General features: G+C 38.9%; 100 protein-coding genes (1 of these 100 cut by a window edge). 43 read left to right on the top strand and 57 right to left on the bottom strand.

What is annotated here, in order from left to right; genetic code table 11:
* Positions 1-277, top strand: partial view of a YciE/YciF ferroxidase family protein gene (locus ACZZZK_RS18380; protein ID WP_463485393.1) — the 3' portion only. 260 nt of this gene lie to the left of the window's left edge; the window shows 277 of its 537 coding nt (coding positions 261-537); its start codon lies beyond the left edge, outside the window; it ends in the stop codon at positions 275-277.
* 123 nt (positions 278-400) lie between these two features.
* On the opposite strand, the gene ACZZZK_RS18375 is transcribed toward ACZZZK_RS18380, so the two are convergent.
* Entirely contained in the window at positions 401-622 is a 222-nt protein-coding gene (locus tag ACZZZK_RS18375) for a hypothetical protein (RefSeq protein WP_463485392.1), read from the bottom strand.
* 176 nt (positions 623-798) lie between these two features.
* Here ACZZZK_RS18375 and ACZZZK_RS18370 point away from each other — a divergent pair, with 176 nt between their 5' ends.
* Positions 799-1,017, top strand: a complete 219-nt coding sequence (locus tag ACZZZK_RS18370; protein ID WP_463485391.1) for a hypothetical protein — start codon at positions 799-801, stop codon at positions 1,015-1,017.
* A gap of 74 nt (positions 1,018-1,091) precedes the next feature.
* Here the strand turns inward: ACZZZK_RS18370 and ACZZZK_RS18365 are convergent, their stop codons facing one another.
* The 4 genes from ACZZZK_RS18365 to ACZZZK_RS18350 all read right to left on the bottom strand — a co-directional run bounded on the left by ACZZZK_RS18365 (position 1,092) and on the right by ACZZZK_RS18350 (position 3,610).
* A complete protein-coding gene (locus tag ACZZZK_RS18365) occupies positions 1,092-1,622 on the bottom strand; it encodes a DUF4142 domain-containing protein (protein WP_463485390.1) in 531 nt (176 codons plus the stop codon).
* A 116-nt stretch (positions 1,623-1,738) separates the two neighbouring features.
* A complete protein-coding gene (locus ACZZZK_RS18360) occupies positions 1,739-2,494 on the bottom strand; it encodes a DUF2243 domain-containing protein (protein WP_463485389.1) in 756 nt (251 codons plus the stop codon).
* Positions 2,472-2,669, bottom strand: a complete 198-nt coding sequence (locus ACZZZK_RS18355; RefSeq protein WP_463485388.1) for a hypothetical protein — start codon at positions 2,667-2,669, stop codon at positions 2,472-2,474. The genes ACZZZK_RS18360 and ACZZZK_RS18355 overlap by 23 nt, the downstream gene beginning before the upstream one ends.
* A 62-nt stretch (positions 2,670-2,731) precedes the next feature.
* Positions 2,732-3,610 carry a manganese catalase family protein gene (locus ACZZZK_RS18350; RefSeq protein WP_463485387.1) on the bottom strand — a complete coding sequence of 293 codons (879 nt, stop codon included), beginning with the start codon at positions 3,608-3,610 and terminating at the stop codon, positions 2,732-2,734.
* Positions 3,611-3,990: 380 nt separating this feature from the next.
* On the opposite strand from ACZZZK_RS18350, the gene ACZZZK_RS18345 reads away from it, so the two are divergent.
* From ACZZZK_RS18345 to ACZZZK_RS18325, 5 genes are all read left to right on the top strand, one after another.
* Complete coding sequence (locus ACZZZK_RS18345) at positions 3,991-5,511, top strand: FAD-dependent oxidoreductase (protein WP_463485386.1); 1,521 nt, start codon at positions 3,991-3,993, stop codon at positions 5,509-5,511.
* A gap of 126 nt (positions 5,512-5,637) precedes the next feature.
* Entirely contained in the window at positions 5,638-6,003 is a 366-nt protein-coding gene (locus ACZZZK_RS18340; RefSeq protein WP_463485385.1) for an SPW repeat domain-containing protein, read from the top strand.
* 303 nt (positions 6,004-6,306) lie between these two features.
* A complete protein-coding gene (locus ACZZZK_RS18335; protein ID WP_463485384.1) occupies positions 6,307-6,741 on the top strand; it encodes a hypothetical protein in 435 nt (144 codons plus the stop codon).
* A gap of 39 nt (positions 6,742-6,780) precedes the next feature.
* Entirely contained in the window at positions 6,781-7,149 is a 369-nt protein-coding gene (locus ACZZZK_RS18330; protein ID WP_463485383.1) for a response regulator, read from the top strand.
* Between the two features lie 74 nt (positions 7,150-7,223).
* Positions 7,224-7,433, top strand: a complete 210-nt coding sequence (locus tag ACZZZK_RS18325) for a hypothetical protein (protein ID WP_463485382.1) — start codon at positions 7,224-7,226, stop codon at positions 7,431-7,433.
* 24 nt (positions 7,434-7,457) lie between these two features.
* On the opposite strand, the gene treZ is transcribed toward ACZZZK_RS18325, so the two are convergent.
* Positions 7,458-9,302 carry a malto-oligosyltrehalose trehalohydrolase gene (treZ, locus tag ACZZZK_RS18320; RefSeq protein WP_463485381.1) on the bottom strand — a complete coding sequence of 615 codons (1,845 nt, stop codon included), beginning with the start codon at positions 9,300-9,302 and terminating at the stop codon, positions 7,458-7,460.
* Positions 9,303-9,309: 7 nt separating this feature from the next.
* Positions 9,310-10,911 carry an alpha-amylase family glycosyl hydrolase gene (locus tag ACZZZK_RS18315; protein ID WP_463485380.1) on the bottom strand — a complete coding sequence of 534 codons (1,602 nt, stop codon included), beginning with the start codon at positions 10,909-10,911 and terminating at the stop codon, positions 9,310-9,312.
* A 194-nt stretch (positions 10,912-11,105) separates the two neighbouring features.
* Between ACZZZK_RS18315 and ACZZZK_RS18310 the strand changes: the two genes are divergently transcribed.
* The 4 genes from ACZZZK_RS18310 (at position 11,106) to ACZZZK_RS18295 (ending at position 13,372) form a co-directional block, all read left to right on the top strand.
* A complete protein-coding gene (locus ACZZZK_RS18310; RefSeq protein WP_463485379.1) occupies positions 11,106-11,309 on the top strand; it encodes a hypothetical protein in 204 nt (67 codons plus the stop codon).
* A 152-nt stretch (positions 11,310-11,461) separates the two neighbouring features.
* The gene (locus tag ACZZZK_RS18305) at positions 11,462-11,953 is read left to right on the top strand and encodes a hypothetical protein (RefSeq protein ID WP_463485378.1); all 492 of its coding nucleotides are present in this window, start codon (positions 11,462-11,464) and stop codon (positions 11,951-11,953) included.
* A gap of 17 nt (positions 11,954-11,970) precedes the next feature.
* Positions 11,971-12,666, top strand: coding sequence for a DUF421 domain-containing protein (locus ACZZZK_RS18300; protein WP_463485377.1), 696 nt, complete (start codon positions 11,971-11,973; stop codon positions 12,664-12,666).
* A gap of 1 nt (position 12,667) precedes the next feature.
* Complete coding sequence (locus tag ACZZZK_RS18295) at positions 12,668-13,372, top strand: DUF421 domain-containing protein (protein ID WP_463485376.1); 705 nt, start codon at positions 12,668-12,670, stop codon at positions 13,370-13,372.
* 154 nt (positions 13,373-13,526) lie between these two features.
* On the opposite strand, the gene ACZZZK_RS18290 is transcribed toward ACZZZK_RS18295, so the two are convergent.
* On the bottom strand, positions 13,527-14,423 hold the full coding sequence (locus ACZZZK_RS18290; RefSeq protein WP_463485375.1) for an SDR family oxidoreductase: 897 nt from the start codon (positions 14,421-14,423) through the stop codon (positions 13,527-13,529).
* Positions 14,424-14,616: 193 nt separating this feature from the next.
* Between ACZZZK_RS18290 and ACZZZK_RS18285 the strand changes: the two genes are divergently transcribed.
* From ACZZZK_RS18285 to ACZZZK_RS18235, 11 genes are all read left to right on the top strand, one after another.
* A complete protein-coding gene (locus ACZZZK_RS18285) occupies positions 14,617-14,883 on the top strand; it encodes a hypothetical protein (protein WP_463485374.1) in 267 nt (88 codons plus the stop codon).
* Between the two features lie 301 nt (positions 14,884-15,184).
* Positions 15,185-15,562: a response regulator gene (locus ACZZZK_RS18280; protein WP_463485373.1), complete on the top strand. Its 378-nt coding sequence runs from the start codon at positions 15,185-15,187 to the stop codon at positions 15,560-15,562.
* 438 nt (positions 15,563-16,000) lie between these two features.
* The gene (locus ACZZZK_RS18275) at positions 16,001-18,955 is read left to right on the top strand and encodes a CheR family methyltransferase (protein ID WP_463485372.1); all 2,955 of its coding nucleotides are present in this window, start codon (positions 16,001-16,003) and stop codon (positions 18,953-18,955) included.
* A 1-nt stretch (position 18,956) separates the two neighbouring features.
* Positions 18,957-20,555 carry a PAS domain-containing sensor histidine kinase gene (locus ACZZZK_RS18270; RefSeq protein ID WP_463485371.1) on the top strand — a complete coding sequence of 533 codons (1,599 nt, stop codon included), beginning with the start codon at positions 18,957-18,959 and terminating at the stop codon, positions 20,553-20,555.
* A gap of 12 nt (positions 20,556-20,567) precedes the next feature.
* Positions 20,568-21,566, top strand: coding sequence for a chemotaxis protein CheB (locus tag ACZZZK_RS18265; protein ID WP_463485370.1), 999 nt, complete (start codon positions 20,568-20,570; stop codon positions 21,564-21,566).
* Positions 21,567-21,574: 8 nt separating this feature from the next.
* Positions 21,575-22,225 (top strand): response regulator transcription factor, encoded by a 651-nt coding sequence (locus ACZZZK_RS18260; protein WP_463485369.1) that lies wholly within the window; start codon positions 21,575-21,577, stop codon positions 22,223-22,225.
* A 251-nt stretch (positions 22,226-22,476) separates the two neighbouring features.
* Complete coding sequence (locus ACZZZK_RS18255) at positions 22,477-23,007, top strand: RNA polymerase sigma factor (protein ID WP_463485368.1); 531 nt, start codon at positions 22,477-22,479, stop codon at positions 23,005-23,007.
* A gap of 180 nt (positions 23,008-23,187) precedes the next feature.
* Entirely contained in the window at positions 23,188-23,919 is a 732-nt protein-coding gene (locus tag ACZZZK_RS18250) for a DUF72 domain-containing protein (protein WP_463485367.1), read from the top strand.
* Between the two features lie 344 nt (positions 23,920-24,263).
* Entirely contained in the window at positions 24,264-26,039 is a 1,776-nt protein-coding gene (locus ACZZZK_RS18245; RefSeq protein ID WP_463485366.1) for a carbamoyltransferase family protein, read from the top strand.
* Entirely contained in the window at positions 25,978-26,946 is a 969-nt protein-coding gene (locus ACZZZK_RS18240) for a glycosyltransferase family 2 protein (RefSeq protein ID WP_463485365.1), read from the top strand. The genes ACZZZK_RS18245 and ACZZZK_RS18240 overlap by 62 nt, the downstream gene beginning before the upstream one ends.
* Positions 26,946-27,980, top strand: a complete 1,035-nt coding sequence (locus ACZZZK_RS18235) for a glycosyltransferase family 9 protein (RefSeq protein WP_463485364.1) — start codon at positions 26,946-26,948, stop codon at positions 27,978-27,980. Before ACZZZK_RS18240 ends, ACZZZK_RS18235 begins: the two co-directional genes overlap by 1 nt.
* Here ACZZZK_RS18235 and ACZZZK_RS18230 read toward each other — a convergent pair.
* The 6 genes from ACZZZK_RS18230 to ACZZZK_RS18205 all read right to left on the bottom strand — a co-directional run bounded on the left by ACZZZK_RS18230 (position 27,907) and on the right by ACZZZK_RS18205 (position 34,428).
* A complete protein-coding gene (locus ACZZZK_RS18230) occupies positions 27,907-28,977 on the bottom strand; it encodes a glycosyltransferase family 9 protein (RefSeq protein ID WP_463485363.1) in 1,071 nt (356 codons plus the stop codon). The genes ACZZZK_RS18235 and ACZZZK_RS18230 overlap by 74 nt on opposite strands.
* Positions 28,977-30,470 carry a D-glycero-beta-D-manno-heptose 1-phosphate adenylyltransferase gene (gene rfaE2, locus ACZZZK_RS18225; RefSeq protein ID WP_463485362.1) on the bottom strand — a complete coding sequence of 498 codons (1,494 nt, stop codon included), beginning with the start codon at positions 30,468-30,470 and terminating at the stop codon, positions 28,977-28,979. Before rfaE2 ends, ACZZZK_RS18230 begins: the two co-directional genes overlap by 1 nt.
* 5 nt (positions 30,471-30,475) lie before the next feature.
* On the bottom strand, positions 30,476-31,090 hold the full coding sequence (locus tag ACZZZK_RS18220; RefSeq protein WP_463485361.1) for a D-glycero-alpha-D-manno-heptose-1,7-bisphosphate 7-phosphatase: 615 nt from the start codon (positions 31,088-31,090) through the stop codon (positions 30,476-30,478).
* Positions 31,080-33,011 (bottom strand): glycosyltransferase, encoded by a 1,932-nt coding sequence (locus ACZZZK_RS18215; RefSeq protein WP_463485360.1) that lies wholly within the window; start codon positions 33,009-33,011, stop codon positions 31,080-31,082. Before ACZZZK_RS18215 ends, ACZZZK_RS18220 begins: the two co-directional genes overlap by 11 nt.
* Before the next feature lie 104 nt (positions 33,012-33,115).
* A complete protein-coding gene (locus tag ACZZZK_RS18210) occupies positions 33,116-34,093 on the bottom strand; it encodes a glycosyltransferase family 4 protein (protein ID WP_463485359.1) in 978 nt (325 codons plus the stop codon).
* A gap of 134 nt (positions 34,094-34,227) precedes the next feature.
* The gene (locus tag ACZZZK_RS18205) at positions 34,228-34,428 is read right to left on the bottom strand and encodes a hypothetical protein (protein WP_463485358.1); all 201 of its coding nucleotides are present in this window, start codon (positions 34,426-34,428) and stop codon (positions 34,228-34,230) included.
* A 285-nt stretch (positions 34,429-34,713) separates the two neighbouring features.
* On the opposite strand from ACZZZK_RS18205, the gene ACZZZK_RS18200 reads away from it, so the two are divergent.
* Complete coding sequence (locus ACZZZK_RS18200; RefSeq protein ID WP_463485357.1) at positions 34,714-34,848, top strand: DUF2256 domain-containing protein; 135 nt, start codon at positions 34,714-34,716, stop codon at positions 34,846-34,848.
* A gap of 147 nt (positions 34,849-34,995) precedes the next feature.
* On the opposite strand, the gene ACZZZK_RS18195 is transcribed toward ACZZZK_RS18200, so the two are convergent.
* Positions 34,996-35,268, bottom strand: a complete 273-nt coding sequence (locus ACZZZK_RS18195; protein ID WP_463485356.1) for a UBP-type zinc finger domain-containing protein — start codon at positions 35,266-35,268, stop codon at positions 34,996-34,998.
* Between the two features lie 2 nt (positions 35,269-35,270).
* Complete coding sequence (locus ACZZZK_RS18190; protein ID WP_463485355.1) at positions 35,271-36,515, bottom strand: NAD(P)/FAD-dependent oxidoreductase; 1,245 nt, start codon at positions 36,513-36,515, stop codon at positions 35,271-35,273.
* Positions 36,516-36,775: 260 nt separating this feature from the next.
* Between ACZZZK_RS18190 and ACZZZK_RS18185 the strand changes: the two genes are divergently transcribed.
* From ACZZZK_RS18185 to ACZZZK_RS18160, 6 genes are all read left to right on the top strand, one after another.
* Positions 36,776-37,621, top strand: a complete 846-nt coding sequence (locus ACZZZK_RS18185; RefSeq protein WP_463485354.1) for a hypothetical protein — start codon at positions 36,776-36,778, stop codon at positions 37,619-37,621.
* Positions 37,622-37,805: 184 nt separating this feature from the next.
* Positions 37,806-40,202 (top strand): TonB-dependent siderophore receptor, encoded by a 2,397-nt coding sequence (locus ACZZZK_RS18180; RefSeq protein ID WP_463485353.1) that lies wholly within the window; start codon positions 37,806-37,808, stop codon positions 40,200-40,202.
* 222 nt (positions 40,203-40,424) lie between these two features.
* Entirely contained in the window at positions 40,425-41,720 is a 1,296-nt protein-coding gene (gene eno, locus ACZZZK_RS18175) for a phosphopyruvate hydratase (RefSeq protein ID WP_463485352.1), read from the top strand.
* Between the two features lie 241 nt (positions 41,721-41,961).
* A complete protein-coding gene (locus ACZZZK_RS18170; RefSeq protein ID WP_056870073.1) occupies positions 41,962-42,261 on the top strand; it encodes an FtsB family cell division protein in 300 nt (99 codons plus the stop codon).
* A 15-nt stretch (positions 42,262-42,276) separates the two neighbouring features.
* Positions 42,277-42,723, top strand: a complete 447-nt coding sequence (locus ACZZZK_RS18165; RefSeq protein ID WP_463485351.1) for a hypothetical protein — start codon at positions 42,277-42,279, stop codon at positions 42,721-42,723.
* 48 nt (positions 42,724-42,771) lie between these two features.
* The gene (locus tag ACZZZK_RS18160) at positions 42,772-43,386 is read left to right on the top strand and encodes a trimeric intracellular cation channel family protein (protein WP_463485350.1); all 615 of its coding nucleotides are present in this window, start codon (positions 42,772-42,774) and stop codon (positions 43,384-43,386) included.
* Positions 43,387-43,557: 171 nt separating this feature from the next.
* Here ACZZZK_RS18160 and ACZZZK_RS18155 read toward each other — a convergent pair whose 3' ends face one another.
* Positions 43,558-45,642: a hypothetical protein gene (locus tag ACZZZK_RS18155; protein ID WP_463485349.1), complete on the bottom strand. Its 2,085-nt coding sequence runs from the start codon at positions 45,640-45,642 to the stop codon at positions 43,558-43,560.
* Between the two features lie 194 nt (positions 45,643-45,836).
* Between ACZZZK_RS18155 and ACZZZK_RS18150 the strand changes: the two genes are divergently transcribed.
* Entirely contained in the window at positions 45,837-46,571 is a 735-nt protein-coding gene (locus ACZZZK_RS18150; protein ID WP_463485348.1) for a L,D-transpeptidase family protein, read from the top strand.
* 192 nt (positions 46,572-46,763) lie between these two features.
* On the opposite strand, the gene ACZZZK_RS18145 is transcribed toward ACZZZK_RS18150, so the two are convergent.
* The 12 genes from ACZZZK_RS18145 to sucD form a co-directional block, all read right to left on the bottom strand.
* A complete protein-coding gene (locus ACZZZK_RS18145; protein ID WP_463485347.1) occupies positions 46,764-47,033 on the bottom strand; it encodes a hypothetical protein in 270 nt (89 codons plus the stop codon).
* Positions 47,034-47,385: 352 nt separating this feature from the next.
* Positions 47,386-48,129, bottom strand: a complete 744-nt coding sequence (gene fabG / locus ACZZZK_RS18140; RefSeq protein ID WP_056848729.1) for a 3-oxoacyl-[acyl-carrier-protein] reductase — start codon at positions 48,127-48,129, stop codon at positions 47,386-47,388.
* A gap of 113 nt (positions 48,130-48,242) precedes the next feature.
* Entirely contained in the window at positions 48,243-49,319 is a 1,077-nt protein-coding gene (locus tag ACZZZK_RS18135) for an agmatine deiminase family protein (RefSeq protein ID WP_463485346.1), read from the bottom strand.
* A 120-nt stretch (positions 49,320-49,439) separates the two neighbouring features.
* Positions 49,440-50,315 carry a carbon-nitrogen hydrolase gene (locus ACZZZK_RS18130; RefSeq protein ID WP_463485345.1) on the bottom strand — a complete coding sequence of 292 codons (876 nt, stop codon included), beginning with the start codon at positions 50,313-50,315 and terminating at the stop codon, positions 49,440-49,442.
* A gap of 497 nt (positions 50,316-50,812) precedes the next feature.
* Complete coding sequence (locus ACZZZK_RS18125; RefSeq protein ID WP_463485344.1) at positions 50,813-52,780, bottom strand: SPFH domain-containing protein; 1,968 nt, start codon at positions 52,778-52,780, stop codon at positions 50,813-50,815.
* Positions 52,781-53,306: 526 nt separating this feature from the next.
* Positions 53,307-53,525 carry a cysteine-rich CWC family protein gene (locus ACZZZK_RS18120; protein WP_463486305.1) on the bottom strand — a complete coding sequence of 73 codons (219 nt, stop codon included), beginning with the start codon at positions 53,523-53,525 and terminating at the stop codon, positions 53,307-53,309.
* 242 nt (positions 53,526-53,767) lie between these two features.
* Complete coding sequence (locus ACZZZK_RS18115; RefSeq protein WP_463485343.1) at positions 53,768-56,152, bottom strand: ribonucleoside-diphosphate reductase subunit alpha; 2,385 nt, start codon at positions 56,150-56,152, stop codon at positions 53,768-53,770.
* Between the two features lie 147 nt (positions 56,153-56,299).
* Complete coding sequence (locus ACZZZK_RS18110) at positions 56,300-57,271, bottom strand: ribonucleoside-diphosphate reductase small subunit (RefSeq protein WP_056848724.1); 972 nt, start codon at positions 57,269-57,271, stop codon at positions 56,300-56,302.
* Between the two features lie 457 nt (positions 57,272-57,728).
* The gene (locus ACZZZK_RS18105) at positions 57,729-58,109 is read right to left on the bottom strand and encodes a septal ring lytic transglycosylase RlpA family protein (RefSeq protein WP_463485342.1); all 381 of its coding nucleotides are present in this window, start codon (positions 58,107-58,109) and stop codon (positions 57,729-57,731) included.
* A gap of 144 nt (positions 58,110-58,253) precedes the next feature.
* On the bottom strand, positions 58,254-58,754 hold the full coding sequence (locus tag ACZZZK_RS18100; RefSeq protein WP_463485341.1) for a methionine-R-sulfoxide reductase: 501 nt from the start codon (positions 58,752-58,754) through the stop codon (positions 58,254-58,256).
* A 218-nt stretch (positions 58,755-58,972) separates the two neighbouring features.
* Entirely contained in the window at positions 58,973-59,365 is a 393-nt protein-coding gene (locus ACZZZK_RS18095; RefSeq protein ID WP_463485340.1) for a GxxExxY protein, read from the bottom strand.
* A gap of 334 nt (positions 59,366-59,699) precedes the next feature.
* Positions 59,700-60,572, bottom strand: coding sequence for a succinate--CoA ligase subunit alpha (gene sucD, locus ACZZZK_RS18090; RefSeq protein ID WP_056848721.1), 873 nt, complete (start codon positions 60,570-60,572; stop codon positions 59,700-59,702).
* Positions 60,573-60,871: 299 nt separating this feature from the next.
* Here sucD and ACZZZK_RS18085 point away from each other — a divergent pair, with 299 nt between their 5' ends.
* On the top strand, positions 60,872-61,294 hold the full coding sequence (locus ACZZZK_RS18085; RefSeq protein WP_463485339.1) for a cupin domain-containing protein: 423 nt from the start codon (positions 60,872-60,874) through the stop codon (positions 61,292-61,294).
* Positions 61,295-61,573: 279 nt separating this feature from the next.
* On the opposite strand, the gene rlmF is transcribed toward ACZZZK_RS18085, so the two are convergent.
* The 12 genes from rlmF to ACZZZK_RS18025 all read right to left on the bottom strand — a co-directional run bounded on the left by rlmF (position 61,574) and on the right by ACZZZK_RS18025 (position 79,498).
* Complete coding sequence (gene rlmF / locus ACZZZK_RS18080; protein ID WP_463485338.1) at positions 61,574-62,569, bottom strand: 23S rRNA (adenine(1618)-N(6))-methyltransferase RlmF; 996 nt, start codon at positions 62,567-62,569, stop codon at positions 61,574-61,576.
* A gap of 278 nt (positions 62,570-62,847) precedes the next feature.
* Entirely contained in the window at positions 62,848-64,116 is a 1,269-nt protein-coding gene (dctA, locus tag ACZZZK_RS18075; protein ID WP_463485337.1) for a C4-dicarboxylate transporter DctA, read from the bottom strand.
* 239 nt (positions 64,117-64,355) lie between these two features.
* Positions 64,356-65,198, bottom strand: a complete 843-nt coding sequence (locus tag ACZZZK_RS18070; protein ID WP_463485336.1) for a cyanophycinase — start codon at positions 65,196-65,198, stop codon at positions 64,356-64,358.
* Positions 65,198-66,223, bottom strand: coding sequence for an isoaspartyl peptidase/L-asparaginase family protein (locus ACZZZK_RS18065; RefSeq protein ID WP_463485335.1), 1,026 nt, complete (start codon positions 66,221-66,223; stop codon positions 65,198-65,200). Before ACZZZK_RS18065 ends, ACZZZK_RS18070 begins: the two co-directional genes overlap by 1 nt.
* Before the next feature lie 6 nt (positions 66,224-66,229).
* Positions 66,230-67,321: a cyanophycinase gene (locus ACZZZK_RS18060; protein WP_463485334.1), complete on the bottom strand. Its 1,092-nt coding sequence runs from the start codon at positions 67,319-67,321 to the stop codon at positions 66,230-66,232.
* 122 nt (positions 67,322-67,443) lie between these two features.
* Positions 67,444-68,838 (bottom strand): RagB/SusD family nutrient uptake outer membrane protein, encoded by a 1,395-nt coding sequence (locus ACZZZK_RS18055; protein ID WP_463485333.1) that lies wholly within the window; start codon positions 68,836-68,838, stop codon positions 67,444-67,446.
* A gap of 11 nt (positions 68,839-68,849) precedes the next feature.
* On the bottom strand, positions 68,850-72,161 hold the full coding sequence (locus tag ACZZZK_RS18050) for a TonB-dependent receptor (protein ID WP_463485332.1): 3,312 nt from the start codon (positions 72,159-72,161) through the stop codon (positions 68,850-68,852).
* Positions 72,162-72,324: 163 nt separating this feature from the next.
* Positions 72,325-73,500, bottom strand: a complete 1,176-nt coding sequence (locus tag ACZZZK_RS18045) for a FecR family protein (protein WP_463485331.1) — start codon at positions 73,498-73,500, stop codon at positions 72,325-72,327.
* 90 nt (positions 73,501-73,590) lie between these two features.
* Positions 73,591-74,178, bottom strand: coding sequence for an RNA polymerase sigma factor (locus ACZZZK_RS18040; RefSeq protein WP_463485330.1), 588 nt, complete (start codon positions 74,176-74,178; stop codon positions 73,591-73,593).
* A 36-nt stretch (positions 74,179-74,214) separates the two neighbouring features.
* The gene (locus tag ACZZZK_RS18035; RefSeq protein WP_463485329.1) at positions 74,215-75,987 is read right to left on the bottom strand and encodes an ABC transporter ATP-binding protein; all 1,773 of its coding nucleotides are present in this window, start codon (positions 75,985-75,987) and stop codon (positions 74,215-74,217) included.
* Positions 75,988-76,183: 196 nt separating this feature from the next.
* Positions 76,184-76,936 carry a tRNA pseudouridine(38-40) synthase TruA gene (gene truA / locus ACZZZK_RS18030; RefSeq protein ID WP_463486304.1) on the bottom strand — a complete coding sequence of 251 codons (753 nt, stop codon included), beginning with the start codon at positions 76,934-76,936 and terminating at the stop codon, positions 76,184-76,186.
* A gap of 69 nt (positions 76,937-77,005) precedes the next feature.
* The gene (locus ACZZZK_RS18025) at positions 77,006-79,498 is read right to left on the bottom strand and encodes an alpha/beta hydrolase-fold protein (RefSeq protein ID WP_463485328.1); all 2,493 of its coding nucleotides are present in this window, start codon (positions 79,496-79,498) and stop codon (positions 77,006-77,008) included.
* A gap of 282 nt (positions 79,499-79,780) precedes the next feature.
* Here ACZZZK_RS18025 and ACZZZK_RS18020 point away from each other — a divergent pair, with 282 nt between their 5' ends.
* Positions 79,781-80,248, top strand: a complete 468-nt coding sequence (locus ACZZZK_RS18020) for a DUF4293 domain-containing protein (protein WP_463485327.1) — start codon at positions 79,781-79,783, stop codon at positions 80,246-80,248.
* A 64-nt stretch (positions 80,249-80,312) separates the two neighbouring features.
* On the opposite strand, the gene ACZZZK_RS18015 is transcribed toward ACZZZK_RS18020, so the two are convergent.
* Positions 80,313-81,320, bottom strand: coding sequence for an IS110 family RNA-guided transposase (locus ACZZZK_RS18015; RefSeq protein WP_463483753.1), 1,008 nt, complete (start codon positions 81,318-81,320; stop codon positions 80,313-80,315).
* A 549-nt stretch (positions 81,321-81,869) separates the two neighbouring features.
* On the opposite strand from ACZZZK_RS18015, the gene ACZZZK_RS18010 reads away from it, so the two are divergent.
* The 9 genes from ACZZZK_RS18010 to ACZZZK_RS17970 all read left to right on the top strand — a co-directional run bounded on the left by ACZZZK_RS18010 (position 81,870) and on the right by ACZZZK_RS17970 (position 91,750).
* A complete protein-coding gene (locus tag ACZZZK_RS18010) occupies positions 81,870-83,804 on the top strand; it encodes a DEAD/DEAH box helicase (RefSeq protein WP_056848702.1) in 1,935 nt (644 codons plus the stop codon).
* Between the two features lie 304 nt (positions 83,805-84,108).
* The gene (locus ACZZZK_RS18005) at positions 84,109-85,023 is read left to right on the top strand and encodes an alpha/beta hydrolase (protein ID WP_463485326.1); all 915 of its coding nucleotides are present in this window, start codon (positions 84,109-84,111) and stop codon (positions 85,021-85,023) included.
* Positions 85,023-85,382 (top strand): DUF4345 family protein, encoded by a 360-nt coding sequence (locus ACZZZK_RS18000; protein ID WP_463485325.1) that lies wholly within the window; start codon positions 85,023-85,025, stop codon positions 85,380-85,382. The genes ACZZZK_RS18005 and ACZZZK_RS18000 overlap by 1 nt, the downstream gene beginning before the upstream one ends.
* Positions 85,369-86,280, top strand: a complete 912-nt coding sequence (locus ACZZZK_RS17995; RefSeq protein WP_463485324.1) for a helix-turn-helix domain-containing protein — start codon at positions 85,369-85,371, stop codon at positions 86,278-86,280. Before ACZZZK_RS18000 ends, ACZZZK_RS17995 begins: the two co-directional genes overlap by 14 nt.
* A gap of 141 nt (positions 86,281-86,421) precedes the next feature.
* A complete protein-coding gene (locus ACZZZK_RS17990) occupies positions 86,422-86,952 on the top strand; it encodes a GNAT family N-acetyltransferase (RefSeq protein ID WP_463485323.1) in 531 nt (176 codons plus the stop codon).
* 12 nt (positions 86,953-86,964) lie between these two features.
* Positions 86,965-87,162: a putative quinol monooxygenase gene (locus tag ACZZZK_RS17985; RefSeq protein WP_463485322.1), complete on the top strand. Its 198-nt coding sequence runs from the start codon at positions 86,965-86,967 to the stop codon at positions 87,160-87,162.
* 128 nt (positions 87,163-87,290) lie between these two features.
* The gene (locus ACZZZK_RS17980; protein ID WP_463485321.1) at positions 87,291-88,805 is read left to right on the top strand and encodes a peroxidase family protein; all 1,515 of its coding nucleotides are present in this window, start codon (positions 87,291-87,293) and stop codon (positions 88,803-88,805) included.
* Positions 88,806-88,995: 190 nt separating this feature from the next.
* Positions 88,996-90,582: a bacillithiol biosynthesis cysteine-adding enzyme BshC gene (bshC, locus tag ACZZZK_RS17975; RefSeq protein ID WP_463485320.1), complete on the top strand. Its 1,587-nt coding sequence runs from the start codon at positions 88,996-88,998 to the stop codon at positions 90,580-90,582.
* Between the two features lie 82 nt (positions 90,583-90,664).
* Positions 90,665-91,750, top strand: coding sequence for an Ldh family oxidoreductase (locus ACZZZK_RS17970; protein ID WP_463485319.1), 1,086 nt, complete (start codon positions 90,665-90,667; stop codon positions 91,748-91,750).
* Between the two features lie 107 nt (positions 91,751-91,857).
* On the opposite strand, the gene ACZZZK_RS17965 is transcribed toward ACZZZK_RS17970, so the two are convergent.
* The 12 genes from ACZZZK_RS17965 to ACZZZK_RS17910 all read right to left on the bottom strand — a co-directional run bounded on the left by ACZZZK_RS17965 (position 91,858) and on the right by ACZZZK_RS17910 (position 109,083).
* Entirely contained in the window at positions 91,858-94,533 is a 2,676-nt protein-coding gene (locus ACZZZK_RS17965) for a glycoside hydrolase family 3 C-terminal domain-containing protein (RefSeq protein ID WP_463485318.1), read from the bottom strand.
* 11 nt (positions 94,534-94,544) lie between these two features.
* On the bottom strand, positions 94,545-95,969 hold the full coding sequence (locus ACZZZK_RS17960; protein ID WP_463485317.1) for an alpha-L-fucosidase: 1,425 nt from the start codon (positions 95,967-95,969) through the stop codon (positions 94,545-94,547).
* 41 nt (positions 95,970-96,010) lie between these two features.
* Entirely contained in the window at positions 96,011-97,201 is a 1,191-nt protein-coding gene (locus ACZZZK_RS17955; RefSeq protein WP_463485316.1) for an ROK family protein, read from the bottom strand.
* 44 nt (positions 97,202-97,245) lie between these two features.
* Positions 97,246-98,553 (bottom strand): monooxygenase, encoded by a 1,308-nt coding sequence (locus ACZZZK_RS17950; protein WP_463485315.1) that lies wholly within the window; start codon positions 98,551-98,553, stop codon positions 97,246-97,248.
* A 1-nt stretch (position 98,554) separates the two neighbouring features.
* Positions 98,555-99,124: a redoxin domain-containing protein gene (locus tag ACZZZK_RS17945; RefSeq protein WP_463485314.1), complete on the bottom strand. Its 570-nt coding sequence runs from the start codon at positions 99,122-99,124 to the stop codon at positions 98,555-98,557.
* Between the two features lie 51 nt (positions 99,125-99,175).
* A complete protein-coding gene (locus tag ACZZZK_RS17940) occupies positions 99,176-100,894 on the bottom strand; it encodes a SusD/RagB family nutrient-binding outer membrane lipoprotein (RefSeq protein WP_463485313.1) in 1,719 nt (572 codons plus the stop codon).
* Positions 100,895-100,915: 21 nt separating this feature from the next.
* Complete coding sequence (locus ACZZZK_RS17935; protein WP_463485312.1) at positions 100,916-104,197, bottom strand: SusC/RagA family TonB-linked outer membrane protein; 3,282 nt, start codon at positions 104,195-104,197, stop codon at positions 100,916-100,918.
* A 335-nt stretch (positions 104,198-104,532) separates the two neighbouring features.
* Positions 104,533-105,726 carry a signal peptidase I gene (gene lepB / locus ACZZZK_RS17930; RefSeq protein ID WP_463485311.1) on the bottom strand — a complete coding sequence of 398 codons (1,194 nt, stop codon included), beginning with the start codon at positions 105,724-105,726 and terminating at the stop codon, positions 104,533-104,535.
* A 161-nt stretch (positions 105,727-105,887) separates the two neighbouring features.
* On the bottom strand, positions 105,888-106,622 hold the full coding sequence (gene dapB / locus ACZZZK_RS17925; RefSeq protein ID WP_463485310.1) for a 4-hydroxy-tetrahydrodipicolinate reductase: 735 nt from the start codon (positions 106,620-106,622) through the stop codon (positions 105,888-105,890).
* A 10-nt stretch (positions 106,623-106,632) separates the two neighbouring features.
* Complete coding sequence (locus tag ACZZZK_RS17920) at positions 106,633-107,364, bottom strand: DUF5683 domain-containing protein (RefSeq protein WP_463485309.1); 732 nt, start codon at positions 107,362-107,364, stop codon at positions 106,633-106,635.
* Entirely contained in the window at positions 107,364-108,272 is a 909-nt protein-coding gene (locus ACZZZK_RS17915) for a ParB/RepB/Spo0J family partition protein (RefSeq protein WP_056848689.1), read from the bottom strand. Before ACZZZK_RS17915 ends, ACZZZK_RS17920 begins: the two co-directional genes overlap by 1 nt.
* Before the next feature lie 7 nt (positions 108,273-108,279).
* A complete protein-coding gene (locus ACZZZK_RS17910) occupies positions 108,280-109,083 on the bottom strand; it encodes a ParA family protein (protein ID WP_056848688.1) in 804 nt (267 codons plus the stop codon).
* Positions 109,084-109,264: 181 nt separating this feature from the next.
* Here ACZZZK_RS17910 and ACZZZK_RS17905 point away from each other — a divergent pair, with 181 nt between their 5' ends.
* Complete coding sequence (locus tag ACZZZK_RS17905; protein ID WP_463485308.1) at positions 109,265-109,786, top strand: NADPH-dependent FMN reductase; 522 nt, start codon at positions 109,265-109,267, stop codon at positions 109,784-109,786.
* 145 nt (positions 109,787-109,931) lie between these two features.
* On the opposite strand, the gene ACZZZK_RS17900 is transcribed toward ACZZZK_RS17905, so the two are convergent.
* On the bottom strand, positions 109,932-111,005 hold the full coding sequence (locus tag ACZZZK_RS17900) for a DUF2891 domain-containing protein (protein ID WP_463485307.1): 1,074 nt from the start codon (positions 111,003-111,005) through the stop codon (positions 109,932-109,934).
* An 80-nt stretch (positions 111,006-111,085) separates the two neighbouring features.
* Positions 111,086-111,538: a substrate-binding domain-containing protein gene (locus ACZZZK_RS17895; RefSeq protein ID WP_463485306.1), complete on the bottom strand. Its 453-nt coding sequence runs from the start codon at positions 111,536-111,538 to the stop codon at positions 111,086-111,088.
* A 136-nt stretch (positions 111,539-111,674) separates the two neighbouring features.
* On the opposite strand from ACZZZK_RS17895, the gene ACZZZK_RS17890 reads away from it, so the two are divergent.
* Positions 111,675-113,219 carry an ABC transporter substrate-binding protein gene (locus ACZZZK_RS17890; protein ID WP_463485305.1) on the top strand — a complete coding sequence of 515 codons (1,545 nt, stop codon included), beginning with the start codon at positions 111,675-111,677 and terminating at the stop codon, positions 113,217-113,219.
* A 5-nt stretch (positions 113,220-113,224) separates the two neighbouring features.
* Here the strand turns inward: ACZZZK_RS17890 and ACZZZK_RS17885 are convergent, their stop codons facing one another.
* The gene (locus ACZZZK_RS17885) at positions 113,225-115,312 is read right to left on the bottom strand and encodes a S9 family peptidase (protein WP_463485304.1); all 2,088 of its coding nucleotides are present in this window, start codon (positions 115,310-115,312) and stop codon (positions 113,225-113,227) included.
* Positions 115,313-115,343: the final 31 nt, after the last annotated feature.

The raw sequence follows: 115,343 nt of genomic DNA, 5'->3' as shown, positions 1-115,343 counted from the left end.
TGGCCTTTTAGAAGAAGCTGAAGAGATTATCGAAAGTTTCTCTGATCAGCCAGAAGTTTTGGATGCAGCCTTGATTTCTGCAGCTCAGAAAGTGGAGCATTATGAGATCGCAAGTTATGGTTGTCTGGTTACTTACGCCAATTTAATGCAGCATACAGAAGCCGAAGAGCTTCTAAGGCAAACGCTTGAAGAAGAAAAGGAAACAGATGTTTTACTTACCGAAATTGCCATTAGTGAGGCAAATGCCGGGCGGAACAAAATCAAGAAAAATAAATAATATTATCCAGGAGACAGCGATGAGATTCATCGCTGTTTTTTTGTTAATCGAATACTAAAATTAAACGCAACTCATGCCCTATTAACTAGAGGCAAAGATTAGCGGTTTAAATTTCAAATCAAGCTATGGCCAGGAAACTGACCAGTCATCTGGAGAATCTGGCTTGTCGCCAGTTGTATTTTCTGATGACTCTTTAAAATTTCTTTTCGTAAGATCTCGGCTGGCGACTATACCCAAAACATCATAAATTTCTTTTTCTCCATTATCTGTCGAGAATTCGGATTCAGGATGATTTTTAAATTTTTGATGCAGTTTTTTACCGGGTTTTTGCTTTTTATTTTTCATGGTAAATTTTAATGTTTAATAAAAGGTTAGCGGAAAGAGTGAATTCACAAAAAGCGACCTCATTAACTATGAACTGTACAGAAGTTATCGCAACAAAACAGCTTAATTTTCGATTTATCACAGCGAATTGAAGCGCTTTCAACTAATCAATGATGAACTATTAATAAAATAAGGTTATGAAACACAATCAGAATGATAAAATAAATGAAGGGGGATTTGATGCTCCCAAAACACCTGTTAGAGATGCTGCTGAGAATATTATCGAAGGCGCCAACCAAGAAGATCAATTGGAACAGATGAAAAAGCAAGCTGAAAAAGATTCAGCAGATTCAACGAAGTCACATGAAATTGGTACACCTCCAAACAAGGGCAGGGAGCCAAAATCAGGAGAATAAATAAACCGGCAAGCCCTAGCAGAAAAATTGCACTGACCATTACGGCCAGTGCATCCCATTAACTACCAATTAATTTATGGATTTACTTTATTTTTTAGCGTTGTTGCACCACGAAGGTGTTCTTCTAAAGTAGGTAATTTCATAGCGGCCATTGAACGCAAATCAGCATCAGGTACCCCAAACTCATCTGCCGCAGTTCTAAAAAGATTTACAGCATCCTGGTGAGACTGAACCATTATATTAACAAACTCTTTGTCGAAATTGGTACCGCTCAAAGCTGATAATCTGTCCAAATTTTGTTGTTCTTTTGCCTGCAGCCCGTCTGGAACATTCCAGCCTTTTCCAGCCGCAAGATTTTTCATTTGCTCGCCGGCAGCAGTGTGGTCGGTAACCATGTGCTCCCCATAGTGCTTCACATCCGCATCAACTCCTTTAGTCACCGCCAGGGCTCCCGCGGCAATTTCAAAATTATTGCTGCTCGATGCCCTGTTCACAAAATCCTGATTACTTAAAGTATAATCTCTGTCGTGATCATTGTCTTTACAAGCGCCTAGCGCTAAAGTTGCGACGAATAAAATCATCGCCATTACATTTTTCTTGTTCATAGTATAAGTGTTTTTAATCTTACTGCTACAACAGCCTGCTAAATACAGCTGTTTAGCTAAAAAACAAAACAGGTAATTCGCCTATTTACACCCAGTATTTCAACGTGGTTGGTTGGCTACTTACCCCTAATTACCTGGCCTTGCCCATGTTGCTTTGTGGTGCGGATCATCCAAAATCCCAATAGAAAAACCACTGCAGATCCTCCTAAAAAGGCAAAATCATATTGGTTTGTGTTTTGTGCATATTCATAAACATGATGAAGGTTGAGCCATAGGTGATTAAGCAAACCTTCCAAAATATTAAATATGGCCCAGCCCATTAGCAAACCGCCAGCTAGCAATTTTCCGGATCGGTTTACCGCTTGATGGACAGGAAGTCGCCAAAGCAAAACCACCCCAGCAATTACCGTTATTAAACACAGGGAATGAAAAATCCCATCCCAAAACATGTTTATGCTCTTGCCTACATAATCAGTGGCGGCTATTTGTGCTGAAAACATTTCATGCCATTGCAGGATCTGGTGAAATAAAATACCATCTATAAAACCTCCTAAGCCTACGCCCAAAACCAGACCAGCCATACCCAAAGGTGCCAGTAGCACATTTTTCGAAGTTGCTAGAAGCAATTGCTTACTTCTTTCCCGTATTCTCCAAGCTTTGTTTATGATGATTAGGAAAAGTACAATAAGCGCAAAACCAGCAAGCAATTGGATGAGATGAATCCGAAATTGATTGCCATAAATTCCATCCCGAACTAAGCGATTACAAGAGATACAAGCCTTTACAGATGGCGAAAACAAAAGCGATAGGCAGCAAAAAACTGCAACATTTTTTAATCCACGCACCTTATTAATTAGCTTTACTTTTACCATCAGTGGTATCTTTAGATGTAGTATCTGATTTATTTTTGATATCGCGATCTTTATCTCCGGCCTTTACAGAACCACTACCGGGGTGAGAATCTGCTGGGTTATTGTTTCCAGATGTACAGCTTAAAAAGAGAACGAAGAATAGCATGAAGCAGAATTGGCTGAGAAATTTTTGCATAGCAGATAGGTTTGATGAGCCGAATACCCTACATATCCGGCTCTTTTGAGCATCATCAAATTTTATGGTAAAAGCGAATCGGCAATGTTGCCCATTATACCCTTGTCTAATTTTTCCATTTGTTCGGTTTGCGCATAACCTTTTGGGTCAGGTTTGCCTAAATCCGGAATAGGAATATCGGGCACTGCGTTTAGCACAGTGAAGGTCCCTTTTCCATCTATCGAAGGACCAGAAGTCCATCTTCCCTGCGCAGTGGCAGATTGATCGATATGTGTACCTACGAACGCGTAATCGTACTCTGGAACATGTGATGCAGTTGGAAAAGAATTCGGAATCGGTAAGTTTACGGTAGGTCCACCAAGTTCTTCCAAAACAGCCAGCCACTGGTTTTGATGCATTGCATCCCTGGTAATGAGAAAGGAAAGCATATCTTTCATACCGCTATCATCAGTGAGTTCGTAAAGTCTGGTAGCGAGCACCCTGCCTGTTGATTCGGCCATTACATTGGCATACATATCCGCAGCGATATTTCCACTTCCTACTACCCAGGAGCCATTAAACGGCACACCATTACTATCAACCGCCATTGCGGCAAGGCCGGAAGAAAGTACCTGACGAGGATCCATCCCACCAAGAATATCGCTGACTAAGGGATTTTCACCTGCAATTTTGTCTTTCAACTCATTTGTAGCTCCATCTAAATTCAGCGCTACTGCAGTGCATAACATTTCAATATGCGAAATTTCTTCCGTACCGGTATCCAATAACATGTCCCGGTATTTGCTCGGACCACGGTTTCCCCAGGCTTGAAAAAGGTATTGCAGGCATACCCTAATCTCACCCTCAATACCCCCGATGGCTTGTTGTAAAAGCTTGGCAAATGCCGGGTTAGGCTTGTCTACTCGTACTTTGTACTGTAAATTACTGTCGTGATAAAACATAGTTTTCTTATTAGTTTGAAAATAATTAGCAACTGTGCCAGTGCTTATGATCTGTACCAGCTAATAAAAAAACCTGTAAAATTTTCAAAAGTTCGATAGCGAAATACGGGTTATGAAATTAAAATCCCCGAGAGGGAAAGTGATAAGTACGGGTAAATTTCGTTTTTCTAAGTATCAAAATTGATCATCAAAATCAAGCAGCATATCATTTAATAATTCAATAATGGTTCAGTTCTTGGACCTGCCGGGATAACAGAATTTTCTTTTTAGCTAAACATCGATAGCTTTTATACTGTTTTTTAAAGGCGGGCAGGCGCTAATCTGCCAAAACATTGCAGAAAAAGCAATCTATTTATCTCTGAATAATTTAAATAAGTACTATGAACAATCGCGATGGAAATAGAACCAGCCTTTGGCAAGCGGAAACGAAGCTATCTAAAGAAAAAACTACAACTGACAACCAAACATTTGATGTACTGATTATTGGTGCGGGCATCACTGGTGCAACTACCGCATTAAACTTGCAACGAAAGGGAAAGCGTTGTTTGTTGGTTGATGGACACCATGCCGCCTTTGGCACAACCGGTGGTACCACTGCACATTTGAATACCTTTTTAGATGCTACCTATCCTGAAATTGATAGCGATTTTGGAAAGGAAACTTCAAAATTAATTGCCGATGCGGCTAAGAGAGCCATCAAGCAAATTGAAGCTAACGTTGAAAGCCTTGGCATTGCAGCTGATTTCGAATACAAGGATGGATATCTTTTTTCACAGGATGAAAAGGAAACCGGCCAACTCGAGGAAATTTTTGAATCGTCCCAGCAGGCTGGCGTTGCGGTAGAGATCGCGAACGAAAATGGCGTGGAAATTCCTTTCCAGAAAGCATTAAAATTTGCTAACCAGGCGCAGTTCCATCCGGTAAGATATGTAAATGGGATAATTGAGGAGTTTTTGAAGCTGGGTGGCAAGTTTCTCGAAAACACCTTCATTACCGAGGTGGCTTATGAAGGAAAAATTCATCACGCCAAATCAGGAGAGGAGGAATATTTAGCTGAAAATGTGTTTTGGGCTACACATATTCCGCCGGGGATTAACCTGCTATCACTCCGGAATGCGCCGTACCGAAGTTATGTAATTGCCGCTGAATTGGCTAGTGGAAATTATCCCGATTGTTTATCCTACGATATGAAGGAACCTTACCATTATTTCAGAAGTCATGAAATTGAGGGTAAAAAATTCTTAATCATAGGTGGCGAAGATCATAAAACTGGCCATGATGATCCCTTAGCAGCCTTTAGAGCATTGGAAGAATATGCCTATAATCATTTCGATATTTCCACTGTACGTTACCGATGGTCGTCACAATATTATGTTCCTGTTGATGGACTGCCTTATATTGGCCAGCTACCAGGAGGCGCCGAAAACACTTTTGTAGCCACTGGCTTTAACGGAAACGGGATGATTTTTGGTTCTTTAGCGGGGGAAATCATTACGGATTTAATTCTGGGAAATAAGAATTCGCTGTCAGAAATTCTAAGTCCTTCGCGATTGAAGCCTATTGCAGGTTTCAGTGAATTTGTAAAAGAAAATGCCGATGTTACGTACCGCTTTATCGCAGATCGTTTCAATGCAGAACTTATTGCCTCTACAAAAGAAATACATTTTAACGAAGGTAAAGTGGTGACTATAGATGGCAAAAAAGTAGCCATTTACAAAGATCCGGCAGGTAAAATTACTGCACTTAAGCCAGTTTGTACGCATGCAGGCTGTATTGTGCATTGGAATACGTCAGAAAAATCGTGGGATTGTCCTTGCCATGGCGGTCGCTTTTCTACTGATGGCAAGGTATTAACTGGTCCGCCAACAATTGGCCTGGAGAAAATAGATCTGAACAAATAAGTTAACATGTGAACCACCTGTAGCTAATTCTTCTATTTATTTAAAGTAATTACCACATTAAAATCGGGTAGAAATTGCATCGCCATGCGCCGATAAAAAATGTTGTATAAATAAAACTGTTAGAAAATGAGAAAACTTTCAAGAAAGGCACATGGCGTAATCGATTATCTTTCTGTAGCATTTATGTGTGCAGCACCCTGGCTATTTGGTTTTATCGGTAATTGGCCAGCCGCAACCTTATTTTTCGCTTCCGCAGCGCTAGTGCTGATTCTTTCCTTATTTACAAATTATGAATTAGGACTTAAAAGAAACCTTCCAATGGCTTTCCATTTGGATATGGATATGACGCTCGGACTCTTTTTAGCCGTTTCACCCTGGCTTTTTGGATTCTATTCTGAAGTTTATCTGCCACATGTTTTAATGGGAATTTTTGCCATCATCGCTGGTTTAGTAACCGAAACCAAATCGCTATATAAGGGTGTACAAATGTAACTCTGAGATTTAATTAACAGCGTACCTTTTCAAAATGAAGAGGTGCGCTATCCTCCATCCCCCTATTTTCCCTCACCAATTCCCCATCCCCATTTCCCATTCCCTATTCTCTATTCCCTATTTCCCATTCCCCGTATTTACCTCAACAAAAAACCAACCCGAATTCTCTTCGAAATTTAATTTGATGGACTAAAAAAAACACATTGCTCCAAATACGTAAAATGCCCGTAAAGTACCTGTTTGCAAGGCAAAACCTATTTTTTCTCTCTTTTTGCTAATACATTTGATTTTTGTTTTAAGCTTATGATCATAGAAAAAATCATCAAAATTAATGGCTCAAGCTGGGCATTTTGGAAAGCGCTAAGTTCACCACTCTTTTATGCTGAACGTGGAGGACATTACGAATGCGATTGGAAAACAAATAGTCCTATCATTTGGATAGATCATTTGGGAAGGCGGTTCCATGGTAAATTACTTCAATTCAAAAGCCGGAAATATCTAAGCTTTTTGAGGTATGAAGATCACAAACACACCGCCGTTAGGTCTATTATTAGTTATCAAACCCTGCTGCTTGGTGGTAACCTGGTTATTAAACTTTCAATTAACCTGATCAGAGATTGTGATCGAAACGAGTTGGAACAATATAGCAAATGGGCAGATCAACATCTATTTAACCTGAACCAACTTACGCAAAGTATAAATAGCGGTTTCGAAGATGCTAAGTATTTAGCGTCATAGACACTAATGGTAAAAATAGGCCATCTAGAACAATTCATTGTGAGAAAGCATCATTCAAAAATTTTGGTATTAGATGACGACCAAAGTAACGCGGAAGCCATACAAGCGGTTTTAGAAGAACAATCTTTCGAGGTTTCCAGCATCTGCAGTTCAAATGAACTGATGTCGTCTATTCAAAAATTTAAACCCGATTTGATCATCATGGATATTTTGCTCGACATGGCCGATGGCAGAACGCTTTGTAATCAAATCAAAGTAGGCTTTCAAACTGCTCATATTCCGGTTTTGCTTATCACAGCGATGCTCGAATCGCAGGCGTTGAAAGTTCCGAACCGAGCAGATGCCATCATTTTTAAACCTTTTGATTGTTCGAGTTTGTACCGAAAAGTATCAACACTGATTCATTAAACCAATTTATTTAGTCCCCAGAAGATAACGGGCAGGATTAAATGAAGATTTAACCACATAAATTTATTAGATCAATGAGAACAGGTAAAATTCTCTCCTACAATAGCAAAGCTGGAATAGGCTTAATTGAAGATGATAACAAGCAGCGGATTAAATTCTATATCGAGGATTGTAAAACGAGGCCATACAGTGGCAATGAAGTATATTTTAGCATTAGTTTTCGCAATGGCAGTTTGATTGCAGGAAACATTAGGATGTATAAAGTTGCTAAAGCAAGGTATTAATTTGGAGCCGAACTTGTGATGAAGCTATTCACTGACTGTACTATTCCAAACCAAGACCACCACACTAAAGGGTTGAAGCAGCAATGTTTCCCCTTTTAAAAATTGCTGTTGATTATCTATTGGAGGAATGTTGTTAATGCAGAATTCAGGATCGTTTGAATCCAGAATTTTTTCTACCACGTCGGTATCTGCACTAATTTGATAAAGCATTTCCTGATCACCAAAATTGAATAAGCATTTTGCCACCTGGGTTTTAGCGCTATTCGTTCGTACCAATTCCAAAACTTTATCTGAAAGGATATTGGTTTTTACAAACTGTCTATCCCGTATTTGGAAAGCGGAAAATGATTGCCGGATGGCGATTAACTTTTTATACCAGGCCAATAAACAAGAAGATTCTGGATCTGAAAGCTGATTCCAGTTTAATTTTGAGTCGATAAAGGTGCTGAGTGCGCCTGGATCCGCGGGTTCTGAAATCCCATTAAAAGATTCAAATTCCTTTTTGCGTCCATTTTTAACAGCTTCAAGTAAGTCAGGGTCGCTATGATCTACAAAAAAATGAAAGGGTGTCTTTGCTCCAAACTCTTCTCCCATAAATAACATAGGGATATATGGTGATAGCAAACTTGGTACACAGGATAGTTTCAGCCTATCAAAATCGAAAAAAGAAGCTGTTCGCTCTCCGTTTGGCCTATTCCCTGTTTGATCGTGGTTATCATTAAAAACCACAAAATGATCAGGAGATATTCCTATTGAACAAGCACCATGCCTCTTTTTTCTCACCTCCACAAATTCGCCACTATGTACAAAACCTTGATCGAAAGCTTTTGCGAGGTGAGTTATTTTCCCAAAGCCAGCATAGCGTTCCTTGTCGCAAGGATTAAGTAACTCATAAACGGCATGCTGAAAATCATCCAGCCATTGCGCTCTAAATCCAAATCCACCTCGTGAGCGAGGCATCACTACTTTTGGATTATTGGTATCGCTTTCGGCAATGAGATAAACCTGGCGACCCGTACGTTGAACAATAGATTGAATCCGATCAGCAGCTTCATCCCAAATATGCACGGCACTCGAATCGTAAATTTCATGTACGGCATCACATCTTAAACCATCAATATGGAAGTGTTTAAACCAGTACTCCATGTTATCAAGAATAAAAGTCCGCACCCCATCACTCCATTCACCGTCAAGGTTTAAAGCTTCTCCCCATGGTGTGGTGTATTTCTTGCTGAAATACGGCCCATATTGTTTGAAGTAGTTCCCTTCCGGACCTAAATGATTGTAAATTACATCCAAAATAACGGCAATCCCTTTCTTATGGCAGCTATCGACTAACTTTTTAAGTGCATTTGGTTCTCCGTAATTTTTTTGCGGGGCATAAGGATAAACCACATCGTAGCCCCAGTTTCTGCTTCCCGGAAACTGGGCTACCGGCATTAATTCAATTGCATTTATGCCAAGTGCTATCAAATAATCAAGGTGTGCGATAACGGCTTCAAAAGTTCCAGCTTCGCTGAAAGTACCTACATGGAGTTCGTAAATAACCAGTTGCTCAAACGGAATGCCCTTCCATAGCTGATCATTCCAGCGGTATTCTTCATGGTCAATTACGCAGGAAGGCCCATGCACGCCATTTGGTTGAGCATGTGAGGCAGGATCAGGAAAAAACTCGCCCTCTATTCCAAAAAGATATTTTGTATTCGATGATATTTGATCTAAGGTAATTTCATGGTAACCATCAGCAAGCTCTTTCATCAGATAATCTGTCTGATTGGGGTAAACAATCCGAAGGCTTACATTTTCTTTTTCAGGAGCCCAAACCCGAAACCTACAAGTTCCTGCCCGATACAATAATCCCGTTTCCATCTAAATGTCAAGTCAATTTTATAATCAAAGCTTCATCAGCTCCTAGCAAATAACCGGCACTGAAAAATTTATTTGCAATACCTTCTACAGTTGAAAGCACAACTTCGCCTGAATAAGATTTGTCAGTGTTAAATTCCGCTGGCGAATGGCTAAAGTTTAGTACGACTAAGTAGCCGTTTTCTTCATCAACTTCGCGGATGTAGGCCAGAAGTTGCGCTGTTTTAATTACAGGCCGGTAATTTCCATATTTTAAAATCGGAGTAGATTGCCTTAATGCGATGAGGTTTTTGTATAACATTAGCATCGATTGAGCATCTTGTTTTTGTGCTTCTACATTGATAAGCTGATAATTTCCAGCTAAACGCAACCATGGTTTTGTATCACTAAAACCTCCATTGTCACTATCATCCCATTGCATTGGCGTACGGGCCGGATCTCTGCTTAAATTTTTATCGGGCATATTTAATCCCTGCGGATCTTTTATCTCCTCTTTAGGGATCATCACATCTTCCATTCCGATCTCATCTCCGTAATACATGGTGGGCGTTCCCCTCAGGGTTAACAGTAAAACTGCCGCCACCCTTGCCTGGGCTGCGCCAACTTTGCTTAATATTCTCCGCTGGTCGTGATTTCCCAGTACCCAGTTTGGCCATCCATTTTCGGGCAAGGCACCTTCATAAAGATCGATGGCCAGGCCAATGGCTTCAGGGTTCCAGGGTGTATCCAATAATAGAAAATTAAATGGCATGTGCGCACCATCATCATCAGCGCCATAATAGGCCATTAATTTTTGAATCGGCAAGTAAATCTCCCCAATCATCATCCTATCCTCATAGCTATTCAACAGGTGGCGCATTTTCGAAATAATCTGGTGCACCTCGGGTTGATCGGTAGAAAAAACAGGCAAAAGCTTATTGTAGGTGGCCATATCGGGGGTATAATCCGGGTTAGCAGGGTTATCTCTCAGCAACAGATCTTTTATCATATGCCAAATCACATCCACGCGAAACCCATCTACGCCTTTATCCAGCCAAAATTTCATTTCGTTTAACATGGCTTCCACTACCGCCTCATTTCTCCAGTTTAAATCGGGTTGCTCGGCCAAAAAACCATGATAATAATATTGTTTTGTAGGCTCATGCCATTCCCAGGCACTTCCCCCAAACATGGCCAGCCAATTATTTGGAACATTACCTTCTGAAGCGGCATCTTTCCAGATATACCAATCACGTTTGGGATCATCTATTGACGATTTTGAGGCTAAAAACCACGGATGTTGATCGGAGGTGTGGTTGGGCACAAAATCCAGAATCAGCTTCATTCCTCTGGAATGGACTTCACGAAGCAAATGATCGAAATGTTCAAGGTTACCAAATATGGGATCAACATTTCGGTAGTCGGCAATATCATATCCAAAATCTGCCATAGGTGATGGATAAATAGGAGAAATCCAGATACTTTCTATTCCAAGCCAGGTTAGGTAATCTAACTTTTCTATGATGCCGTTAATGTCTCCAATACCATCGCTATTAGTGTCTTTAAACGATCGGGGATAAATCTGATAAATGATGGTTTCTTTCCACCACAGTTCTGAAGGTTGTTTATTCATTTAGAGATTCGTATTTACAACTTGCTCTTAAAACAACACATTATTTTGAGAAGTAGTTTTCGCCACACCTACTTATTTGAAATGTAAAAAATACCCGCCCCGTAACCTTTTAAATGAATAGAATACCTGAAATAAAAACATCCCAAACAGTAGAATAAATCTGATGGTTTTTAAATTATAAAGTATAACAGATTATGGAAAAGCAGAAAAGAAATGCTCGAAGGGATAGAATCTCCATAGCAAACAGAAACGACAAATTGGAGCCAATGGTGCAGGCGGCAGAAATCGACCGTATAATGGAAGCTCCAGCAAATGCAACTTATAGTCGCGATTCGAGAGGAAAAATCTCAGTGCTAAAATGGAAAGCACCCACAAATGGAATCGCAGGACTTTTATAGGTGCTTACAAGACAGCGGAAAAACCGCTGTTTTTTTTATGCGTATAAACTTCGTTGTTTTTCGCAAAACCAGCGGTCTTTTAAAGCTGTTTTCTATACAAAGCATTGGTTTATAAAACATTACCAACAAGATATTTCAAGATACCTAAATGTATGCGACAAAAACTTACCTGCAAGCAAAGCCTTTTGCTTGCGCTGACTATATTTATGATGGCTACCGGCTGCAATTCTTATCAAAGAGACCAGCAAATTAAGGCCGATATTACCATGAAAGCAAAGGAGGACGTAAATTTCGCCGGTCTTCATTTTACAGTAAACGAAAGGAAGCTGACCATTTGGGGGAACTGCCCAACTACAAAATCAAAATTGGCGGTGATGCAAAAGCTAAAGAGCATCCACGTAATTAAAAACATTGATGAGCACATTATGATTTGCCCGGTGCTGATAAGCGATAATTTTTCCCTGAAACAACAAACTGACAGTATATTGGCCAAACACCCGCAAGCCTGGGCTGATTTAAAAGGCAATACCATTACTGTTTATGGAAAGTTGAAGGCCCAAACAGTAACCGACGTTTTCAATGCCATTCAGGAGCGCAACCCAAATGGAATTTCAATAAACAAAACCTTCAGCTATTCTAAATAATTCAAATTCATTCAATCATGAAACAAGAAGAAATTCATTGGGGAGATTGGCATCGCATGCTTTTTGGCATTGCACCACCCTCATTTTTAATCGAGGTGCTCGTTAGAACCATGATTGTTTATTTACTGTTACTGGTTACGCTACGTTTATTGGGTAAGCGCATGGGCGGTCAGTTAACGATATCCGAACTGGCGGTAATGCTTACACTCGGGGCAATTATTTCTGTACCGATGCAGATGCCCGACAGGGGTTTGTTGCAGGGATTAGTGGTATTGGTTTGTGCCGTAATTTTTCAAAGAGGACTGAATTATTTTGCTTTGAAAAGCAAGGTTGTTGAGCGTATTACTCAAGGGCGTGAAAGCCTTTTGGTTGCCGATGGCGTAATTGCTGTAGATCGTTTGGCAAGCATGAAAATTTCCAGAGATCAGCTACTGGCAGAATTGCGGTGCCAGAAAATTTACAACCTGGGCGAAATTAACCGGGTTTACCTGGAAGCTTCTGGCTTATTTTCCATATTTAAATATCCATCACCCAAACCAGGTTTGTTATTGTTACCACCAGGTGAAAAAGACCATGTGGATCAATTTGCAATTAAACAGGATGAAAAAGTCTGTTTAAATTGTGGGAACAGTGCAAAATCAAAAAGTGATATAGATAAGAATTGCGATCACTGTGGCGCAAAAGATTGGGTTACCGCCGTAATTGCCAAATAACATGAAAGAGTACGAAATTAATATAACTGATATTCATCGCATTTTATTTGGCGATGTACCCTATCATTTCTTTATCGAAGTGATTATTCGGGTAACGGTGATCTATATCTTATTAATGCTTTCTATGCGGATGATGGGCAAAAGAATGTCATCTCAATTAAGCAGAAATGAAATGGCAGCGGTGGCTTCGCTGGCGGCAGCAATTGGTGTTCCGTTGATGAGTCCAGATAGGGGTTTGCTTCCTGCCGTGGTTATTGCCATTATCATTGTTAGCTACCAAATGTTTATCGCATGGAAAGCCGCAGTTAACAGAAAATTTGAATCTATTACACAAGATAAATTCGATACTTTAGTAAAGGATGGCGTTCTGGAGCTCGATACCATGCTGGCTACCAGAGTAAGCACCGAACGCATTTTTGCACAACTCCGATCGGAAGGAATTAGTCATTTGGGTATGGTTGGCCGTTTATATTTTGAAGCAGGAGGTTTTTTTAGCTTGGTAGAAAATCCTGATCCAAGCCCGGGACTTTCCGTCATACCTGTTTGGGATGAAGCCTTCTCCATCCAGGCTCACCAAAAAACAGATTTAATGGTTTGTGATAAGTGTGGTGCTTTTAAAACTGACGAAAATTTAAACCGGAATGGTGGCTGCAAGCACTGTAAAAATAAAACCTGGGTACAGGCAGTAACCAAAACTGATTCATAGTTAAAATCAAGTGATCGCAGAATGATCGCCATTGCGAAGGCAGGGCCTAATCTTTCCAGACGGATAGATTGCTGCTGGCCTGCAACTAAGAAAGGATTAACACAAAAAAGAGGCTTTTTAGGGCCTCTTTTTCATTATAACTAAATCACTTTATTTAAATCGTTATTCTACCACCGGTTACCGGGATAGTGGCTCCGGCAATATAACTCGCATCATTGGATGCCAGGAATACATACGCTGGCGCTACCTCTGCAGGTTGTCCGGCACGTTCCATTGGTGTATCTTTTCCAAATTCTTCATGTTCAGGAATGGTAGATGGTATTAATGGTGTCCAAATTGGACCTGGAGCCACCGCGTTTACACGGATTCCTTTTCCATTCATTAGTAAAATCTGGCTGAGGTTTGCGGTAAAATTTTGAATGGCACCCTTGGTTGCCGCGTAGGGTAAAAGTTGCTCGCTTGGCGAATAAGCATTTACCGAAGTAGTATTGATGATACTGCTACCTGGTTTAAGGTGAGGTTCTGCAGCCTTGCATAGAAAAAACATCGCGGTAATATTGGTGCGAAACGTACGCTCCCACTCTTCACTCGGAATTTCGCTTAATGATTTTCTGGCCATTTGAAAAGCGGCATTGTTAACCAAAATATCCAGGCCACCCAATTCACTGATGGCACTATCAATAATCGATTGGCAATGCGATTCATCCTGAATATCTCCTTTAACCAGAACTGCTTTTCTCCCTGCCTCTTCCACATATTTAGCCGTAGTTTTTGCATCTTCATCTTCACTATCATCTAAATAACTAATTAACACATCAGCACCTTCGCGGGCAAAAGCAATCGCCACCGCTCGGCCAATTCCTGAGTCGCCACCGGTAATAATGGCTTTTTTACCTGTTAATTTACCGCTGCCTTTATATGATTCTTCTCCATGATCGGCTTTCGGTTCAAGATCAGACTCTGTTCCTGGTGGCTGCTGATCTTGTTTAGGAAATGGTGGCTTCGGATACTGATCGGATGGATCTTGCGCATTTTTATTTTCTTCTGTCATCGTCTTATATTATTTAATAAACGGATTATACATCGTTTAAAAAACCCGATAAAAAATAGAAAGGTTTTAAAAATATCACATTATAAAATTGATTTGAGTCATATTTTATCCGGTTATTAGACAAGCGATTTCCAAAACTTTTAGCACTACAGGTTGTTCTGATGATAACCTATTGTTATCTTGCATTACAACTATGAGCAAATTAAATAGAATACGAATCGATTATCGCTATAAAAATTGGGGCAAAACAGAAAGAATTGTTTGCGAACAAGATGCTGAAGATGATTATTTATTTGTGCTATTAAAACAAGGGCAGAATGTTGGCACCATTTACAAAGCAGGCAAAATATGGAAATCTAGTCACAACAACATTTTCCTTCCTGCCGATATTGCTAAAATTGGTGAATTAATTGATGAACACCTACAACAACAAACGGGCAAACCAATGTTTATGAGGTAAAATGCTGGTTTTCCCTTGCCTCCAAAAAACGCAGAGTTTTTTTTCTCAATCTGGTGAGATTTAATTTCGTTTTGCGGCGGAATAAATTCAGTTCAGTAAGCGATTACGCTTTTGAAATAGTTCCTTAACGCTCCTATTCCATAAAAACATCTCGTTTAAGTTGATCGAAAATTCAATATCTCACTTTCAGGCCTCATCTACTAAGTTTAAATACGCAATTTTTTAGGATGAATACTGAATGTTATCGCAAGGGATATATTTAGCGGATAATTCGTTATTTTTATATTCCAAATAGAAGTGAATGTCGAAAATATTAGTATTAGATAACGATTTAGGCAATGCTGACGTAATACAACTGGTATTGGAAGAACAAAACCATCAAGTTAAAAATATTAATCAGGCTGATCTGTTAAATGACTCCATTGAAAATTTCAAGCCCGATTTAATTGTGATGGATATTATTCTGGATGTAGCTGATGGCAGAGATTTATGCAACCTCGTCAAAAGAAATCGTGATACCGGGCATATTCCGATTATGTTAATTACTGCTTTGTTAGAATCGCAGGTGGACGACATTTCCTGTAAAGCAGATGGTATCATTTTTAAGCCTTTCGATTATAATAAATTAACCAGAATGGTTGATAGGCTAATCGTACTAAGAAGGGACGCACCTAACTAATGAATCTCAATACAATAAAAACGATCTTGATCTACTCTCTTGAGCAAATGAAAATCTAATCATCTATAATATCTATCCCTTTATCAATAAAGCTTCAATATGAGAACATCCTATTCAATAACTTTTTTCGCTTACACCAAAATTGAAAAATATATTACACCCGTATTTGTACCCGCACATACTTGCGTTTAGTACCTAGTAAAAAACAAGTACTTTATTCTTTAAAGGAATATTTATCTTGTCGCATTGCTTTTTTTAAAAAAAATCATCCATCTTTTTCCTAATAATCTCTGTAATGAAACGCTATCTCAATCAAGGGATTTTAATCAAAAACATGTGCGTTCCTGGTTATAATTAAGGCATAGTTTAAATTAAAATCCAAGTATAAAACCTTCAACAAAATCGCAGCGATTAATTTTAATGGATTAAATTAGCGCCATGAAGGGAAAACACAGTCATTCAAAAATGAAAAAACAAGGTACAATAAACCTGGAGCGATTGCAGATAAAAGGTGAAGGAGATTTGACAAAAATTGAAGTTGATGCTTTTCCCATCATAGGTCTTGGCGGCGCAAGCGGATCATTGCCTGCATTTGAACAGTTTTTTAAACACATGCCTCTCGATTCGGGCATGGCTTTCGTTGCTGTAATCCATCAGGATGAGAACGATCCCTTCGATTATCTCGGGGCACTGCAATCTTTTACAGATATGCAGGTATCTGAAGCAGTGGATGGGGTAAAAGTAGCGCCAAATAACGTTTATTTATCTCCATGCAATTACGATATAGGCATCCACGATCGCCATTTGTTGTTATTTCAGGCCAATCGAGAAAAAGGTGCGCACATGTGTATCGATCACTTTTTTCAAAGTTTAGCAGAAGATCAGTGGAATATGGCCGTCGGCATTGTTTTCTCTGGCTTAGGTGCCGATGGAGAAACAGGGGTGCGAATGATCAAAGAAAAACTGGGCATGACCATGATTCAGAACCCCGAAAGTGCTGAATTTGCAAGTATGCCGCTGGCTTCCATTAAAACCTACCAGGCAGATTACATTCTGTTTCCGGAAGAAATGCCCGGCAAGTTGATAAAATACTTAAATCACCCTGCCCTGGGCGTTTCGTTAGAAGATATCGATTTTGATAAAAGCAATAAAGTTCACATTCAAAAAATAATCATGCTTTTACGCTCGCATACGGGCCATGATTTTAGTTTGTACAAAAAGAACACCATATCCAGGCGAATTGAGCGCCGCATTGCTTTTCATCAATTAGCAGATTATGAACATTATGTAAATTATTTACGGGAAAACCCTTTGGAGATTGATGTGCTGTTTAATGAGCTTTTAATCGGGGTAACTAAATTTTTTAGAGATAGGCACGCGTTCGACCAGCTACGCGATCAGATTTACCCACAGCTGAGACGCAAAAATGCCGATGAGCCCATTCGGGTATGGGTTGCGGGATGTTCAACCGGAGAAGAAGCTTACACTATTGCCATTATTTTAACCGAATACCTGGATGCACTTGATTTAAAGCGTAAACCCAAAGCGCAAATTTTTGCTACAGATTTAGATTCCAATGCGATTGAAGTGGCCAGAGCTGGCTTTTATTTTTCAAACATTGTTTCAGAGCTTAGTCCGCAGCGCCTCGAGCGCTTTTTTATAAAAAAGAACAACGGCTATGTAGTGAAAAAAGAAATTAGGGAAATGATTGTATTTGCACAACATAACCTGATTAAAGATGCGCCTTTTACCCGTTTAGATCTACTTTGCTGCCGCAATGTGATGATTTACCTCACTACCGAGCTGCAGCGGAAAATCATTCCCATCTTCCACTATTCACTAAATGTGAACGGACTTTTATTTTTAGGTCCTGCCGAATCGGTGAGTGGTTTTCAGGAATTTTTTAATAACATCGATTCGAAGTGGAAAATTTTCGAACGGAAAGAAGGTGTTCCATCCATGGGCAAGCTACTCGATTTTCCGTTTCATATTGCCAATCAGGATAAATTGGTAAAATCAGAAAGTAGCACAAAAGGTGGCAAGCAGCACCCGATAGCAGAACATTTCAACAAGGTTTTGCTCGATAATTATACTCCCCCATCGCTGCTGTTAAACGATAAAGGCGAAATACTTTATATCAATGGTTCTACCCAAAGGTTTATCCAATTACATCCCGGCGAAGCGGTGATGAATATTCACCGAATGATTCGGGAGGAATTGAAATACGTGTTGGGCAATGCGATACATCAGGCGCATGCAAGAAAAAGCCGGATAGAAGTTAACGATCTTAAACTCAAAGATCAGGATAAACAACTGGTAGTCAGTATTGTGGTCGATTACATTCATGAAATGGCATTGCAGGGCATGTTATTGGTTACTTTTCACGAAAGTGTTGCAAAAAAAACGACGCGTAAAACTAAGCCAACCCATAATGTGAGCGAAGCTGTAGTAGAAGAACTGGAAAAAGAATTAAGCTATACCAAGCAACAGTTACACACCACTATAGAACAAATGGAAACCTCTCTGGAGGAGCTTAAATCAACCAATGAGGAACTCCAGAGTACCAATGAAGAATTACAAAGTACCAACGAAGAGGCTTTAACCACAAAAGAAGAAATGCAATCGCTTAATGAAGAGCTGATGACGATCAATCTTCAATATCAAACCAAGGCCGAAGAATTAACGCAGTTAAATAACGACATGAAAAACCTGCTTGATAATATCGAGATAGGTACTATATTTTTAGATAATCAACTGAATATCCTTCGTTTTACGCCCCAGGTTACCAAACTCTTCAATGTAATTCTTTCGGATGTTGGCCGGTCGATTACCCACATTGTATCGAATTTCGAATATCCGGCCATCGAAAAAACCATAAACGAAGTAATTTCTACTTTAAATGGACGCGAGCTGGAGGTGAAAACGAAAAAAAATGACTGGTATAATCTTCGCATTATGCCTTACCGCACAATGGATAACTTTATTAGTGGTGCAGTACTTACGTTTACTAAAATAACACCGTTAAAATCATTAACCGGGCAAATTCAGGGCTTATTAAAATATACCCAAAGTGTAATTGATCAATTTTCTGAAGCTACCGTAATTTTAGATTCTGAAAGAAAAGTATTGGCCTGCAATAAATCTTTTTCAAGCCTGTTTCACCTCATGGTTTCAGAAATCAGAGAACTTTCTTTTTTAGAAATTGTTAGTAATAAATGGAATATGGAACTGTTGGCAGAAAAACTATCTGTACCAGTACCTGTTGAAGAAAAATTTTATGAACAACATCATTTCAACGGCATTGGCTTGTTGAATTTAGAAATATCAATACAAAGGACTACAGCTGACGCAGATGGACTGGACCTTTTGATACTTAAGTTTAAGGAAAAATAAATTGAAAAATAAGGATACCATAACTACCGAAACGGTTTCTGGTGCGCTTAGAGCAAGGGCCGAACAACTGTTGTTAAAAAGTTCGGCAATTGGCAATGGGAATGAAGAAGAGTCGGTTAGATTATTTAATGAGCTTGAGCTTTATGAACTCGAGCTGCAATTACAAAACGAAGAATTAAAAGCGTCACACCAATCGCTCGAAATTGAGCGAATGAAATTTGGAGAATTATTTAATGCAGCACCCGTTGGTTACCTTATTTTAGATGAAGATGGTTTCATCCGGGAAATTAACCAAACGGGTTCATCACTTTTATATATCCCCCGGGGAAGTATAAGCGGCACAAAATTCGAAGCGTTTATTGTTAAAGATTCGCTCCATACGTTTAATGCTTTCTTTGCAGATTTAGCAACAGCAGAGGAGCGTTTAAGTTGCGAGGTTAGAATTAAAACGAAGAACACCTTAACCAAATATGTGCAGCTCGATGGAATTAAAGGAACATCAGCTTTATATGGTTACAATTCTTATTATGTTACGATCACTGATGTTACACAGACCAAAAAATCGCAACAGGCTTTGTGGGAAACCACCGAGCGGCTTAACCAGACCTTAAAGGCCTCACTTACGGGCACCTGGATGGTTAAAGCAAGAGGTAAAGCGATCTTTTTAGATGGGTATAGCAAAGATATACTGAACATTAACAACGGCGTTGAGCAACCCGATTTACTGTCACTTACTCATTTATTTGTTGAAGAAGACCGACCGAAGCTTGATTTTTTGTTCTCCAACTGTGTCGATAATCTTGAAATTGATCTTCAGCTCAGATTAAAGCAACATAGAAAAACACCAAAAATTATTCTGGTAAAAGGCAAGGCGGTACATCCGCTTTATGGCGAAAGCTACTTTGCGGGTATTTTAACTGATATAACAGATCGGGTACGAAACCTGGAAATAGCCGAAGAAAACGAAAAATTTAACCGCCGAATGTTGCGCAAGGCAGCTATTGAGGCACAGGAAAAAGAACGATCGAGAATAAGTGCGGCCCTGCATGATAGCGTTTGCCAAACCCTTTATGGAATCCGTTTTAACCTTGGCCGCCTAAACAAGCAAAAGGTAATAGGTGGCGAATTTGATAACATTAACTTCATGCTCAATGAAGCTATCAACGAGCTCAGAACAATATCTGTAGAACTCACACCATCTATCTTAAAAGATTTCGGTTTTACCGCAGGGATAAATGATATGGTACAACGCCTTAACCAGATCGGGTTTAAAGTAAATACCACCATAGATAAACGAAGTAACTCATTAAGCAAAGAAACGCAACTCTACACTTTCCGCATTATACAAGAACTGTTAAACAATAGCATTAAACACTCCGGCACCAATAGTGCAACCGTGAATTTGTGCATGGAAAAAGATGAGGTAAATATTGTTGTTAAAGATGAAGGACAAGGCTTTGCCCACAACCTGGAAGACTCCTTTAAACAAGGATCGGGTTTACGAGGAATTAAAAACAGGGTTTCATTACTAAACGGAAAAATAGAAATCAAAAATGAGAAAGGAGCACACTTCGCAATTTCCTTTCCAGCAAAAGATTAAAATTAAAATTCAATGGATAAACAGGAAATCAGAAATATTATTGTAATTGGCGCATCTGCCGGAGGAATCTCTGCAGTATCCAAATTACTCTCTACACTTCCTCATGATATAGATGCAGCGATATTTATCGTTATTCATTTAAGCAGGGACGCTAATCCGCTTACGGTACTTTCGATATTAAACCGACATTCGAATGTATCAGTACAAATCCCTGAAAATAATACGCCTATAGCAAAAGGAAAAGCTTACCTCGCTCCTATCGATGCACATATGGTGATTACCAAAGGCACCATTTCGATAACAAAGGGAGCAAAGGAAAACTATTGGCGCCCCGCTATCGATGTTCTTTTCCGCACCGCAGCCGCCGCTTACGATTCTTGCGTAACCGGGATTATCCTTACAGGTTTATTAGATGATGGTACATCGGGCATGATCGCCATTAAAGAAGCTGGAGGAAAATGTATTGTACAGGAACCAGATGAGGCCGAATTTGCCGATATGCCAACCAGCGTAATCAATAACATTGATGTTGACTATAGAGTACCTTTAGTAGATATGGGTTTTATTTTATCAGATATTTATACAAGAGAAGCCTGCGAGCCTTCTTCAGTTTCTGAAAAGCTAAAAAAAGAATCAGAAATAACCATACGGATGGTAAGTGGTTACGAACAAACCAGCGAACTTGGTGAAGCTACGGCATTAACCTGCCCGGATTGTGGTGGCGTATTAACCAAAATTGAGGAGCAGGCCAACATCAGGTACCGCTGCTTTACCGGACATTCATTTACTGATCATGTTTTACAGCAAAAGTATATCGAAAAAACAGAGGAAACGCTGTGGGTGGCGATAAGAATGATGGAGGAACGCCGCAATTTCATTCTCACCAATCGTTTAAAACTGGAACAACCTGTAAGTTTGGCACAAGATCAAACCAGAAGAGCTTCAGAGTTAAAAGACCACATAGAAAGACTAAAAGGAATGCTCGAATTGGTGAGTAAACCTATCGAATAGATGGAATTATGTTAAAGATTATACTTGCCGAAGATCACGTGATCGTAAGGAACGGCATTAAATTATTATTGGAAGCGCAGCCTGGAGTGGAAGTGATTGCCGAAGCGAGAAATGGATTGGAAGTGCTTGATTTACTCCATTCTGGCATGCAACCGGATATTGTACTCACCGATATCAACATGCCAGAAATGGATGGAATTGAATTGATCAAAAAGCTTAAAACAGATTTCCCTTCTGTTAAAGCCATTGTGTTATCTATGCTCGATAATGAAAAATATGTGGCTCAGGCATTTTTAGAAGGAAGCTGCGGTTATCTTTTAAAAAATGTAAATGAAGATGAAATGCTTTTTGCCCTAAAAACAGTGAATAATGGCACCAAATATCTTTGTACAGAGCTGTCGCAAAAATTACTCGATCGTTTTACCCAAAACCTGGTGCAGCAATCAGAACTGGCTAACCAACGCATTGATTTATCCATGCGGGAGATTGAAGTTTTGCATCTAATTGCTGAGGGATTTACCAATCAGGAAATGGCCGATAAACTATTTTTAAGCAAAAGAACAGTTGAAGGGCACAGGCAAATGCTCATCGATAAAACAGGCTCGAAAAATACTGCCGCCTTAATCCGCTTTGCCGTAGTAAATGGCTTTTTAAATTAATTTAAACTGCCGATATATTACACAATGCTCATATACTAGTGTAGATTTTTGATACAACTTTAAGAAGTAGAAATACTTGTAGCGCTAAGCGAAATACCGATTTGTTATATTTTAGGAGTTGAAGCAATGGCTGAAATATGGCGTTTTGTAAGCGATAAGCATCATTTATAGCCAAAAGGGTATTTACACCGAAGCTTTTTTCTGATTTCTGTGGAATACCCTTTGTGGCTGATTAGCTAAAATCGAACCACATGGACGCTATAGAATTTTCAGATCACATCAGTAATCAAATGGGCAGGCTTAGGTCAAATGCATTAAAATTTACAAAGAATTTAGATGATGCAGACGACCTTGTGCAAGAGACCCTGATTAAAGCTTTTCGTTTTAGTAAAAAATTTGAAGAAGGTACCAATTTCAAAGGATGGCTATTCATGATTATGCGCAATACATTCATCAATTCCTATCGGAAGGTGGCTAAAAAAAGAGCGATAATGAGTAGTAGCGATGATTTAGCAGACTCCTCCATGTTGCTTGGCGCTGTTGCCAATGAATCTGCAGGAAAACTCATGATTCAAGATATCGAAAAGGCACTCAGTTTATTGCCCGACAGCTACAGATTGCCGTTTATTGCCTACGTTGAAGGATATAAGTACAGTGAAATAGCCGAAGAACTTAATTTGCCTTTAGGAACCATAAAAACGCATATCCACATGGCCCGGGCGCTGCTCAGGAAATACCTTAAAAATTACAATATCAGAAACGTTAGCGGCGATTTTAATTAAATGCTGATAAACCACCCAATGACCTATTCAATTGCAATTTGCCAAAACCAGAATAATTTTTGACGGTTGTATCAATGAAGAGCCTGTTTAATTTCAATGGAAATGAGTAATTGCTGAGTGCCAACCACTAAAGCTTATTATTTCAGTTCTACAGGCCTGAAGATTATTTAACCTAATAATATGCAACCAGAAAGAGCTTTCATTGGCACCTCAGGCTGGCATTATCCGCATTGGGAGAATATTTTTTATCCGGCTGATCTTAAAAAAAAGGATCAGCTGGAATATTATACTTCGAAGTTTAAAACAGTTGAACTAAATAATTCCTTTTACCGCCAGCCAAAAAAGGCCAATTTCGAAGCCTGGCGAGATAGCGTGCCCGATGATTTTATTTTTGCAGTAAAAGCCAATCGCTATTTTACCCATTTAAAAAAGCTGAAAGTGACAACCGTCGATGTCAATAATTTCCTCGATGCCTGTGCTGCATTGGGCGAAAAGCTGGGTCCGATACTTTTTCAGCTTCCTCCAAAATGGAAACTAAATATCGAGCGCTTAGATTCTTTTCTGAAAATGCTACCCAAAGGTTTTCAATATACTTTTGAGTTTAGAGAAAGTTCATGGTATACCCCTGCTGTTTACGACCTGCTTGAGCAACATAACTGCGCCTTCTGCATATACCATCTGGCAGGGCATCAATCGCCAATTTTAACCACTGCCAATTTTGTTTACGTCAGGCTGCATGGCCCTGGAGATAAATATCAAGGGAAATATGATCAAAAACAGCTGACCGAATGGGCACAGCTGGCTAAAAAATGGCTGGCAGAAAAAAAACAGGTTTATTTCTATTTCGATAATGATCAGGATGCTTATGCGGCAATGAATGCGCTCGATTTACAAAAAATGATTAATGACTAATTGCATTGTTTTAGTGTGTAAAGCCTCCGTAGAATGGAACACACCTCCTTGTGTTTTATACTGAAATCTTCCTAAAAAATACTTGTTTTTATCGCAACAGATAATTGAATAATCATACAAAACGCTGTACAACAACTGGTTGCGAAAAAAACTTATTTAAATGGTTTGATTTTGAGAGGAGTTCAAACTAAACTTTCCAAATTGAGATCGTGTTGCTTCTATAACTTAGATTCAAGTTATGAAGGAAGAATTTTACAGTGTTTTATTTCCCAAATAGTTTCTGATGATAGTACAATTTCAGAAACTCTAGTCAATCATTTTCAATCACTCAAAACTTTAATTTAATGTATGTACTTGGCATCAACGCTGTTTTCCACGATTCATCAGCTTGTATATTAAAAAATGGCCAGCTCTTAGCTGCCGCAGAAGAAGAGCGTTTTACTCATTTTAAACATGGCAAACGCCCTATCCCATTTAGCACCTACGAGCTACCTTTTCACGCGATCGATTATTGTCTTAAAGTTGCCGGCATTCATTTAAAAGATGTCGATCATATTGCATATTCTTTCGACCCTTATTTATTAATTCCGGAAGGGCAAGCGCAGGATGCTTACTGCAAAATCCCTTTTGCGCCACAAAAATTTCAGCAGGCTAGCCATACAAATCCCTGGGATAATTTATTCTTATCATTGATTTTAAATGCGCCCGCACAGTTGGTTGATGGATGGCCTCACCATTTGCAAAAGCGTTTTTACGGCAGCACTGTGAACGATTGGCAGTGGCATTTCGTAGAGCATCATACGGCTCACGCTGCAAGCGCTTATTACCCATCTCCTTTTAATGAGGCTGCCATTTTAACTTTGGATGGACGTGGAGAAACGACCTCTACAACCTATGGAATTGGCACTGGAACCGAAATGCTGCGGATAAGTGAAGTGCCGCTACCTCATTCGCTAGGTCTACTTTATGAAAATTTAACGACACATTTGGGCTTCCTTCATTCTTCTGATGAATATAAAGTGATGGCTTTGGCCTCGTATGGAAAACCAGAATTTATCAAGGATTTCAGAGAGATCATCCAACTTGGAAAGAATGGACAATATACTATCGAAAATGAAAACCTCACCGCGAGGTTTGGTCCTGCACGCTTAAGGCATGAGCCATTTACGGCATTTCATTTTGATCTGGCCCGTTCGCTACAATATGTGCTGGAAGAATCGGCGTTAGAACTGGTTAATTATCTTCAGAGCACCACAAAAAGTAAGAATTTAGTGATGGCAGGTGGCGTTGCGCTCAATTGCGTACTCAATGCTCGGATCCGCGATCTAAGCAATTTCGACCAGGTTTGGGTACAGCCGGCAGCTGGCGATTCGGGAACGGCGCTTGGCGCAGCGATCTATGTTGATTTGCAGGAACGTAAACCAAAGCAACGCGATTTTATAATGGATCATGTGTATTGGGGTCCTTCATTTTCTGATGATGAAAGCGAGGCCTTTTTGAAACTTGCAAAAATACCTTATCAAAAAATGGAAAATCCCGCACAAGAGACTGCCGAATTACTTGCAAAAGATATGATTATTGGCTGGTTCCAGGGGAGAATGGAGTTTGGCCCGAGAGCGTTAGGAAGCAGATCAATTCTTGCGTCGCCCATTTCACCACAAATGCAGGCACGGTTAAATGAAGTAAAAGATCGTGAAGATTTTAGACCAGTGGCACCCGTAGTGCTCGAAGAAGAGGCCCATCTTTGGTTTAAAGATGCGCAAAAATCGCCCTTTATGCTTTTCGTACACGATGTATTGCCCGAAGCGGCAGATAAAATCCCAGCGGTAAGGCATACCGACGGAACGGCGAGAATTCAAACCATCAACCAGGATCAACATCCGGCTTACTACGCTTTATTAAAAGCTTTCAAAGAGAAAACTGGTGTCCCGGTTTTGGTCAATACTTCTTTTAATACTTTAGGAAAACCCATTGTATGCACTCCCAGAGATGCAGTGGAGTGTTTCTGGGGTTCACCATTCGATGCTTTAATTATGGGTTCTTTTTTAATCTTAAAAAATGATGCAGAAAAAAATATCAGTCGTTATTCCAACTTACAACAGGCCGAAATTACTGCTTAAATGTTTATCGGCGTTAGAAAGACAAACCTTAAACGCGGAAGACTTCGAGATTTTAGTGGTACATGATGGGCCTTACTCCGCAACAGACGATGAATTGCTCCAGTTAAAAAATTTCAGGCTAAACCTGTCTTTACTACATACCAGCACCAAAAAAGGCCCGGCTGCTGCCCGGAATTTAGGATGGCTGCAAGCAAAGTACGAGCTAACTGCTTTTACAGATGATGATTGCTTGCCTGATGAAAATTGGTTAAGCAAAATTCTGGAAGATTATCACTTCGAAAAAATGGTGGCCTACACTGGCAGAACTGTCGTTCCGCTGCCCGAAAAGCCCAGTGATTTTGAAATGAATACGGCAGGTTTAGAAACAGCTGCCTTTATAACGGCAAATTGCGCATGTACCAAACAGGCATTAATAGAGGTTGGTGGTTTTGATGAACGTTTTGGTTTAGCGTGGCGGGAAGACTCTGATTTAGAATTTAAGCTGATTCAAAATAAAATCCCTATTTGGCGAAACAACGCTGCTGTTGTTGTCCACCCAGTACGATCGGCAAAATGGGGCGTAAGTTTAAAAGAACAAAAGAAAGGCTTGTATGATGTGCTGCTTTTCAAAAAGTATCCTGAATTATACAGGCAGAAAATTCATCAATCAATATTGAATTACTACCTGATCATTTTACTCTTTTTGCTTTCGATAGTAGCACTGAGCACTGGACATAAAAACTTGGCTAAACTTGCTATTATTCTAATGCTCTTACCGCTGGGTGGCTTTTTCCTCAGGCGTATTAAGCACACTCAAAAGTCAGCAGGGCACCTATCAGAAATGCTGGTTACTTCTTTGCTGATTCCATTTCTCTCTGTCTATTGGAGAGGATATGGCATGTTGAAATTTAGAAAATTACTTTTTTAATGTTATCGAACAGAAACGAAATAAGGCAAATTGCAGTTTTTAGGGCACTACAGCTGGGCGATATTTTATGCAGTATTCCAGCTTTAAGAAATTTAAGGCTAAATTTTCCGGCAGCGCATATCAGTTACATTGGTTTGCCCGGAAGCAAAAGCTTGATTGAACGTTTTTCTACTTATTTTGATGAGTTTATCCCATTTCCTGGTTATCCAGGTTTGCCTGAACAGGATTTCGACGAGAGTGAATTTAAAAGGTTTTCAGAAGAAATCCACCATAAATATTATGATTTGATTCTTCAAATGCAGGGAAATGGCACCATCGTTAATGATATGCTGGCTAAACTAGAGCCAAAAAATCTGGCTGGCTTTTCTATCGATGAAGATGAGCTGATTAGTAATCCTTTAATGATGCGTTATCCAAATTTTGATCATGAATGCACTCGCCACCTTAAATTAATATCCGCTTTGGGACTTAAAGTAGCTGATACCGAAATGGAATATCCACTTTTTGATGATGATTATAAAAGGTTTGAAGCACAGCAATTTCCCCTTACGGAGAAATATATTTGCATCCATCCTGGCTCGAGAGCGGCGTGGCGTCAATGGCCTGCTTCTTATTTTGCTCAAATTGCAGATTTGTGTTTTGCCCATGGCTTTCAAATTGTTTTAACGGGCACGAAAGATGAGGCAGAACTGGCCTTCAACGTTAGCTGCGAAATGCGACAAAAGCCACTTAACTTAACAGGAAAAACAGATTTAGGCACATTAGGGGTTTTGCTTAAAAAATCATCAGGTTTGGTTGCCAATTGCACCGGCATATCACATATCGCGGCAGGCCTCAAAGTAAAAAGTGTAATTATTAGCATGGATGGAGAGCCAGAGCGATGGGCGCCCACCGACCGATCCATCCATCATACCATAGATTGGACGAAGTCGCCAAATTTTGAAACCGTAAAACAAGCCGTTATTGATCACTTGCTTCTCGCAGTACCGAATCAAGCGCATCAATTACCTCTTGCGGACTCGGATAAGGGATAAACTGCTGATACAATTTATTGTTAACGAAACGGATAATTTGATTGGAGCTTTGTAAAGTTACAGGAACAGAGTATTCCAGAACGCTGTGTAAAGTGTGATAGGGTTTATGTTGCGGATTGCTTTGTGCATACAAAGCGATCAACGGTTTTTGATACGCAACGGCCAAATGCATGGGGCCTGTGTTAACGCTAACCATACACTTGGCCTGTTTAATGATTGCAGCTAAGCCTGCTAAATCTAACTTTCCAGCTAAATTTAATACCTTACCAGCTATTTCTTCTGCAAGTGAATCGTTAAACTCAGTCTCCTCCTTTGATCCTGTAAGCACAATAGGCAGGCGATATTTTTCATAAAGCATATTTCCAATTTCTATCCAATGTGATTTAGGATACTGCCGCTTTTTTTCGGATACACCTGCATGCAAAACAAAATAACCAGCAGGAGATAATTCGAAATCACTCATCACCTGCGCCTGTATTGCTACTGATGGCTCTTTTATGCTGATCTGCTTATTTGTGATCTCTCCACCTAAAAAGCCAGCCAGGTTCAAATCCCGCTCAACCTGATGACGGATGGTAAAAAAAGGTTCATCATCGGGCAACCAATGGGTAAGTAAACCATAGAGGTTCTCTTTCGAATAAGCCGCCCGTAGCGGAATCTCTGCCAGGTAAGCAAGCATGAGGCAAGGAGCCGGATTTTGACTATAGACGTTGAAAACCACACAGGCATCGAAAGATTTTTTCTTCAAGCGATCTATTAAAGCAGTTAAATTTTCGTTCTGCGGAGTTTCGAATTTTAACCAGGGAAGATCAAATACGATAGTGGCATCAATTTCTGCTATCATTCCAGCTACAGGCGCAGCTTTAGCCGAACAAAGCACAGTAATCTTGCAGTTGGAAACATTTTTTAAGGCTCGAATAGCTGGACTAGACATGAGCAAATCGCCCATATTATCGGGCCGAATGACCAACACGTTTTTGCAATCGCTAAAATTCATCAGTTAACGGTTATGGCGGAAACAAAGGCACTGCTTTCCCTTATTTTACTAATCGTTTTCGTAGTAGAGCGATCGGCCACCATTGGCAAAAAAATTATCTCACAACCCATTTTTTTGAGTATCTCTCCTTCAGGAAGATATTTACCCTGATAATCGCCACCTTTAACAAAAACGTTCGGCTTTACCAGCTTCAGCAGTGATTTTGGCGTATCGTCCCCCGCCTTCCCGAATGGAATAATAAAGTCGATGCAGCTTAGCTCAGAAAGCACCTCTACCCTATCTTGAAGTTTATTTATTGGCCGGCTTTCTCCTTTCAATCTCTTAATGCTTTCATCATTATTCAGTCCAACGATCAACACATCGCCGCGGGCTTTTGCTCCTTTCAAATAACTTACATGTCCGCTATGAAGAATATCGAAACAGCCATTGGTAAATACAATCTTTTTACCTTGCATTTTCAAAAGTGCTATCGCTTCACGAATGTATTTCTGATTTCCCATTAATTTGCTTTTGGAAGAAAATCCTTGCATCCATTCGGCTAAATTTAGCACAGCAGTTTGAGGTTTTGACACCACCTGGTGAGCAGCGGTAATGGCTAAATCTGTTATACTTGATAAATTGGCACCACTGGCAAAAGCCATCATAGCTGTAGCCAAAAATGTATCGCCGGCACCACTTACACTAGGATTTGCGACAGCTGGCACAGCTTTGTGAAACCTAAATTTTCCTTGATCAAACACACAAACCCCTTGCTCATCTAAAGTTAGAAAAATAGTTTCAGCCGCAGTTTTTCGGTAGAGCGATTCTCCCCAGGTGTACATTTCTTCAAGGGCTGGTCTGATGGAACTTTTATAATCCATCAAAGTCGCTGCTTCCTGATAATTAGGCTTTAGGAGGTTGGGTTTGATATGAAAATACTGCTCGGTATTTTTGCTGTCTATTGCGATAATTTTACGACCTGTGGCATTAAGCTTGCCAATCTCGTCAATCAGGTTTCTGCCCAATATCCCTTTGCCATAATCGGCAATAAAAACTCCATCTATTTCGGAGTAGATACTTTTGAACTGCTGGATCACCAGTTGTTCCGTATCGTTATCCAATAGCGCAGTTGAGCCTTCGTCAAAGCGAACCAATAGTTGACTATCAGAGCTTATTCGGGTTTTAAATAAGGTTGATCTTTTTTCTGCTTTGATGATTAGGTTTGATTTAATTCCTGCTGATGCTAACAGCTTAAACGCCATTTCAGCATGTTCATCATTGCCGCAAACACTTATAAAAAACACTTCGGCGCCTAAGGCAGATAGATTGGCCGCAACATTTGCTGCGCCGCCAAGGCAATATTTCTTTTCTTGAATATCGATAACCGGAACGCTGGCTTCTGGCGCAATCCGGTTGCAGCTTCCCTTAAAATAGGCATCAATAATCAACTCGCCAATCACCAGAATTTTTTTTGATTTGAACTTTTTTATAAGATTTATCTCTTCAGAAATCATGATGCTTAAAATAAATTTTTATTCAATTCTATATCACTATGTGGATGAAAACCACTTTCAAAACGATTGATGAAAGCGGTTGCCGCACCAAAATCAGCAGCAATATAATCTGGAACACGATGTTCACTACTTTGCAAATCCCATTCAGTTTCGTTTCCGTTATCAATCAAAATCGCTTTGCAGCCCACTGATTTCCCAGCCTGCACATCATTCAAAATATCACCAATCATCCAGCTTTGTGATAAATCTATGTTATGCGTTCTTGCCGCTTCCACCAGCATTCCGGGTTTTGGTTTTCGGCAATTACAAACTTTGGCATAACGTTCAATTTTACCGCTTGGGTAATGTGGACAAAAGTAGAAACCATCAATTTTAACCTGATATTCCTGAAACAGGCTGATCATTTTGTTTTGGACGCCTTGTAAGTCTTCCATTTCAAATAAGCCTTTAGCCACGCCAGCTTGATTTGAAACGACGATGAGTTTAAATTTCTTTTGTAATTCATATAAACTTTCAGCAACATGTTCGTTCAAAGTAATCCTATCGGGCACAACATTATAGGGAATATCAGGGATCAGTGTTCCGTCTTTATCCAAAAAAATTGCGGCGCTAGCTTCCATAACTTCCAAGTCTGCTGCCGTTAACTAAATAAGTTCCTGCAGTACTTATATCCTGACTATTTACAGGTAATGCCCGCTCTTTTGCCACCGTTTTATTGGTATAAAGTGCATTGAACAAACGATTTTCGATAATGGTACACAGCAAATGAACCAAATGAAGGTGCAATTCTTGAATTCTTTGGGTACTATCTGAAGGAACAACAAGATTTAGGTGCCCGAAATGAATTGATTTCCCCCCATTTTTGCCCAGCATATTAATGCAAAACATTCCTTTTTTTCTGGCCATTTGCATGGCTTTTATAATGTTGTCCGAATTACCACTTGTACTCATACAAAGCAGAATATCTCCCTCGCATCCAAATGCCTGCACCTGCCTTGCGAATACATCGTCATAGCCAAAATCGTTTGCCCAAGCGGTAATTATTGCAGTATCAGAATTAAGCGAAATGGCTGGTAACCCTTTGCGGTGCGGCACTTCAAAACGCCCAACCAACTCAGCAACAAAATGCTGACTCTCGGCTGCACTGCCACCATTACCGCAAACCAGAACTTTGTTGCCTGCTTTTAAAGCTTTGGCTATTGTTGATCCTGCTAAAGATATTTCTGATGAAAGTGTTTTTGCTGTTTTTTGAAAGGTCGCCGCAGCCTCCTCAAAAGCAGCACCTATCATGCCTAATTCAGTTTCCTGGATATCTACTTTCCTTGTGCTGATACTTTCGTAACAATCAGCCATCATATCGGCTACCTGCTGCCAGGTAAAATACTGATTTACATGCTGAATAGCGTTTCTACTCATCTCATCAATCAGGTCTTTATTGAATAAAAGTCCATTAAGTTTATTGGCTAAAGCTTCTGGATCTTTCGGGTTTACCAGATAACCCGTAACGCCATCAACTACGGTATGTTTAATGCCTCCAACTCTCGATCCGATTACCGGTGTGCCACAAGCCATCGATTCCAGCGGGGTAATTCCAAATGGTTCATACCAGGGAACGGTGAGAAAAACATCAGCTGCGCTGTAATAGTATTTTAATTCATCCCGATTTTTTCTACCGGCGAAAATCACTTTATCTGAAATGCCCAAATCAATTGCCAACTGCAAAAGCCTGTTCCTTTCTTCATCATTTTCAATATCAGCTTGCTCTCCGCCTACTATAATTAAGCGGCTAGGCTTTTGATGGTCGATTTTTGCAAAAGCCTCTATTACATGATCAATTCCTTTACGCCTCACCATCCTTCCCAATTGCAAGACAATGTGTTCATCATCTTTTAAATTGAGTAATGAACGGCATTCGGATTTTGAAACTGGAAAAAAATGTTCAGGATTGAAACCACAGGGAATCGTTAAAATCTTTTCGGGGGCGGCCTGGTAATAGTTGATTAAATCAGCTTGATCTTGCGGGCATTCGGCAATAATTTTATCTGCATTTTTAACAATTAACCGTTCAAGGTCGATCCGTTCTGCCGGAAATTTATCCATTATTCCTTGATGAAGAGACCTGATATGACCTAAAGCATGAAAGGTAATTACGAAAGGCACATCCAAACGTTCCTTTAATTCCATAGCCACCAAGCCCGACATAAAGAAATTGGCGTGGATCAGTTCATAGTTAAGTTTATTTACACTTATAAATCTTTCCATTTCGCGGCGAAAATCAAGCATATAAGGCAAAAGTTCTTCCTTTGGTATGGCCTTAGCGGGTCCGGCGGCAACCAAAATAACCCTAACACCTGGTGCAAATTCGTGTATTTCCTGATCACCAGGATTATCTCTTCTGGTAAAAATATCAACTTCATAACCGTTTTTTGCCAATTGTATCGCCAGTTCTGCTACGTATACATTTTGACCACCATTATCTGTACCGCCTAATAGTGCCAGCGGTGAGGCATGCTCGCTTATAAATGCAATTTTGTTTTCCATCAGTATATAATTAGTTTTAATGGTGATGAAGCCATGCCTATCGGAGGCCGCTATCAGATTTATTCATCCCACTTTGTGGTTTGAGAAATCAGGATGGTTTCATGTTAGGTAATTTGATAAGTGTTTACATTCCGTACAACATCCTGGAAAGTTGATTGCCAATCGTTTACAAAACGTTTAATATCAAAATGTTCTCTGGCATGTTGATGGGCGTTTAAACCCAGCTCTTTTGCTTTTACAGGCTGTTCGAGCAGCATTTGCATAAAATCGATCATCTGCGAAACATCGGTTGAAACAAACCCAGAATAGCCATTTTTAATTTGCACAGCCATTTCTGTTGTTGCTAAACCCACAATTGGCAAACCAATCATCATCGCTTCGCATACCGCCAGGCCTAAACTGGTATACCTAATGGGGTTAAAGAAAAACCGGTATTGTGCTATAAAATCAGGCAGCTGTGGATGCAGCACTTCTCCAATTCCATAATCTTCGGCGCCCATACCTACCAAATCAATAGGAATTCGCTCCCTTACCTGTTCAAATATATCCAGGCCAAGCATTCGTCCTCGGGTTGGTAAATTGTTAATGACTACAATTCCTTTTGGTATATTACCTGTGTAAATGGGTTGTTGTGGTAATACGCCATGTGATATTACCCGGGTTTTTAAGCCGCGGCAATCCCACATTAAAGCATTAAAATGAGTAACATGTACAATCAAAACGTCATCCTGCGTCACAGGATGTTTTGCATTTGTAGGATGATCCCATGGAGGATCATGCTCAATGTATATTTTGGGTAACGTTCGCTGAGATTCGGATAATATTTCATACTGATCTTTAAGATAATTTTCATCCGTTTGAAAAAGAATGATATCGAAATCATGGTTTTTAACCTCTGCCGCATCAACCTCAATCACATTATCACCAAAAGGATAAGTAGTTCCCCTGCCTACATAACCTGTCGATCTTTCGCCATTAATCGGAATGTATATATCATAATCACCTTGAGAAAGATAGAGCAAATAGCTACCGTGAATATGCCAGGTGAAAATTCTTAGTCGCTCAGTAAAAATATTCTTCATTATTTTTTCTTGTTAACAAAAAAGCTCCACGAAACTGACGTGGAACTTTTTAAATCAGGTTTTCAAAGGGGATAAACCAGAGAATACCATCTCTGTCCCTTTTCTTGAATTTTTAAATCAATTTGCAGTGCAAACTACGGCATTGGGGTAGTTGTGCTGGTCGTATCCTGCATGGTACTATCAGTTGTGGTAGTATCCTGCATTGGCGAAGTTGCATCCATCGAACTCATAGAAGTATCAGCACTTGCTGAATCTGCATTATTTGATTTTGAATCGGAGTTACAAGACACTGCTAAAATGGCTAGCGTGCCTAATAAAAAAATGTAGTTTTTCATCGTTTCTTTGTTAAGGGGTTACTAATGAAAAAGCCTTTTTTAATTGCAAAAGTTTTATCATTTCGGTAAGCGTTACTAAAACAAGTATTTCCCGAGGAAGTAACCCGTAGTTTCCGTAAGCCCTTCTAAACTGGATAAATGATTAAAATAATTGACGATTGAGAACCCTTGAGAATAAGATGAATGACTTAACCTTCGCAGAGCCAGGTAAGGGTTTCTCCTCGGCAGTTTTAATAAAGAAAAAACAAAAAATGATGTTCAACGTTCTGAAATAAACACCTTAAGTTGAAAAAAGAGAACTTCCCGGAAAAGATTTGCCCTACTTGCGAACGCCCATTTTCCTGGCGAAAAAAATGGAAGCTAAATTGGGATGATGTTATTTATTGCAGTTTGAAATGCAAAACACACAAAAAAAAGTAGAGATACTGAAATACGCTAATATTTACGCTCCACTAGAGGAAAGTAGAGCGATGAGATATTTAGTTTTTAGAGAAACGATAAAATGTAAAGAAACATTTCATTGGTTTAATAGGCGACGAAACAGATTAAACCAATGAAGTACTGAGCTTAATAGCCATCCATTTCATCGTCGACATAACAATATAGCCACCTTTCTCCAGGTTCTGAAGAAATTACGACAGGATGGCTTACTTTTTTGCAGTGGTGCGACATGTGTTGCATGGGTGAAGAATCGCAGCACAAAGTAACCCCACAGGTTTGGCAGGTACGTAAATGTACCCAGTCACTTCCTATCTTGATGCACTCTTCGCAAGCGTATTCTTTAGCCACTTTAAGCGTTTTTATAGCCTTGATGTGTTGGCAAATTCCATTGTTTTCCATAGTTAAAGTTTTGATAAGTATTGATGAACTTGAGTAACAGCCATAGCGCCTTCGCCTACTGCCGATGCTACTCTCTTGACCGAATTTACCCTGACATCGCCCGCTGCAAAAGATCCTGGTACGCTGGTTTCTAAATGATAAGGTAATCGATCCTGATTCCAGCAATTTTTATATTGATCTAAGCTGACAACATCATTACCAGTGTATAAATAACCATTTTTATCTCTACAAATCGCAGTTTCAGCAGCCCATTCTGTATTGGGTTTGCCACCTATACAAATGAAAAGCTTGGAGGTATCATGCCAGTTTTCGGTTCCTTGTTCACTGTTTACAATTTTAATGCGCTGCAGATAATCATCTCCTTCAAGCGCTGTAACTTGCGAATGGTACAACACATGAATATTACTGATGCTGGCAATACGCTGAATCAAATAATCTGACAAGGTTTCGGCAAGATTTCCTTTTCTTATCACCATAAAAACACGCCTAGCGAAACCAGAGAAATAGGTGGCAGCTTGTCCGGCAGAATTTCCACCACCGATAATATAAAGGTCTTTATCCTGACAAAAGAAGGCTTCACTTGCACCGGCCCCGTAGTAAACCCCCTTATGGAAAAAACGATTTTCATCGGGAAGGTTTAACCTTGCATACTCTACTCCCGTTGCACAAATATTGGTTTTAGCCACTAATTTTTCTCCAGAAGCAAAATCGACATGAATTTTATTATCGTAAAAAGTCCCTTTAATACCCTCCTTTAACAGCAAAATTTCAACGCCAAATTTCAATGCCTGTTGCCTTGCCCTTTCGGCAAGGTTTGCCCCCGAAATACCTTCTGGAAAACCGAGATAATTCTCAATCAAAGAACTGGTACCCGCCTGACCTCCAATAGCTTCACGCTCGATTAAAATAGTTTTTAAACCTTCGGATGCCGCATAAACTGCAGCACTTAAGCCTGCAGGACCAGCGCCATAAATTGACAGATCATACTCTGCATATTTCGGTTGGGTAATCCAGCCCAAATTACAGGCAATTTGCTCCAGCGTAGGATCGACAATTACCTTCCCATCAGGGAATTCAATTACTGGCAATTTATGTGGGTTATTATAAGAGGTAATGCCTTGCCCCCACCCCAAATCATCATGGGTAATATCAAACCAATCGAAATCTACCACACTTCGCTTTAAAAAATCTCGTATCGGATAAATTTCAGGAGAATCGGGGATGCCGTATAATTTCAGTTTATTCATATGCTAAGCAAATCATTCAAATAAATTCTCAAAATATTTAAATTGTATATCAATTTTTGTACTAAACCTCTATTATTAAACTCAGTGTCAAACTATCTGATGTATAAAATGATGTAGGGCGCTATCAATATTAGCTAAAAATTAAAAGCTATCCAAATCAACAAAATAATTAACCCCAAAAATCTAAATATCAATAAAAAACACATCGTTCTAAGGCGCCCTACCTTTATTTTTACTAATTTTATTAAAAAATCAGACTTATGAAGAAAATTTATTTAACGCTACTTTGTGCCATGATGGCTTTTTGTAGTCTCGCTCAAACCGGATCACAGAAGGAAGATATTATTAAAAAAATTAACGGTGATGAGCTTAAAGGAAGACTTATTCGTGTAACTGATAGTGATGTATCGTTTGTTTACACTGGAGAAACCGCAGAATACATCATAAAAAAATCAGATATCGCTCAAATTCTTCATTCCAGTGGCCGCACCGAAGTTATTTCACAGCAAGTGCAATCCTCTCAAATCAGACAGAACGACCAAATTACCATGGTTGCGAGCCCTGCAGATCACCATAACAAAATAGCCATTTTACCCTTCACATTTCTGATGGATAACCAGCCCGGAGCTGATGCCATTGGTATGAAAGCGCAACAAGATACTTATGCGTTATTAAGCCAACATGCTGCTGGTTACACCATTCTTGATCCACGGACTACAAACGCGAAACTTGTGCAGGCTGGCATTACCAAAGATAAAATGATTGGATTTACCATGAAAAATTTGGCTGATGTTTTAGGGGTAGAATATATTATTGATGGTACAGTAGCCCAGAACAAAGCTTATCAAACAAGTTATACATCGACTAGTGACAATACGAGTGTGAAAAGAGATGATGATGATAAAATTAAGAAAGTTTCGACTTATGGCTCATCAAGTAGCAACGCCGCACAGCGATTTGATGTACGTGTAAGCCTTCAAATTTATATGGATAATAACGCTAGTATTTATAATGCAAACCATCAAGCGCTTTTTAGCAACACCGACGGATCTTATGGCGCACCCTTAGAATATTTGCTTAAAAGATGTCCGCTTTACAGAAAATAAATTCATAAAAATCCTTGCAAAGGGTTTGTTCTTAACTGGACAAACCCTTTTTATTTCTCAAAAGATACTCAAATATTTCGCCTTTAGCATCTCCTCCAATTCTTATTTAGAATAATTAAAAATAATTTTCTAATCTCATTTTAATTTCTTTCTTTTGCGCCAACTAAGAATTAATCTAAATAAGATGTATAAAAAATTTACCCTATTTTTTACTTTGATAATGCTGGTTTTCTTGACAAGGGGAACAGTATTAGCCCAATCAAAAAACGGATCGGTATCTGGATCCGTAAAAACGAGTGATGGAAATCCAGCGGCTTTCGTAAGTGTTGGCCTAAAAAACACATCGAAAACAACGCAAAGCGATGAAAGCGGAAACTTCACTATCAAAAATGTAGCTCCTGGAAATTATACTTTAAAAGTATCTGCTGTTGGCGTATCAGCTCAAGAAAAGCAAGTTTCAGTTACAGCTGGCGAAACAGCAACAGTATCTTTTTCTATTGCAGAATCGTCTTCGCAATTGAAAGAAGTGGCCATTAACGGATATAGAACACCTAATACAAAACCAGTAAACCTAGGTAAAATTGCAATTGCGCCAAGAGATCTGCCGCAGGCAGTTCAAATTATCGGCACACAAGTTATTGCCGATCAACAAGTAAATAGTTTGGGCGATGTAATGAAGAATATTAACGGAGTGGCGTTGGGTGCCAACCGTGGCTCTGTTGGAGAAAATTTTTATGCCAGAGGTTATAGTTTAGGTTCGAACAATGTTTTTAAAAACGGTGCCAGAACTACCATTGGTGGAAGTCCTGAAGCCAGCACACTAGAATCAGTTGAAGTTTTAAAAGGTAGTGCTGCCTTATTGTATGGTGGCGTGAGTGGTGGTGCTGTGGTAAACATGGTGACTAAAAAACCTAAATTCGAATATGGAGGTGAGGTTTCTATGCGTGTAGGTAGTTATGATTTGTACAAGCCAATTGTAGATCTGTATGGACCTATTTCTGATAAAATTGCCTTCAGAGTTATCGGTACCTACGAATCTGCTGGAAGTTATAGGGATAATGTATCGTCGAAAAGATTTTATGTTAACCCTTCGTTGTTATACAAAATAAATGATAAAACTGAAGTAATAGTACAAGGAGATTATCTAAAAAGTAATTTTACTCCCGATTTTGGTATAGGGACTATCGGCAACAAATTATCGCCCTTAGGCAGAAATGTTTTTATAAATACCGCATGGGCTTATAACAAAACCAACACAGCAACAGCACAAGCGGCTATCAATCATAAATTTAATGCAGACTGGAAATTGAATGTCAGTGCTTCATTACAATCTTACAATCGCGATTACTTTTCCGCTGAACGTCCTGCAGCGAGCGCTACAGGGATTTGGAACCGTGCCTTAACTCGATCGGATATTGAAGAATTCACCTTTAATCAACAGATCAATTTGACAGGCGCTTTTGAAACAGGGAGTATTAAACATATCTTACTTGTTGGGGCCGATGCAGATCAGGCTAGTACTAAATCAGGAGGCTTTTCGCCAACAGCAATACTACCTGCAGGTAATAACCCTACCTATTACGACACTGTAAATTTACTAGATCCTTTATCGTTTGACAAACCAAGCAACTACAATATGCCTGCAACTACTTTATTAACGAATACAGAGGCATCTGTATTTAGAATGGGTGGTTTTGTTCAGGATTTGGTAAGCCTTACAGAGCAATTTAAAGTTTTGGCAGGTATCCGTTGGTCATTTCAAAAAACGCCTACTACTGATATCACGACTATTGCCAGCGGAGGGGTAAATAAAGGTACAGCAGTAGATAAAATTGATAAAGCATTCTCTCCTAAATTCGGGATTATTTACGAACCGTTAAAAAGCACATCTGTGTATGTTAGCTACTCCAATAACTTTACATCTAATACCGGAATTGATATAGAGACAAATGGCCCGATGGGTCCATCTATAATTGATCAGTATGAAGCTGGCGTTAAAAACGATTTCCTCGGAGGAAAACTCTCAGCAAATTTAACAGTATACAGAATTAAGAATGATAAGTTCGCTCAAACTGCACTTGCAGATCCAACAAAACGAGAGTTTTCAGGAGCGACAGCTAGCGATGGTGTAGAACTGGATTTATCAGGAACAATAGTGTCAGGACTGAATTTTCTAGCAGGTTATAGCTACAACTATATGCGTTATACCTCTACCATTGCAACTGGTATTGTTGAGGGAGAACGTGTAGTAGGTACCACAAAAAATACAGCTAACGCCACATTGTTTTATACCTTTCAAAATGGAGATCTTAAAGGCTTAAAGCTCGGTGCGTCCGCATTTTATACAGGTGATAGAAATGGAGGAAGAAACACAACAAAAAATAATTCATCATCGGGTATTATTCCATTGAGCGCATTTACTACTTTAGATTTCTCAGCAGGATACAGCTGGAAAAAATTCTCACTTTTGGCTAAAATATCAAACATCACAAACGAGTTGAATTATTTCGTTCATGAGAATTATAGTGTTAACCCAATTGCACCACGTCAGTTCTTAACCACACTTTCATATAAATTTTAGTTAAAACGACAATCATAATCTAACCCTAAAGCCAAAAGCTTTGGGGTTTTTTATTTAAATAATTTTCATCAAAAATGGCGACAAATTAGCCAGATCAACGATCGTAACATTAACGCCTGAAACACTTTATTTATTTAAAAAATATACTAACTTTGATTTAAGCTTAGTAATTGTACTTTGTACACTAAGCAGGTTAAAAAATCAACAAAAAATCAAATAGAAATGAGCATAATAGTTAATGTCCATGCCAGACAAATCCTGGATTCGAGAGGCAATCCAACAGTAGAAGTTGAAGTAGTTACAGAAGCAGGCGCTTTTGGCCGTGCAGCTGTACCAAGCGGTGCATCTACCGGGCAATATGAAGCTGTTGAATTACGTGATGGAGATAAATCGACCTATTTAGGAAAAGGTGTTTTAAAAGCTGTTGAAAATGTAAATACTAAAATCGCCACTGCTTTACGAGGTATTGATGTTTTCGAGCAAAACGCTATCGATAAATTAATGTTGGAGCTTGATGGTACTGAAAACAAAGGTAATTTAGGTGCTAATGCAATTTTAGGCGTTTCTTTAGCTGTTGCTAAAGCTGCTGCCGATGAAATTGGTCAGCCTTTATACCGCTACATTGGTGGCGTTAACGCAAATACTTTACCGATTCCGATGATGAATATCATTAATGGTGGTTCTCACTCTGATGCCCCGATCGCATTCCAGGAGTTTATGATTATGCCAGTTGGTGCACCATCTTTCTCGGAAGCTTTACGTTGGGGAACTGAAGTTTTCCATAGCTTGAAGAAAATTCTTCACGATAGAGGTCTATCAACTGCTGTAGGTGATGAAGGTGGCTTCGCTCCTACTTTTGATGGTACTGAAGATGCAATCGAAACAGTTTTAAAAGCGATTGAAACGGCTGGTTACAAACCAGGTTCTCAAATTTGTTTGGCATTAGATTGTGCATCATCTGAGTTTTACAAAGATGGTAAATACGATTACACTAAATTTGAAGGCGCTACCGGCGTAATTCGTTCAAGCGAAGAGCAAGCACAATATTTAGCCGATCTTTCAGCAAAATATCCAATTATCTCTATTGAAGATGGTATGGATGAAAATGACTGGACAGGTTGGAAAAGCTTAACAGATAAAATTGGCGACCATGTACAATTGGTTGGTGATGATTTATTTGTTACAAACGTTACGCGTTTACAACGTGGTATCGATGAAGACACTGCAAACTCAATCTTGGTAAAAGTTAACCAAATTGGTTCTCTAACTGAAACCATCAATGCAGTAACTTTGGCTCAAAACAACGGTTATACTTCAGTAATGAGTCACCGTTCTGGAGAAACTGAAGATGTTACCATTGCTGATTTAGCTGTTGCATTGAACTGCGGACAGATTAAAACAGGTTCTGCATCTCGTTCAGACAGGATTGCAAAATACAATCAATTATTACGTATTGAAGAAGAGTTAGGCGAAAACGCTCGTTTCATCGGTTCTAAATTTAAATACGCTAAGAAATAAACCCCTAAATCCCCTAAAGGGGACTTAAGGAAATGCCGTAAAGCCCCTTTAGGGGTTTGGGGTGTTAACAAGTTGAAAAACTTATTTATAGAACATCCGGAGATTTAAAATCTTCGGATGTTTTTTTATACATTTACGTTATTGCGAGGCACGAAGCAATCTTACTACCAAAGCGAAGCTAAAAAACCTATCGCTTTAAGATTGCTTCGTACCTCGCAATCACGATTTTTTCGAGAGAATTATGAAACGTTTAATAGACCTTTTCCGTAATAAATATTTCCTTGCAACGGCTGCTTTTGCGGTTTGGATGCTGTTTTTTGATAAAAATGACATGATGTCGCAATACGAATACCGGAGCCAGGCGAATAAATTACAAGAAGAAAAGGAGTATTTCGAAAAAGAAACCGCTCAGGTTAAAAAAGATCTAAACGAACTGAGTACCAATCTAAATACCGCTGAAAAATTCGCTCGCGAAAAGTATTTCATGAAAAAAGATAACGAAGATGTTTTTGTTATTATTCATGAGGAAAAGAAGGATTAACCTATACAACAACCAATGCGCACTTCTAAATTACTTGCCTCCGCTCTTGTCCTTATTTTTTTATCTGCCAGTTGTAACTTTAGCCGAACCTATTTGAATCGGGAGGAAGATAAACAGGAGGCTGTTAAGGTTGTAGATCAGTTTTACGATCGGGTTGCCGAAGGCAAATATGACGCTGTGGATACACTCTTTAGCTCAGAATTTTGGAAAGTTACGTCAAAAGAAAAACTTCATAATCTCTTAATTAAGAAGAAAGAAAAACTTGGCAAGCTTAATACTAAAATACTCGCTAAGTGGGAAACTAAAAGAATTGAGAGCAGCAATCCCTCGTCAAATTATGCTTTGTTATATGATAATAAATATGATAAATTCGAAGCCAAAGAATCTTTTAGGTTGGTAATGGAAAAGAACCAGATTAAGATAATTGCCTTCAATACTAATTCAGACGCCTTTCTTCAATAATCTCCGAGAAAATTTCTACGGGGTATTGCAATTAAAATTTCTCCCGATATGCTCCACATTTTATACATCATCGCTATTACTGCCGAAGCCATGACCGCTGCGCTATCTGCTGGCAGAAGAGATATGGATTGGGTTGGTGTTTGTATTATTGCCTGGGTTACTGCGTTAGGCGGTGGAACGGTTAGAAATGTATTGTTCGGTCACTATCCGATGAGTTGGGTTGAACATCCTGAATACCTGGTTATTACCGCTGCCGCTGCTTTGCTCGCTGCATTCATCGCATCTGTAATGACGAAACTTAAAAAGCTATTTCTGTACCTGGATGCAATGGGTTTAGTTGTATTTACAATTATTGGTTGCCAGGTTGCACAGCAAATGCATTTGCCTTATCTAATCGTTTTATTCAGTGGCATGATCACTGGCTGTGCCGGCGGTGTGCTAAGAGATGTGCTTTGTAATGAAGTTCCGTTTCTTTTCAGGAAAGAAATTTATGCTAGTGCGGCAATCGTTACGGGAGCAGTTTATATCGGCGTGGAACATTTCCATGGAAGTGAAATTCTAGCCACCGTGCTTGCTGCTGTGATAGGTTTAACGCTCAGGCTACTTTCGATAAAATATAAATGGCACATGCCCAAATTTGTTTACAAGGAGGAGTGGCACTAGTTTAGTTTGTAGTTGTCAGTTTTGAGTTAAAACAAGGCCTCCTAAATTTTACGCAAAACCAAGAGCAGCACAAGAATGAATTAGATGCCCAACTTTGTGCCCTCTGCGCCCTTTACTTTGTGTACTTTGCGGTTAATAGGCAACTAAAACTCTAAACGCTCAATTTAAAACTTATAGTTCCCCATTTCTTTTCCTTAAAAACCACTCAACGCTTAGTAAAATCAGGATCAACCCAAACAACCATTTAAGATTAATGAGTTCGTCATACTTACGGTCTTCGTAGCTGATGGTTTTAATATTCTCGTTCTTCAGGATTTCATCGGCTATTTTTAATAAATCTGCTGGCATAAAAAGCCTGCCATTGCTTTGTTTAGAAATGGTATTCAGCAATTGGTGATTAGCTGTTGTTTGCTGATATTCTGCTATGAGCGCATTCACATAGAAACTTCCTGCAGCGGTAAATTTTTGACCACCTAGTGAAGTATTGGCTACATAAGAATAATTTCCCGCAGCCATTGCTCCTGCATCAAGTAGATAGCCTTTGTCAGTTTTAGAGAAAACGTAGTTAAAAAGCTTTCCGGCATCATTTTTTATTTGCAAGTTCACTTCAGGCTCATTTACGGGCTGATAACTTTCATTGTAAAGTGTTCCATTTAATTGAACCGATTCATTTTCATCGTAAGCAGATTTAGATGAAAAAACTTTAAATCTTCTCTTATCATCCTTTACCGAAAGATATTGAACGGTTTGAGAAATTAAGTTATTTATACTCGATTGTTCAATCTCATTTTCAGCGGCTGATAACTTCCATCGCCACAGGCCCTCACCCATTAAATAACCAGCTTTTAAACCATTTTCATTAGTGAAAAACAGTAAGGGTTGTTGCGTACTCACTTTGCCTATCCGCTGATTAAAAACTGGGCTGGCACTTGCATTTACTGTCAATCTACCGAAAGGCATCAATAATGGATCGAGACCCGAAAACTGCTTTTTGTCTTCCTCTGATAAATTGAAGCTGGTAAATCCATTTGCAAAATCTGGATAAACCTCTTGAACAGAGCCGTTAGCAGCACTTAAATTAACTTGATTCTGAATTTGGTTGAAAGCATTCACATTGCTTTGTGCACCTAAAATATACCATATTGGCTTCTTTAAAGCCGTCACCTTTTGCAAAAATGACGCAGAAATATTCTGCGCATCCGGCAACTGATACAACACAATCAAATCAAATTTAGAGGGATCTATCGCATTTAAATCATCCGCCAATGCGAGTTTAGCCTCGTAATGTTTGTTGAGAGAAATCGCTTCTTTTAAAACCCCGAGATCCGGATGCGGAGCTGCTGCAGCTAATAATACCTTTTGTCTGCCATCAATTACTTCTACATAGAACGTTTGTGAATTATTTTTTGTCGTAATTTCATTAGACAGTGCACCAACCTGAACGGTATACTTTTGCACACCAATTTTACCAGCATGTAATTTAACAGAAACCGTTTTAACAAATGAATTTCCAGTAATTGCAATATTTTGTTGCTCAACTTTAGCACCGTTCTGACTCACCGTTAAAGCCGTATTTTCTCGGTCGCTTTGGAACGCCCGCACCTGAACTTCTATCGTAAAATCATCGTCTAAATGAACGATATTGTTATAGTTTACATTCGAAATTAAAATATCCCGCTTTGGAATGCTATCACCCAAAGCAATGGTATATACTGGTGAATTGATCTGATTGATACTGTACAAAGGATTCCCGCCGTGGTTAAAGATCCCGTCCGTTGCCAAAACGATTGCTCCAACGTTTCTGTTGGTATATTCATCTCTTATTTTTTGAAAAAAAGCACTTGCATCGGTTAGCTTCCCCTGGTTCTTAAAATTGAAACCGTCGCCAACAGAATCGCCAAAGTTGTAGGCTTTTACCTCATACTTGTCTGAAAGTCTATCGTAGAGGGCCTTTAGGTTTTGTTCGTATAATTTTTGCTCGAAACCAGCTGCTTTAGCCTGGCCGACCGACAGTGAATTATCTTGGCCGATAATGATGACAGGCTTATCTAAATGGTAATTAAGTGTTTTGATTAAAGGCGCAAATAGTAGCCAGGCAATAGCGGCAACAGCAATAATTCTGATGGCAGTTAACCCATATTTCAGTTTCTTATCAAGATTTTTATTGCTCCGATATAGCAGCCAGGCATATAAAATTCCCAAAGCGAGGCAACCTATGAAATACAAAATAGAAGTACCGGCAAAAAAACTGTTCATATTTTATAAAGATGCTAATTTTGTATTTAACCGCAAAGAAAGGTATTGAAGCTTTTACCATGGAGATTTTAATGTTTGCAAATTTTGCCACGGAAACACTGAAAGCAGGGAAAAATGGTTTTCATTCCGTGTAAATCTGTGTTTCCGTGGCATGCTTTACGAATAAATATTTAGCTTTAGCCAAACAAAATTTCATGAAATTAATCTTTTTAACGTTTCTTTTATCTATCGGTATAATGGCCAGTGCCCAAAACAATTTCAAAGCGACCCAAATTAAATTCGAACGAGTAGAAAAAGCTTACAACGAGAAATGGGGAACTTTAGAAAAATTCGTGAAAGCTGCTGATTTTGGTAATGATTTTTCCATGCTCATTAACGCCTATAAAGCCGAGGGAAAATTAGAAGTTTGGTTAAAATCTAAATCAGCCAAAAGCTATTCTTTATTCAGAAGTTACGATTTCTGTGCGCATTCTGGTACTCTTGGTCCGAAAGTTAAAGAAGGCGACGGGCAAACACCCGAAGGCTTTTATTACATCAATGTCTTTAATCCGATGAGTAATTTCCATTTATCGCTCGGGGTTAATTATCCAAATGCAGTTGACTTAGCCAGGACAGGCAAAAATAGAAAAACTGGCGGCGACATTTACATCCATGGCAATTGCGTAACCGTGGGTTGTATTCCGCTTACGGATGAAAAAATTAAAGAAGTTTATGTTTTAGGTGTGGAGGCAAGAAATAACGGGCAGGATAAAATTCCAGTTAATATTTATCCGTTTAAAATGACAAATGCCAATATGCAAAAGTATTCAGCTCAATTTTCTGCACAGCTTAGCTTTTGGAAAACACTTCAACCAGGCTATTTGGCCTTTGAGAAGCACAAAAATATGGCAGATGTTAAGGAAGTGAAAGGGAAATATGCTATAAAATAAAACCTGCTAGACTTTTCGCCTTTAAGCTTGATTGCTGGTCGAGATTTATAATCTCGATCGATTGATTTATAGATTTGTAATCCATATGCTTCGATGATTAACGATACTGGATTGCAAATTCCGACTAGTGAGTAATGAACGGGAATTTTTAGTAAAATAAATGTGTTGCGCTTTTTACAACAGGTTTTAAAATTAAAAACCTCCTTTAACTTTGTTTCTTCGTTGAATTAAATAGGTTATGGCAAATGTAGTTGAAGCTACTATTAACACATCAGTTATAAAAGCTAAAACAATAAAATTGTGTCTGGTTTCTGGTTCAGGATATCTTTTACCTCCCGAATATTCATAAAAAGAGAAAGGGAAACCCATCGAGTTATTACCATCAGATGCACTATTAAAACTAAACGATAGTAGAAATATGAGTATCGTTACACCAATGCTAATTAAAATTCTTTTTCTCATAGCCATCATCGAAACGCTTGCTGGTCGAGATTTACAAGCTCGATCGATTGAATTGTGGATTTGTAATCCATATTTTTAGATGATTAGAAAGAGGGATTGCAAATCCCGACTAGCAAGACTAGTTAAAATTCTTTTTCTCATAGCCATCATATAAACGCTTGCTGGTGAGATTTATAATCTCGATCAATTGAATTATGGATTTGTAATCCATATTTTTGATTGATTAAGAAGCCGGGATTGCAAATCCCGGCTAGCGAGACTAGTTTAAATTCTTTTTCTCATAGCCATCATATAAACTGTAAAAGGTGGAAGTAACCCCCCACCTTAAACATTTAAACCTCTTGCCTTTCTTTTACAGCATCCCGCCGCAAACAGAAAGCGTTTGCCCGGTTACGTAAGCACTCATATCCGATGCCAAGAACACACAAACATTTGCAATATCTTCCGTTTCACCAGCACGTTTTAATGGAATATCCTTCTCCCAACCAGCAACAACTGCCGGGTCTAAAACCTCAGTCATCTCTGTACGGATAAAACCTGGAGCAACCACGTTAGCACGAATATTTCTTGAGCCTAATTCTTTAGCAACTGATTTTGTAAAACCGATAATTCCGGCTTTTGATGCGGCATAGTTTGCTTGTCCTGCGTTGCCGGTAATACCAACCACAGAACTCATATTGATAAAAACACCTTTACGGGCTTTCATCATTACTTTAGAAGCAGCTTTAGTCACATTGAAGATCGATTTTAAGTTGATGTTAATTACATCATCCCAGTTCTCTTCGCTCATTCTCATTAATAAACCATCTTTGGTAATACCGGCATTATTTACAACAATGTCGATTGTTCCAAACTCTGCTACAATATCATTGATCAGCTGTTCTGCTTGGTCAAATTTTGAGGCGTCAGAACGGTAACCTTTAACTTTTGTGCCAAAGCTTTGTAATTCTTGCTCCAAAGCCTCGCCTTTTTCTACTGATGATAAATATGTAAAAGCAACGTTAGCGCCTTGCTCAGCAAATTTTTCAGCTATTTTACGACCAATACCTTTAGATGCGCCTGTAATTAATGCTGTTTTTCCTTCTAGTAATTTCATAACCCCTAAATCCCCTAAAGGGGACTTTTATATAATGTATAAAAATTTAAACTGTTGTAAAGTTAATACTTAAAACGAAATTGACTAATGACTTTCGACTTAAGACTAACGACCTAAACCGCTGGCTCCTGCTGGCTCAAGCAATGAAAACTGCCTAAGCCCCAAATAATATCGACTGAATTGATGCCAATTACCCTTCTATCCGGGAAACAACCTTGAATAATATCCAATGCTTTTTGGTCATTCACATCATCGAAAACGGGAACAATTACAGCTGCATTTGCAATATAAAAATTAGCATAAGAAGCAGGCAATCGAGTATCTTCAAAAATTACTGGCGATGGCATTGGCAGCTCCACAATGTTCAGCGAGCGACCATCTTTCAGTTTCATTGCCTTTAAAGCTTCCAGGTTTTCCTGCAACAGGAGATAGTTTTCATCCAGCGGGTTGCTTTCCACAACGGTTAGAACAGTATCTTCATTCACGAAACGTGTGATATCATCAATATGACCGTCAGTATCGTCGCCTACAATTCCATCACCTAACCACAAAACCTGCTCCTGTCCATAATACTCAAGCAGGTATTTTTCTATCTGCTCTTTAGTTAAATGCGGATTGCGATTTTCGTTGAGCAAACAAGCCGTTGTGGTTAAAATGGTTCCTGCACCATTGAATTCTACAGAACCACCTTCCATTACGATATCAGGAATAAATAAAGGCAAATCAAAATGTTGAGCAATTTTTGTTGGCACTACATCATCCAAATCAAAAGGAGGATATTTTCCGCCCCAGGCATTGTAACCCCAATCTACTACCGCTTTTTCGTTTCCCTTAACCACAAACGCTGGGCCATGGTCACGGCACCAGGCATCGTTCGTTTCATTGAAATAGAATTCAATCTGCGATAAATCAGCACCAACTTTTGTTAATTCAGCGATAGCAAAAACCTTCATTTCCTCGTCCTTAACATTTATACGAACTATTTCGCCTTCTGCAACAGCTTTAATGAATTCACAGTATGGCTTGTAAATCGTTTCGATTTTTCCTGGCCAACTCGCCTCTTTATGCGGCCAACTTAACCAAGTGGCTTCATGTTTCGCCCATTCAGCAGGGAAAACATAGCCCTGTTTTTTCGGAGAATAATCGAATTGATTGATATTTAAATGTTCTTTGGGTGGGAAATTTGACATTTTATTTTGTCTTATAATTTTAGAGGTGTCACATTGAGCTTGGCGAAATTTTAAGTTCTTCGACAGGCTCAGGATGACACCTAGGAATATAGCTTAAACTCTCTACTTTAACCTTTCGATTTAATCGTTATCAATATATCTTTTCGTAATCGGCTGGTAAGAGTCAATCCTTCTATCTCTCAAAAACGGCCAGTGCTTACGCATGAAATCACTTTGATCTAAATCCAGCTCTACCACTTCGGTTTCTTCCTGATCGTGTGAAGCCAGATAAAGCAGTTTACCTTGTGCGTTGGTTGCAAAACTTCCTCCCCAGAATTTCATTCTTCCTTCCTGCTCAAAACCCACACGATTTACACTTACAACCGGAACGCCGTTGGCTACTGAATGCGAACGTTGAATGGTTTGCCATGCATTATATTGGTCTTTATTGGTTTCTTCATCCTGTGTTGTATCCCAACCAATTGCAGTTGGATAAAACATAATATCAGCGCCCATCAAAGCGGTAATCCGTGATGCTTCCGGATACCACTGATCCCAACAAATCAAGATACCAATTTTGGCAAACTTGGTTTCGAAAACCTTGTACCCTAAATCACCCGGAGTAAAATAGAATTTTTCATAGTAAGCTGGATCATCAGGGATATGCATTTTACGGTATTTCCCTAAATAGGAACCATCAGCATCCAAAACAGCGGTTGTATTGTGGTACAAGCCTTCAGCACGTTTCTCAAATAAAGAAGCGATTACCACAACGCCAAGCTCCTTAGCTACCTCCTGTAAAGCAGCAGTCGATGGCCCAGGAATTTTCTCAGCTAAATCGAAGTTATCGTAATCTTCTACATCGCAGAAATATAAAGAAGTAAAAAGCTCTTGCAAGCATACGATTTGCGCACCTTTCGCGGCTGCCTCTCTTACTTTTACAATTGCTTTATCTAAATTTTCCTGCTTATCTTTAGTACAAGTCATTTGTACCAAGCCAACTTTTACTTTCTTCATTTCTTAAAATTATTGGATGAAAGAATGATAGAATGAATGAATTTGTAAAGCATTCAACCATTTCCCAAAGGGATGCCTTTGGTACAAAATTCTTTCACTCTAAATTAGGTTGCAAAGTTACTATTTTGTTTAAAAGTAGAAGGGCATAATTATGTAATTGTTTTTTGAAAAGCAATGGCAGTACTTAAATTATTGTTAGTCGGGCTATCCGTTAAATCTTTTTGTGATTGCTACATTTTAACCTTGTCGAAGTGCAACAAAAAGGATATCACTCCTATCCCGTTTAGGTGGCGAATCTTCTGCCACTATTCTTGATTGCAAAGCGTATAAATTTGGCTGAAGCCTTCAAAAACTCTACATTATTCAGGCAGCTAAAGCAGCCTGCAATGAACAGCCAATCTAATAGACACATCGCATTTCATTGCCGTTCGGCTTCAGCCAACGGATACTAAAAAAGGCCTCGATTTTCATCGAGGCCATTTACATTTAAAATCAAATTAAGGATGAATGTTATCCCTTTTAGGTATTGGTTTTGTTTCTACAATTTCGGCAACCGCTATCACCTCTTTTCGTTGTTGCGGGTCCATTAGCTCCATTAACTTCAAGCCTAATAAACCATCCATTGCTGTGCCGCCATTATTACCCCCATTTCCACCAATCAACACATCAGGAATTAGCTTAACATTACCTTTAGATAATTCTTCGGTAATTTTATAACGCGTAAAGTTTTCGCCACCCAAAGCCTTAACAGCTAATTCATAGGCTTCGGCCGTAGATTTACCGATAGCTAAAATTTTCCCAGCTTCGGCTCCACCTGTTAAAGAAATTTGTTCAGCTTCTGCCGAAGCCCTTAACTTAATCGCTTCAGAATCTGCTTGTGCCCTTGCTTTTGTTGCTTCGGCTTCTGCATGTGCCCTCATTTTGGTTGCTTCTGCTTCGGCACCAACAGCTAATTTCACACCGGCTGCATCACCTTCCGATTTTTTTACCGTTGCACTTGCGGTACGCTCGGCAATCTCCACACTTTGTTGTGCCTTAACAATGTCCTTTTGCATATCAGCAATAGCAGTTTCTTTTTCCATTCCCTGACGTGTTTCCTGTGCTTGTTTCTGGGTTTCATAAGTTACTTTTTGCTCTTCTGCAATTTTACGATCGGTTAAGGTTTTCATCAACGATTCTGGTGGAACAATGTCGCCAATCAAGGTATCAACTGCGTTTACATTATATTCATCAAGCACTTTTCGGATATGTTCTTTTGCAGATTCTTGACGTTCTTTACGCGTACTTAAGAAAGCGATCACATCGCTTCCCTGTGCCGAGTTACGGAAATAGTTACCAATAGTTGGTTCCAAAACCTGCGAAACCAAGTTTACCATGTTACCAAAACGGGCAATTACTTTTGGTGCTTCAGTTGTTGGAACATGAATAATTTGAGCTACATCCAAATTGAAAGGAAAACCGTCTTTGGAACGTACTGTAATGGTAGATAAATTTTTATCCAAATTATGTGCTTCACTTCTTGCAGATGCCCAGTTTAAAACCAGGTTTGTTGTAGGCACTAATTCCACTTTCATAATGTACTTGTTAATTGGATATTTACCGGGGCCAAGTGGTTCTAGCCAAACCCCTTTCGAGCCTTTCCCAACAATGTTACCATGTTTAAAATCGGCACCGGTTAAATCGTTTCCATCGGTACCAATAAAGGAGATCACCACGCCTACATAGCCAATCGCGATTTCAGTCATCGGAATTTCCTCCAACTGAATAGCCCAAGGATTAAGGTTGTAAGAACCTGCTAAAATTACTTGTGGCTGTAATCCCCTATTTCCTCCAGCTTTGATAAAATTATCAAAGTTCTGGAAATTGTTATGTCCTTCTACCAATTTACCAGCAATCTGGTTGGCTTCAATCGGCAAACCATCAAGGGTTGTTACAATACCCACCATACTTTCCTGAATACGAATCATATCGGTAACGGAAACTTGAAAAAGCATGGTGTTTATACGATACGAACCTGAAGTAATGTAGGAGGTCTGCCGGCCTCTCTGACCTCCGTTTTCCAGGAACTTTACAGCATCCTGAAAATTATCAGATTCTACTCGTTGTCCGAGGATATTTCCGGTGGGAATTTCCGAACCATCTTTGGCCATGATTAAACCAATTTTACCTTCTGGAATGATGGTAAATTGTTCCATGGTTACGCTATACTGCCAAAACCACATTCCAAAATATAATCCAGGCGCTAATGTTTTACCTTGGAAACCCGCTTCGCCTTTTACGGCAATGATACGCCCGTCGGGCAGTTCTCTGTCTGAACCAAAGAGCACGAATTTTTTGGTAATTAACCCGATTCTATCTTCGGGAACAATGACCATCCCAAATAAGAAGCGTAAAATATATTTGTATAAAACCATGCACAACAGTGCCACTAAAACCCACCAGTAATTAGAAATGAGCGCTTCCATAATAATATGTATTTTCTATTTTTTCTGCTGATAAACCATTTATCAGCTAGCATATTGTTATCAAAAGGAATGCGCCATTTACAAAAAACACTCAAGGTAAGAATATATATTTCTTTCCATTTTAAGGGCTCAGATCTGATTTGAGACAACGCATTTATAAAATACCAACTGAACTTGACATTTCTGAGAATGACCGAATAGACAAAAGAAAAAGAGTCAAAATTAAGGGTTTAGATATGGAGTGATTTGTTCGAACGAAAACCTGGCAAAATTTAAATTTTTCTTACTTTAAGCTGTCCTATTTCGGACCTTAAGATGTGACTAATAAAATAGACGGTTTGTTTTTGTTGGTGTTTATTCACTTACTTAAGTAATATAAACCCGATTGAATGGATGCCAATTTTTTTCTAATTGGCAGGAAGAAAAGCGGGGCTGATATAGCCCAAAAGTGCAGAACATTGCTTTTCAAAAAAATTGAAGCAGATTGAATTTAGTATAGAGATGCTTTTAAGATTTTGCAAGTTAATTACACTCCTATCTCTTCCCTGTATTGTTGTTGTAACTCGAAAAGGCATTTAGCGCATAAACAACCATCGTATAACTCAGAAATGTATTGAACTTCGTTAATGCTCAATTGTACCACGCTACACTGACATTTAGTGTATGAATTTGCCTTGCATTCAATAGCCGTTCCGCATCTTTCGCAGGGAATGATTTCGTGTTTGCTATGTTTTTGGGTGTTCATTGGTTCAATGGTCAGTAGTTCATTGGTATTTGGCGCATTACAGTAATGAACCATTGACAGATGAACTATTAAACTAAAACCAAAAGTAAGGACAAAAAATAAGGTTTTGAGCGTTTGCCCAAAACCTTACGATATTATTAGATTCGTCATCCTGAACTTGTTTCAGGAACTATTCGAACAGATGCTGAAATAAATTCAGCAAGACGATCGTTTTAAAAGTCCCCTTTAGGGAATTTAGGGGTTTAACCTGAACAGCTAATGCAGCCTTCTTCCATTGAACAAACTGGTCCGTCAACGATTTCTTCTGCAACCTGGTCTTGAGTCATTTCAGCAGGAATAACTGCTTCAATTGCCTTACCACCTTGGTTTTCTACAGTAAATTTAACCGCTTGAGATGCTGCTTGAGTACGTAAGTAATACATACCGGTTTTCAAACCTTTCTCCCATGCATAGAAGTGCATTGAAGTTAATTTTGAAGTATTCGGTGCATTTACGAACAAATTCAATGATTGTGATTGACAGATATATGCGCCACGATCTGCAGCCATATCGATGATGTTACGCATCTTAATCTCCCAAACAGTTTTGTACAATTCTTTAATATAATCAGGAATTGCAGCAATACCTTGGATTGAACCGTTAGCCAATATGATCTGGTTTTTCATATCGTTGTTCCACAAACCTAATGCTACTAAGTCTTTTAATAAGTGTTTGTTTACTACTACGAACTCTCCACTTAATACACGACGGGTGTAAATGTTTGAGGTATATGGTTCGAAGCATTCGTTGTTACCTAGAATTTGAGAGGTAGATGCAGTTGGCATTGGCGCAACCAATAATGAGTTGTATACACCATCTTTAACTACTTTCTTACGTAAAGCATCCCAATCCCATCTTCCGCTATCTGGTGTTACATTCCATAAATCAAACTGGAATTTACCTTTTGATAATGGCGAACCTTTAAACGTTTGGTAGGGACCATTTTTCACAGCTAAATCGTTTGAAGCTGTCATCGATGCGAAATAAATCGTTTCGAAAATATCTTTGTTTAAACGTTTTGCCTCATCACTTTCGAAAGGTAAGCGCAATAAAATAAAGGCATCGGCCAAACCTTGAACACCTAAACCAACCGGACGGTGACGCATGTTTGAGTTTTCAGCTTCCTGAACCGGATAATAGTTATGGTCGATGATCTTATTCAGGTTTAAAGTAGCCTGATAAGTTACATCGTATAATTTTTGGTGATCGAAAGCGCCATTGATTACAAAACGTGGTAAAGCTAATGATGCCAGGTTACAAACCGCAACCTCATCTTTAGAAGTGTACTCAATAATCTCCGTACATAAGTTAGAAGACTTGATTGTACCCAGGTTTTGTTGGTTAGATTTGCTGTTAGCTGCATCTTTAAATAACATGTAAGGTGTACCTGTCTCAATTTGAGAATCTAAAATAGCAAACCAAAGTTCTTGAGCTTTGATCGTTTTACGTCCACGGCCTTCAACTTCATATTTCGTATAAAGATCTTCAAATTCTTTACCGAAACAATCTGCTAAACCTGGAGCTTCGTGCGGGCAGAATAATGTCCAATCGCCATTGTCTTTAACACGTTGCATAAACAAATCGTTAATCCAAAGCGCATAGAATAAATCACGGGCACGCATTTCTTCTTTACCGTGGTTTTTACGTAAGTCTAAGAATTCGAAAACATCTGCATGCCATGGTTCCAAATAAATAGCGAAAGCACCTTTACGTTTGCCTCCGCCCTGATCTACATAACGGGCAGTATCGTTAAATACACGCAACATTGGAATGATACCGTTACTCGTACCGTTTGTACCGCCAATATACGAACCCGTTGCACGGATGTTGTGGATGCTTAAACCAATACCACCAGCACTTTGAGAAATTTTAGCGGTTTGTTTTAATGTATCATAAATCCCTTCAATGCTGTCATCTTGCATAGTTAATAAGAAACATGAAGACATTTGAGGTTTAGGTGTAGCGGCGTTGAACAAAGTCGGAGTAGCATGGGTAAACCAACGCTCGCTCATTAAGTTATACGTTTTAATTGCACTCTCGATATCCTCTTTGTGGATACCAACAGAAACACGCATGAATAAGTGTTGCGGACGCTCAACAATTTTACCGTTCACTTTTAAAAGGTAAGATTTCTCTAACGTTTTGAAACCGAAATAGTCGAAACCAAAATCACGGTCGTAAATGATAGAACTATCTAATATATCTTTGTTTTTTTCGATGATTTCGTACACATCATCAGCGATAAGCGGTGCTGCTTTCTGCGCTTTCGGGTCGAAATATTCGTACAACATTTTCATCGTACCCGAGAATGACTTGGTAGTGTTCTTATGCAAGTTAGAAACCGCGATACGCGAAGCTAACAAAGCATAATCAGGATGTTTCGTAGTTAACGATGCAGCAGTTTCTGCAGCAAGGTTATCCAACTCTGAAGTGGTTACGCCATCATATAAACCTTCGATTACCTTTTTGGCAACATCGATTGGGTCTACCAGTTCTGCGTTTAAACCATAGCACAGTTTTTGAATTCTGGCTGTGATTTTGTCAAATTGCACCGCCTCTTTGCGGCCATCTCTTTTTAGTACGAACATAATTTTTGAGATTTTTCTTTAATGATTGAATGAGTGAGTTTTGAATGAGTGATTTTCTTATCAACCTTTCGAACCAACTCGTAATGTTTTATTTATTTTTCCGAATGATAAAAGAGCATTCTATCATTCATTAATTCAAAATTTTAACTAGAAGTCTTCGTCTAAAGAAAACGCTTGTTTGTTGTTATCAGCAGAAGTTAATACACCACTTTTCTGGTAATCGCCAACGCGTTTTTCAAAGAAATTAGTTTTACCCTGCAATGAAATCATTTCCATAAAATCGAACGGATTGGTTGCATTATAGATTTTCTTATAACCCAATTCCTGTAACCATCTATCGGCCACAAATTCGATGTATTGGCTCATCAACTTCGCGTTCATTCCGATTAGAGCAACCGGTAATGCATCGGTAATAAATTCTTTTTCAATCTCAACCGCATCGCTGATGATAGAATGAACTTGCTCTTCACTCAATTTATTGCTTAACATGCTATATAACAAGCAAGCAAATTCGCAGTGCGAACCTTCATCTCTGGAAATTAACTCGTTACTGAAAGTTAATCCTGGCATTAAACCACGTTTTTTCAACCAGAAGATAGAACAAAAACTTCCGCTGAAGAAAATACCTTCAACAGCAGCAAACGCTACCAAACGCTCAGCAAAAGTTCCGTTTTCAATCCAGCGAAGCGCCCATTCTGCCTTTCTTTTTACTGCCGGAACAGTATCAATAGCGTGGAATAAACGATCTTTTTCTTCAGGATCTTTGATATAAGTATCAATTAATAAAGCATAGGTTTCGGCATGGATGTTTTCCATCATAATCTGGAAACCATAAAAACAACGAGCTTCTGGCAACTGCACTTCACTCATGAAATTTACCGCCAGGTTTTCGTTAACAATACCATCACTAGCAGAAAAGAAAGCAAGGATGTGAGAAATGAAATGTCTTTCGCCATCATTTAAACTATCCCAGTGCTTTTGGTCATCAGAAAGATCGATTTCTTCTGCTGTCCAGAAACTAGCTTCGGTCTTTTTATACATTTCCCAAATTGCCGGGTATTTTATCGGCAAAAGCACAAATCTATCTTTGTTTTCTTGTAGTAATAATTCCTGTTCCATATCTGATACTTTAATATTTTATTCCATTTTAGTTAGAGCCGACAAAACCACGCATCCACCAATTTTATATAGTGATTGAAATGTTTCGTATTAAAACTCTAAGGCAAGTGTTAACCCTTGGCGAATGACAAACAACAGAGTCTTTAGTCGGGAAAATTTAGATTTGTTATCAGAGTGATACACCTGTAAATTACTAAAAACTAAGCTTTTATATTTGTTTTCAAACGCAAGAAGTTAAAGAACTTTGTTATAACAAATATATACACCGGGGGGCTTTTTTGTGAACCAAAGTTGTTAACACTACGGTGAATCTGGTGGAGAAAACGATCAGCTAAATATCATTTTCAAGCGAAAAAAAAGCTAATCGTTTCTTTTCAAGGGTTTAGCAAACCAAAATAAGTGTTAATAACTTAAATTTGAGGTGTATAGCAAGTGTACAATAGAGCAAAAAGGAATATTACTCCAGACTGTAACTTAGATTTACTTTAGCTATGCCTTTATGATAGATACCAATCTCTTTAGCAGCGCTTTCTGATAGATCTATTGCCAATCTTTTAGAGAAAGGACCGCGATCATTTACCTTTACCGTTACTGATTTTCCGTTGTCGGGATTGGTTACTTTGATCATTGTGCCGAATGGCAAAGTGCGGTGAGCGGCGGTGAATTTTTTGGCTCTGTATTTGGCGCCGCTGGTGGTGCGGCGGCCTTCGAATTTTCTGTGATAGTAAGTTGCAAGAACTGTTTTGCTAACGCTGTCTGGTTCATTTGAGGGACCGGATTGCTTTGCTTGACCTTGTAAAAACAGGAAACAAAAACTTAATAACAGAAGATACTTCATAGGCTAAAATTTTTATATCGAGCCTGCAAATATAAGCATTTAGTTTATAATCAACAATTTGTGGAAAAACAGCCTGATTTTCAACAACAAAAAAGGCGTACAACTTGTCGCTGTACGCCTCTACCTAACCTCACTACATCCACCTTATTTCTTATCTGGCACAAAATTCATCGAGATAGAATTTACGCAATGACGAGTGTCTTTAGCAGTAAATCCTTCTCCTGTAAAAACGTGACCTAAGTGTGCACCACAGTTGGCACAAACTATTTCTGTACGCGATCCATCAGCGTCAGGAATCCGTTTTACAGCACCCTTAATTTCATCGTCGAAAGCCGGCCAACCACAACGGGCATCAAACTTACTTTCCGAACGGTACAACTCCGCATTGCAACGTTTACAAGTATATGTTCCTTTATCTGTGGTATGCTCATACTTCCCTGTGCCAGGATATTCTGTTCCTTTATTAACAATTACTCTTTCTTCTTCGGGTGTTAATGTGTTCCAGTTCATTTTCTTTTTTATAATATTTTCTGATGACTGCGCTGATTTTGTTTCTTTCCTTTCTTGCTTTTGTGCGCAAGCAGAAAGACTTCCAATCAAAACAACAGCCGAGATCAAAAATAGTTTATTTAACATCGTTTTCATACTACAATATACGCTACAAATTTTGTTTTGGTTTGTGGGTTTAAAGGTTTGGCTTAGTGTTTACAAAGGAATGATAAATCATCATCCTAACAGCTTGCTTAACCAGGAAATAAAAGAAGAATTGCCACGGAAACACGGAATACACGGAACTGATATCAAAAACCCATATTAGTATTTGCTTGGATACAAACATCAGTGTAGATACCTACTAAAATTGCTTAAAAAACAACTCGTCGTATTTCAAGCGTTGGCCCGCCAAAATTCAATACTAAACCAACTTTACAATCAGCACATTTCAAGTAATTTATAGTTTGCGCTAGATCTTCATTTGCAATTCCACTTTTTGATTTTATTTCCAGTATGACCGAATCGAAAACCATAAAATCAGCATAAAAACTATGTGGCAACAAAATATCTTTATAAAAAACCGGGTAATGCTTTTCACGTTCGTAATGGTAGCCCCTACTTTCCAATTCAATACAAAGCGCATCTTTGTAAACGATCTCCAGAAAACCGCAGCCTAAATCTTTATGAACTTCGATTGCAGCATTAATAATTAAGTTAGTTTCATTTTTATAGGGAAGATTATCTTGCCTTATTTGATAATCCATAAAAGATAATTTTAACTAATCTAATCAAATTTCTTTGTTTTCTTTTTTAACGTTTGCTTTCCCACACTCTGAAAAAAAAATTTTTTCATTCTCTTTCACCTTTTTTAAATTCCGTGTCTTCCGTGTTTCCGTGGCAAATAATATTCACCCCTTTTATTAATTCCTTAACAATCAAGATCGCCTTCAACAAAAATTTTTTCACCAATCCCTTCCATTTTCTTTTTCCCTTTTTAAGTTTCCGTGTCTTCCGTGTTTCCGTGGCAAATAACTAAGCATACGAAAAAAGCGTCCCGAAGTTAATCGAAACGCTTTCATTTATGTAAATTTTAAAATCTTACTTTGCTAATTCTTCCGCCATTGCAGCGCCAATTTCAGCAGGACTTTCTACTACACGAATACCACACTCACGCATGATTTTCATTTTAGCAGCAGCTGTATCATCAGCACCACCTACAATTGCGCCAGCGTGACCCATCCTACGTCCGGCAGGAGCAGTTTGACCAGCGATGAAACCAACAACAGGCTTAGTACCGTTTTCTTTAATCCAACGAGCAGCCTCTGCTTCCATTCCACCACCAATTTCACCAATCATGATGATACCATGAGTTTCAGGATCGTTCATTAATAATTTTACCGCTTCAACTGTTGGCGTACCAATAATCGGATCACCACCGATACCAATAGCAGTAGTAATACCTAAACCAGCTTTAACAACCTGATCTACCGCTTCGTAAGTTAAAGTTCCTGATTTTGAAACCACACCTACATGACCTTTTTTGAAGATAAAACCTGGCATGATACCAATTTTAGCTTCATCAGCAGTAATTACACCTGGGCAGTTAGGGCCAATAAGCGTAACATCACGGTCAGAAATATATTCTTTAACCTGAATCATATCCTTAGTTGGGATACCTTCAGTAATACAAACAATCACTTTAATGCCACCATCGGCAGCCTCCATAATCGCGTCAGCAGCAAAAGCCGGTGGAACGAAAATGATAGATACATTTGCTCCTGTTTTATCAACAGCATCTTTAACAGTATTAAAAACAGGCTTTTCTAAATGTAATTGCCCACCTTTGCCAGGCGTAACACCACCAACTACGTTTGTACCGTACGCCAACATTTGTTCTGCGTGGTATGTTCCTTCGTTTCCGGTAAAACCCTGAACGATAACCTTAGAATCTTTATTTACTAAAACGCTCATGTATCAATATTTTTTTGTGCAAAGCTAATATTATTGACTGGAAAGTCAAGCTTAAAAATAGATTATTTAGCCCATTTTTTCATGAAAATGTAAGGAGTTCGCCTATGGCAGCTGTGGTCCTGCTATTCACTTTACTCCGTTGCACTCCGTGTTCGTTGCTATCAGGTTTATTTAACAAAATTTCTTCGCCTTTGGCAACCCCAAGCAAAACGCCTAATTTTACTTAAGCCTAAAGCTGCAAGTAGAAAGACTAAAGCTAAAAGCAGGATGCAAAATAATACAGCCAAAAAGAGTGTAACATGAAAAACAAGGTTTTTATCCTTCTTACATTATTGATAACCATTGCTTTTGGCGCCAAAGCGCAAAGTAACGACACGTCGAAATACATATTACAAAACGATATCGAAGTGGCTAAAAAAGAACCCGGCACACACAAGGGTGGTGGCGAAACCATTGGATACAATTTCTTTGGTGATGCCAAAAATCTTAAAACGGCTTTCCGTAAAAGGATTTTGAAACCCGGTTCATCCATCGGCTATCATTTGCAAAAAGAAGATGAAATATATTATGTTATCAGTGGAAATGGAACCATGCAAATGAACGGCAAAACTTTCCCCGTTAAACCTGGCGATGCGATTTTAACGCGTCCGGGGAGTTCGCATGGCATTAAGCCAAACGATGATAATGATTTAACTATTCTGATTGTTTACGAGAAAAAATAGGTTAGTTAAAGTATTAAAATCCCTCAATTCACCAATCGGGATTACAAATCCCGACCAACACAATTACAAATACCAAACAGCTAACAGCAATAAACCGGCTTAAATACTTTTCTTTTTGCAATAACCTTAAATGAGCTATCATGCTGAGGAACGAAGCATCTGCAACTTATGAAACGACACTTCGTTCCTCCGCATGACAGAAATTTATAAAAGAGATGAAACCAAAAGCCGGACTAACTTTAATGGTTAATCCGGCTTTGCTTTTCTAATTATTTTGATCTAAGCTTTAGATTTCTCAGCCTTTGTCTCAGATTTCCATCCTTTCGCCCACTCTGCTTGTGCAGCATCATCTTGAAAAGTCCAAGCCACAAAACGGCTGATTTTTTGTCCCTGGCTCATTTGCACCGTACGCACTTCGAAGGCATTTGCATTAACCAAAGCGCTGTAGATACTTTTTAAGTTAGCACTTTTCGATACCAATGAAGTAAACCATAACACCTGGTTTTTAATCTGTGCGCTTTGAATAATCATTTGCTCCACGAAAGCTCGTTCACCTCCTGGGCACCAAAGCTCAGCCTTGTTTCCACCGAAGTTTAGAACGTGTTTTACTTCTTTTTCGTTACCACCCAAGTTACGCCATTTCTGGCGGGTGCCTTGCTCGGCTTCTTTTAAAGATGCATGAAAAGGCGGATTGCAAACCACAGCATCGAAACGCTCTTTTGCACCCACAATATTTCTAAAAATACCCATTTTAGAAGATTGCTGACGGATTTCTACCGCACCCTGCAATGGCTTATTTGCTTCGATAATTCGTTTAGCAGAATCGACAGAAAGCGGATCAATTTCAGAACCTACGAAATTCCAACCATATTCCTGATGACCAACAATTGGGTAAATACAATTTGCACCCACGCCGATATCAAGTACATTTATATTCGCTCCTTTGGGATTTTTACCCTTGTTGCTCGACCCTAAAAGATCGGCAACATAGTGAATGTAATCAGCCCTGCCTGGTATCGGCGGACAAAGAAAATCCTGAGGAATATCCCATTGAGAGATATTATAAAAATATTTTAGTAATGCTCTGTTAAGTGCTTTAACGGCATTTTGATCTGCAAAATCAATAGAATCATCGTTATGCTCATTTTTAAAAACGAAGCGTTTCAATTCTTTTGATGCAGCAGTAAGTTGTTTGAAATTGTAACGCGAACGGTGTTTGTTGCGTGGATGTAACTCGCTTTTTTCTTTGCGGTTATTTTGTTCTTCTTGAGCCAATGTGATCTGGTTTAACTAAACATGCTGTGTGCATGTTTCTGGCACAAAGGTAAGTTAAATAGTTCGGAGTTGCGAGTTTGGAGTTTGAAGATAGCAAGGCCCTGAACATAGCTCGAAGTTTTACTTTTTTACTTTGGAGGTAGCAAGGCGTTGAAAATCGATTGGAGTTGAGGGTTTATAATCTGGAGTAGAAAGGCTCACTCTTAGCATTCCGCATAATGTTTGAAACTGCTAGACCCTGCTCCCAGAATTCTTAACTCCAAACTCACAACTTCAAGCTAACTTTCCTCATTTTTCTCAATCGCCGCTGGCTGGATTGCTTTTAAATACTTTGCCTGATCAAACTGATTTTCGCTTTTGGCAATTACAATTGTAGCCACACCGTTTCCAATGACGTTGGTAATGGCTCGTGCTTCACTCATAAAACGATCGACACCAATTAAAATAGAAATATGCTCAATGGGCATTATTTTTAAAGCCGTAAGCGTAGAAACCAACACGATAAAACCGCTTCCTGTAACGCCCGCAGCACCTTTTGAGGTAACCATCAATACACCTAAAACAGTAATCTGCTGACCCAGAGATAAATCAACATGAAAAACCTGACAAAGAAAAATAACCGCCATGGCCAGGTAAATTGCTGTTCCATCTAAATTAAAAGAATACCCTGTTGGGATGACTAAACCCACCACAGATTTATCGCAACCGATAGCTTCCATTTTTTGCATCATACTAGGCAAAGCTGATTCAGAAGAAGAGGTACCCAAAACAATCAAAATCTCCTGCCGGATAAATTTAAGATAAGCCCACAAGCTGAACTTATAATACCTACAGATGCCATTGAGCACCACAAAAATGAATAAAATACAAGTTAGATAAACCGAACCCATTAGTTTAGCCATCCCAAAAATACTCTGCAAACCATGTGTACCAATGCTAAAAGCCATGCCGCCGAAAGCACCAATCGGCGCCAAACGCATAATCACTTTCATGATTTTAAATAGCACTTTCGAAATCTTATCAAAGGCATTTAACACAGAAGTACCCTCGCCTCCTAGTTTGTTTAAACCATATCCGAATAGAATGGCAAAAAGCAAAATTTGGAGAATATTTCCTTCAGCAAAAGCTGCGATCACATTATGGGGAATAATATGCAAGAAAAACTCAGCCCAATTCATGTCTTTTGCCTGCTCCGCATAACCCGAAATTTTTGAAGCGTCGCCTGCTTTCGCAATTACACCTGCTCCGGGTTTAAGCACATTTGCAACCAGCAAACCGACTGCTATGGCTACGGTACTTACGATTTCAAAATACAACAATGCCTTTCCTCCTACTCGGCCCACTTTTTTCATGTCACCCATGTGGGCAATTCCCAAAACAATGGTGAAGAAAATAATAGGCGCAATGAGCATACTAATCAGGTTAATAAAACCTTGACTAATTAATTTGGCTGTCGATGCGAACTCAGGAAAGTATGTCCCAACAAAAATCCCGATGATAATTGCGACGATAACCTGAAATGTTAAATTAGAAAAGATTGCCTTCATTGTTATGTTTTGAGGATTGAAATATAACTTATTTTTTTGTTTCCGTTAATGTTTGAAACTCAAAACTTACAACCGTTAAAACAAGTAAGCCTATTTGAAGAAAATTCAAATAGGCTTATTATGTTGAGCTTTTTTCGAGAAGCGTGAAATATGTTTTAACCAGTCCTTAGAAAAGCTCAGGGTGACAAAGTGGAGATATACCTCCTATATCCTTCTCACGTTGAGCTTTTTGAAACGCTTTAAGGTTTAATATCAATTACATCTCCCGCGGTAAAAATTCCAAATTCGGCTTGCTTAAATTTTAGTAAACCTTTATCTGTTTTTTTCGACTCCTTTGGATTAGCCAATCTAATCACCTGACTTTCGCCAGCTACCGTAGCTTTATTGCCATGAACAATAATTGCTGTACTTTCATCGATACCGACACAAACCAAATCAGGATGGGCCGCAAGGGCAGAAATTAAACGGTTATAGCGGTTTCTTTTCAAAAAATGCTGATCAATAATGGTATTTTCCAACAAACCCATTCCCGGCGAAAATTCAATGTTTTTATCCCAAAGCTTGTTAAAAGTTTCTTTGTAAACGGTATCTAAAAGTTGTTTTCCGGTAATCATATATTTACTCATTACCGCAGCGCCAGCGCTTGTTCCGGCAATGGTAGCGCCGTTTTGATAAGCTTTGTGAATGGCGGTGTAAACTGGTGTATTCAAAACCACGTTCATAAAACGGCTTTGATCGCCGCCCAGGATATAAATCAGCTTTGCTCCGGCTAAAGAATCAGTCCATTTTTTATCATTTGCATCATGCTTTGCAAAATTGAAGTTTTTAACTACCCTGGGATCAAGCTTTTGCAACTGAGTGGAAAGTGTGCCAAAACCAACATCTGGAACTTCACTGGCCATTGGCAAAACAATAATGTAATCACTCGGTTTTAATTCCGCAGTATTAAGCATTTGCTTCATTAATTCATCAGAACGATTGCCTCCGCCGATGATAAAGAGATTTCCTTTTGCAGCTTTACTTTGTGCATTCAGCATTAAGGAATAGCCAACTAAAGCAAATAATAGAAATAACTTTTTCATTATTTATAAATGTTTACTTCAATTTTTCCGTCAGCAGTAATTGCACCGCGATACATGCCTTCAGTATTAAAAGGCATCGCAATATTTCCTTTTTTATCCAAAGCAATTAAGCCACCATCGCCACCCATTTTACCAACTTTGTCTAGTGCCATTTTAGATGCTACGGCAACAGACAAACCTTTGTATTCCATTAAATCGGAAATGGTTTTGGCTACTACATTACGGATGTAAAACTCCCCCCAACCAGTGCAAGAAACACCAGCTGTTTCATTATTACAATAAGTTCCAGAACCAATAATTGGCGCATCGCCCACGCGACCATATTTTTTGTTGGTCATTCCACCTGTAGAAGTACCGGCAGCCAAATTACCTGCTTTATCTAAGGCCACGCAACCTACTGTACCGAATTTGTAATCGTGGTTTTTACTTCCTAATAATTCTGATTTTTTACTTCCATGATCCAAAACCGCTTTGGTTGAATCTTCCTTAATCGCTTGTTGCAAGCCATCCCAACGCTCTTTAGTCCAGTAATATTTTGGATCAACAATTTCTAAACCAGCGTCCTTTGCGAATAGATCCGCACCGGCGCCAACCATCATCACATGCTCCGATTTTTCCATCACCGCTCTTGCTGCAGAAATTGGGTTTTTTACTGTGGTTACTCCGGCAACGGCTCCGGCCATTAATGTTTTTCCATCCATAATGGCGGCGTCGAGTTCGTTTTTACCATCGTGGGTAAAAACCGCACCTTTACCAGCGTTGAAATGCGGATCGTTTTCTAACACATGAATGGTTGCTTCCACTGCATCTAAACTGGTTTTGCCCGACTTAATTTTTTCATAACCTGCCTGCAAAGCCTGCGTTAAAACGGCAATATAAGCAGCTTCCTTTTCAGGTGTCATATTCTTTTTTAAAATGGTTCCGGCACCGCCGTGAATAACCATTACATATTTTTTCTGCTGTGCAGAAACATTCAATGCTAATACAGAGAATAGTAATACCGTAAGTAATTTCAATGTTTTCATTTTATTTTATTGATCTCTTTTATTTAAAACTCCGTTATCAATCCACCACCAATACCATTTTCCACCGGTGGCTTCACTTGCCTTAAAGTTAGCAACATTAAAGCTTCCACCACCATTAACCGAGGCAGCAATTTCATAAACTGCCAACGCTTTTTCACCATTGCTCCAGATTGCCTTTTTAAATGGTTCCAATTGCTCGGGTTGTTTACCAGCATCAGAAGAAATGAAATAAGCATAGCTGTAAGGTCTGGTTACCGAATAATCTCCAAAAACTTTAGCCATTCCATCCTTATCAATGCAAACCGCGGTACGCTCATCAGCAGCGATGCATTTGGCTGGTGTTTTCCAATCTTTATTTATCCTACCTAAAAACACGACCGATCTTCCCTCCCGATCGCGGGTTAAATAATGCTGATCGGTAATTACATTCTGCAAATATGGCGCTTTCAAAAAGTCGTTGTTGTAAAGCGTAGCGTTGGCGTCATAAGGATTTGCTAAAGCTTGTGCAGAAGTAAGGCCGCCCGTTTCCCCGCTATAGTAAAAGCCACCCAAAACGGCACAACCCGCACTTGTTCCACCAACTGGTGCCTTTTTATTATTTAACAGATAATTTAATGCCTGCTCGGTTTTTGTTCCTTTCCAGTTTCTCATATAATCAGATTGATCGCCACCGGCGATAAAAACCATTTCAGCATTGCGGATGATGTAAGCTACGGTATCATTATTAGCCAATTCTTTCGTGTTGATTAACAAAGTTTCAACGGAATTTACACTACCCAAACCATTGATATATGGATTGTAAGCATCAGTTCCGGTAGCACGTAAAACTACCACATCTCCTCCTCCACTTCTTTCTATCATCCATTTAAAAGCGGCATCAACGTCGGCCCCACCCCCCATTAAAACCATTCCACCATTTGTAGATTTTACTACGTTGGAACTATCGCCAACAATACCGATTGAGGCAGGTCGGCGTTTAGCCACAGGTGTGGCCGTACCACTACCTGTTGGTTGAGGTTTTGGACTTTCAGTTGTTTTACTGCAGCCCATTACAGAAAAACAGCAAGCCACCAAAATGATAAGAAAAGATTGTTTCATTTTAAAATTTACTAGGTTAAATGATGATCACCCAAAGCTTGTCGAAAGCTAACAGATATCTCTATTTGCGTTTCGACAAGCTCAACGTGACAAGACTCATGCAATATTCACTTATGATTTACCTAATAATTAGGATTTTGAATCGTTTGCTTGTTTACTGAAATTTCTGCTGCTGGAATTGGAAACGAATATTGCGCCTGGGTAGTTGGCAAAGTAACTGCCCCTGAAGCATTTGCAGCATCAACAGCCAGTCTTACGACAGGCAAATTCCTTCTTTTTAAATCGAAAAAACGATGACCTTCAAACGCTAATTCCTTGTAACGCTCTTCCATAATGGCCGCTATTAATGTTGGCTTATCAGCGAAAGTAGCATTTACATATCCGTTGATACGGGCATTACGTAAAGCATTTAAATCTCCAGCGGCGTCACCAGTAGATTCTGCTTCAGCTTCCGCTTTAATTAAATACATCTCACCTGTACGGAATAATTTAATATCTGTTAAACCCGGAGCTGTTGATGTACCGCCAATATATTTATTAACCAGGTACTGTGATCTTGTTCCGGTTCTGGTAGCATCAAATCTGATATAAGCTGAATAGCGTAAATCATTCACTTTATCAAAAGTATTAATCAATTTCTGAGCTGGCGCATACAAGACAATTCCTCCAGCCTGGCGGAAATAAAAATCGCCTAGTCTTGAATCGGTTGTTCCCACACGTTTTGCCTTCCAAATCACTTCACTATCATTGGCATCAGTCCAAATACCTGGGAATTGCGCTTTAGTGGCCAGTGGAAAAGCAGCAATGGCTTCATTGGCATAGGCAATTGCTTCACTCCAATTTTTCTCATACAAAGCTAATCTTGCTTGAATAGCGGATACAACTGCTTTTGTAATGCGTGTTTTATCCGTAAATGTTGTTGGAATTAGCGGTTTTGCTGCAATAAGATCTGCTTTTGCATTAGCAACAACTACTTCGAAATTATCTCTCGCTGGATAACTAATGGTTGAGAACTGCATATAAGGAACACCTAACGCACCTGTTTGATATGCCGAAGCATAGTTACGAAGCAATTCGAAATGAAAATAAGCTCTTAAGGCCAACAACTCACCACGATAACGAGCAGCAGTTGTTGCATCTGCTCCAGTCAACGTAAGGGCATCCAGTCCTGCTAAAGTTCTGTTTACACGATCAATAGCGACGTAAAAAGTATAATATTGCGAAGTAACAGAACCGCTCCCAGCGTTATATAACCACCTAAAGGCATCACTATTACCAACTGTGTTTTCCGTTGGAAAAGTAGCCTCATCAGAAACGGTTGAGGTAACACCAATAGTACCTCCATCTAAAAGCGCATAGGCACCTAAAACACCTAAATTAATATCACTGATATTTCTGTATGCCTTATCTGGAGAAATGGTATCTGTAGGAACCAAATCTAATTTCTTGCATGACGATGCCGTAAGAACCAACAAAGAAAATATAAGGATGTATTTTTGATATATTTTATTAATCATTGCTGTAAATTTTAAAAGTTAACATTTAAACCAGCTGTATAAGTTCTGGTATTTGGATATTGGAAGCGACCATATACTGCATTATTTTCAGGATCTAAACCTCTCCATTTGGTCCAGGTGAATAAGTTCTGACCTTGAACAAAAATTTTAACTCCTTTGATAATTTTGGTTTTTTCTAATAAGCTTTTTGGCAGCGAGTAACCAATGTTCACGTTTCTTAATCTTAAGAAAGATGCATCCTGAATATCTTTTGAAGTAAAGTTTCTTGGAAGATCGAACTTCTGCAAAATCGCATCATCACCGGCATCACCAAGAACCTGCCATCTGTTTTCTAACATCCTAACCGTTTGGTTACTGGTTGCATAACGTTGATTCTCGTTGTAAAAATCTTCATTATTCCAACGCATTACGTTAGTCACGAAAGAAAATAATGCCGATGCCGTAATGCCTTTATAACTTAGTGAAGTGTTAAAACCACCAGTAAACGTTGGGTATAGACTGCCAGAATTGGTAGTGCTTTGTGTATTAACGTTGTAAGCTGTCGTAATTGATCCATCTAAATTGTAGTATTGTGGCTCTCCGGTTTGAGGATTTACACCGGCCCAATCTGGAGCATAATACGTTCCATAAGGCAAACCTACTTTCAAAATCCTTGAGTCGCCATCAGGATAAGAATCTACTAAATCGGTAACGTGAAGGATTTTATTTTTATTGTAACCTGCATTTACACCCACAGTCCAGATAAACTCCTGGTTCTTGATTACATCGCCACTTACATCAAATTCCACACCTCTGTTTCTCATTACACCAGCACTTAAATTTAACTCGCTAAAACCAGATGTTGCAGAAAGCGGCTGATTAATAAACATGTTAGTTGTTTTACGATTATAGTAATCAACCGTAATACGCAACCTATTTTTAAACATGGCCAAATCAAAACCTGTGTTAAATTCTTTTACATACTCCCAATCGAAAGCATCGTTACCCGGAGTTGTGGCTCTAATTGCAGATGCGCCACCGTATGAAGTGTTAACCGCATAAGTTGGTAAATAAAGGAAATCTCCTCCAAAAGGACTTGCAGTAATACCGTAGCTTCCTCTAACTCTTAAATCATTGATGAGCTCGTTATTTTTTAAAAATTCCTCTCCTTTAGCGTTCCAATTTGCACCAAATGAATAGAAGCCATGCCATTTGTTTTGTGGAGCAACTCGTGTAGATCCATCATAACGGTAACTTCCCGTTAAGGTATATTTATCATCATACGTATACCTGGCTACCCCCATGATAGATGCCAATGCATTTTTAGTTTTTCCGCCAGTGGTACTTGGTAAAAAAGTAGCACTACCATTTGTTGCACCTGCCGGCGTTTCTGGCAAACGGCCATCAATACCGTATGCACTGAAGCCAAACGAATTGTAGTTGTTGTACACATATTCGTAGAATGCAGAAGCTTCAAAATCGTGTATTTCATTAAATTTCTTAGCGTAAGTTAAACCAGTGGTAGAAATGATATTAAAGTTTCTTCTGCTTGCGTCAGTTAACCTTCCTCTCCCACCCAATGTATTGGCCACACTTCTCGATCCATAATAAGAATCTGGGTTAATAAACTGTTGGTCTGTCGACTGACGATAATCAATACCTGCTCTTGTTGTTACTTTTAACTCTGGTAAAATCTGATAAGCGAAATTAGTGCTGATAATAGACTTAAATTGTTCTGTTTTATCTGAAGAATTCAATAAACGTTCTAAAGCCTGACTACCCTCACGCTGATCTAAAATAAAATATTGAGATCTGTTTCCCGGATGCACCAGAGTACCATCAGATGCATATGGATTTTCGTAAGGCAAGGCATAATAAACAGAAGCCATTGCGGTACCAGCACCTGTACCACCCTCGCCTTCGGTGAAGCTAGATTGAGAATAACCAATGGCAACATTTGTGCTTCCGCTGAATTTGCCATCATTAAAATCAAGGTTACTTCTTAACGAGTAACGGTCAAGACCTGTACGTTTTGCAACGCCTTCCTGGCTATAGTAATTTAAGGAATTGTAAAAACGAAGTTTGTCATTACCACCGCTTACACTTACCTGTTGTTCTTGAAATTTACCTCGCTGAAAGAAAATATCCCGCCAATCGGTATTGATTTGTTTTAAACTGTCGATAATATAATCAGCACGGGCACGAGTTGCAGGTGTTCCGGCAGCATAAGTAGGATTTTTTGGCGAATACGTCCAACCCGGACCGATGTTACGGCCAAAACTTGCCCCAATTTCCTCTTCAAACTGCAAACGTTGTTGGGTGTTCATCATTTCGAAATTTGGTCTGCTCAAATTTGAAAAACCATATTGGGAAGTATAATTCACCGCTAATCTGCCTGCCTTACCTTTTTTAGTGGTCAAAACAATAACACCATTCGATCCTCTTGAACCATAAAGCGCTTTAGCAGAAGCATCTTTTAACACAGTTGCAGATTCAATATCTTCTGGATTGATGGTTTGAAAATAACCTGCTTCAATTGGTACACCATCTAAAACAAAAAGTGGCGTAGATGAACCATTTATACTTCCAATACCGCGAATGACAACTGATGCACTCTGACCTGGCTGTCCGGAAGTAGAAATTACACTCATTCCCGGAACGCGGCCTTGTAAAATTTGATCAACAGTTAATCCTGGAACGGTATTAATTTTATCGGCCGATACCAACGAACTTGCCGCAGCAGATTGTGTTTTGGTATAATTGGTATAACCGGTTACCACTACATCGCTCAATGTTCCGGCAGATGGCGATAATTTAACAGCACCCATTTGCGATTTTGCAGCAATCTCTTTATCGGTATATCCTATGTAAGAAATCACTAAAACTGCGTTTTCATCTACATTTCTAATGGTAAAGTTACCGTTGCTATCACTTACGGTACTAGCCGATTGTCCTTTAACCCGTACTGAAGCGCCTGGCATTGGGTTTCCGTTTTCATCAACAACTTTTCCGGTTACATCTATAGCTTTTAAGCTTTCGTTATTGGATGATTTAGGAAAAATCAGAATGGTATTGTCTTTAATTTCCCAACCAAATGGTTGTGATTTTAGCGTTTGCGTTAATACTTCACTTAGCTCTGCATTTTTTAGATCGATGGTTACAGGCTTTGATTTTTGCTGAACTAAATCGGTATCATACAAAAAGAAATAACCAGTTTGGCGTTTAATTTCTTTTAAAACACGTACCAATGGAACATTCTTTTGGCTAATATTAATGCGTTGAGAAAATGCATTCGCACTTACCTGAACACATAAAATAGTCATTAGAAAAACAAATATTTTCATAGTTCTAATAATTTTTTGGTTTAAATAGTTTGCAGTAAAGCCCTTTGTTTTTTCTGACAAGAGATTACTACTTCGAGTGTAAAAGTTCATACATTCAGTTTGGTTTAAGGTTAAATTGATTAGTTATTGTTTGATCGGCTCTGAAGCCAGTAGTTATTCTTAATTATGTTTTTGAGATCACTTTTAGTCGCTTCCCTTCGGTGAGTTGAAATTTGATGTTACCCGTTTTCTCCAGCATGGCCAAAACTTGTGATAACTTCGATTTTCTTGGCACCATGCCATTGTATCTTTTATTGGGAAGCGATGAATAGTCGATTTTTACATCGTACCACCGCTCCAGTTGAATCAAAACATCCCGCAGCTCCGAATCGTTAAAACGGAATAGTCCATTTTTCCAGGCCACTTGGTCATCAAGGTCTACATCATTTGATACATGGATAAAAGCATTTTCTGCTATTCCCGCTATTGCCTGCTCGCCAGGTTTTAAAATTTTATTAGATTTTTGATTACTAATTTTGATACTACCCTCTAACAGTGTGGTTTTTATGGTTTTGTCATCCATATAACTGTTGATGTTGAAATGTGTTCCCAATACTTCCACATCCTGGTTTTTGCTTTTTACGTGGAATGGTTTCGTTTTATTTTTAGCCACTTCAAAATAAGCTTCGCCTGTTAATTGAACCGAACGCTCATTACCAACAAATACTTCTGGGTATCTTAATGAGGAAGCAGCGTTTAGCCAAACTTTCGTCCCGTCGGGCAAAACAATTTGATATTGACCACCATTCGGGGTTTCGATGGTATTAAATGAAACACTTGATTTATCAAAACTTTCACGGTTAAGAACAGTATAAACCAATTTCCCATCTTCAGTTTTCGAGATGCTAATTCCGTTTGTATTACTGATGTTTGCAGCTGTATTGACATCAAGAACCACTTTTTTCCCATTCGCTAATGTTAAAATGGCCTTGTCTAAACCAGGAAGTACATCTAAATTTTCTACCTTGGCTTTAGTTGTACTTGAACTGGATATTATTTTTTGATCTCTCAGGAAAAATATGCTTCCGCAAACCAGTACCAATGAAGCGGCGATCGAAATGTATTTATAAAATGAAATTAGAGTAGATTTTTTATCAGCAGCGATTTTATTTTGAATAGCTTTGAAGTTCTGATCTTCCAAGAATTGAAGTTCTTCGTTCGGCACCTGTCCGGAAATATCTCTTTTTCCAAGAAAATTATAATATTCGTCAATGAAAGAAATCTCTTCAGCACTTGCCTTGCCAGATAGATAGCGTTTAATAATATCGTTTAACTCATTCTTGGGTTTGAAGGCGCTCATTTTTCTGGCTTTTCTTATACTGTACCAGAAAAGAAAAAATATCCCAAAATAAATTCAAATATTTTTCAAAAAAAGTCGGTAAAAAATTTTTTAATTGAAAAAAGCGAAATAAAACGAGACCAGAAACACAAATAGGTGTGTTAATCGAAATTTTAGCGCATGGGTGGCAGTAGTTAATTGATTTTGCACCGTTTTTTGCGATATATTTAGCTGGACAGAAATTTTTGCAGTAGATAAACCTTCAAAATAGTGTAACAAGAAGATTTTTCTACGCTTTTCCGGGAGTGCTTTGATAAATAATTCCAGTAAACCTTTTACTTCCCGATCTAACAATTCCCCATCTGCTTGCAATGGAGATATCAATTGGTTTTCAAAAGATTCTGTAAAAAAGCTATTTTTTGGTGTTCTGGAGATATGTTTCAACACCTGAAACTTTACCGCGGTATGCAGGTAAGCCAGTGGATTTTCCAATTCCAGTATTTCTCGTCTGTTCCAAAGATCGGCGAAAACATTTTGGATTACATCCTGGCATTTTTCCTTTTCTGGCAAACGTTTATAAGCGGCGTTATAAAGCTCTACCCAATAAAGTTTGTAAATTTTTCCAAATGCTGCCTCGTCTCCTTGCTTTAGTAAGTCAAAAAGTACCTTATCGTGCTCACTATTTCTCGACGCGTTCAATAATCAGGTTTATAGGAAACCCAAACATAATCATTTTTAAGAACTTTTGGCGATCCCTCCGGACGAGAATTGCAAATCGTAAAGCTTTTTGTAATAACCGTTTAGCTTCAGCAATTGTTGGTGAGTTCCCTTCTCTTTAATTTCGCCTTTATCAAGTACGATAATTTGATTGGCTTTCTGAATGGTTGATAAACGGTGTGCGATCACGATGGAAGTTCTTCCTTCCATCAGGTTATCGATCGCCTTCTGAATCAATAATTCGGTTTCTGTATCTACCGATGATGTCGCCTCATCCAGAACCAAAATGGCTGGATTGTGCACCAAAGCCCTGATGAAGGAAATTAATTGCGCCTGACCTGCAGAAAGTGTAGCACCTCTCTCCATCACATTATATTGATAGCCGCCTGGCAAACGCTCGATAAATTCATGAGCACCTACTTTTTTTGCTGCATTCACCACTTCCTCAATCGTGATTTCAGCATTATTTAAGGTGATGTTATTTAGGATTGTATCCGAAAACAAGAAAACGTCCTGCAGAACTGTGGCAATATTTCTTCTCAGATAGTCGAGTTCAAAATCTTCAATTTTTATTCCGTCGACCGTAATTTCGCCTTTTTTAACTTCGTAAAAGCGATTTAAGATGTTAATGGTAGATGATTTTCCCGCACCAGTAGCCCCCACCAAGGCCACAGTTTCTCCAGCTTTCACTTCGAAAGTTAAATCTTTCAATACGTACTGCTCGTCGTTATAAGCAAACCAAACGTTTTTAAACTCGATATTTCCATCCAGTTTCGCTGGCTTTTCGGTTCCATTGTTAACGGTCACTTCGTTGGTATCTAAAACCTTAAAAACCCGCTCTGCTCCAACCATTCCCATCTGTAGGGTATTAAATTTATCCGCCAGTTGGCGAATCGGCGTAAAAACCATCCCCAGATACATAATAAATTGGGTGATGGTTCCTGGCGTAACGTCAATCGGTTTCGCTAAAATACTTTTTGCGCCGTACCAAACCAGCAAACCTAAAGACATTGCCGAAATCAGTTCTACAACTGGAAAAAAGATAGAATAATACCAGTTGGAACGGATATTGGCATCGCGATAGCGTTTATTTATCGCATAAAACTTTTTGTATTCCTGCCTTTCACGGGCAAAATACTGTACGATAGAAACCCCGGTAATATGTTCTTGCAAAAAAGTGTTCAGGTTAGAAACCTCATTTCTAATTTCCTGGAATGCCACCTTAATGGCTTTCTGAAATTTTCTAGTGGCTACAATCAATAAAGGGATCGGCAATAGCACCACGAGACTTAATTCCCAATCGGTATAAAGCATTACGCCAACAATTACCACCACTTGCAACGAATCGCCAATCATCGAGATTAAACCTTCCGAAAATATATCAGCGATGGTTTCCAAATCAGAGACTGTCCTGGTAATTAACTGTCCGATAGGCGTTTTATCGAAATATTTCAACCGTAGACTGGTAATATGATTGAAAACTTTTATCCGCAAATCGCGAATAACAGATTGGCCCAGCGTATTGGTTAACAGCGTGTGATTATATTGAATCAGCGTTTGCAAGATCAACATAAAAATCATCAGCATGGTCATTTGTACCAGGCCAGAATAGTTTCCCAAGAGGATATAATGATCGAGGGTGTATTTGATTAAAAAAGGCCGGACTGGGGAAATGGCTGCCAGCAAAACCGTTAAAATAACCGACCAAACAAAAACAGCACGATAAGGCTTCACGTATTGAAAAATACGTTTAAGCAATCCTGTGTTATATACTTCGCCTGTTACTGCCATTTGTCTGTTGTCTGTTATCTGTTATCTGTTATCTGTTATCTGTTTAGAAATTGTTTCGGCTATAGGTTTAATTAACCTAAAAATTCTTTTTGCACCCGACCGGTAACCGGTAACTGTTAACATTTTTTTTTAAAAACCTTTTTTTCGCACCCCGACCGGTAACTGTTAACTGAAAACCGGTAACGGCTAACTGATTTTACTTTATATACGGGTATTCAACTTTAACTAAATATAAACCGCATGCAGGAACTGACTGACCAGCTTTGCTGCGATTTTTGCTTTCAATTATTCCTTTAAATTCTTCGAGTGTTATTTCATGTTTTCCTACTCTAACCAAAGTGCCCATTATTGCCCGAACCATGTTTCTTAAAAAGCGATCAGCTTGAATGGTAAAAACCAAACCGTCTTCTAGAGCTTCGAAGCTAGCTTCTACAATTTTACAATTATTAGTAAAAGTTTGGGTATTTGATTTACTGAAACAAGAAAAATCGATGTACTCCATCAATATAGCAGCTGCCTGATTCATTAATGCTATATCAAGCCTATCTTTAACCAACCAAGATCGATTTAATTTAAAAGGATCTTTTTCGAAATGCAGATAATATTTATAGGCTCTCGCACTGGCATCAAAACGAGCATGTGCGCTGTCTTCAACCGGAATAATTCTTTTCGCAGCAATTTGGTAAGGCAGCATGGCATTTATTCCTGCTACCGCCTGTATCACTTTCGATTCTTCCAGATCTTCCACATCGAAATGCGCAAAGAACTCCGTAGCATGAACCCCAGAATCCGTCCGGCCGCAGCCCAAAGTTTCTATTGGCTGACGATAAAATGTGGACATTGCTTTATCCAAAAGCTCCTGCACAGTTATTGCATTGGGCTGAATTTGCCAACCGTGATATAAGCTGCCATCATAAGCAATTTGTATGAAATACCTTTTTTTACTCAAAGCGCTGCAAAAATACTTTTTTCCTTTTACTTCAAAGGACAAGCATTCCAAATTACATTCAAATGATTCTTATTCAGATTTAGCGACACCCTTTTCATCAAGTTGCCATTTATTGTTGTAGAATCCGGTTAATTTTATACCCTTGCTTCCTTGTTTGGGTAGATCGGATGAAAAAATCATAAAATCAGGAAACCCACTTCCACCAGCAAAATATTGATTGGCATAAGCCACTTTTGTACCTACAGCACCTGTTCCAGCAACAACACCAATTAAAAGCTTGGGATCTTTTTGAGGCCAAATATAATATGCAGCTAGGTCAGCTCCTTTCCATTGATGTTTTCCAGCCGTTATTTGCGTATTGCTTACCTGAATCGGACAATCTTTCAGGAGTGCTTTCCATGCGCTGTTATTTTCCGAATTACCATACAAAATGATATTTCTCCCTGCATATTTCGAACCCAAAAATTCTTTGTCCGTAATGATATCCACAGCTCCGTTGCCACGGTAATACCAGCTTTCCGCATCATATTTTGCTTTATTTAAGTTAGCTTGATTGGCATAAGCATTGCCTTTGGTGCCAACAACAAATATCATATTGTAATTAAAGGCTTCTTTAAACCTACCAGATCTAAGCGGATTCTTATTTTGAACATTAATTCCTTTTGCAATTTGCCACTGTTGATCATACTTTTCCAGTGTTAGTGTATCGTGATCGGTTTGCGTGATGTAATTGATATCAGCTAAACTATCCAAAGTGATTTTAACACTAGTTTTAACGCCAAATTCTGTTAAGGCTAAACGCAACATCTCAATATTTTCTGTTCTACCAGTTATGGATGAAGACTTCCTATCTCTGTTCAAAATTATCCGGCTGTATTGTAAAGGCTGAATTTGCTGATGAATTGTAGCCCAGCGATAAGTTGCAGAAATACCCGGACTGGAGGTAATGAAATCAATATGGTTGACAGCAGAATCAGCTTCGATGTTATGCCATTTAAAAAAATTAAATATTGGCGGCCAATCTACACTTTGATCACCAAACCAATGTTCGCCACCTGGATATTCGTAATAGCTAAAATCAGGATGAAAATCTGCCAGCACTTTTTTCATTTGTCGGGCGTAACTTACAGGAACAACTCGATCTGCATCGCCATGCAAAATATACACCCCAAGCTGTTTATAGTTAGTGGCTAATTTTGGCACATCGCTTTGATTTCCCGCTCTCAGCAACATCTTTTCGATCATATTTTTGCTGCTATCTGGAATTTTACCATCCGCAGAGCCATAATCTTTTAAGGAAGCATAACCAGCCGCCGGAGCAATGGCTGCCCACTTATCGGGATAGGTGGCACCTAAAAACCAGGTACCGTGTCCGCCCATAGAGTGACCAGTAAGGTAAATCTGCTTTTCATTCGGTTTAAATTGTTTTTTCACCAGTTCCAAAACCTCAAGCGCATCCTGACGCCCCCAATCTTCCCAGTTAAAACCGCGTGGCCGGCGATTGGTAGCAGCTGCAACTGTACCCCAATCTTTTGACTTGTAAGCCCGTGCCTGCCCTATTGCTTCTACCCCAGCGCCGTGTACAGAAAGAAACAAGGCTGAATTAGTCTTCCAACCACCTAGTTGAGGAGTTACGGCAAAATATTGCAAACTGCCATCTATTTTACTGATAAAGGTTTGCTTATAACTTGATGAACCCTTTACGGCTTCAACTGACAAGGTTTGCTGATCAGCAATTTTTCCATTTTTTAATAGCTGAATCTCCAGATTATAATTACCTTCCGCTCTAACTGCGCTGGCGTCGAATTCGAAAATCGACTTTCTCATACTTAATTTTAAGATTTTCGCGATCCGTTTTTCTTTCTGCCTGCCATTCAAAATTGTTTTTATCTGTAAAGAATCTTCATCATTTAAAGAAGAATTGCTAATGGTTATGGCACCTTTCAATATTCCGTTTATTTCATTGACTACAATATGAGGTAGCGTGAGGTCATCTGTATGGATGATTAACGGTTTAACATTTACAATGATTCTTGGCAGAATGCTTGCACCGCGAACAAAAAGTTCGTTAACTCCTTTTTTCAATTGCACAGGGATGTGCATATAACCAGACCCGTAAGGATCGCCCATATGTGGAGTACCATTAAAAAACAGTGTATTACCGCCAATTACGTTCAAAATGGCCGTTTGCGCTTTTGGAGAAGTATAGCTTAAGTAGATGTAATCGGAACCTCTGTCTATACCTCCCGGATTTAAAAAAGGATTGTTGGTGGTTTGCGTCGACCTTCTGGTAAATACACTGAAACGACCATTTGCATCTGCTTTAATTGCTTTCCAAAGAATTTTTTCACCGTTCACACTGCTAGTAAATTCGCCCCTTTCATTTGGCGTTTGTAAGGTGCCGTTTGCCATTTTATAGGCTAGCTGATCGGTGTATATTGCCTCACGGCCATAGCGACTTCCGCTGGCCACCGTAAGTGCATTTTCAAATTTAAGGGTATCTTGAGCAAAAGCTTTTGATGCCGCAATTAAAATAATTAAGGTAAATAAGTGTTTTAACATAAATCGTTTTATTGAGTGATGCGAGTTTGAATTAAATTAGTTTTTATAACTGAAGGGCGTCGTAATTTATCTGAACAATTGGTTTTGACTAATATCCGCTATAAATTTCAGATCATCATTAAAAAAAGGGTCTACCACTCATTTTCACCTATTTGTTACATTAATGAAATAAGCTTACGGTGATAAATTTAAAAATTTGACAGTAGTTGATTAGCAGAGCAAGAAAATGTTTTTTTAAGGATGAAATAGAATTCCTATAATTGCCTATTATTTTAAATTAACATGATACAAAGAATACAAACCATTTGGCTATTACTAGCAGCTTTAACATTGGCGTTAATGATTTTCTTTCCAATTGCATTCAAAGAAACAGGGCCAACTGTAGCTGAGATTTATACGAATGGCTTACATAAAGCGGTTATAGGAAAGTCCGGTTCAGGAGTAACTGTGAGTGACTTCCTTCCGTTGTTTATCACCAATATCGCGGTAGCTTTAATGAGTTTTGCCAACATCTTCAATTTCAAACGAAGAAGTGTTCAAAAAAGAATAGCGATTCTAAACATCGTGTTGATTATTGGTTTTGCTTTTTGGTGCAGTGTTTACGCCAAACAACTTCCTGGAGGAATTGATGGCGCAAGTTTTGGAGTAGGTGCCTACCTACCCGCTCTTGCAATCTTATTTATAATTTTAGCCATTTTTGGCATTAATAAAGATGAGAGGTTAATTCGCTCTGCTGAAAGGTTGCGTTAATATTGTGCTGTTTTTGCCTTTTAAACCCGTATTCTATGGTTTTTGCAAATAAATTTTAAAATATTTAGGCAGCATTATAAAGATCTTTCTTATAGGGTCTGTCTTTCAATACTGCTGCAAAAGCTCTGCTGACCAGTTTGTTTCTCAATACGTTTAGAACAGCTGAATGATGCTTTCCTTCTTGTATCTTTCTGTCATAATACCTTTTGAACTCATTATCCTTTTTGATTGTGTTGAGCGCACACATGGTAAGTAGTGTTTTTATTCTTTTATTTGCCAGGTGGCTAACCTTTGGTTTCCCCTTTAGTGTTGTTCCAGAGGTATTTCCGAAAGGGGCAATACCACAATAACAGGCAAACTTCCTGGGATCCTCGAACAGACTGAATCCTTGCGTAAGGACCACGATAAACATCGCTGTCTGAGGCCCTATACAGTATACGGAGTTGACCAGACGATATTGCTTTTCAAGTAGTTTGTCCGCTTTTACACATCTTATAAGTTCCGCTTCAATCATGTCAATTTTCTTGTCATATTCTTTGATCAGTGACTTCCTGATCTCCAATGTAAAATCCGCTGAATCTCCATCGAAAGCTTCCAGCTCTCCACTTGCGTTTTTTAATGCCGTCTGTTGCTTCACAAGCTGCTTTCTACAGCTCAATAAATGCTTTAGCTTGCTTATGGTTTTGCTCGGAAGTTTAAAAAGAACAGCTTTGCGCCTATGTAAAAAACCATAGTTGGCTATTTCGGCAGCATCTGCCTTATCAGATTTGCCACGTTTTAGACCAAGGGAGCGCTTAAGCCTCAGGGCGTTCTCAACCCAGAGATTTCCGCCCTGTCCGTCAAAATAGGTGCAGATAGGAAGTGTGTAGAGTCCGGTATCCTCTGCGCAAAAAAGCATCTCAGCAATCGAAAGGCCGGTAAGCTCCTGCATCCAGGCCACCATTTCCTTACAGCCTTCCTCATTGTTGCTAAAGGTGCCATGAAACTGCTCATCAGGATTTTCAGTAAGAAAAAACACTACATCTGTTTTCATTTTTGAAACATCGATGCCCGCAAATAATCTGTAATTCATAACTTTGGGTTGTTAAGTGGAAAAAACAAACCTTAATGTTGAATAAAACTAAATCCCTTAACGGTCCAGCGAAGACTAAAATTCTATATGGTTCTTGTTCAACAAACGGCAGTGCTCTGATACGGGTTTTAGGTCTTTAACCTAGATCGAGCCAAAGTGCAGCACTGCCGTTAAGGTTTTATTCAAATCTCAAATATTTCTAAGAATATTCAAACCTAAGGGATTGAAACGAAAATACTTTTTACCCCAGCCCCTAAAGGGGCTTAAGGCAAAGTCCCCTTCAGGGGATTTAGGGGTAAAAGATTGCAGTGTAAAGCGGGACTGATTTAAACCACAGAAAGCAGGATTTGATTTTCAAATTTTGCAGCTATTAACAAACATTTCGCTGCTAATTTACCTTCGTCTATTTTCTATTTCCAATACCATCTTACCCTTAATTTCTTTCTTGCTTATTTTCAATTATTTAGCTCAAAAAACTATTTAACTAACTATCAATAAAATACGGAATATTAACCGTACCTTTGCGGCTCAATTAAAAATAAAAGACGAATGACAAACCCATTTCAATTATTGGGGATAAGTGATGACGTCGTTAATGCCGTAAAGGACCTTGGATTTGAAACTCCAACGCCTATTCAGGAGCAAAGTATTCCTGTACTGTTAGAAGGCACTAATGATTTTGTTGGTTTGGCCCAAACAGGAACAGGAAAAACAGCCGCATTTGGTTTGCCGCTGTTAGAACTAATCGATTTTAAAGTTAATAAACCACAGGCATTAATTTTATGCCCTACCCGTGAGTTATGCTTACAGATCGCTAACGACCTTAAAAACTTTTCTAAAAACGTTGCTAATGCCCACGTTGTTGCCGTTTACGGTGGCGCGAACATTATGCAACAACTACGTGAAATACGCCAAGGCGTTCAAATCGTAGTGGCCACGCCCGGCCGTATGTTGGATATCATTGGCCGTAAGGCAATTGATTTTTCAAACGTTAAATATGTTGTGCTTGATGAAGCTGACGAGATGTTAAACATGGGTTTCCAGGATGACATCAACGACATTTTATCAACTACTCCTGATGACAAAAAAACCTGGTTATTCTCGGCTACAATGCCGGCAGAAGTTCGCCGTATTGCTAAAAAATACATGAACGAGCCTGTAGAGTTAACCATGGGCACAAAAAACACTGGTAACGTTAACATCGAACACGAATATTATATTGTTCGTGCCCGTGATAAATACGCTGCCTTAAAACGTATTGTAGATTTCAACCCTGAAATTTTTGCCGTAGTATTTTGTAAAACCAAATTGGATACACAAGATGTTGCTGAGCACTTAATTAAAGATGGTTACAATGCTGATGCTTTACACGGCGATTTATCGCAACAACAACGTGATAAAGTAATGCAACGTTTCCGTGAGCGCAACATGCAATTGTTAATTGCTACTGATGTTGCTGCCCGTGGTATCGATGTAAACAATGTAACTCACGTAATTAACTATTCTTTACCTGATGAAATTGAGAGTTATACCCACCGTTCTGGCCGTACTGGTCGTGCTGGTAAAACTGGTATTTCAATTTGTATCATCAACTCTAAAGAACTTGGTAAAATCCGTCAGTTGGAGCGCATTATTGGTAAACAATTTACTAAAGCTGAGCTTCCTACCGGATTTGATGTTTGTGAAAAACAATTATTCTCATTGGTACACAAAGTACATAATGTAGAAGTTAATGTGGAGCAAATTGATCAATACATTCCGCGTATTATGGATGAATTTAAAGATTTATCTAAAGAGGATGTAATCAAACGTTTTGCTTCTTTAGAATTTAACCGTTTCTTAGACTACTATTCTAAAGCACCTGATTTAAATGCAGCTGTTGGCGATGATCGTGGCGAAAGAGGTGAACGTGGGGAAAGACGCGGACGTGGTAGCGAAGGTTACACCCGTTTGTTTATCAACTTAGGTTCGGTAGATGAATTTACCCGTGGCGATATGTTATCATTTATCTGTAACAACGGAAAAATTGCTGGCAAAAGCGTTGGTAAAATCGACTTGAAAGGTGTTTTCTCTTTCTTTGAGGTGGAAGATGATGTTGCTGATAAAGTTTTCGAAGGCTTTAAATCTGTTGAGTTTAACGGTCGTGCAGTACGTATCGAGAAAAGCGGAGATGGTGGTCGTGGCGAAGGTGCTGGCGAAAGACGCGGTGGCGGTGAAAGACGTAGCGGTGGTTTCGGCGGTGAACGCAGAAGTGGCGGTGGCGGTGGTTACCGTGGCGGCAGCGGCGGTGGCGACAGAAGAAGTTCTGGCGGTAGCGGTCGTAGAGAAGGCGGAAGCAGAGAAGGTGGAAACGCTGGTGGTGGTTTCAGAGATTTCTCTGGACGTAGCCGTGATGAAAAAGGTGGAAGTAGAGAAGGTGGAAGCGGACGCAGAGAAGGTGGAAGTAGAGAAGGCGGAAGTGGCGAACGCAGAAAAAAATGGTAAATCACTAAAACCAAATATTTTAGAAGCCGTCCTGTCTATTCAGGACGGCTTTTTTTATTATAAAGGTTTTTGAACAGATGAAATTTGATTGCTGTAAGTGATTAATTTTCATTTAAAAGGTTTTGATCGCTTATAAATATCCAAAAATGAAAGGCTTTCGTTTTTATTTTAGTTAGCGGTAATGGGAAATGCCACACCAACATAACATCTCAACCCCGATTCGGGTACAAACAACCTCAATTTGGTTACATTTACTCTTTAAAGGAAGACGAACTTTGCATTGTAAAACTTAAAATGTAAAACGATGCAAAAAGTAAAATTTAAAAACAGAAATTGGGACACAGTAGCCAATCTTCATTTGCCCGACAATTTTGATGAAACAAAGAATTATCCCGCTATTGTTTGCGTTCATCCGGGAGGCAGCGTAAAAGAACAAACCGCAGGTTTTTATGCCGGAAAACTTGCCCAAAAAGGGTTTATTGCTTTGGCTTATGATGCTTCTTTTCAAGGCGAAAGCGGTGGAGAGCCAAGATATTTTGAAGACCCAACCAGTCGTGTAGAAGACTTATGCTATGCCGTAGACTATCTTACTACATTATATTTTGTAGATAAAAACCACATCGGTTTATTGGGTATTTGCGCAGGCGGTGGTTATGCTGCAAATGCAGCATTGAAAGAAAGGCGAATAAAAGCTTTGGCTACAATTTCAGGAGTAAACATAGGCCGAGCATTCAGAGAAGCAAATTTTTTAGAAACATTAGAATCTATTTCTACGCAACGAACTGCGGAAGCCAACGGTGCAGAGCCGATGATTACCAATTGGACACCCAATTCTTCCGAAGAAGCAAAAAAGGCAGGCATAAACGATTTGGATATGTTAGAGGCTATTGATTATTACAGAACGCCAAGAGGCGAATTCCCTACTTCAAACAATAAATTGCTTTTTGCAAGTACGGCGAACTTAATCATGTTTGACGCTTTTCACCTCGCTGATTTTTTATTGACACAACCCTTATTGATTATCGTTGGAGACAAAGTTGGTTCTTTCGGTTCTTACAGAGATGGCTTTGACTTATACAAAAAAGCCGTTTCTAAAAACAAAAAAATCCATATCGTAAATGGTGCAGGTCATTATGATTTATACGACAAACCCGAAGCAACAGCAGAAGCATTAGATGAACTAGTGCCATTCTTTCAGGAAAACCTTTTGCAGAAATAATGACTTTTTTTCTAAAAATAACCGGAGTAATCTTGCTCATTGCAGGTTGCGTTCTAACATACAAACCAAACATAATCAGCAAAATTCCCTTACCCGAAAATCCATATCAAATGATTGAAATACGGGTTAAATGGGGATTTTTAATTGGATTAGGGATTTTCTTAACTTTTTTCAATGAATGGAGTAATTGGAAATTAAGCGTTTTTGCAGTATTGTTTTTTCTAACTTTAGGAATTATCATAGCCCGATTAGTTGGGTTTGCTTTAGACGGTTTTTTTTCAAAACAATTACTTTGGCTAACCATAGAAGTTGTTGCATTAATTATCTTTAGAATTTTATTTAGATATGCAGACCATTAATTCTTTATCCGAATTTCATCGCTTACTATCCATTCCTCCCCCTTCACATCCGTTGGTTAGTGTGGTTTTGGTTTCTGAAATACACGCTGTAGATTCTGATTTGTGGAAACATTTTTCTACTGATTTTTATACGATATCTCTAAAAAACAATATCCAATCCAAAGTAAAATACGGACAGCAATATTATGATTTTGACAAGGGAACAATGATTTTTACTGCACCTAAACAAGTCCAATCGGTTAAACTAGAGAAAACCAACGCTTTTAACGAAACGATTGGAACAGGATACGTGTTATTTTTTCACTCTGATTTTTTGAAAAAACACCCATTGCAAAGCACAATCAAAAACTATGGTTTCTTTTCCTATTCCATAAATGAAGCGCTGCATCTTTCTGACCAAGAAGAAAAAAATGTTATTGAGATATTTCAAAAAATAGAAAAAGAATACCAGCATATTGACAAGCATACACAAGATATTATTCTGTCGCAAATTGATTTGCTTTTGAACTATTGCAATCGTTTTTACGAACGTCAATTCATTACCCGAAAAGTTGTAAACAATGATTTACTTTCTAAAATGGAAAATCTATTGAACGATTACTTTAATAACACGGAAACGCTAAAAAATGGATTGCCGACAGTTGAATATTTAGCCAATCAACTTCATTTTTCTGCAAATTATTTAAGCGATATGTTGCGTTTGCTAACAGGACAAAATGCCCAACAGCACATTCACGAAAAACTCATTGAAAAAGCAAAAGAAAAACTTTTGACGACAAACTTATCCGTAAACGAAATTGCTTATGAATTAGGTTTTGAGCAATCGCAATCCTTCAACCGACTTTTCAAAAAGAAAACTGAAATGTCTCCCTTAAAGTACAGACAATCGTTTAATTAAATTTTCACTTCCCAATTGTTTTAACAACAAGAAAATAAAAAGCAAAAGTACTCTTGCCGTTTGTAATTTCTTAACCAAGCTAGTGAACAAATTACTTGCCATCAATATAAAAATCACTCTACAAACAGAGAAACATACCTAATGATTGATCTATTCAAAAAATTCCCAATTTTAACCACCGAAAGGCTTAGACTTAGACAATTATCTCATGATGATCAGCTGAATATTTTCGCTTTGCGTTCTGATGCAGTAATAAACAAATATCTCGATAGAAAACCAAGCACAACAGTTGAGGATGCCTTACGATTTATAGACAACGTTAATGAAAATATAAGAAATAACACCTCCATTTACTGGGCAATTACCCTAATAAAAACTAAAACTTTTGTGGGCACCATTTGCCTTTACAATTTCTCCACTAAAAATAATAGTTGCGAAGTCGGCTACGAGTTAAAAACAAACTTTCAAGGGCAGGGCATTATGAAAGAAGCACTGGAGGTAGTTATAAATTACACTTTTGAAACCTTGCAGTTTTGCCAAATCATTGCATTTACACATAAAGGAAATCAGAAATCTACCAAATTATTAACGACACTTCAATTTTCTAAATCTGAAGATCTATTGACTGAAAACCCTGATATCAGTATTTTCAAGTTAGCTCGATTGAATTAAAAACAGAATGTATTGACCTATGATGCGGTTGCCGATAAATCCAGCCCGACCGACATTACCATACTCGAAATTTATGCTGATACTGCTGCATACGAAGCGCACATCACTACCGCTCATTTTAAAAAGTATAAAGAAACGGTTAAGGATATGGTGAAATCGTTAGAACTTGTTGATGTTAACCTCATTGGTAGTGGAAAGAAACCTGATTAATAATACAGCAAAACCATACCGTAAAAAGCGTATATCGCACCCAAAGCATGCAAAATAGATGACAAACATCATATAATCAAACCATTAGTAATTATATTTAGTATAACCTAATAACTAAATATAAAATTATGAGCAGACATGGCGCACTTTATCAGGACATCGTTCCTTTTACATCTCGATTTTACGACAAAGGAAAATTCGGCAGAATTTTTCCCTCACTGCCACCTTTCGCAACAGACACTACTAAAGTCAGGGAGGCTTTAAAAGACATTGGCAAAAAAGGCGGCATCATGGACGCTAAAGATGATATGAATCAAGATCCTATCAATTTAATTACCGATCCTACACTACAAGTCAACAATCCGAACTCACCGATTATGGGAGCGGGTATGACTTTCTTAGGCCAATTTATCGATCATGATATCACTTTTGATCCAACTTCCAGTTTGGAAAGGCAATCGGATCCAGAATTTATAGAGAATTTCAGAACACCAAGCCTGGCTTTGGATAATGTATACGGCAGCGGTCCTGGAGCTTCTCCGCACCTTTACGATCAATCTGACGGCATGGGCATAAAAATGCTGCTTCATCCCCTAACTAGCCAAGGTAAAGACGGAATAAATAAATTTGATTTACCTCGAAATTCCCAAAATACCGCATTAATAGGCGATCCGAGAAACGATGAAAATTTAATAGTTTCTCAGCTGCAAGTACTTTTTTTACAATTTCATAATAAATTGGTTGATGCGATTCGGGTTAAATGGCCCACAAAATCACCTTCAGTAGTTTTTAACGAGGCGCAAGAGCTTGTTCGCTGGCATTACCAATGGATTTTGCTTCACGAGTTTTTGCCGCTCCTATGTGGTGAAAATGTAGTAAACGATGTACTCACTAACGGCCGAAAATTTTATGGCTGGCATAATCAGCCTTACATTCCTGTAGAATTTTCGGTGGCAGCGTATCGTTTTGGACACAGCCAAATCCGTCCGTCCTACCGTGCGAATTTTGGAACAGCAAACAAGCCAAACCCAACGCCATTTTTTGCTGATATTTTCGATTTCGCTGCCGACCATCATAGTCCGGACCCTAATGATTTACGAGGCGGCAAGAGAGCTGATAGACGCTTTATAGATTGGCATACCTTCTTTAATTTGGGCGATGGAAGTATGAGACCGAATAAGCTGATAGATACAAAAATATCTTCTCCCTTATTTCAACTCCCAGGTTTTGCATCTGGCGATGTGATTTCTTTGGCATCTCGCAATTTACTTAGAAGTTTAACCTTTAGTATGCCATCGGGCCAACGTGTTGCACATGCAATGAGATTTAAGCCAATGGAAGCTGAAATATTCAACGACTTAAAGCACTATAAAGTCAATTTTGAAAACAGCACACCATTGTGGTTTTATATACTAAAAGAAGCAGAAGTTCAACAAATGGGTTTAAAACTCGGAGATGTTGGAGGAAGAATTGTAACTGAAGTATTTGTAGGTTTATTAGAAGGTGATAATACTTCCTTTATAAGCCAAAATCCATTCTGGAAACCAAGCTTACCTTGCTGGGAAGCTTATCGTAGCAATAAGCATTTTACCATGGCCGATCTATGTAGAATTGCCGAAGGAAAAGTGCCAATTGAATTTTAAAAAGGAAGGCATCAATATCTCGTTCAAACGATTGCTATCTATCCATGGTTCTCTCAACCGCTCTATAATTTTAGAGCGGTTTTTTTTACGTTGTTTTCAATACCTATGCAATCGTTAAAATTTATTTAAGTATTGTAAAATAGTAGTTCGGCTTTACAAATATTCTTAAATTGCATTACTTTCGCTAATTATGCAGGCAAAATATATTTCCTATCAGGAAACTGGCTCTTTTTCAAAACTGGTTTTGGATTATATCAATGATGAAGAACAGTTAAGGCCTTTTTACAGTTATCGTCCTGATATGGATGGTTTAGCCCAGGCAATAGAAAACAGGAATTTTTCCGGAGATCGAAACATTTTGGTTGATGTTCTAAAAAGCCAATACCAGCACATTCAAACCAATAAATCGGTAACAAAAAACATCGAACTTCTGGCTTCTGAAAATACTTTTACAGTAACTACAGGCCATCAACTTAATCTTTTTACTGGCCCCTTATATTTTATTTACAAGATCGTTACCGCAATAAATCTAGCGATCGAGTTAAAGATGGCCCATCCTGATAAAAATTTTGTGCCTGTTTATTGGATGGCCACAGAAGATCATGATTTTGAAGAAATTAATCACGTAAGTGTTGATGAAAAAAACATCAGTTGGATACAAACCACCAATGGTGCTACCGGCAGGTTAAGTACCAAAGCTGTCGCTGCTGCAGTAACCGCTTACAAAGGCTATTTGGGTATTTCGAAAAATGGAAAGCACATTGCTAAACTGGTAGAAAAAGCTTACCTGGAACATGATAATTTAGCTGATGCTACACGTTATCTGGTAAATAAATTATTTGAAAAATACGGTTTGGTAATCGTTAATGCAGATGAAGCGGCATTAAAAAAGATTTTCGCGAGCGTAATAGCTGATGATGTGAGGCAGCATAACAGTTCTAAAAATATCGACTCTACCTCTAACCAGCTCGAGGAAAAAGGCTACAAAACCCAGGTTAACGGCAGGGATATCAATTTCTTTTATCTCAAAGATGATTTGCGGGAACGTTTAATTTTTGAAGATGGGAAATACCTGGTCAATCATACTGACATCAGTTTTACCGAGGATGAACTGTTGGCAGAAATCGCATCGAACCCCGAACGGTTCAGTCCGAATGTGGTGATGCGGCCAATGTACCAGGAAATAATTTTGCCAAACATCGCTTACATCGGCGGGGGCGCTGAAGTAGCTTATTGGATGCAGCTAAAAGCCAATTTCGATTTTTATAAAGTAGATTTTCCGGTGTTGTTGCTCCGTAATTCTGCTTTATTGATTGATAAACGCAGTGCCGAAAATTTATACAGTCTGGGTTTTTCTCTGGAGGATATCTTTTTACCGGTTGAAGAGTTGAAAAATCTGTGGGTAAAGAAAAACTCGACTGCCCAGCTTAGCCTAGCCGATGAAACCCGTGCTATCAATAGTATTTTTGACCAGATTAAGTTAAATGCTTATAAAATTGATAAAACCCTTTCCGTTTCTACCGATACTGCAAAGCAGAAAACAAACCGCTTGCTAGCCAACCTAGAAAAGAAACTCTTTAGAGCTGAAAAACGAAAGCATGAAATGGCGTTGGTACAAATTGAAAATGTTAAAAAGCGACTTTTTCCTAATGGTACCATGCAAGAAAGAACTTTGAATATCGCACCAATGTATGTTAACTACGGGGAAGATTTTCTTTCATCCTGCATAGAAAACTTCGAGCCACTTGGCGGCGATTTTACCCTACTCTTACCCTAAACAAATCGTCATTGCGAGGCACGAAGCAATCCCTTTGAATAGATTGCTTCGTACCTCGCAATGACGACAAATTGATGCAAAAATGAACTTTATAACCTTTACCGAATCACACCTCCGAGCCTTCACCTACAACGTTTTTAAAAAAATGGGCTGCTCTGATGAACACGCTGAGCTTGCTACCGATGTATTAATTCGTTCTGATTTACGTGGAATTGATTCACATGGTGTGGCCCGTTTAAGTGGCTATGTTCGTTTATGGGAGAAAAATAGAATCAATGCCACACCCAACATTAGAATTGTACATGAAACGCCGACCACTGCAACCGTTGACGGCGATGCGGGTTTGGGTTTGGTTGTTGCACCTTTCGCAATGAAAGTAGCAATCGAAAAAGCAGAGAAATACGGAAGCGGATGGGTTTCAGTAAAAAACTCTAACCATTTCGGGATTGCGGGCTACCATGCTTTAATGGCGGTAGAAAAAGACATGATCGGCATCAGCATGACCAATGCAAGTCCGCTGGTTGCGCCAACATACACCAATGAGCGATTACTTGGAACCAACCCAATGTGTTACGCATTTCCGGCAGGGAAATATCCTCCGGTAATTGTAGATATGGCTACCTCTGCTGCTGCAAATGGAAAATTAGAAATTGCACAAAGGGCTAACAAACCTATCCCTGAAGGTTGGGTACAGGATAAAAACGGAAAAAATTCAATTGATCCTAACGAATTGAAAAGTGGGGGTTCGCTCCTGCCTTTGGGTAGTGATAAGGATCATGGAAGTCATAAAGGTTACGGATTGAGTGCTACAGTTGATATTTTATCGGCTGTGCTTTCAGGTGCAAACTATGGCCCATGGGTACCACCTTTTGTTGCTTTTTTAGAACCCTCTGCAAACCCGGTTGGTGAAGGTTTAGGCCATTTCTTAGGTGCAATGCGTGTCGACGGTTTCCGCCCTGCCGAAGAATTCAAAAATCACCTGGATAACTGGGTGGAACGTTTTAAAACTGCAAAAACAATTGATCCTGATAAGAAAGTAATTATACCTGGCGAACCGGAACATGAGTTTGAACAAGAGAGAAAATTGAGTGGAATACCTTTGATCGACGTTGTAGTAAAAGATTTGAATGAGTTAGCCGAAAAATTAGGAATTGGAGGTTTAAATTAAAGAAAAAGCCGCGAGTGTAACCAGCACTCACGGCGATAACTAACTAAGTACATATGGTTAACCTACCATAAAAAGGCAAAATCTTTCGGCTAAAATGAGGGGCAGCGTTATAATACTTTAAGCGTTTCCTTTAACCATAACGCTTTACTCGAAGCGCCAATGATGATTCTAAAATCCCCTGGTTCAATCACAGATTTCATTTTTGCATTGAACATTTTCAGCATTTCTGGCTCGATTTCAAACACAATCTCTTTACTTTCTCCTGGTTTCAATGCAATTCTCTTGAATCCTTTAAGTTCCAATACTGGCCTAACAATGGTAGCCAACATATCCCGAATATAAAGTTGAGCAACTTCTTCACCTGCCCGATTGCCGATATTTTTTAGTTTAAAAGTGGCTGTAACCTTCTCGTTTTGATTAATTTCACGTTTACTCAAAACCAATTCACTGTATTCAAATTTTGTATAACTCAAGCCGTAACCAAATGGAAATAGCGGTTCTCCACTGAGGTTATTGTAATCATCGCCACGCCCGGTTGGTTTATGATTATACACCAATGGCAATTGCGATTCATGTACCGGGTAGGTTATCGGCAATCGCCCTGCAGGATTATAATCGCCAAAAAGCGTTTCCGCTATTGCGTTTCCTCCTTCTTCCCCCGGATACCAAACATTTAAAACCGCAGGTACATGATCGATCCAATTATTCATCGTAATTGCACTTCCACCAACCAATAGCACCACAACGGGCTTACCACTTTTAACCATTTCATTGATTAACTGTTCCTGATTTCCAGGCAAGTTCAACATGGCCCGATCTTGAAATTCACCCTCTTTTATACCGGCAGCAATCACCACAACATCTGCTTGTTTGGCAAGCGAAACGGCTTCAGCAAGCTCCTTGTCAACATTATTAATCACTTCAAAATCAGAAATGAATTTGATGTAGGCATTGCCTTTCGTTTCTTGAAATTCGATGCGGATGGCATATTTTTTATCTTTTTCAAAATTAAAAGAGATCAGGCGGCTATGATAAGAAGTTTTCTCCCATTGATCGATCAACAATTTATCGTTGATAAAAAGCCTGAAACCATCATTCCCTTCTAAGCCGATCTTGAATGCTCCGGTTTGTGGGGCGACTAAATTTCCGGTCCACCTTACCGAGTATTGATCTTTTGCAAGTTTGCGGTCGGGAGCATAAAGGGTCCACATGAAATCGATTTTCTTGTCGATTCTGGTAACCGCAGGTAAGCCGCTGAAATTCAAATTATCAAAATATTCGGCCTTTAATCCCCTTGCTGTATCGGTACGTAAAAAATTAGCTGGGATAATTTGGTAGAATTTAGGATCGCGACTGCTTCCTTTTGCATACACCACGTTGGCTGCTTGTCCCACCCTTTTCCTGATTCCTTCCAGAATACTGATTTTGCCGTTTCCAGAACCGCTATACCCCCCTAGACGTGCTTCAGTAGCATCTTCACCCAGTACTAAAATCTTCTTGTCAGCATTTAAAGGAAGTAATGATTGCTCATTTTTTAACAGCACAAATGACTTTTGGGCGGCTGCTTTTGCTACAGATTTATTGCGTTTATCGCTTACAGCTTTTTCAGCATCCCTTTCTGATACATATGGATTTTCGAAAAGACCCAGTTCAAACTTTGCTTTCAAAACCCTTGAAACGGCATCATCGATTCGGCTTTTCGAAATTGAACCATCCAAAAAAGGCGGGATGAAGAGTTTATAGTGATCAAATTCAGTTTGAAAAATCACATCTAACCCGCCTTCAATGGCTTGTATGGTAGATTGTGCATAGCCTGTTGCGGTATGATGCAATACACTGGCTCCACCAACGGCTCCTGCATCAGAGATTACGAAACCTCCGAAAGCCCAATCGTTTTTTAACTTTTGCGTAAGCAATTGATAATTCGACGTTGCCGGAGTTCCATCAACAGAATTGTAAGCCGTCATCAGCGATCTGCTTTTGCCTTGTTTTATCGCCACTTCAAAAGGTGGATAATAGATTTCCTTCATCATCCGCTCATTGAAATGGATAGGATAGCTGTCGCGACCGCCATCGCCCACATTTGCAATAAAGTGTTTAGGTGTGGTAATGATGTTTTGCTTTTCGAATGCGCTGACAAAAGCCAAACCCATTTGCGAAGAAAGGAAGGGATCTTCACCGTACGTTTCTTCCGTCCTGCCCCAACGCACATCTGACGCGATGTTTACAACTGGCGTCAAAATATCTCTAATTCCTCTCACTTTAGTTTCTCCAGCTATTGCCCGAGCAACATTAGCCATATTTTCGGTATCAAAACTCGCTGCCAGCCCGATTGCCTGAGGAAAAGCGGTTGCACCTTGGCGCACCAAACCATGAAGGGCTTCATCAAAAGGAATAATCGGAATGCCCAACCGGGTTTCAGTCATAAAGAATTTCTGAATGGCGTTAATTTTCTTAGCCAGTGTGAACGCATTTTCTGAAGTATTGTAGGTCATCATTTGATTGGCACCACCACCACCTTGAGATACAGCACTTACCTGTAAACCAAAAATCCCATTCTGGTAACGCTTTTTATCAACCCCATCAAGGTCGCCGGGAATCATAAATAGTTGCCAGAATTTTTCTTCCGGAGTCATTCTCGCCAGCAAATCCTTTACCCTATCATCGATGCTTGACTTCGCATCTTTGTAAACAGGGGTTGTTTGCTTTTGTGCAAATGTATTTATTGCATCAAGAGAAAAAATAGTTATCCCAAGAATGGCTACAAAACATTTTATCTTCATAGGGTTTAATTTTATTGCGCTGTAAACTCAAAAGCAAGCGCTGCCGTACGATCAACTTTAGGAATAGAAACGCAGGTTTCTCCATCAACACCTTTCCATTTTACTTTGTTACCTGTGGAAAGCAAAATGATTTCAGTGCCTTTTTTGGGTGCGTTTCCTTTCCATTTCACCATATCTGGTATTGTTTGCTCTGCTAAGCAATGAATTGCAAATCTCTTTTTGGAATCTTTACTTTGAGTAAACCAGGTTTGTCTGTCGTGATAATCTTTTGTGATGCGGGTACCATAAATTGCTTTTCCATTTTTAGAAGTCCACTTTCCAATTTCATTAAGCTGTTTGGTTACCTCATCAGGGAGCGTTCCATCTGGCTTGGGCCCAACACCAAGTAATAAACTGCCACCTTTTGCGACAATTTCTACCAGTTTATGAACTACTTCTGTGGAAGATTTATATTGATCGTTAGGTACAAAGCCCCAGGCACCGCCTAAAGTCATGCAACTTTCCCAGGGATAATCCAATTGTTTTTCCGGAATCCGTTGTTCAGGCGTTTGGTAGTTTTCGTAAGGACCATGAACAGTTCTATCAACCATTAACAACCCTGGCTGTGCTTTCCTTGCCATTGCAGCAATTTTCGGCATATCAATATCCTGGCTCCATTTAGGGATATTTGCACCCCACGACAGCACCTCTTCATTCACGGTTTCCAAAGGACGAACCCAGCCCCCATCAAGCCAAAGAATATCTACACTGCCGTAGTTATTCATTAATTCTCCGATTTGTTTGTAGGTAAAATCCTTGAATTTATTCCAACGCCATGGATATTTTTTGATATCGTAATTATTGTTTCGATCTGCCGTAGCATACTTTTGCCACCAATAATATTGCGAATGCCAATCAGGTTTAGAAAAGTAGGCACCGATCATGAAGCCATCTTTTCTAAAAGCATCAAAAACATATTTTGCAACATCTGCCTTTGGGTTATTGGCAAAAGGTCCTTTGGCAATGCTGAAATCGCTTTGCTTGGTATCAAACATGGCAAAACCATCATGGTGTTTGGTAGTAAAAACGAGATATTTCATTCCTGCAGCTTTTCCCGCAGCCGACCATTGCTCGGGGTTGAATTTGGTTGGATTGAACTGCTTGCTAAAATCCCAATACCATTTTTTATAGTCTTCGTAAGCAATGGTAGAATCTCTTTCGATCCAATCTTCAGAGCAGATAGACCAAGATTCGATAATTCCTGGAACAGCATACAAACCCCAATGGATGATCATGCCAAACTTTTTATCCTGCCACTGCTCTAGTTTCTCTTTAACCAAAGGATCTTTTGGCCACTCGTAAGTGGAAGATTGTTTTACGATATCATTGCGTTCCTGAGCGGAGGAAAAAGCAATTGAAAGTGAAAATAGATAAAAGGAAAATATTAATCTTTTCATATCAATGTCGTGAGTTTTTTTTATCGTTGATCTGTAGTCTATTAATCAAATTGACTGTTTTCGATTATTAGGCCGGCAGCTGCTAGTAATTCTGCCTCATCAGTTAGCGTAGATATCTTGATTTTGGTTTGGCCTGCAATTCTTGGTATACAGAATTCATTTATCGCTTGTTGGATAGGGGGCAGCAACATTTCTCCGGCCTTTGCTCCTCTTCCACTTAACACGATGCATTCTGGGTTAAGAATATGAATTAATGTTGATAACCCCTTTCCTAACTGAAATCCGGCTTTAGATAAAATAGAAACTGCTAAGGGATCTTGAGCGATTACAGCATCCAAAAAATGATCTCTTTGATGTTTAGTTTTATCTTTAAACAACTCTTTCATACTAGATTCGGCGCCATTTGCTAAAGCCTGTTCAGCTTTTTCTGCCATCACGAGCAATGAAGTATCAACCTCTAAACACCCCCTTTTTCCGCAAGAACATAAATTGTTACTATCTGATAGGGGAATATGGCTAAACTCACCAGCATAGCCCGTACTTCCTCTGTAAAGTTGGCCGTTGATAATCATACCAAGCCCCGTTCCCCAGCCAATATTTACAACCATTACTTCTTTTAAATCCATTGCCTCACCGAAATTGAGTTCGGCCAAAGCGATTAAACTTGAATCATTATCAATAAAAACCGGAAGTTTCACTGCTGAAGAAATAAATTCGCGTAATGTTAACCCATTATTAATTGGAAGATAGGACAGGTTTATACCTAGTTCTGCATTCACAAAACCTGGCATTCCAATCCCTATACCTAAAATATCTTTTCTTTTTATTTTTGATCTATCAATACTCTCATTAATAAAGTTTACCAGTGTAGAAACATCGCTTTTGTCATCAGACAAGTCGAAATCCAGATATTGCATGGGTACGATTAACTTTCTAGACATATCATAAACGGTAAGTCTGGTAATAAGTTGATCCATGGCAATGGCCACAATAAATTTATTATGATTTGGGTTAAGCAGGTACATGGAAGGGCGTCGACCGCCAGTAGAAGGTGCTAATCCTTGTTCTATAATATAACCTTCAGCCATCAAATTGTTGACAACAGAGGTAACCAATGGTAAACTCTTTTTGGTGAGCTTACTTAAATCGGTTAATGACAGCGCTATTTTATAATAGAGATGCTTGATAATATCAGCTTTTAAACGCTGACCTTTCTCGATGATAACAGACATCTGAACTAAATTTTAATGATAATAATAAGTCTAAGCAAGCTCGGTTATTTTAATAAGAGCTTCTCATCGCCCTCTTTGTATGGAAGAAACAGCATTAACATCGTCATCATCTCATCACTTGATTTCATATCATTAGCTGAAAAAACCATTTTAGGAGGATTATTAGGGTTGTTAGGGTTATTTTTCGAGTTATCGTAAGTAGCCTCCATTGTTAAAATGGACCCCTTCGGAATTTTTATCAGTTGCTTGAAACGATAAATTTCTTGCCATCTAAAATCCCATGATGGAATAGAAACTAAATTAATCGTTTTTCCATCTGGTGTTACTGCATAAGCTTTAAAATCTTTTCCCAACAGATGCATATGTGGCCAAATATATAATAAGGACTGATCTTTCGGTGTAACTATCTTTAAGTTAAATTTCTTCACAGAATCAGCAGGAATCATGAAGTAAGGATCAATTGAATTTTCTCCAACTCCAGCAGAACCCAAACTGACTACATCTATTTTCCTCTCTATTGGTGTCTTTTTAAAGAAAAAATTAACCCCTGAAATGCTTTCTTCCTCCTTTGCTGATGGACCATAATGAATGGTAAGTAGAATTACGCCTCTTTTTGGCATTACCCAACCTAAATTAGCCGGATAGGATTCGAATGATGTTCCCGGAATCCAACCCCCATAGTAGGTCATTTCCTTTTTAAAGGGCATATATTGATCATAAGCAGATCGGTCGCCATCTGTTAAATTTACATAGTCGGCCGCACTATTGATATCTACACCATCCGCTACCGGATGTATGGCGAAATTTGCATGATGAATAAGTTTCTTATTTGAGGAGAAAAATTCAATCGCCTCTACATTTTTTTCTTCGCCGAGCTCAAATGGTATCTTGAAAACGATGAAACGTTCTTCCCTATCTGATTTGACGATGAAGGGCTTCATTGTTTTTAAAACCAGTTCTGGCGTACGGCTGTATTGTGTTCCTTCTATATAATCCTGTTGCAATTTACCTTTAGCCTTAACTGTACCCTGAGGCATTTTATCGTCAACCCAGGCACTAATCATTTTCTTTTCAGCTTCACTTAACGACCGATCATTCTCAAAACTTCGGTAATGATTATCTGGCTTCCAGGGCGGCATAAAACCAGATTGGGTCACTTTTTTTATAAAGCTTCCTCTTTTTGAAACATCTTCATAGGTTAATAATGCAAAAGGTGCCGCTTCTCCTGGCCGGTGGCAGGGTGTGCATTTATTTTTAATTATTGGTGCAATATGCTCATAGTAGGTTAATTTCTGACTAAAACCCCATTTAACCACCAGTAAGGTAATAAGTAATAACAAAATTTTCTTCATTTTATTTGTCGTTAATTAAGCAGCCAACTGGCTTAGTAATTTTAACAGGGTAGTTGGGTGTAGTCAGGTTTGCAAGGGCGTCATTTAAGTAATGCGACGTGATAACTTTGCGTTTAACTCCAAGGCTCTCGGCCCAGTTATCAATTAATCCACGATATTTCAGTGCGCCTTGTTGATCGATTAAGATAACTTCTGGAGTAGTGGTGGCATTCAATGCTGAAGTTAATAATTTCAAATCGTCTACTAACAAAGGGAAACCTACCTTATATTCATCCTTGAACGCAGATATTTCCTTCAGTTTATAAGCATTTCCGGGAATTAAGCCCAGTATTTCCACGTTTGGATATTTTAATTTTAATGCGTTAAGTTCCGCTACATAATTTTGACATAGCGGACATTCTGGAGACAGGAAAACAAAAGCCGTAGCCTTACCAGCCATGATATGATCTGTTTTTCCATTTAATGCCTTTAACGGAATTTTTTGCAGCTTTTGAACGGAAATTTTGCTTTGGGCCTTCGCTCCGTAAATGCTTAAATTAACTAGCAATAAATAGGTGAAAATTCTAAACATCCTCTTAATATAAAAAACTCCCGGCTTTCACCAGGAGTTTTTGAAAAAAATTTATTTCTTATCCCACCAAACTCTTCCGGTAATATCACTTGGTCCCTGACCAAAATCAGGATCTGCCTGCATTGCTTTGTAGGCATCTGTAATATTCTGATAGTTTAGATTTGTAATTGACGGGATGCTTAATGCAGCTCTTCTTGGAATAGATTGCTCGGTACCCGAGGCTATAATCCTTTCAAGCGCAACAACAGTTGTGGTATTTGGCATACCTGTTCTTTTAAAAATTGCCCAGGCCTCGTTAGGCTGTTTAAAAAAGTTAAGGTAAGCCTGACTAATAATTTGATCCAGACCTTTGGCTGCATCATACTTAACTGGCGTTTTAGCCAGATAGTTGCTAATTTCCGTCGCTGTTACGGCTTGATAATTAGCAGCACCTGTGCGATCAATAATTTTAGCTTTGTTTGCAAGATCATCATATAACCTGATAGATGCTTCTACACCTTTATTATACCAGCTTTCAGCGCTTTCTGATGTTACGCCTCTTGCTGCTAACTCAGCACGCATAAAACAAACATCAGGATAAGTAATCAAAGGAAATGCGTTCATCCCTGTACCTCCATTTTCACCAGCGGCAAAAAGGCGTGGTTGAATCAGTGATAAGGTATCCATCACCTGAGGCACACTTTGTCCACTTGCATTCCTTACCGTGATAGTGATGTTATTAAGGAATTTAGCAAAGTCTGGCGCAGCAGAAGCATCCGGACTTGTAGCAACACCATAATATCTTCTCGGATCGAAGGTTGAAGAAGCTGGAACTTTACCTTGTGCTTTAGCCAGATCGAAATTGGTTTGACTAAATAAATTCTCCTGATAGAAAAACCTGATTCGAGGATCGGAATTGGTATACATGAAATCAACAATTGGCCTAGGAGCACGCAGGTTCCCAGCCGACCAGTCTCCACCATCTGCGTAGTTGGCATTGGCTCTAAAAATCCAACTTTCATTCGCATTATCGATCAAACCACCTGGGGCGGCTAAAATATCCAATACTTTAGTTCTCATTTTAGCAGCATCTCTCTTCATTAAACGCATCGCTATTCTCAATCTTGTTGAGTTCGCAACTTTTATCCATTTGGCCACGTCACCCTGAAAAAACAGGTCGTTTTTACCAAAAGAAGTTTGTGCAACAGGTTGCGTTGCACTTAAAGTTGTTACTGCGCTTTTTAATTGAGCGTCAAGAATATCAAATAATTCAGGCTGAGTGTTATATTTTGGTGTTTCAGTACCGCCATATCTCACCATAAATGCATCTGTGTATGGAATGCTGCCACTAATATCAGAAACATAAAAGGCATAATAAGCCTTAACTATTTTTGCAATTTCGACTTCATGTACTCTTTTTGCCTGTTCTTCTGCAGACATTTTTCTAATCAGCTGTTCTACATCTGTAAGGTTACCACCTACTGCAGGATAGAAAATGCCATAACGAACGTTTCTTAAACTGCCAGATTCTGAAATAAATGTTACACTATTTCCAGCAAGTGGTGTTAACATTTGCATCCAAGGCATAATGCCTCTGAAGTTATCATAATAAGCTTCGAAACGGTCTCCTTGAATACTTGCAACAGCATTCATAAATTGTTGTTCCGGAGTAATTACATCGATCAGCTGAGGATTGGTGTTAAGTTCAACAAACTTCTCCTTTTTACAGCCTGTAAAGGTCAGCCCAATTAAAGCTGTACAGGTTAAACCTATTTTATATATCGTTTTCATTTCAATTTCTTTTTTAAATTACTATAAAGAACCTTTTAATGAGAATGCAAATGTACGTACGTAAGGCATACCTCCGTATTCTGCAAAAGCTCCTGCAGTATTATTGAACAAACCTTCAGGATTAAGATGATCTGGTAAACTGTTGTATAGGTAAGTTAAATTCCTTGCGATTACACTTACGTTAATTCGGTTGAAACTAAGTTTTTCTGTGAATTTTTTAGGTAAAGTATATCCTACCGAAACCTCTCTTAGTGCAACCCAGCTATTTTCGAATGTAGAATATTCTCTAATACCTGTAGACCATTGTGTTAAACGTGCATAATGAACACGGGCGCTTACTGGCTGAATTAGCCCTCTGTTAACAGCTTCCTGGAAAGTTAAACCAGAAACATTAACATTACTGATTGTTGTACCTGCTGCAAAAACACCTTCAGGGATGATACCATCATTTGCAATGATATTTCCTTGTGCATCTTTTCTAGGTAAACCACCTAAATCAGCAGAACGGCCAAATAACGTGCTTTCAAATGCACCGAAATTTGTGCCATATTGATGTGTTCCAGAAGCTATTAAACCACCTACTTTAGCATCAATTTGGAAATTAACGTTAAAGTTTTTATACCTGATATTATTGATTAAGCTTCCGTTATACTTTTCCATCATACTACCCAAATTTTTGTTGCCCTGGCCTAAATCACCACTTCTCCAATAACTTCCATTTGCTTTTAAAAGCTTTTGACCGCTGTTAGGATCAGTAGCATAACCATAACCAGTATAAATACTTCCATATTCTTGCCCTGCAACAGCAACTGAACTCATGTCAGCTCCAAATGCATAGCCCAAAGTGTAAGTATCCACGCCTGGAGCTAATTCAATAATTTTATTGCGATTGCGAGCAAAGTTCAAGGTGGTATTCCATTCAAGATTGTTCGACTTGATTGGTGTACCAGTCAATAGTATTTCGATACCCTTGTTCTGAATGTTTCCTGCATTAAATAGTTTTTGACGAACTCCAGACTCAGACGGCAATGCCAATGACAAAATCTGATTAGTTGTATTCTTTTTATAGAATGAGAAATCTATTCCAAATCGATCATTAAAGAAACGTAATTCTGCTCCCAATTCAATTTCCTTAGTTAACTCATTTTTCAATTGTGAGTTTCCTAAAGTATATTCAGGATATCCATATCTAGGCATTTGAACGCCATTTTCATCAATATAAGTGCTTAAAAACGAATATTTCCCTTTACTCGTTGTGTACGGAGCCGTTCCCAATCCGGTGTGACCATAATTGGCTCTTAATTTACCGTATGAAAGAAATGCAAAATCATCGTTATTTTTCAAAGATTCAGAAAAAACGTAAGATAAACCTACTGAAGGATATAGATAACTATAATCGCCACTACCATCAGGATAAGTTAAAGTTGAAGACCAATCGTTTCTTACACTATAGTTTAACGTAAGCATATTTTTATAAGAGAAATCTCCGTAAGCATATACTGCATCGGTACGTTGGCTTCCATCTATCGAAAAGTCAGTAACTGCTGTATTTACAGAGTTTCCGATAAAGAACTTACCCGGATCTTTCAATCCTCCGTCAGTTCTAGTACGGGTGTAGTTATTACCAAAATCTTTAGTGGTTTCGGCACCAACACTTAAGCTTAGGCTGAAATTATCTGTAATTTGCTTGTTTCCATTTAATAAAAACTGGAACCTTGTACTTCTTTGATCTGATTGGCTTTTAGCATATTCGCCTCCGGTAAAGCCAACACCTGTACCAATATTTTTTGTTTCCTGTGAAGTATTGATCTGGTTTAACGTACCACGTAAAACTGCGTTTAACCATGGTCTGATATTGGCTGTAATATCAAGGTTACCTCTAAAATTGTTTTCACGTTGTCTAACATTGGTATTATAGATCGACCACCAAAGCGGGGCTAAACCATATGGGTCATCGCTACCTGTTAAGATACCGCCATTTGTTGGACTAATATATTTGTCTTTCCAATAGTTGGTATCATAGCTTCTTGGATTCGCGTAAACCAAGGCAAATAAAGGATTATTATTATTTGACTGGTTAACCGGATTAAAACTATTACTAGTGGTATAATTTACACCGGCGTTAATTTCGAATAGTTTAGCAAATTTATGCGAACCTCTAAAATCGAAAGCGTCCCGCTCAAATTTATTATTTGGCAAAATACCTGTGCTGAAAAGTTTAGTATATGAAAGACGGAAAGTTCCGTTTTCGTTAGCACCCTGGAATGCAAGATTTGAATTGCTGTAGTTTCCTAATTTATAGGCATCAAGTAGATTATTTGGCTTTGCATCCCATGTAATTATCCTACCATCAATGTCCTTAACCTGACTTCCGTCGAATCTTGGACCAAAGCTCCAAAAATAGTTAGCGGCATCAACCTGTGGAATACCATCGGTACCTTTCGTAAATGTTGGATTAATACCTGCACCGAAGTCATTCTGTAAATCCATAGTCCGGTAAGCCTCCTCGATTGTTTGAGTATGCGAAAATGAAATTCCTAAACCCTGGCCAGCTTTACCTTTTTTAGAGGTGATCAAAAGCACTCCATTCTGGGCTCTCGAACCATATAAAGAACTTGCAGCAGCACCTTTCAATATGGTTATGCTTTCATAATCATCAGCATTTAAGTTTTTCATGATGTTACCAAAATCCTGGGCACCATTACCATATGAGTCAGCTCCTGAAACACCTGGCTGAATCAAAACTCCATCAATCACAACTAAAGGTTGAGTATTCGGACTTAATGAAGAGTTCCCCCTGATTCTGATTCTTGATGATGACTGCGGACCGCCTGTTCCCTGGTTGATCACAACACCAGCTACTTTACCCTGCAAAGCATTTACAATGTTTGGTTCATTGGCACGAACCAAATCATCGCCTTTTACATCTTGAATAGAATAACTCAACTTTCTGGTTTGTTGCTTCACTCCAAAACCTGTTGTTACTACTACTTCATCGAGGGCTTTAGAATCTTCTTTCAGAGAGATGTCTATTGATGAACGATTTTCAACTGGTATTTCAGTTCTTAAATATCCAATTGCTGAGAAAACAATAGATTCTCCAGGATTTAGAGAAAGACTATATTTTCCGTTTGCATCAGTTTGGGTTGCCCGCTTCGTTCCTTTTACAGAAACGCTAACCCCAGGCACGGGGTTTCCGGTTACATCTTTAACGGTACCAGTAACCGTTTTTTGAGCATACGCACCTATAAACAATAATGTTAATAAGAATGCAGTAAATAGCCCTTTGTAGATTTTTTTCATTACAAATGAATTTAGTTAATAAATAGTTTGGTTGTCGGTTTTGTGAAGATTGTTTCTGTTCTGTAATAATAATAGTTTGATTAGGTTTAAAATATTCTTGCCACTAATAGTTAATCTGTATTGTGCTAACGTACTCGATGTAATCGTAAATTTGAAGCACTCTATCGCTGTAGTTATCAGGCGATAAAAGTGAAAGCTTGGTTGTTTGTAACAAACTTAATAAATAAATTTAAAACTTATCACAAACTTATTAATTTTTTTTAAAAGTTTGTTGCAAAACAAAAAAAGGCCTAGATCTCTCTAAGCCTTTTTTTGTTTTGATTTTCCGGGAAAAACTAGTCAATTCCTCTAAATAACCTGCTCCATCTTATTTTACTAAAGAAAGATGCGTCACTATCCCAACTCATCCAAATAAATAATGCTTTACCTACAATATGATCTTCGGGAACGAAACCCCAGTAACGTGAATCTGCTGAATTATGGCGATTATCTCCCATCATCCAGTAATAATTCATTTTAAAAGTATAAGTGGTTGCCACTTTATCATTGATGTACCAAACGCCATCCTTTTTCTCTACTTTATTTCCTTCATAAGTTCTGATGGCTCTGTAGTAAAGTGGCATTGTCACACTATCTATTTTCACAGTCCAACCTTTGGCGGGCACTTTAATTGGCCCGAAGTTATCCCGGTTCCAAACCCGATTTGGATCGTGAGGGAAAACTCCACCCTGCTCGGGACCGGCAGCATCAGGACTTAGCGTTACCGAACTGATAAAATCAAAAGCTTTTAATTTATCAGCTATTTCTGGTGAAGCATTTACGATATAGGTATTTTCAGCAATTGCAGGACTATTACCCAAATCCAATTTAAATTCATCAAGCGCAGCGTAATTAAAATCCATGGTTTTAAACACGATTTTATAAGGCATCATGCCCGTATTTTTCAATGGCTCTTGCTTTCCGTTTACAACAGCAACGCCGTTAGCCATCGAAATTACATCACCAGAAATGGCGATGCAACGCTTAATAAAGTTTTCTCGTTTATCAACAGGCCGATCAACAATCGTAAAGTTGTTCCGAACTTGCTCTCTACCCATGTTACGAACCATATTGTAGTAACTATCTGACTGATTTTCTACGGCAACGGTATCACCTTCCGGAAAATTGAAAACCACTACGTCATTTCTTTTTATTTCGGATAAGCCAGGCAAACGGTGATATTTCCATTGAACGCCATCCCAATAGGCCTTTGTTGATGTTGTTAACGGCATCGTGTGGTGTGCAAACGGGAAAGCAACCGGTGTCATCGGGATGCGGGCTCCATAATTAACTTTACTCACAAAAAGAAAGTCGCCAATTAATAAAGAACGCTCCATTGATCCAGATGGAATAGTGTAAGCCTCAATAAAGAAAACACGAATAATGGTTGCTGCCACTACAGCAAAAACAATGGCATCGACCCATTCTCTTGTTTTTGTTTTTTTCTTTTTAGTGGCATCTGTTTTTCGTTGCCAGAATTTATAATTCATATTAGTTTATGCTATTAAAGCCCCACACCAACCCTCCCCAAAAGGGAGGGAGCGCAAAGCGACTTAAAATCTTTGTTCTTTATTTCTTGCTCTTTGTTATTTGCTCCTTAATCTTTATTCCTTGCTCCTTAATCCTTGCTCCTCACTCTTCCTGCTCGCTCCTATTCAAAAATATCAGTGATACTGAAAAATCCTTTTTTGTCTTTAAGCCACTCTGCAGCAACCACAGCACCTAAAGCAAAACCTGCTCTGCTGTGTGCTGTATGTTTAATTTCTATGTCGTCTACCTCGCTGCTGTAAATCACCGTATGCGTTCCTGGTATGTTTTCAATGCGATGCGATTCAATGAGCAGTTGATCTGCTTTCGGGAAAGCTTCTACATCTGTTCCTACAACTTCATTTAACCACTCCGTCTTTCTCTCTAAATTATCTACGATACCTTCCGCTATTGTAATTGCTGTACCACTTGGCGCATCTAATTTTTGTGTGTGATGAATTTCTTCCACTTGAACCTCATAGGCCGGGTAGTTATTCATCAGCTTTGCTAAAGTTTGATTTAACTTAAAAAACAAATTAACGCCAATACTGAAGTTAGACCCATAGAGCAAAGTATTGTTACTCGTATTACAGTCATTTTTAACTTCCTGCAGTTTGCCGTACCAACCTGTTGTACCTACCACGACAGGAACATTTGCATCGAAACACGCACTAATGTTATTTAAAACCGAATCAGGTGTACTAAAATCAATAGCCACATCTGCCGATTTTAGGTTCTGCCTGGTTAAATCATCCTGGTTATCAATGGATATTTTTAGCACGATTTCATGACCGCGTTCAAGGGCAAATTTTTCTATAATCTGTCCCATTTTGCCATAACCTAAAAGCGCAATTTTCATGGATTTATTTTTAAAAAGTTAGAGATAATTTTAAGGCTGGCATGGCTCTAAAGCTATACATGCTGTTTGAATTTATCAATGTAGGAACCGCTCTGAAGGATAATTTATCATCGATATTAAAGAAGTGCAAACGAGCCGCAACGTAAGCATCTACCACGTTCGCGATGTAAACTAAACCGTATGAGAAAAGTACAATTTGCTTGTTTCTCCTGTAAGTATCTTTACCGGTAGTTATTCCCGAAGTAGAAAACTCACTTCCATCCGCTTTGATAAATGGCCCATTAGGATCTGCCTTACCGCCGTTATTATTCCGATACTGTAATTCTTTCAGGTACAAATCATATTGTTTACTACTCTCGATATACGACAGCGTCAATACGGTGAACCCACCATAAATGGCACCTATTTTACCTATGGTGTAAATGCGTTGAAAGGTAAGATTTTTACCCGCCCTGGAACCATCATTCAATAATTGCAGATTGTAAATCTGGCCAAGTCCGGGCAATATTAATGATTTTAAAACTGCTTTTCTCCCAGCAACTTTACCAGGGTTTACATATTTGGATTTAACTGAATCACGCTGCGTCATTACTTTAGGCGAATCTACTTTCATAGGCCTATAGTTACGACTTTTCAGCGTATCAGTTGCTTTTGATACTGTATCTTCTACCTGAGCCGAAGCTTGGTTTACCAGAAAAAACGTAACCGCAGCAACCAGTATTAAAAGCTTATTGAAATGCATTACCAGTCTAATAATTCTAAAATTCGGTTCAAATCGTCGTCACTCATAAAAGGAATCTCGATGGCGCCTTTGCCATTCTGCGAAACCTTTAATTTTACACGGGTAGCAAATTTAGAAGCCAGATCATCCTGCAGTTTTTGATATTGAAAAGAAACGCCCTTTACTGCTGGCTTTTCTTCGATTTTAAGTGGGGAATGCTGTAAATTACGAACCAGTTCTTCAACTTTACGCACCGACAAACCTTTATCTAAAATCTCCTGATGGATAAATAATTGTTTATCAACACCATCAACATTAATCAAAGCACGGGCATGCCCCATCGATATTCTTTGATCGCGGATGGAGGCTTGAATGGCTGGTGGAAGTTTCAACAAACGCAAATAGTTGGTCACTGTGGTACGGTTTTTCCCAACCCTTTCGCCCAACTGTTCTTGTTTTAAACCCACTTCATCAATCATCCTCTGGAAACTTAATGCCACCTCAATGGCATTTAGGTTTTCTCTTTGGATGTTTTCGATCAATGCCATTTCCAACATCTGTTGGTCGTTAGCACTGCGAATATATGCCGGTACTTGTGTTAAGCCTGCTAGTTTTGAAGCCCTAAATCTACGCTCACCAGAAATTAACTGGTATTTGTTTGCGCCGATTTTTCTTACCGTAATGGGCTGGATTAACCCTTGCACTTTGATGGAATCTGCTAGCTCATTTAAAGCTACCTGATCAAACTCGGTACGTGGTTGATAGGGATTGGTTTCAACTTCCGTTAAACTTACATGACTGATATTACCAATCTGCTCGGTTTCACTTACAGCATTTACTTGCTGTTTTGGTGGATGAGAAGATTCGCTATCATCTAAAAGCGCACTTAACCCTCTTCCTAAACCTGTTTTTCGCTGAAAAGATGTCATCTATAATTTATAAAGTTGCTGTATCTATATTTTCTTCTTCTTTTAACAGTCCGTTTTTCTTCACGATTTCTCGGGCAAGATTGAGGTAATTAATTGCGCCTTTGCAATTGGCATCATGCATAATTACCGAAACGCCATAACTTGGCGCCTCACTTAAACGGGTATTTCGCTGAATAATGGTATCAAAAACCAACTCATGGAAATGCGTACGAACCTCTTCAACCACCTGGTTTGATAAACGTAAACGAACATCGTACATGGTTAATAAGATTCCTTCTATTTCCAATTCAGGGTTTAAACGGTTTTGAACAATTTTAATTGTATTTAACAATTTGCCCAAACCCTCTAACGCGAAATATTCGCATTGAACCGGAATAATAACCGAATCGGCCGCTGTTAAAGCATTGATGGTAATTAATCCTAAGGAAGGAGAACAATCGATGATAATGAAATCGTACTGATCTTTAATTTTTTCTAAAACCGCTTTCATTTTATACTCACGGTTATTGAGATTGATCATTTCAATTTCGGCACCAACCAAATCAATATGCGCAGGTAACAAATCTAAATTCGGAGTATCTGTTTTTTGGATAGCCTGGGCAGGGTCGATATCGTTGATGATACACTCGTAGATACTGTCCTTGATATTCCGGGGATCAAAACCAATACCTGAAGTTGAATTCGCCTGAGGATCAGCATCTACTAATAAAGTTTTGTATTCTAAAACGGCTAAACTCGCCGCAAGGTTTATAGATGAAGTTGTTTTACCAACACCACCTTTTTGATTTGCTAATGCAATTATTTTGCTCATCTATCTATCCGAAATTTAATAATGCGTATTTGGGCGCTGTTTATTTATGCCTTTAAATCGGCAAAAAGTTCTATTTTTGCGTTATTTACGCCCTTTTTATCAATCAGCTAAGATACAAACTATATGGTAATTTTAGCAAGAAGGTCTATCGGGTTTTAAACATCTTATTAACAATTCATCCATGATCACAATTATAGCTGCCACCAACCGACCCAATAGTAACACGCTAAAAATTGCTAAATATTACCAGGCGCAACTGAAAATAAAAGGCTACGAGGCTGGCGTTTTTAGTTTAGAAGATTTGCCTGCAGATATTTTAAATACGGATATGTTCGGGAAGCGGTCGCCAGCATTTCAAAAAATCCAGAATTTGATTAGTGAGACAGACAAGTTTATTTTTGTGATGCCTGAATACAATGGAAGTTATCCCGGAGTGTTGAAGGTAATGATTGACGCCGCCGATTTCCCAGGAAGTTTTTATGATAAAAAAGCAGCCCTGGTTGGTTTATCATCTGGCAAATATGGAAACATTCGTGGAGTAGATCATTTCACTGGGGTGTGCCATTATATTCATCTGAATGTGCTTCCATTGAGGATACATATCCCTAACATCAAACAAGAACTGGATGCAAATGGGAGTTTATTTCAAGAAGACACAGTTAAATTTACGAATGAACAGATAGATAAATTCATCAACTTTTAACCAGGATCTTGAAGGACTTAAAGATTTTAAGATCAATGTCTTCACTCGTTGCATGCCTGTGCTCGTTTCTAACGAGTGCAAAATAGCTTATCGATTTAATCGATTCTGTGCCTGTACTTGTCTCCAATAGATACAACACAAGTCACTATTTTTCTAAAGCGTAAACCGCAAAGGAAGCTAGCCAGTGATCGCCACCATAATTACCGGCAAAAACCAGAGGCAATGCATTAGCTAAAAATTTGTTAGCTGTGCTTTCAAAATGTTTTTTCCATTTATGGTTTTCTGGCAATTCTTTCGCAATTCCTTTCATGCACCATGCCCGTGTGAAGGATAAACCCACTAAATGAACGCCCTGATAATCGTTTATATCGCTGATGATCGGCAGATCGCTAATCCTATCGATACTTCTTTTTTCATAGAATTGATTTAGCCAGTTTACAAAGTCTTTTTTTGGAAGAACCCGCCTCATTAAATCGGCTATCTCTAAACTTGGCGAAAAGAAATCAGATCCATCTGGCTCAAGGTAAGCTGGAGTTGCCTTGTTATCTAAATAGAAAGCTTTTGCCTTTTCTTCAATCTGTTTTTCGAATGCCACATCTTTAAAAGTTCTTGCCCAATCTAAGGCAAACACTAAACCAAATGCCGTATTAGGATGTACGCCTGTTCTGTTAGGGTAAGTCTGCTTTGGCAAATAGGCTTTCCATAGCTTTAAAATCTGTTGCGTTAAGGGTTGCAACGCGGCATGCCATTTTTTAGCATTCGGATTATCCCAGGTGTACAATTCCTGATCAAGCTTTAATAACCAGGCCCAGCCGTAAGTGCGCTCATAAGTACTGGCCACCTGATATTTAGTGAAATACTCTGCCTCGGCTTTCATCTTATCAGGTGAAAAGGTTTTATCCAAAACCGCAATAATTTCAGTCTTGCTTTTAAGATCAGGAACCGTTTTTAGCAATCGCAGCAACATCCAATGCCCGTGGACAGAACTATGCCAATCTAAACAACCATAAAAAGCGGGATGCAGTTCACTTGGCAGCAGCCTTCCATCAACTGCTGTATTGGCCACATGCGAAGTTTTATTGGGAAATTCCTGAATAATGCATCCAAGCGGCATCTTAGCCAGCTTTTCTGCAACATCAGCAGTTAAAGTGGGTACAACCTGTGCCGAAGCAAATACGAACGAGAATATAAGAATGCAAAAGGAAAAGCTTTTTTTCATGATTGATTTAATTATAAGCCATTTAAATTATCATAGGGAATGATCTCATAACCATTTCAAATCTCTCACACCATCGGTTTTTAAGCTCCAAACCTGATCCATTTATCACCTTCGTGGCCGAAGATAAAAGAACCAGGGTGAAGCATTTCAGCCATATCTTCAATCAGCGACACAGCATTTTCCGCTGATCTTTCCCGGTTAACATCATCATTAAGCAAAATGATTCGGTTGTTTTTTACTGCTTGCCAATCGGCATCTAAAACAGAAGGAACCTCTCTCATCAGATCGGTAAGGGTTTTTCCAGGTTGGTAATAAATAATAAAAGCAGCACTCATCACGTCGGACTCGATCATTCCTCCAGCTAAAGCAATCTCTTCTGTAAGGAAATAACTTGGATTATTGTTTACATCCAATAAAGCCACCGGCATTTTATCCATAAACTTAATTTTATGCTCAACTATATCCAAACGCTCCTGTAAATCATCACGTTTTGTAGCATCCAAGCCAATAAATAAATCGTTTAAAAAAGACATCTGCATTAAATTTATTAATTTGTGCAAAAATAACATTCCTTACCGCATGCAAGGCTCATTTAGATATATATTTTGGATTTTTTGTCTTATCATCTGCATTTCCTGCAAACAAAAAAGTATTAACAGCGACAAAAAAGTGTTCAATATCAATCTGGATCAGGGCCTGACTTCTCTCGATCCGGCATTTGCCCGAAACCAAAATGCGATTTGGATGACCAACCAAATTTTTAATGGTCTGGTGCAAATCGATTCAACGTTGCAAACTGTTCCGTGTATTGCAAAAAGCTGGGAGGTTTCTGCAGACGCATTGACCTACACGTTTAACTTACGCAATGATGTTTACTTTCAGGATGATGAAATTTTTAAAAACGGAAAGGGAAGAAAAGTTGTTGCCAGCGATTTTGCCTATTCATTTTACAGGTTAATCGATCCAAAAGTAGCTTCCTCTGGCGGTTGGATTTTTAGTGACAAAGTCAAAGATCAATCGAGTTTTAACGCAATAAACGACAGTACTTTTAAAATTCAGCTGGTTCGTCCTTTTCCACCATTTATGAATTTACTCACTACACAATATTGTTCGGTGGTGCCAAAAGAAGTGGTGGAGCATTACGGTAAAGATTTTCGAAGTCACCCGGTGGGGACAGGTCCTTTTAAATTTAAATACTGGAAAGAGGGAGAAATTCTGGTTCTATTAAAAAATGAACATTATTTCGAAAAAGATAAGGCAGAGATACAATTACCTTATTTAGATGCCGTTAAAGCTACTTTTATCACCGACAAACAGAGTGGTTTTATGAGTTTTTTAAAGAAAGACCTCGATTTTTATTACAACGTTGATGGAAGCTACCGTGATGATATTCTGACGAAAAGTGGTAAGATGAGCACCAAATACAAGGGCAAGTTTACCTTAACCAAAAGCCCGTATCTATGTACGGAATACGTCGGCATTTTGGTTGATTCTAGTTTAGCCCTGGTAAAAAACTCTCCACTGAAAATTAAGAAAATTAGACAGGCTATTAATTATGCGATTGATCGCGACAAGTTGATTAGATACTTGCGCAATGGGATCGGCATTGCTGCAACTTCTGGATTCATACCGAAAGGGATGCCTGGATTTGATAGTGTTGCCGTTCGGGGTTACTCCTACAATCCAAAGCTTTCTGCCAAAATGTTAAAGGAAGCGGGTTTCCCTGATGGAAAAGGTTTGCCGGAAATCACCTTGAATACTACCACTACTTACAAAGACTTGATCGAATTTATTCAAGGAGAATTGACCAACGTGGGCATCAAAGTTAAAATCGATGTGAGTCCGAGCGCAAGTTTGAGAGATTTAATGTCCAAAAACAGTGTGAACTTTTTCCGTGGTTCATGGCTAGCCGATTATGCTGATGGCGAAAATTTTCTTTCGATGTTCTATTCCAAAAACAAAGTTCCCTTCGGCCCAAATTACTTTGCCTTTTACAATAAGGAGTTTGATCGGTTATTTGAACAAAGTTATTACGAAACCGATAACGAAAAGCGTTTTGCACTGTACCGCAAAATGGACCAGCTGGTGATGGACAACTCACCTGTGGTGCCATTATTTTATGATCAATCGGTAGTGATGCTACAAAATAACATCAGCTGCTATGCATTTAACGCCTTGAGCTTAATGATTTTGAAAGGCATTAAAAAGGATTAATATCCTCACTTTTCTCTATCCATCAGCTTGCGTTTTAAAAAATCTGCCGTGGCATCACTCACTTTTACGCCATTAGAAAACTTCATCCAATGGTGGGTATCATCAGGAATAGCCAGAAATTCAAAATCCATCTTTAAATCTTCAAAGCGTTTCGCTAAATCTACACTTTGATTAAAAGCTACGTTGCGATCATCATCAGCATGGATGATCAAGGTCGGGGAAGTCCAGGTTTTAACATAGGTAACCGGTGAAGATTCATTTGCAATTTTCGCCGCCAGATCCGCATCGGGAGCAGGGGTTTTCCCTTCGATCGCTGCACTACTAAATCGACTGTTAACACCGTGAATGTCTACACCTGCAGCGAACAGTTTAGAATCTTTCCCGAGGGCTAAAGCCGTTAAGTAACCGCCATAAGAGCCGCCATAAATCCCTATCCGTTTAGGATCGATATTGGCTTGATTCGCTAACCACTCCCCTGCAGCCTTTATATCCTGATATTCAGAAGCACCTTGAGCTCCGGCATTTTTAGGCTTGTGGAAATCATATCCATAACCCAAACCCAAACGGTAATTTACAGAAAGTACCGTAAAACCCATACTCACCAGGTACTGATTCAAAGCATAATCAATGGAGTAATAATCCATCGGGCTCCAGCCCAGATACATTTGGCGTTGGGGTCCACCGTGAACATAAACAATGGCCGGGTGATTTTTAGCAGCTTTTCTAGGAGAAAAAAGTTGTCCATAAACGGTATTGCCATCAGCCGCTTTGAAACTAACATGTTTTGGAGTTACCATTTCCGATAGCGGAAAATCTTTTGGAATCAATTCTTCACCAATTAGATTTATGGTCCCTCCTGCTTTCAAAAGCGCTGGCAACAAGGGCCGCTGTGCCGTAGCACTTAAACAAAATACCTGTTTTGCATCACCCGAAAATACTGGATAAGCTTCGATACCCAAACCCAAACTCAAAGGTTTCATATTTGCTTTGTCCACATCAACATTATAGATATGTCTTCGGTCTAAATCGTGAACGTCCTTGCCGGTGTTGGATGCAAACACCAAAGTTTTTTTATCGTTACTTAATTTGATGTTTTCAACGGTGAAGTTACCAGGAGTAAGTAATATTTTTTGTGATCCATCAGCTTTCATGGCATACAAATGCGGCCAGCCATCCTCATATGAAGCAAAAACAATTCTGTTATTGGCCCACATTAAGTTCGCCCCACCTTCTATCGATGGAAAAGATCCACGTAATGTTTCCGGGGCCTTCCAGATCTGTTTGCCTTTTTCTGTTTTAAGATCAGCTGTCCAAATCGCCCAGGGTTGGTGTTTGGCTTTTAATATAGAATCTGTTTCTCCGCCAACTCCTTGCGTCCTGATAAAGGCAATAGCGTCTCCGTCGGGCGACCAAACAGGAGAATTATCCCTGAAAAACGAAGGCGACAACCATTTAATTGGCGTTTTTTGATCTTGATAAATCCCTATGAATGAATGATCGGTACGATTACTTACAAATGCGATCTTTCCCCCATCAGGCGACCATTTATAGGAAGTGTTAGATCCTTTTACGCTAATAATATTTTTTGCTGGTGAAGCGCCATCTGCCGGGCTCAGATAAATCTGACCTCCTTTTGCAAAGAGGAGCTGATTGCCTTTTGGTGAAAATACAGGGTTATCACCTTCGGAAATTGAATTTATTTTACCCCCAGAAAATGGAATGGTAAAAATCTCTACCTTGGGTGGGGTTGGTAAAGAAGCCGCATTTACTGAACCGCCATCTCTTCCGCCATGATCGCCACCTTTGACAAAAACAATCCATTGGCCATCAGCAGAAATAGAAAGACTGGTCAGCTCCTGTCCATCATCTTCATTGAAGTTGGTTATTTTTACCGCTTTATAATCGGGCGCTTCGGCAGTATAAATATTTCTTTTACCTTGTTCATTAGCTGCCCAGGCAATTTTAGAACCGACAGGAGATGCTACCAATTGCGATGGAAAAGGATAACTAAGTACGGATTTAATGGAAAATGATTGCGCAAAAGCTGAGGCCATTGAAGCAAATACCAGTAAAGTAAAAAGCGCTTTCTTCATTATAGGAAATTTCTGGATAATTTATACAAAA

This window comes from Pedobacter sp. AC163, from assembly GCF_979258665.1.
This window is presented reverse-complemented; position numbering and strand designations above follow the sequence as displayed.

Excerpts from the sequence above, each read along its gene's own strand:
- ACZZZK_RS18065 (WP_463485335.1), bottom strand. The coding sequence starts at position 66,223 with ATGAAAACATTGAAATTACTTACGGTATTACTATTCTCTGTATTAGCA.
- ACZZZK_RS18230 (WP_463485363.1), bottom strand. The coding sequence starts at position 28,977 with ATGAATTTTAGCGATTGCAAAAACGTGTTGGTCATTCGGCCCGATAAT.
- rfaE2 (WP_463485362.1), bottom strand. The coding sequence starts at position 30,470 with ATGATTTCTGAAGAGATAAATCTTATAAAAAAGTTCAAATCAAAAAAA.
- ACZZZK_RS18180 (WP_463485353.1), top strand. The coding sequence starts at position 37,806 with ATGTATAAAAAATTTACCCTATTTTTTACTTTGATAATGCTGGTTTTC.
- ACZZZK_RS18210 (WP_463485359.1), bottom strand. The coding sequence starts at position 34,093 with ATGAAGAATATTTTTACTGAGCGACTAAGAATTTTCACCTGGCATATT.
- ACZZZK_RS18310 (WP_463485379.1), top strand. The coding sequence starts at position 11,106 with ATGGAAAAGCAGAAAAGAAATGCTCGAAGGGATAGAATCTCCATAGCA.
- ACZZZK_RS18255 (WP_463485368.1), top strand. The coding sequence starts at position 22,477 with ATGGACGCTATAGAATTTTCAGATCACATCAGTAATCAAATGGGCAGG.
- ACZZZK_RS18250 (WP_463485367.1), top strand. The coding sequence starts at position 23,188 with ATGCAACCAGAAAGAGCTTTCATTGGCACCTCAGGCTGGCATTATCCG.
- ACZZZK_RS17960 (WP_463485317.1), bottom strand. The coding sequence starts at position 95,969 with ATGAAAAGATTAATATTTTCCTTTTATCTATTTTCACTTTCAATTGCT.
- ACZZZK_RS17935 (WP_463485312.1), bottom strand. The coding sequence starts at position 104,197 with ATGAAAAAAATCTACAAAGGGCTATTTACTGCATTCTTATTAACATTA.
- ACZZZK_RS18285 (WP_463485374.1), top strand. The coding sequence starts at position 14,617 with ATGAGCAAATTAAATAGAATACGAATCGATTATCGCTATAAAAATTGG.
- ACZZZK_RS18335 (WP_463485384.1), top strand. The coding sequence starts at position 6,307 with ATGATCATAGAAAAAATCATCAAAATTAATGGCTCAAGCTGGGCATTT.
- ACZZZK_RS18305 (WP_463485378.1), top strand. The coding sequence starts at position 11,462 with ATGCGACAAAAACTTACCTGCAAGCAAAGCCTTTTGCTTGCGCTGACT.
- ACZZZK_RS18280 (WP_463485373.1), top strand. The coding sequence starts at position 15,185 with ATGTCGAAAATATTAGTATTAGATAACGATTTAGGCAATGCTGACGTA.
- ACZZZK_RS18240 (WP_463485365.1), top strand. The coding sequence starts at position 25,978 with ATGATGCAGAAAAAAATATCAGTCGTTATTCCAACTTACAACAGGCCG.
- ACZZZK_RS17900 (WP_463485307.1), bottom strand. The coding sequence starts at position 111,005 with ATGAAAAAAAGCTTTTCCTTTTGCATTCTTATATTCTCGTTCGTATTT.
- ACZZZK_RS17885 (WP_463485304.1), bottom strand. The coding sequence starts at position 115,312 with ATGAAGAAAGCGCTTTTTACTTTACTGGTATTTGCTTCAATGGCCTCA.
- ACZZZK_RS18235 (WP_463485364.1), top strand. The coding sequence starts at position 26,946 with ATGTTATCGAACAGAAACGAAATAAGGCAAATTGCAGTTTTTAGGGCA.
- ACZZZK_RS17910 (WP_056848688.1), bottom strand. The coding sequence starts at position 109,083 with ATGAGCAAAATAATTGCATTAGCAAATCAAAAAGGTGGTGTTGGTAAA.
- ACZZZK_RS18000 (WP_463485325.1), top strand. The coding sequence starts at position 85,023 with ATGACTTTTTTTCTAAAAATAACCGGAGTAATCTTGCTCATTGCAGGT.
- ACZZZK_RS18295 (WP_463485376.1), top strand. The coding sequence starts at position 12,668 with ATGAAAGAGTACGAAATTAATATAACTGATATTCATCGCATTTTATTT.
- sucD (WP_056848721.1), bottom strand. The coding sequence starts at position 60,572 with ATGAGCGTTTTAGTAAATAAAGATTCTAAGGTTATCGTTCAGGGTTTT.
- ACZZZK_RS18150 (WP_463485348.1), top strand. The coding sequence starts at position 45,837 with ATGAAATTAATCTTTTTAACGTTTCTTTTATCTATCGGTATAATGGCC.
- ACZZZK_RS18300 (WP_463485377.1), top strand. The coding sequence starts at position 11,971 with ATGAAACAAGAAGAAATTCATTGGGGAGATTGGCATCGCATGCTTTTT.
- treZ (WP_463485381.1), bottom strand. The coding sequence starts at position 9,302 with ATGGAAACGGGATTATTGTATCGGGCAGGAACTTGTAGGTTTCGGGTT.
- ACZZZK_RS18035 (WP_463485329.1), bottom strand. The coding sequence starts at position 75,987 with ATGGCAGTAACAGGCGAAGTATATAACACAGGATTGCTTAAACGTATT.
- ACZZZK_RS18155 (WP_463485349.1), bottom strand. The coding sequence starts at position 45,642 with ATGAACAGTTTTTTTGCCGGTACTTCTATTTTGTATTTCATAGGTTGC.
- ACZZZK_RS18025 (WP_463485328.1), bottom strand. The coding sequence starts at position 79,498 with ATGTTAAAACACTTATTTACCTTAATTATTTTAATTGCGGCATCAAAA.
- ACZZZK_RS18220 (WP_463485361.1), bottom strand. The coding sequence starts at position 31,090 with ATGGAAGCTAGCGCCGCAATTTTTTTGGATAAAGACGGAACACTGATC.
- ACZZZK_RS18325 (WP_463485382.1), top strand. The coding sequence starts at position 7,224 with ATGAGAACAGGTAAAATTCTCTCCTACAATAGCAAAGCTGGAATAGGC.
- ACZZZK_RS18375 (WP_463485392.1), bottom strand. The coding sequence starts at position 622 with ATGAAAAATAAAAAGCAAAAACCCGGTAAAAAACTGCATCAAAAATTT.
- ACZZZK_RS18160 (WP_463485350.1), top strand. The coding sequence starts at position 42,772 with ATGCTCCACATTTTATACATCATCGCTATTACTGCCGAAGCCATGACC.
- ACZZZK_RS17920 (WP_463485309.1), bottom strand. The coding sequence starts at position 107,364 with ATGCATTTCAATAAGCTTTTAATACTGGTTGCTGCGGTTACGTTTTTT.
- ACZZZK_RS17995 (WP_463485324.1), top strand. The coding sequence starts at position 85,369 with ATGCAGACCATTAATTCTTTATCCGAATTTCATCGCTTACTATCCATT.
- ACZZZK_RS18125 (WP_463485344.1), bottom strand. The coding sequence starts at position 52,780 with ATGGAAGCGCTCATTTCTAATTACTGGTGGGTTTTAGTGGCACTGTTG.
- ACZZZK_RS18105 (WP_463485342.1), bottom strand. The coding sequence starts at position 58,109 with ATGAAGTATCTTCTGTTATTAAGTTTTTGTTTCCTGTTTTTACAAGGT.
- ACZZZK_RS17965 (WP_463485318.1), bottom strand. The coding sequence starts at position 94,533 with ATGAAGATAAAATGTTTTGTAGCCATTCTTGGGATAACTATTTTTTCT.
- ACZZZK_RS17970 (WP_463485319.1), top strand. The coding sequence starts at position 90,665 with ATGAACTTTATAACCTTTACCGAATCACACCTCCGAGCCTTCACCTAC.
- dapB (WP_463485310.1), bottom strand. The coding sequence starts at position 106,622 with ATGAAAATTGCGCTTTTAGGTTATGGCAAAATGGGACAGATTATAGAA.
- ACZZZK_RS17940 (WP_463485313.1), bottom strand. The coding sequence starts at position 100,894 with ATGAAAACGATATATAAAATAGGTTTAACCTGTACAGCTTTAATTGGG.
- ACZZZK_RS18130 (WP_463485345.1), bottom strand. The coding sequence starts at position 50,315 with ATGAAGAAAGTAAAAGTTGGCTTGGTACAAATGACTTGTACTAAAGAT.
- ACZZZK_RS18290 (WP_463485375.1), bottom strand. The coding sequence starts at position 14,423 with ATGACAGAAGAAAATAAAAATGCGCAAGATCCATCCGATCAGTATCCG.
- ACZZZK_RS18345 (WP_463485386.1), top strand. The coding sequence starts at position 3,991 with ATGAACAATCGCGATGGAAATAGAACCAGCCTTTGGCAAGCGGAAACG.
- dctA (WP_463485337.1), bottom strand. The coding sequence starts at position 64,116 with ATGAAGGCAATCTTTTCTAATTTAACATTTCAGGTTATCGTCGCAATT.
- ACZZZK_RS18015 (WP_463483753.1), bottom strand. The coding sequence starts at position 81,320 with ATGAATTACAGATTATTTGCGGGCATCGATGTTTCAAAAATGAAAACA.
- ACZZZK_RS18275 (WP_463485372.1), top strand. The coding sequence starts at position 16,001 with ATGAAGGGAAAACACAGTCATTCAAAAATGAAAAAACAAGGTACAATA.
- ACZZZK_RS18165 (WP_463485351.1), top strand. The coding sequence starts at position 42,277 with ATGCGCACTTCTAAATTACTTGCCTCCGCTCTTGTCCTTATTTTTTTA.
- ACZZZK_RS18185 (WP_463485354.1), top strand. The coding sequence starts at position 36,776 with ATGAAGAAAATTTATTTAACGCTACTTTGTGCCATGATGGCTTTTTGT.
- fabG (WP_056848729.1), bottom strand. The coding sequence starts at position 48,129 with ATGAAATTACTAGAAGGAAAAACAGCATTAATTACAGGCGCATCTAAA.
- ACZZZK_RS18110 (WP_056848724.1), bottom strand. The coding sequence starts at position 57,271 with ATGGAACAGGAATTATTACTACAAGAAAACAAAGATAGATTTGTGCTT.
- ACZZZK_RS18205 (WP_463485358.1), bottom strand. The coding sequence starts at position 34,428 with ATGAAAAACTACATTTTTTTATTAGGCACGCTAGCCATTTTAGCAGTG.
- ACZZZK_RS18010 (WP_056848702.1), top strand. The coding sequence starts at position 81,870 with ATGACAAACCCATTTCAATTATTGGGGATAAGTGATGACGTCGTTAAT.
- ACZZZK_RS18145 (WP_463485347.1), bottom strand. The coding sequence starts at position 47,033 with ATGAGAAAAAGAATTTTAATTAGCATTGGTGTAACGATACTCATATTT.
- ACZZZK_RS18355 (WP_463485388.1), bottom strand. The coding sequence starts at position 2,669 with ATGCAAAAATTTCTCAGCCAATTCTGCTTCATGCTATTCTTCGTTCTC.
- lepB (WP_463485311.1), bottom strand. The coding sequence starts at position 105,726 with ATGAATTATAAATTCTGGCAACGAAAAACAGATGCCACTAAAAAGAAA.
- ACZZZK_RS18195 (WP_463485356.1), bottom strand. The coding sequence starts at position 35,268 with ATGGAAAACAATGGAATTTGCCAACACATCAAGGCTATAAAAACGCTT.
- ACZZZK_RS18135 (WP_463485346.1), bottom strand. The coding sequence starts at position 49,319 with ATGTCAAATTTCCCACCCAAAGAACATTTAAATATCAATCAATTCGAT.
- ACZZZK_RS17950 (WP_463485315.1), bottom strand. The coding sequence starts at position 98,553 with ATGAAGAAAATTTTGTTATTACTTATTACCTTACTGGTGGTTAAATGG.
- ACZZZK_RS17895 (WP_463485306.1), bottom strand. The coding sequence starts at position 111,538 with ATGTCTTTTTTAAACGATTTATTTATTGGCTTGGATGCTACAAAACGT.
- ACZZZK_RS18085 (WP_463485339.1), top strand. The coding sequence starts at position 60,872 with ATGAAAAACAAGGTTTTTATCCTTCTTACATTATTGATAACCATTGCT.
- ACZZZK_RS17990 (WP_463485323.1), top strand. The coding sequence starts at position 86,422 with ATGATTGATCTATTCAAAAAATTCCCAATTTTAACCACCGAAAGGCTT.
- ACZZZK_RS18360 (WP_463485389.1), bottom strand. The coding sequence starts at position 2,494 with ATGGTAAAAGTAAAGCTAATTAATAAGGTGCGTGGATTAAAAAATGTT.
- ACZZZK_RS18050 (WP_463485332.1), bottom strand. The coding sequence starts at position 72,161 with ATGAAAATATTTGTTTTTCTAATGACTATTTTATGTGTTCAGGTAAGT.
- ACZZZK_RS18005 (WP_463485326.1), top strand. The coding sequence starts at position 84,109 with ATGCAAAAAGTAAAATTTAAAAACAGAAATTGGGACACAGTAGCCAAT.
- ACZZZK_RS18215 (WP_463485360.1), bottom strand. The coding sequence starts at position 33,011 with ATGGAAAACAAAATTGCATTTATAAGCGAGCATGCCTCACCGCTGGCA.
- ACZZZK_RS18100 (WP_463485341.1), bottom strand. The coding sequence starts at position 58,754 with ATGAAAACGATGTTAAATAAACTATTTTTGATCTCGGCTGTTGTTTTG.
- ACZZZK_RS18350 (WP_463485387.1), bottom strand. The coding sequence starts at position 3,610 with ATGTTTTATCACGACAGTAATTTACAGTACAAAGTACGAGTAGACAAG.
- ACZZZK_RS18340 (WP_463485385.1), top strand. The coding sequence starts at position 5,638 with ATGAGAAAACTTTCAAGAAAGGCACATGGCGTAATCGATTATCTTTCT.
- ACZZZK_RS18260 (WP_463485369.1), top strand. The coding sequence starts at position 21,575 with ATGTTAAAGATTATACTTGCCGAAGATCACGTGATCGTAAGGAACGGC.
- ACZZZK_RS18120 (WP_463486305.1), bottom strand. The coding sequence starts at position 53,525 with ATGAACACCCAAAAACATAGCAAACACGAAATCATTCCCTGCGAAAGA.
- ACZZZK_RS17955 (WP_463485316.1), bottom strand. The coding sequence starts at position 97,201 with ATGTCTGTTATCATCGAGAAAGGTCAGCGTTTAAAAGCTGATATTATC.
- ACZZZK_RS18115 (WP_463485343.1), bottom strand. The coding sequence starts at position 56,152 with ATGTTCGTACTAAAAAGAGATGGCCGCAAAGAGGCGGTGCAATTTGAC.
- ACZZZK_RS17945 (WP_463485314.1), bottom strand. The coding sequence starts at position 99,124 with ATGTTTAGAATTTTCACCTATTTATTGCTAGTTAATTTAAGCATTTAC.
- ACZZZK_RS18190 (WP_463485355.1), bottom strand. The coding sequence starts at position 36,515 with ATGAATAAACTGAAATTATACGGCATCCCCGATTCTCCTGAAATTTAT.
- eno (WP_463485352.1), top strand. The coding sequence starts at position 40,425 with ATGAGCATAATAGTTAATGTCCATGCCAGACAAATCCTGGATTCGAGA.
- ACZZZK_RS18055 (WP_463485333.1), bottom strand. The coding sequence starts at position 68,838 with ATGATTAATAAAATATATCAAAAATACATCCTTATATTTTCTTTGTTG.
- ACZZZK_RS18060 (WP_463485334.1), bottom strand. The coding sequence starts at position 67,321 with ATGAAACAATCTTTTCTTATCATTTTGGTGGCTTGCTGTTTTTCTGTA.
- ACZZZK_RS18020 (WP_463485327.1), top strand. The coding sequence starts at position 79,781 with ATGATACAAAGAATACAAACCATTTGGCTATTACTAGCAGCTTTAACA.
- ACZZZK_RS17980 (WP_463485321.1), top strand. The coding sequence starts at position 87,291 with ATGAGCAGACATGGCGCACTTTATCAGGACATCGTTCCTTTTACATCT.
- ACZZZK_RS18070 (WP_463485336.1), bottom strand. The coding sequence starts at position 65,198 with ATGAAAAAGTTATTTCTATTATTTGCTTTAGTTGGCTATTCCTTAATG.
- ACZZZK_RS18170 (WP_056870073.1), top strand. The coding sequence starts at position 41,962 with ATGAAACGTTTAATAGACCTTTTCCGTAATAAATATTTCCTTGCAACG.
- ACZZZK_RS18265 (WP_463485370.1), top strand. The coding sequence starts at position 20,568 with ATGGATAAACAGGAAATCAGAAATATTATTGTAATTGGCGCATCTGCC.
- ACZZZK_RS17915 (WP_056848689.1), bottom strand. The coding sequence starts at position 108,272 with ATGACATCTTTTCAGCGAAAAACAGGTTTAGGAAGAGGGTTAAGTGCG.
- bshC (WP_463485320.1), top strand. The coding sequence starts at position 88,996 with ATGCAGGCAAAATATATTTCCTATCAGGAAACTGGCTCTTTTTCAAAA.
- ACZZZK_RS18095 (WP_463485340.1), bottom strand. The coding sequence starts at position 59,365 with ATGGATTATCAAATAAGGCAAGATAATCTTCCCTATAAAAATGAAACT.
- ACZZZK_RS18245 (WP_463485366.1), top strand. The coding sequence starts at position 24,264 with ATGTATGTACTTGGCATCAACGCTGTTTTCCACGATTCATCAGCTTGT.
- ACZZZK_RS18045 (WP_463485331.1), bottom strand. The coding sequence starts at position 73,500 with ATGAGCGCCTTCAAACCCAAGAATGAGTTAAACGATATTATTAAACGC.
- ACZZZK_RS18315 (WP_463485380.1), bottom strand. The coding sequence starts at position 10,911 with ATGAATAAACAACCTTCAGAACTGTGGTGGAAAGAAACCATCATTTAT.
- ACZZZK_RS18370 (WP_463485391.1), top strand. The coding sequence starts at position 799 with ATGAAACACAATCAGAATGATAAAATAAATGAAGGGGGATTTGATGCT.
- ACZZZK_RS18365 (WP_463485390.1), bottom strand. The coding sequence starts at position 1,622 with ATGAACAAGAAAAATGTAATGGCGATGATTTTATTCGTCGCAACTTTA.
- ACZZZK_RS17905 (WP_463485308.1), top strand. The coding sequence starts at position 109,265 with ATGATCACAATTATAGCTGCCACCAACCGACCCAATAGTAACACGCTA.